At 63.1% G+C, this 111,688-nt stretch carries 110 protein-coding genes, 2 tRNA genes, 1 other RNA gene and 1 pseudogene (1 of these 114 cut by a window edge); 65 read left to right on the top strand and 49 right to left on the bottom strand.

Annotation, left to right across the window (positions count from 1 at the left end; genetic code table 11):
• Positions 1-1,229: the 3' portion of a multidrug efflux RND transporter permease subunit gene (locus tag ACS3WA_RS00570; protein ID WP_438276636.1), read on the top strand. Its footprint begins 1,933 nt before the window's first position; 1,229 of the gene's 3,162 nt are visible here — the last part of the coding sequence; its start codon lies off the left edge, out of view; the stop codon is at positions 1,227-1,229.
• A gap of 281 nt (positions 1,230-1,510) precedes the next feature.
• On the opposite strand, the gene ACS3WA_RS00565 is transcribed toward ACS3WA_RS00570, so the two are convergent.
• From ACS3WA_RS00565 to tkt, 7 genes are all read right to left on the bottom strand, one after another.
• The gene (locus ACS3WA_RS00565; protein WP_292695702.1) at positions 1,511-2,299 is read right to left on the bottom strand and encodes an inositol monophosphatase family protein; all 789 of its coding nucleotides are present in this window, start codon (positions 2,297-2,299) and stop codon (positions 1,511-1,513) included.
• A gap of 62 nt (positions 2,300-2,361) precedes the next feature.
• Positions 2,362-3,438: a tetratricopeptide repeat protein gene (locus ACS3WA_RS00560; protein ID WP_438276635.1), complete on the bottom strand. Its 1,077-nt coding sequence runs from the start codon at positions 3,436-3,438 to the stop codon at positions 2,362-2,364.
• Complete coding sequence (locus tag ACS3WA_RS00555) at positions 3,435-4,136, bottom strand: thiamine phosphate synthase (protein ID WP_438276634.1); 702 nt, start codon at positions 4,134-4,136, stop codon at positions 3,435-3,437. Before ACS3WA_RS00555 ends, ACS3WA_RS00560 begins: the two co-directional genes overlap by 4 nt.
• A gap of 280 nt (positions 4,137-4,416) precedes the next feature.
• Positions 4,417-5,445 (bottom strand): class I fructose-bisphosphate aldolase, encoded by a 1,029-nt coding sequence (locus ACS3WA_RS00550; RefSeq protein ID WP_438276633.1) that lies wholly within the window; start codon positions 5,443-5,445, stop codon positions 4,417-4,419.
• A gap of 110 nt (positions 5,446-5,555) precedes the next feature.
• Positions 5,556-6,752: a phosphoglycerate kinase gene (locus ACS3WA_RS00545; RefSeq protein WP_438276632.1), complete on the bottom strand. Its 1,197-nt coding sequence runs from the start codon at positions 6,750-6,752 to the stop codon at positions 5,556-5,558.
• 137 nt (positions 6,753-6,889) lie between these two features.
• A complete protein-coding gene (gene gap, locus ACS3WA_RS00540; protein WP_438276631.1) occupies positions 6,890-7,900 on the bottom strand; it encodes a type I glyceraldehyde-3-phosphate dehydrogenase in 1,011 nt (336 codons plus the stop codon).
• A 326-nt stretch (positions 7,901-8,226) separates the two neighbouring features.
• Positions 8,227-10,212, bottom strand: a complete 1,986-nt coding sequence (tkt, locus tag ACS3WA_RS00535) for a transketolase (protein WP_438276630.1) — start codon at positions 10,210-10,212, stop codon at positions 8,227-8,229.
• 282 nt (positions 10,213-10,494) lie between these two features.
• Between tkt and ACS3WA_RS00530 the strand changes: the two genes are divergently transcribed.
• The 22 genes from ACS3WA_RS00530 to ybgF all read left to right on the top strand — a co-directional run bounded on the left by ACS3WA_RS00530 (position 10,495) and on the right by ybgF (position 31,547).
• A complete protein-coding gene (locus ACS3WA_RS00530; RefSeq protein ID WP_438276629.1) occupies positions 10,495-10,836 on the top strand; it encodes a DUF4164 domain-containing protein in 342 nt (113 codons plus the stop codon).
• Positions 10,833-11,216 (top strand): cell division protein ZapA, encoded by a 384-nt coding sequence (locus ACS3WA_RS00525; RefSeq protein ID WP_438276628.1) that lies wholly within the window; start codon positions 10,833-10,835, stop codon positions 11,214-11,216. The genes ACS3WA_RS00530 and ACS3WA_RS00525 overlap by 4 nt, the downstream gene beginning before the upstream one ends.
• Before the next feature lie 94 nt (positions 11,217-11,310).
• A non-coding RNA gene (gene ssrS, locus ACS3WA_RS00520) (6S RNA) lies at positions 11,311-11,471 on the top strand.
• Between the two features lie 107 nt (positions 11,472-11,578).
• Positions 11,579-12,163, top strand: coding sequence for a 5-formyltetrahydrofolate cyclo-ligase (locus ACS3WA_RS00515; RefSeq protein ID WP_438276627.1), 585 nt, complete (start codon positions 11,579-11,581; stop codon positions 12,161-12,163).
• Positions 12,164-12,191: 28 nt separating this feature from the next.
• Positions 12,192-13,013 carry a TIGR00282 family metallophosphoesterase gene (locus ACS3WA_RS00510; protein WP_438276626.1) on the top strand — a complete coding sequence of 274 codons (822 nt, stop codon included), beginning with the start codon at positions 12,192-12,194 and terminating at the stop codon, positions 13,011-13,013.
• A 149-nt stretch (positions 13,014-13,162) separates the two neighbouring features.
• Complete coding sequence (locus ACS3WA_RS00505) at positions 13,163-13,909, top strand: YebC/PmpR family DNA-binding transcriptional regulator (RefSeq protein ID WP_438276625.1); 747 nt, start codon at positions 13,163-13,165, stop codon at positions 13,907-13,909.
• Positions 13,910-14,356: 447 nt separating this feature from the next.
• Positions 14,357-15,724 carry a magnesium transporter gene (mgtE, locus tag ACS3WA_RS00500; RefSeq protein ID WP_438276624.1) on the top strand — a complete coding sequence of 456 codons (1,368 nt, stop codon included), beginning with the start codon at positions 14,357-14,359 and terminating at the stop codon, positions 15,722-15,724.
• 229 nt (positions 15,725-15,953) lie between these two features.
• Positions 15,954-16,466, top strand: a complete 513-nt coding sequence (ruvC, locus tag ACS3WA_RS00495; RefSeq protein ID WP_438276623.1) for a crossover junction endodeoxyribonuclease RuvC — start codon at positions 15,954-15,956, stop codon at positions 16,464-16,466.
• 196 nt (positions 16,467-16,662) lie between these two features.
• A complete protein-coding gene (gene ruvA / locus ACS3WA_RS00490; protein WP_438276622.1) occupies positions 16,663-17,280 on the top strand; it encodes a Holliday junction branch migration protein RuvA in 618 nt (205 codons plus the stop codon).
• A 136-nt stretch (positions 17,281-17,416) separates the two neighbouring features.
• Positions 17,417-18,463 (top strand): Holliday junction branch migration DNA helicase RuvB, encoded by a 1,047-nt coding sequence (gene ruvB, locus ACS3WA_RS00485; RefSeq protein WP_438276966.1) that lies wholly within the window; start codon positions 17,417-17,419, stop codon positions 18,461-18,463.
• Positions 18,464-18,488: 25 nt separating this feature from the next.
• A complete protein-coding gene (gene ybgC, locus ACS3WA_RS00480) occupies positions 18,489-18,950 on the top strand; it encodes a tol-pal system-associated acyl-CoA thioesterase (RefSeq protein WP_438276621.1) in 462 nt (153 codons plus the stop codon).
• Positions 18,951-19,207: 257 nt separating this feature from the next.
• Complete coding sequence (locus ACS3WA_RS00475) at positions 19,208-19,693, top strand: VOC family protein (RefSeq protein WP_438276620.1); 486 nt, start codon at positions 19,208-19,210, stop codon at positions 19,691-19,693.
• A 571-nt stretch (positions 19,694-20,264) separates the two neighbouring features.
• The gene (locus ACS3WA_RS00470; RefSeq protein ID WP_438276619.1) at positions 20,265-20,993 is read left to right on the top strand and encodes a TetR/AcrR family transcriptional regulator; all 729 of its coding nucleotides are present in this window, start codon (positions 20,265-20,267) and stop codon (positions 20,991-20,993) included.
• A gap of 269 nt (positions 20,994-21,262) precedes the next feature.
• Positions 21,263-21,760 carry a DUF2852 domain-containing protein gene (locus tag ACS3WA_RS00465; RefSeq protein ID WP_438276618.1) on the top strand — a complete coding sequence of 166 codons (498 nt, stop codon included), beginning with the start codon at positions 21,263-21,265 and terminating at the stop codon, positions 21,758-21,760.
• Positions 21,761-22,259: 499 nt separating this feature from the next.
• Entirely contained in the window at positions 22,260-22,973 is a 714-nt protein-coding gene (gene tolQ, locus ACS3WA_RS00460; RefSeq protein WP_438276617.1) for a protein TolQ, read from the top strand.
• A 31-nt stretch (positions 22,974-23,004) separates the two neighbouring features.
• Positions 23,005-23,460 (top strand): protein TolR, encoded by a 456-nt coding sequence (gene tolR, locus ACS3WA_RS00455; protein WP_438276616.1) that lies wholly within the window; start codon positions 23,005-23,007, stop codon positions 23,458-23,460.
• Positions 23,461-23,490: 30 nt separating this feature from the next.
• Positions 23,491-24,435 (top strand): protein TolA, encoded by a 945-nt coding sequence (locus tag ACS3WA_RS00450; RefSeq protein WP_438276615.1) that lies wholly within the window; start codon positions 23,491-23,493, stop codon positions 24,433-24,435.
• 103 nt (positions 24,436-24,538) lie between these two features.
• On the top strand, positions 24,539-25,864 hold the full coding sequence (gene tolB / locus ACS3WA_RS00445) for a Tol-Pal system beta propeller repeat protein TolB (RefSeq protein ID WP_438276614.1): 1,326 nt from the start codon (positions 24,539-24,541) through the stop codon (positions 25,862-25,864).
• 277 nt (positions 25,865-26,141) lie between these two features.
• Positions 26,142-28,469: a putative bifunctional diguanylate cyclase/phosphodiesterase gene (locus ACS3WA_RS00440; RefSeq protein WP_438276613.1), complete on the top strand. Its 2,328-nt coding sequence runs from the start codon at positions 26,142-26,144 to the stop codon at positions 28,467-28,469.
• Between the two features lie 197 nt (positions 28,470-28,666).
• Complete coding sequence (locus ACS3WA_RS00435; protein WP_438276612.1) at positions 28,667-29,410, top strand: N-acyl amino acid synthase FeeM domain-containing protein; 744 nt, start codon at positions 28,667-28,669, stop codon at positions 29,408-29,410.
• A gap of 346 nt (positions 29,411-29,756) precedes the next feature.
• Positions 29,757-30,251, top strand: a complete 495-nt coding sequence (pal, locus tag ACS3WA_RS00430; RefSeq protein ID WP_438276611.1) for a peptidoglycan-associated lipoprotein Pal — start codon at positions 29,757-29,759, stop codon at positions 30,249-30,251.
• A 336-nt stretch (positions 30,252-30,587) separates the two neighbouring features.
• Entirely contained in the window at positions 30,588-31,547 is a 960-nt protein-coding gene (gene ybgF / locus ACS3WA_RS00425) for a tol-pal system protein YbgF (RefSeq protein WP_438276610.1), read from the top strand.
• 218 nt (positions 31,548-31,765) lie between these two features.
• On the opposite strand, the gene ACS3WA_RS00420 is transcribed toward ybgF, so the two are convergent.
• The 5 genes from ACS3WA_RS00420 to ACS3WA_RS00400 all read right to left on the bottom strand — a co-directional run bounded on the left by ACS3WA_RS00420 (position 31,766) and on the right by ACS3WA_RS00400 (position 35,430).
• Positions 31,766-32,647 (bottom strand): 3-hydroxybutyryl-CoA dehydrogenase, encoded by an 882-nt coding sequence (locus tag ACS3WA_RS00420; RefSeq protein ID WP_438276609.1) that lies wholly within the window; start codon positions 32,645-32,647, stop codon positions 31,766-31,768.
• Positions 32,648-32,750: 103 nt separating this feature from the next.
• Positions 32,751-33,695 carry an electron transfer flavoprotein subunit alpha/FixB family protein gene (locus ACS3WA_RS00415; protein WP_438276608.1) on the bottom strand — a complete coding sequence of 315 codons (945 nt, stop codon included), beginning with the start codon at positions 33,693-33,695 and terminating at the stop codon, positions 32,751-32,753.
• The gene (locus ACS3WA_RS00410) at positions 33,695-34,444 is read right to left on the bottom strand and encodes an electron transfer flavoprotein subunit beta/FixA family protein (protein ID WP_438276607.1); all 750 of its coding nucleotides are present in this window, start codon (positions 34,442-34,444) and stop codon (positions 33,695-33,697) included. Before ACS3WA_RS00410 ends, ACS3WA_RS00415 begins: the two co-directional genes overlap by 1 nt.
• A gap of 189 nt (positions 34,445-34,633) precedes the next feature.
• Positions 34,634-35,206, bottom strand: coding sequence for a cob(I)yrinic acid a,c-diamide adenosyltransferase (locus ACS3WA_RS00405; protein ID WP_438276606.1), 573 nt, complete (start codon positions 35,204-35,206; stop codon positions 34,634-34,636).
• 29 nt (positions 35,207-35,235) lie between these two features.
• Positions 35,236-35,430, bottom strand: coding sequence for a twin transmembrane helix small protein (locus ACS3WA_RS00400; protein ID WP_438276605.1), 195 nt, complete (start codon positions 35,428-35,430; stop codon positions 35,236-35,238).
• Between the two features lie 144 nt (positions 35,431-35,574).
• Here ACS3WA_RS00400 and ACS3WA_RS00395 point away from each other — a divergent pair, with 144 nt between their 5' ends.
• Positions 35,575-36,468: a YihY/virulence factor BrkB family protein gene (locus ACS3WA_RS00395; RefSeq protein ID WP_438276604.1), complete on the top strand. Its 894-nt coding sequence runs from the start codon at positions 35,575-35,577 to the stop codon at positions 36,466-36,468.
• Here the strand turns inward: ACS3WA_RS00395 and ACS3WA_RS00390 are convergent.
• The gene (locus ACS3WA_RS00390; RefSeq protein ID WP_438276603.1) at positions 36,395-37,654 is read right to left on the bottom strand and encodes an ATP-binding protein; all 1,260 of its coding nucleotides are present in this window, start codon (positions 37,652-37,654) and stop codon (positions 36,395-36,397) included. The genes ACS3WA_RS00395 and ACS3WA_RS00390 overlap by 74 nt on opposite strands.
• A gap of 101 nt (positions 37,655-37,755) precedes the next feature.
• Positions 37,756-38,628, bottom strand: coding sequence for a tRNA glutamyl-Q(34) synthetase GluQRS (gene gluQRS, locus ACS3WA_RS00385; protein ID WP_438276602.1), 873 nt, complete (start codon positions 38,626-38,628; stop codon positions 37,756-37,758).
• A gap of 116 nt (positions 38,629-38,744) precedes the next feature.
• Here gluQRS and ACS3WA_RS00380 point away from each other — a divergent pair, with 116 nt between their 5' ends.
• Together ACS3WA_RS00380 and ACS3WA_RS00375 are read left to right on the top strand one after the other, a co-directional pair.
• Positions 38,745-39,398, top strand: coding sequence for a DNA-3-methyladenine glycosylase family protein (locus ACS3WA_RS00380; protein ID WP_438276601.1), 654 nt, complete (start codon positions 38,745-38,747; stop codon positions 39,396-39,398).
• Between the two features lie 100 nt (positions 39,399-39,498).
• Positions 39,499-41,403: a PAS domain S-box protein gene (locus ACS3WA_RS00375; protein ID WP_438276600.1), complete on the top strand. Its 1,905-nt coding sequence runs from the start codon at positions 39,499-39,501 to the stop codon at positions 41,401-41,403.
• 114 nt (positions 41,404-41,517) lie between these two features.
• On the opposite strand, the gene ACS3WA_RS00370 is transcribed toward ACS3WA_RS00375, so the two are convergent.
• The 4 genes from ACS3WA_RS00370 to ACS3WA_RS00355 all read right to left on the bottom strand — a co-directional run bounded on the left by ACS3WA_RS00370 (position 41,518) and on the right by ACS3WA_RS00355 (position 45,807).
• Positions 41,518-41,724 (bottom strand): hypothetical protein, encoded by a 207-nt coding sequence (locus tag ACS3WA_RS00370; protein WP_438276599.1) that lies wholly within the window; start codon positions 41,722-41,724, stop codon positions 41,518-41,520.
• A 299-nt stretch (positions 41,725-42,023) separates the two neighbouring features.
• A complete protein-coding gene (locus ACS3WA_RS00365) occupies positions 42,024-42,209 on the bottom strand; it encodes a hypothetical protein (protein ID WP_438276598.1) in 186 nt (61 codons plus the stop codon).
• Positions 42,210-42,356: 147 nt separating this feature from the next.
• Positions 42,357-43,895 (bottom strand): adenylate/guanylate cyclase domain-containing protein, encoded by a 1,539-nt coding sequence (locus tag ACS3WA_RS00360; RefSeq protein ID WP_438276965.1) that lies wholly within the window; start codon positions 43,893-43,895, stop codon positions 42,357-42,359.
• 151 nt (positions 43,896-44,046) lie between these two features.
• Complete coding sequence (locus ACS3WA_RS00355) at positions 44,047-45,807, bottom strand: chloride channel protein (protein ID WP_438276597.1); 1,761 nt, start codon at positions 45,805-45,807, stop codon at positions 44,047-44,049.
• 356 nt (positions 45,808-46,163) lie between these two features.
• Between ACS3WA_RS00355 and ACS3WA_RS00350 the strand changes: the two genes are divergently transcribed.
• Positions 46,164-46,721 (top strand): HNH endonuclease, encoded by a 558-nt coding sequence (locus ACS3WA_RS00350; protein WP_438276596.1) that lies wholly within the window; start codon positions 46,164-46,166, stop codon positions 46,719-46,721.
• A gap of 148 nt (positions 46,722-46,869) precedes the next feature.
• The gene (locus tag ACS3WA_RS00345) at positions 46,870-47,841 is read left to right on the top strand and encodes a S1C family serine protease (RefSeq protein ID WP_438276595.1); all 972 of its coding nucleotides are present in this window, start codon (positions 46,870-46,872) and stop codon (positions 47,839-47,841) included.
• 35 nt (positions 47,842-47,876) lie between these two features.
• Here the strand turns inward: ACS3WA_RS00345 and ACS3WA_RS00340 are convergent, their stop codons facing one another.
• Positions 47,877-48,329 (bottom strand): RrF2 family transcriptional regulator, encoded by a 453-nt coding sequence (locus tag ACS3WA_RS00340; RefSeq protein ID WP_438276594.1) that lies wholly within the window; start codon positions 48,327-48,329, stop codon positions 47,877-47,879.
• Positions 48,330-48,431: 102 nt separating this feature from the next.
• Here ACS3WA_RS00340 and ACS3WA_RS00335 point away from each other — a divergent pair, with 102 nt between their 5' ends.
• Positions 48,432-48,620 (top strand): hypothetical protein, encoded by a 189-nt coding sequence (locus ACS3WA_RS00335; RefSeq protein ID WP_438276593.1) that lies wholly within the window; start codon positions 48,432-48,434, stop codon positions 48,618-48,620.
• Positions 48,617-49,039 (top strand): group III truncated hemoglobin, encoded by a 423-nt coding sequence (locus ACS3WA_RS00330; RefSeq protein WP_438276592.1) that lies wholly within the window; start codon positions 48,617-48,619, stop codon positions 49,037-49,039. Before ACS3WA_RS00335 ends, ACS3WA_RS00330 begins: the two co-directional genes overlap by 4 nt.
• Positions 49,040-49,046: 7 nt before the next feature.
• Here the strand turns inward: ACS3WA_RS00330 and ACS3WA_RS00325 are convergent, their stop codons facing one another.
• On the bottom strand, positions 49,047-49,721 hold the full coding sequence (locus ACS3WA_RS00325) for a DsbA family protein (RefSeq protein ID WP_438276591.1): 675 nt from the start codon (positions 49,719-49,721) through the stop codon (positions 49,047-49,049).
• 6 nt (positions 49,722-49,727) lie between these two features.
• Positions 49,728-50,204 (bottom strand): hypothetical protein, encoded by a 477-nt coding sequence (locus tag ACS3WA_RS00320; RefSeq protein ID WP_438276590.1) that lies wholly within the window; start codon positions 50,202-50,204, stop codon positions 49,728-49,730.
• A gap of 248 nt (positions 50,205-50,452) precedes the next feature.
• Between ACS3WA_RS00320 and ACS3WA_RS00315 the strand changes: the two genes are divergently transcribed.
• The gene (locus ACS3WA_RS00315; protein WP_438276589.1) at positions 50,453-50,707 is read left to right on the top strand and encodes a PsiF family protein; all 255 of its coding nucleotides are present in this window, start codon (positions 50,453-50,455) and stop codon (positions 50,705-50,707) included.
• 215 nt (positions 50,708-50,922) lie between these two features.
• Here the strand turns inward: ACS3WA_RS00315 and ACS3WA_RS00310 are convergent, their stop codons facing one another.
• Positions 50,923-51,465: a disulfide bond formation protein B gene (locus ACS3WA_RS00310; RefSeq protein ID WP_438276588.1), complete on the bottom strand. Its 543-nt coding sequence runs from the start codon at positions 51,463-51,465 to the stop codon at positions 50,923-50,925.
• Between the two features lie 298 nt (positions 51,466-51,763).
• Here ACS3WA_RS00310 and ACS3WA_RS00305 point away from each other — a divergent pair.
• Positions 51,764-51,848, top strand: a tRNA-Leu gene (locus ACS3WA_RS00305).
• A gap of 52 nt (positions 51,849-51,900) precedes the next feature.
• Here the strand turns inward: ACS3WA_RS00305 and ACS3WA_RS00300 are convergent.
• From ACS3WA_RS00300 to ACS3WA_RS00290, 3 genes are all read right to left on the bottom strand, one after another.
• Positions 51,901-52,551, bottom strand: coding sequence for a hypothetical protein (locus ACS3WA_RS00300; RefSeq protein WP_438276587.1), 651 nt, complete (start codon positions 52,549-52,551; stop codon positions 51,901-51,903).
• Between the two features lie 166 nt (positions 52,552-52,717).
• Positions 52,718-52,960 carry a hypothetical protein gene (locus ACS3WA_RS00295; RefSeq protein ID WP_438276586.1) on the bottom strand — a complete coding sequence of 81 codons (243 nt, stop codon included), beginning with the start codon at positions 52,958-52,960 and terminating at the stop codon, positions 52,718-52,720.
• Positions 52,961-53,163: 203 nt separating this feature from the next.
• Positions 53,164-53,349: a hypothetical protein gene (locus ACS3WA_RS00290; protein WP_438276585.1), complete on the bottom strand. Its 186-nt coding sequence runs from the start codon at positions 53,347-53,349 to the stop codon at positions 53,164-53,166.
• A 158-nt stretch (positions 53,350-53,507) separates the two neighbouring features.
• On the opposite strand from ACS3WA_RS00290, the gene tilS reads away from it, so the two are divergent.
• The 8 genes from tilS (at position 53,508) to ACS3WA_RS00250 (ending at position 65,937) form a co-directional block, all read left to right on the top strand.
• Positions 53,508-54,542, top strand: a complete 1,035-nt coding sequence (tilS, locus tag ACS3WA_RS00285; protein WP_438276584.1) for a tRNA lysidine(34) synthetase TilS — start codon at positions 53,508-53,510, stop codon at positions 54,540-54,542.
• A gap of 389 nt (positions 54,543-54,931) precedes the next feature.
• The gene (gene ftsH, locus ACS3WA_RS00280; RefSeq protein WP_438276583.1) at positions 54,932-56,854 is read left to right on the top strand and encodes an ATP-dependent zinc metalloprotease FtsH; all 1,923 of its coding nucleotides are present in this window, start codon (positions 54,932-54,934) and stop codon (positions 56,852-56,854) included.
• 248 nt (positions 56,855-57,102) lie between these two features.
• Positions 57,103-59,916: a pyruvate, phosphate dikinase gene (ppdK, locus tag ACS3WA_RS00275; RefSeq protein WP_438276582.1), complete on the top strand. Its 2,814-nt coding sequence runs from the start codon at positions 57,103-57,105 to the stop codon at positions 59,914-59,916.
• Positions 59,917-60,370: 454 nt separating this feature from the next.
• Positions 60,371-61,771: a cell wall hydrolase gene (locus ACS3WA_RS00270; RefSeq protein ID WP_438276581.1), complete on the top strand. Its 1,401-nt coding sequence runs from the start codon at positions 60,371-60,373 to the stop codon at positions 61,769-61,771.
• 169 nt (positions 61,772-61,940) lie between these two features.
• On the top strand, positions 61,941-63,194 hold the full coding sequence (locus ACS3WA_RS00265; protein WP_438276580.1) for an MFS transporter: 1,254 nt from the start codon (positions 61,941-61,943) through the stop codon (positions 63,192-63,194).
• Positions 63,195-63,243: 49 nt separating this feature from the next.
• The gene (gene acuI, locus ACS3WA_RS00260; protein ID WP_438276579.1) at positions 63,244-64,230 is read left to right on the top strand and encodes an acrylyl-CoA reductase (NADPH); all 987 of its coding nucleotides are present in this window, start codon (positions 63,244-63,246) and stop codon (positions 64,228-64,230) included.
• A gap of 119 nt (positions 64,231-64,349) precedes the next feature.
• A complete protein-coding gene (locus tag ACS3WA_RS00255) occupies positions 64,350-64,940 on the top strand; it encodes a hypothetical protein (RefSeq protein WP_438276578.1) in 591 nt (196 codons plus the stop codon).
• A gap of 226 nt (positions 64,941-65,166) precedes the next feature.
• Entirely contained in the window at positions 65,167-65,937 is a 771-nt protein-coding gene (locus tag ACS3WA_RS00250; protein ID WP_438276577.1) for a gamma-glutamyl-gamma-aminobutyrate hydrolase family protein, read from the top strand.
• Positions 65,938-65,986: 49 nt separating this feature from the next.
• Here ACS3WA_RS00250 and ACS3WA_RS00245 read toward each other — a convergent pair whose 3' ends face one another.
• The 4 genes from ACS3WA_RS00245 to ygfZ all read right to left on the bottom strand — a co-directional run bounded on the left by ACS3WA_RS00245 (position 65,987) and on the right by ygfZ (position 68,747).
• Positions 65,987-66,493 carry a tyrosine phosphatase family protein gene (locus ACS3WA_RS00245; protein ID WP_438276576.1) on the bottom strand — a complete coding sequence of 169 codons (507 nt, stop codon included), beginning with the start codon at positions 66,491-66,493 and terminating at the stop codon, positions 65,987-65,989.
• Between the two features lie 141 nt (positions 66,494-66,634).
• Positions 66,635-67,246 (bottom strand): hydrolase, encoded by a 612-nt coding sequence (locus ACS3WA_RS00240; RefSeq protein WP_438276575.1) that lies wholly within the window; start codon positions 67,244-67,246, stop codon positions 66,635-66,637.
• The gene (locus tag ACS3WA_RS00235; protein ID WP_438276574.1) at positions 67,243-67,869 is read right to left on the bottom strand and encodes a DNA-3-methyladenine glycosylase I; all 627 of its coding nucleotides are present in this window, start codon (positions 67,867-67,869) and stop codon (positions 67,243-67,245) included. The genes ACS3WA_RS00240 and ACS3WA_RS00235 overlap by 4 nt, the downstream gene beginning before the upstream one ends.
• A complete protein-coding gene (gene ygfZ / locus ACS3WA_RS00230) occupies positions 67,866-68,747 on the bottom strand; it encodes a CAF17-like 4Fe-4S cluster assembly/insertion protein YgfZ (protein ID WP_438276573.1) in 882 nt (293 codons plus the stop codon). The genes ACS3WA_RS00235 and ygfZ overlap by 4 nt, the downstream gene beginning before the upstream one ends.
• Before the next feature lie 172 nt (positions 68,748-68,919).
• Between ygfZ and ACS3WA_RS00225 the strand changes: the two genes are divergently transcribed.
• Positions 68,920-70,254: a dihydroorotase gene (locus ACS3WA_RS00225; protein ID WP_438276572.1), complete on the top strand. Its 1,335-nt coding sequence runs from the start codon at positions 68,920-68,922 to the stop codon at positions 70,252-70,254.
• A gap of 16 nt (positions 70,255-70,270) precedes the next feature.
• Here the strand turns inward: ACS3WA_RS00225 and ACS3WA_RS00220 are convergent, their stop codons facing one another.
• From ACS3WA_RS00220 to ACS3WA_RS00205, 4 genes are all read right to left on the bottom strand, one after another.
• Complete coding sequence (locus ACS3WA_RS00220) at positions 70,271-70,537, bottom strand: hypothetical protein (protein ID WP_438276195.1); 267 nt, start codon at positions 70,535-70,537, stop codon at positions 70,271-70,273.
• Positions 70,538-70,674: 137 nt separating this feature from the next.
• Entirely contained in the window at positions 70,675-71,052 is a 378-nt protein-coding gene (locus ACS3WA_RS00215; RefSeq protein ID WP_438276571.1) for a TIGR02301 family protein, read from the bottom strand.
• Between the two features lie 88 nt (positions 71,053-71,140).
• On the bottom strand, positions 71,141-71,566 hold the full coding sequence (locus ACS3WA_RS00210; RefSeq protein ID WP_438276570.1) for an NUDIX hydrolase: 426 nt from the start codon (positions 71,564-71,566) through the stop codon (positions 71,141-71,143).
• Positions 71,566-72,075: a hypothetical protein gene (locus ACS3WA_RS00205; protein ID WP_438276569.1), complete on the bottom strand. Its 510-nt coding sequence runs from the start codon at positions 72,073-72,075 to the stop codon at positions 71,566-71,568. The genes ACS3WA_RS00210 and ACS3WA_RS00205 overlap by 1 nt, the downstream gene beginning before the upstream one ends.
• Before the next feature lie 63 nt (positions 72,076-72,138).
• On the opposite strand from ACS3WA_RS00205, the gene ACS3WA_RS00200 reads away from it, so the two are divergent.
• A complete protein-coding gene (locus tag ACS3WA_RS00200; RefSeq protein WP_438276568.1) occupies positions 72,139-72,906 on the top strand; it encodes an SOS response-associated peptidase in 768 nt (255 codons plus the stop codon).
• Positions 72,907-72,949: 43 nt separating this feature from the next.
• Here ACS3WA_RS00200 and ACS3WA_RS00195 read toward each other — a convergent pair whose 3' ends face one another.
• On the bottom strand, positions 72,950-74,386 hold the full coding sequence (locus tag ACS3WA_RS00195) for an FAD-binding oxidoreductase (RefSeq protein ID WP_438276567.1): 1,437 nt from the start codon (positions 74,384-74,386) through the stop codon (positions 72,950-72,952).
• 140 nt (positions 74,387-74,526) lie between these two features.
• Positions 74,527-75,513, bottom strand: coding sequence for an L-threonylcarbamoyladenylate synthase (locus tag ACS3WA_RS00190; protein WP_438276566.1), 987 nt, complete (start codon positions 75,511-75,513; stop codon positions 74,527-74,529).
• A 67-nt stretch (positions 75,514-75,580) separates the two neighbouring features.
• On the opposite strand from ACS3WA_RS00190, the gene ACS3WA_RS00185 reads away from it, so the two are divergent.
• Positions 75,581-75,657, top strand: a tRNA-Pro gene (locus ACS3WA_RS00185).
• Positions 75,658-75,743: 86 nt separating this feature from the next.
• Here ACS3WA_RS00185 and ACS3WA_RS00180 read toward each other — a convergent pair.
• A complete protein-coding gene (locus tag ACS3WA_RS00180; protein ID WP_438276565.1) occupies positions 75,744-76,700 on the bottom strand; it encodes a LysR family transcriptional regulator in 957 nt (318 codons plus the stop codon).
• A 129-nt stretch (positions 76,701-76,829) separates the two neighbouring features.
• Between ACS3WA_RS00180 and ACS3WA_RS00175 the strand changes: the two genes are divergently transcribed.
• The 8 genes and pseudogenes from ACS3WA_RS00175 (at position 76,830) to ACS3WA_RS00140 (ending at position 83,256) form a co-directional block, all read left to right on the top strand.
• On the top strand, positions 76,830-77,867 hold the full coding sequence (locus ACS3WA_RS00175) for a class 1 fructose-bisphosphatase (RefSeq protein WP_438276564.1): 1,038 nt from the start codon (positions 76,830-76,832) through the stop codon (positions 77,865-77,867).
• A 19-nt stretch (positions 77,868-77,886) separates the two neighbouring features.
• On the top strand, positions 77,887-78,759 hold the full coding sequence (locus tag ACS3WA_RS00170; protein WP_438276563.1) for a phosphoribulokinase: 873 nt from the start codon (positions 77,887-77,889) through the stop codon (positions 78,757-78,759).
• Positions 78,756-78,902, top strand: coding sequence for a hypothetical protein (locus ACS3WA_RS00165; RefSeq protein ID WP_438276562.1), 147 nt, complete (start codon positions 78,756-78,758; stop codon positions 78,900-78,902). Before ACS3WA_RS00170 ends, ACS3WA_RS00165 begins: the two co-directional genes overlap by 4 nt.
• Before the next feature lie 7 nt (positions 78,903-78,909).
• Entirely contained in the window at positions 78,910-79,995 is a 1,086-nt protein-coding gene (gene fba, locus ACS3WA_RS00160) for a class II fructose-bisphosphate aldolase (RefSeq protein WP_438276561.1), read from the top strand.
• A gap of 14 nt (positions 79,996-80,009) precedes the next feature.
• On the top strand, positions 80,010-80,219 hold the full coding sequence (locus ACS3WA_RS00155) for a hypothetical protein (protein WP_438276560.1): 210 nt from the start codon (positions 80,010-80,012) through the stop codon (positions 80,217-80,219).
• A 217-nt stretch (positions 80,220-80,436) separates the two neighbouring features.
• Positions 80,437-80,532: pseudogene (locus ACS3WA_RS00150) on the top strand (CbbX protein); the annotation flags it as partial.
• Positions 80,533-80,870: 338 nt separating this feature from the next.
• A complete protein-coding gene (locus tag ACS3WA_RS00145) occupies positions 80,871-82,796 on the top strand; it encodes a propionyl-CoA synthetase (protein WP_438276559.1) in 1,926 nt (641 codons plus the stop codon).
• Between the two features lie 202 nt (positions 82,797-82,998).
• Positions 82,999-83,256: a hypothetical protein gene (locus ACS3WA_RS00140; RefSeq protein ID WP_438276558.1), complete on the top strand. Its 258-nt coding sequence runs from the start codon at positions 82,999-83,001 to the stop codon at positions 83,254-83,256.
• A gap of 350 nt (positions 83,257-83,606) precedes the next feature.
• Here ACS3WA_RS00140 and ACS3WA_RS00135 read toward each other — a convergent pair whose 3' ends face one another.
• Positions 83,607-84,305 (bottom strand): DUF1013 domain-containing protein, encoded by a 699-nt coding sequence (locus ACS3WA_RS00135; protein ID WP_438276557.1) that lies wholly within the window; start codon positions 84,303-84,305, stop codon positions 83,607-83,609.
• Between the two features lie 234 nt (positions 84,306-84,539).
• On the opposite strand from ACS3WA_RS00135, the gene ispH reads away from it, so the two are divergent.
• From ispH to rnhA, 3 genes are all read left to right on the top strand, one after another.
• Complete coding sequence (ispH, locus tag ACS3WA_RS00130) at positions 84,540-85,502, top strand: 4-hydroxy-3-methylbut-2-enyl diphosphate reductase (protein WP_438276556.1); 963 nt, start codon at positions 84,540-84,542, stop codon at positions 85,500-85,502.
• Positions 85,503-85,630: 128 nt separating this feature from the next.
• Positions 85,631-86,611 carry a homoserine kinase gene (locus tag ACS3WA_RS00125; RefSeq protein ID WP_438276555.1) on the top strand — a complete coding sequence of 327 codons (981 nt, stop codon included), beginning with the start codon at positions 85,631-85,633 and terminating at the stop codon, positions 86,609-86,611.
• The gene (rnhA, locus tag ACS3WA_RS00120; protein WP_438276554.1) at positions 86,608-87,063 is read left to right on the top strand and encodes a ribonuclease HI; all 456 of its coding nucleotides are present in this window, start codon (positions 86,608-86,610) and stop codon (positions 87,061-87,063) included. Before ACS3WA_RS00125 ends, rnhA begins: the two co-directional genes overlap by 4 nt.
• Positions 87,064-87,227: 164 nt before the next feature.
• Here the strand turns inward: rnhA and ACS3WA_RS00115 are convergent, their stop codons facing one another.
• The 6 genes from ACS3WA_RS00115 to ACS3WA_RS00090 all read right to left on the bottom strand — a co-directional run bounded on the left by ACS3WA_RS00115 (position 87,228) and on the right by ACS3WA_RS00090 (position 95,051).
• Positions 87,228-87,713 (bottom strand): peroxiredoxin, encoded by a 486-nt coding sequence (locus ACS3WA_RS00115; protein ID WP_438276553.1) that lies wholly within the window; start codon positions 87,711-87,713, stop codon positions 87,228-87,230.
• A 150-nt stretch (positions 87,714-87,863) separates the two neighbouring features.
• Positions 87,864-88,430 (bottom strand): DUF924 family protein, encoded by a 567-nt coding sequence (locus tag ACS3WA_RS00110; RefSeq protein WP_438276552.1) that lies wholly within the window; start codon positions 88,428-88,430, stop codon positions 87,864-87,866.
• Positions 88,431-88,593: 163 nt separating this feature from the next.
• The gene (locus ACS3WA_RS00105; RefSeq protein ID WP_438276551.1) at positions 88,594-90,276 is read right to left on the bottom strand and encodes a long-chain fatty acid--CoA ligase; all 1,683 of its coding nucleotides are present in this window, start codon (positions 90,274-90,276) and stop codon (positions 88,594-88,596) included.
• 99 nt (positions 90,277-90,375) lie between these two features.
• Entirely contained in the window at positions 90,376-91,764 is a 1,389-nt protein-coding gene (locus ACS3WA_RS00100) for a D-alanyl-D-alanine carboxypeptidase family protein (protein WP_438276964.1), read from the bottom strand.
• 302 nt (positions 91,765-92,066) lie between these two features.
• Positions 92,067-93,866: a glucan ABC transporter ATP-binding protein/ permease gene (locus ACS3WA_RS00095; RefSeq protein WP_438276550.1), complete on the bottom strand. Its 1,800-nt coding sequence runs from the start codon at positions 93,864-93,866 to the stop codon at positions 92,067-92,069.
• 123 nt (positions 93,867-93,989) lie between these two features.
• On the bottom strand, positions 93,990-95,051 hold the full coding sequence (locus ACS3WA_RS00090) for an ABC transporter substrate-binding protein (RefSeq protein ID WP_438276549.1): 1,062 nt from the start codon (positions 95,049-95,051) through the stop codon (positions 93,990-93,992).
• A 216-nt stretch (positions 95,052-95,267) separates the two neighbouring features.
• Between ACS3WA_RS00090 and ACS3WA_RS00085 the strand changes: the two genes are divergently transcribed.
• The 3 genes from ACS3WA_RS00085 (at position 95,268) to ACS3WA_RS00075 (ending at position 96,795) form a co-directional block, all read left to right on the top strand.
• Complete coding sequence (locus tag ACS3WA_RS00085; protein WP_438276548.1) at positions 95,268-95,648, top strand: hypothetical protein; 381 nt, start codon at positions 95,268-95,270, stop codon at positions 95,646-95,648.
• 115 nt (positions 95,649-95,763) lie between these two features.
• A complete protein-coding gene (hisE, locus tag ACS3WA_RS00080; protein WP_438276547.1) occupies positions 95,764-96,162 on the top strand; it encodes a phosphoribosyl-ATP diphosphatase in 399 nt (132 codons plus the stop codon).
• A gap of 51 nt (positions 96,163-96,213) precedes the next feature.
• Positions 96,214-96,795: a YqaA family protein gene (locus ACS3WA_RS00075; protein WP_438276546.1), complete on the top strand. Its 582-nt coding sequence runs from the start codon at positions 96,214-96,216 to the stop codon at positions 96,793-96,795.
• Positions 96,796-96,968: 173 nt separating this feature from the next.
• On the opposite strand, the gene tlpA is transcribed toward ACS3WA_RS00075, so the two are convergent.
• A complete protein-coding gene (gene tlpA / locus ACS3WA_RS00070; protein ID WP_438276545.1) occupies positions 96,969-97,640 on the bottom strand; it encodes a thiol:disulfide interchange protein TlpA in 672 nt (223 codons plus the stop codon).
• A 223-nt stretch (positions 97,641-97,863) separates the two neighbouring features.
• On the opposite strand from tlpA, the gene argH reads away from it, so the two are divergent.
• The 4 genes from argH (at position 97,864) to ACS3WA_RS00050 (ending at position 101,917) form a co-directional block, all read left to right on the top strand.
• A complete protein-coding gene (argH, locus tag ACS3WA_RS00065; RefSeq protein ID WP_438276544.1) occupies positions 97,864-99,261 on the top strand; it encodes an argininosuccinate lyase in 1,398 nt (465 codons plus the stop codon).
• A 62-nt stretch (positions 99,262-99,323) separates the two neighbouring features.
• Positions 99,324-99,629: an LPS translocon maturation chaperone LptM gene (lptM, locus tag ACS3WA_RS00060; RefSeq protein WP_438276543.1), complete on the top strand. Its 306-nt coding sequence runs from the start codon at positions 99,324-99,326 to the stop codon at positions 99,627-99,629.
• Between the two features lie 173 nt (positions 99,630-99,802).
• A complete protein-coding gene (gene lysA / locus ACS3WA_RS00055; protein ID WP_438276542.1) occupies positions 99,803-101,068 on the top strand; it encodes a diaminopimelate decarboxylase in 1,266 nt (421 codons plus the stop codon).
• A gap of 312 nt (positions 101,069-101,380) precedes the next feature.
• The gene (locus ACS3WA_RS00050) at positions 101,381-101,917 is read left to right on the top strand and encodes a c-type cytochrome (RefSeq protein WP_438276541.1); all 537 of its coding nucleotides are present in this window, start codon (positions 101,381-101,383) and stop codon (positions 101,915-101,917) included.
• Between the two features lie 745 nt (positions 101,918-102,662).
• Here ACS3WA_RS00050 and ACS3WA_RS00045 read toward each other — a convergent pair.
• Positions 102,663-103,070 carry a DUF59 domain-containing protein gene (locus tag ACS3WA_RS00045; RefSeq protein WP_438276540.1) on the bottom strand — a complete coding sequence of 136 codons (408 nt, stop codon included), beginning with the start codon at positions 103,068-103,070 and terminating at the stop codon, positions 102,663-102,665.
• 647 nt (positions 103,071-103,717) lie between these two features.
• On the opposite strand from ACS3WA_RS00045, the gene ACS3WA_RS00040 reads away from it, so the two are divergent.
• Both ACS3WA_RS00040 and ACS3WA_RS00035 read left to right on the top strand, forming a co-directional pair.
• Complete coding sequence (locus ACS3WA_RS00040; protein WP_438276539.1) at positions 103,718-104,473, top strand: hypothetical protein; 756 nt, start codon at positions 103,718-103,720, stop codon at positions 104,471-104,473.
• Positions 104,474-105,607: 1,134 nt separating this feature from the next.
• A complete protein-coding gene (locus tag ACS3WA_RS00035; protein ID WP_292617925.1) occupies positions 105,608-105,805 on the top strand; it encodes a hypothetical protein in 198 nt (65 codons plus the stop codon).
• Between the two features lie 719 nt (positions 105,806-106,524).
• On the opposite strand, the gene ACS3WA_RS00030 is transcribed toward ACS3WA_RS00035, so the two are convergent.
• From ACS3WA_RS00030 to ACS3WA_RS00020, 3 genes are all read right to left on the bottom strand, one after another.
• Positions 106,525-107,604 (bottom strand): CobW family GTP-binding protein, encoded by a 1,080-nt coding sequence (locus ACS3WA_RS00030; protein ID WP_438276538.1) that lies wholly within the window; start codon positions 107,602-107,604, stop codon positions 106,525-106,527.
• A gap of 126 nt (positions 107,605-107,730) precedes the next feature.
• The gene (locus ACS3WA_RS00025) at positions 107,731-108,000 is read right to left on the bottom strand and encodes a hypothetical protein (RefSeq protein ID WP_438276537.1); all 270 of its coding nucleotides are present in this window, start codon (positions 107,998-108,000) and stop codon (positions 107,731-107,733) included.
• 352 nt (positions 108,001-108,352) lie between these two features.
• The gene (locus ACS3WA_RS00020; protein ID WP_438276536.1) at positions 108,353-108,520 is read right to left on the bottom strand and encodes a hypothetical protein; all 168 of its coding nucleotides are present in this window, start codon (positions 108,518-108,520) and stop codon (positions 108,353-108,355) included.
• 433 nt (positions 108,521-108,953) lie between these two features.
• Here ACS3WA_RS00020 and ACS3WA_RS00015 point away from each other — a divergent pair, with 433 nt between their 5' ends.
• On the top strand, positions 108,954-110,222 hold the full coding sequence (locus tag ACS3WA_RS00015; protein ID WP_438276535.1) for a hypothetical protein: 1,269 nt from the start codon (positions 108,954-108,956) through the stop codon (positions 110,220-110,222).
• 75 nt (positions 110,223-110,297) lie between these two features.
• Here ACS3WA_RS00015 and tsaA read toward each other — a convergent pair whose 3' ends face one another.
• On the bottom strand, positions 110,298-110,741 hold the full coding sequence (tsaA, locus tag ACS3WA_RS00010) for a tRNA (N6-threonylcarbamoyladenosine(37)-N6)-methyltransferase TrmO (protein ID WP_438276534.1): 444 nt from the start codon (positions 110,739-110,741) through the stop codon (positions 110,298-110,300).
• A 684-nt stretch (positions 110,742-111,425) separates the two neighbouring features.
• Here tsaA and ACS3WA_RS00005 point away from each other — a divergent pair.
• Positions 111,426-111,688: hypothetical protein (locus ACS3WA_RS00005; protein WP_438276533.1), on the top strand; the 263-nt coding region annotated here is incomplete at its 3' end.

Here is a 111,688-nt window from a genome sequence, read left to right as displayed (position 1 = left end):
CCGACATCAACCGCGACCTGTCATCACTGCGCGACGCCAAGATCACCGCGTTGCAGCCGCCGCCGATCGACAACCTCGGCAATTCCTCCGGCTTCAGCTTCCGACTGCAGGATCGCGGCCAGAAGGGCTACGCGGCGCTGGTGCAGGCGACCGATCAGTTGATCGCCGAGGCCAATGCCAGTCCGGTTTTGAGGAATGTCTATGTCGAAGGCTTGCCGTCGGCGCCGCTGGTCAATCTCGTGATCGATCGCGAGAAGGCCAGCGCCCTCGGCGTCTCGTTCGAGTCCATCAACGATACGATGTCGACCAATCTCGGATCCACCTACGTCAACGATTTCCCCAATCGCGGGCGGATGCAGCGCGTGATCGTGCAGGCGGATCGCGACGGCCGCACGACCGCAGACGACATCCTCAGCTACAACGTCAAGAACAGCAGCGGGCGGCTGGTCCCGTTCTCGTCGTTCGCCTCGATCGATTGGTCGCGGGGACCGACGCAGATCGTCGGCTTCAACTACTATCCGGCCATGCGCATCACCGGAGAGGCGCGGCCGGGCTATACATCCGGCGAAGCCATCGCCGAGATCGAGCGGCTTGCGGGCCGTCTGCCGCGCGGCTTCGGCTACGAGTGGACTGGCCAGTCGCTACAGGAAAAACTGTCGGGGTCGCAGGCGCCGTTCCTGCTCGCGCTCTCGGCGCTGGTGGTATTCCTCTGCCTTGCCGCGCTCTATGAAAGCTGGACCATTCCGCTTGCCGTGCTGCTCACGGTGCCGCTCGGCATTTGCGGCGCGGTCATCGCGGCGAGCGCGCGCGGCCTCGCCAACGACGTCTATTTCACCGTCGGTCTTGTCACCATCATCGGCCTGGCTGCGAAGGACGCCATTCTCATCATCGAATTCGCCAAGGATTTGCGCGCGCAGGGCAAGCCACTCAGGGAAGCCACGATCGAAGCGTGCGCGCTGCGCTTCCGTCCCATCTTGATGACCGGCCTCGCCTTCGTCTGCGGCGTGCTGCCGATGGTGGTCGCCCAGGGAGCGGGCGGAGCGAGCCAGCAGGCGCTCGGCACCAGCGTGATGGGCGGCATGATTGCGGTGGTGGTGCTGGCGCTGTTGATGGTGCCGGTGTTCTTCGTCGTCGTGATGCGCGTGCTCGGACGCGACAAGAGCGACCCGGAGGCAGTGGTCGAGCCGGAGATATACGGGCCCCCGTCGCCGCTGCGTACGGCGGAGTAGTACGGAGCGTTCAGTCCGCGCAGTCGCGCTGCCACATCAATTGTGCTTCGTTATTGGATTGTGTTTTGGAATTCAGAGTATCATTGCGCACAGCGTGACCCTCTCCCGCGTGCGGGTCGAGACGAGCAAGGCTCGCTCTGAGAGGGTCGGGGAGGGGGTTATAGGTGTCGATCAGGAAAATGCCCGCACCCGACCGGCTTGCTGCGCTTTGCCGGTCGACCTCCCCGCAGGCGGGAGAGGTTAAGGGCGCGCCCCGGTTCAATGCAAGCGCCTCTACGCTCTCACAGCGGCCTGATGATCCTCACCAGTTCGCCATGGACGAACTCGTTGCCGCAGATCACGTCGCCGGTCACAAGCGGATCGTCGTCGCCCTGGATGCCGCTGACGATGCCGCCGGCCTCGCGCACGATGATCTGCCCGCCTGCGATATCCCAGGGCTGCAGGTTGCGTTCCCAGTAACCGTCGAGCCGTCCGGCCGCGACGTAAACCAGATCGAGCGAGGCCGCGCCGAAGCGGCGCAGGCCGGCCACCTTGGGCTGAAGTGCCGCCATTTCCCGCCGCGACAGTTCGTGGTCGCCGCGTCCGATGTGCGGCAGGCCGCAGGCGATGACGCAATCGTTCATCTGGCGTCGCCCTGCTACGCGCAGCCGCTGGTCGTTGAGGAATGCGCCCTTGCCGCGCTCGGCGGTGTAGAGCTCGTCGGTGGCCGGATTGTAGACCAGACCCGCGATCAGCACGCCGTCGCGCTGCAGGCCGATCGAGATGCCGAAATGCGGAATGCCGTGCAGGAAATTGGTGGTGCCGTCGAGCGGATCGACGATCCAGGTGTGGCTCTTGTCCGTACCCTCGCGGTTGCCGCCCTCCTCGCCGAAAAAGCCGTAGCCGGGCCGCGCCTTGCTGAGATCCTCGTAAATGATTTCCTCGGCGCGCTTGTCGGCGAGGCTGACGAAATTCGCCGGTCCCTTCAGCGATACCTGAAGATTTTCGATCTCGCCGAGATCGCGTTTCAGGCTGCGGCCTGCGCGGCGCGCGGCCTTGACCATGACGTTCATGAGGGCGGATTGCAGCATGATTTTCGGCTCGGATGAAGGGTGCGGACTGGGTGCCCTGCGCCAACGCCTCCGTCAAGGCGTCATTTGATTCCAAGCCATTTGCGGGCGGCGTCCTCGGCCTTGGCGCGTTCTTCCGGCGTTGCCTGCGCCATCGCCTCATCAAGCATCAGATCGCCCTTGCCGGCGGTTTTCGCCACGATATGCCATTTCAGGCCTTCGACCTTGTCCATCGGCGCTCCCATGCCGGTGACGAGAACGCGGGCGAGACGGTTCTGCGCGATCGCGCTGTTCTGCCGGGCGGCCTTGCGCAGCAGCGACACCGCGGCGGCCTCGTTCTTCTCGGTGCCGGTGCCGTTGAACAGCGCGATGGCGTATTCGACTTCGGCATCGACGTTGCCGGCGAGCGAGGCCGCCTGCAAAAGCCGCACCGATGTGAAGAGATTCTTTTCGACGCCGGTGCCTTCCTTGTAGAAGGTCGCCAGCGCGTATTGCGCCTCCGGGCTGCCGGCGTCGGCGGCGAAGCGCAGGAGTTCGGCGGCGCGTTTGAAGTCCTGCGGCAGTGTCTGCCCGTCCATGTAGAGCAGCGCGAGGTTATAGGCGGCCTTCGGTTCGCCGAGCTTGGCGGAGGAGGCCAGCAGTTTCACCGCAGCCGCCCGGTCGGGCGCTCCGCCGTGCCCGCTGATCTGCAGCATGGCGAGCGCGAACATCGCCTCGCGGTCACCAAGGTCGGCTGCGCGCTGGTACCACTCGATCGCCTTGCCGTAGTCGCGCTTGATGCCCAGCGCGTTGGCATAAAGCTCGCCGAGCATGGTCATGGCGGCGGGGTCCTTGTTGTCCTGCGCCCGCTTCATCGCAAGGTCGAACGCGGTCTTGTACAGGCCGCGCTGATAGGCGCCGTAGACCAGATCGGCGTTCGGATTGTCGTGAGCCGGAGCGTCCGCCTTGGCGTTGGGCGTGGATGCCGGTTTCGCAGGCGTTGCGGCTTCCTTCGGCGGCGATGGGGGCTTGACGGGTTTCGTCCTGACGCTTTTGCTCGGCCGGGACGGCGCGTCGGCCGCCTGTGGCGTCAACTGGAGCTGTGCCAGCGCGCTTCCCCCGAGCATGAGAACGCTCGCGACAATGGCAAGAGAACGGGCAACGGGACGCGGGACAGTCATCCGGCGGCACCTCCCTCCGCCTTCGTTGCGGGTGTTGTGCGGCCGTCTTGCAATCCGTGCCCCTGCCTGATCGCCGCGGCAAGCTCCGTCAGCGCCGTCTCCGCGCCGCGCGGATCGTTCCAGACGAACTCGCCGGCGAGAATGAAATCCGCGCCGGATGAGGCGAAGATGCGTGCCTCCTCACAGCTCGCGGCATAGCAGACGCAAGGCGGTTCGAACAGTTCGGCCCACCATTCAAGCCGCTCCGCGATGGCGTCGGTGGAGGGCCGGTCGCCGGCGTCATCCGGCTCGCCGAACAGCACGTAGTCGGCGCCGGCCTCGCCCGCGATCATGGAGTCGTGGCGCGTCGACAGCCCGCCGGTTCCGGCGATGCGATCGGGTTTCAGCGCCGGCAGCGCCTCCTGCAACGCCTCAATGCCGGTGAGATGCGCGCCGTCGGCGCCTGAGCGCGCGACCAGATCGGCGTGACCGTCGAGCAGGATTGCCGCACCGTCGGCCTGGATCACTGCGGCCAGCGTCTTGATGCGCGAAATCAGCGTGCGCGGATCGGAGTGAGAAAGCCGCACCAGCACGGCTGCGACATCGGCACCCGCGAGCAGCGCGGGCAGTCGCGCCGTCAATTGCGACGGATCATCAACGACTGGCGTCGCGAGATAAAGCCTTGGGAGCGGTCGGGACGGCGCGACTTTCGGCGACATCTAAAGCTTGAACCTTTTGAGCGTTTCAGATGATGAAGAATGAAGAAACGCATCGTTTCGCACTGCGAAACTCCCTCTCCCGCTTGCGGGGGAGGGACAATAAAGAAGTCCCCACCCGACCGGCCCCGCTGCGCTTCGCCGGTCGACCTCTCAGAGCGAGCTTTGCTCGTCTTGCCCCGCAAGCGGGAGAGGTGAGGAGTCACTCGTTGCAATTCAATGCGAACTGGGCGCACTCCGCTTCGCTCGCAATGACGGCAAAATCAGGTCCGTGCAGAAAGCCTTACGCGGCCTTCGTTTCCAGATCGGCTTTCCACTCGCCCCTGCTGGCGAACGAATTCATCCGGGCACGGTGATTGAAGGCGCGTTGACCGGCGGCGACGTTCGCGGCCTTGCCGGCCCACGCCTTCTGCGGCGCGGCCTGCAGCGCGCGGCCATAGGAGAAGGTCAGCTTCCACGGCAGGTTGCCGATCCGGTTCATGGCGTCGAGATGGGCTGTGGCTTCCTCGTCGGACTGTCCGCCGGACAGGAAGGCGATGCCGGGGACGGCGGCCGGCACGCAGGCTTTCAGCATGCGCACGGTTTTTTCCGCGACTTCCTGCACCGAGGCCTGCTTCGCGCATGCCTTGCCGGAGATCGCCATGTTGGGCTTCAGGATCATGCCTTCGAGCGCGACGCGCTGCTTGCGCAATTCCTGGAACGTCACGTTGAGCACCCGCGTCGTGACTTCGAGGCAGCGGTCGATGTCGTGATCGCCGTCCATCAGCACTTCCGGCTCGACGATCGGCACGACCTGGGCGGCCTGGCAGAGCGCGGCATAGCGTCCCAGCGCATGGGCGTTGACGCCCACGGCGGTCATGCTCGGGATGCCTCTCGCGTTGATGTCGATCACCGCGCGCCACTTCGCAAAGCGCGCGCCCCGCTCGTAGTATGTCTTCATTCGCTCGGCGAGCCGGTCCAGTCCGACGGTGACGCGTTCACCGGGGCATGCGGGCAGGGGCTGCGTGCCTTCGTCGACCTTGATGCCCGGAATGGCGCCGGCCTGCTCGATCAGCTTGATGAGCGGCGTGCCGTCTTTGGCGTTCTGCCAGATGGTTTCGTCATAGAGAATGACGCCGGAAATATAATTCGTCATGGCGTCGGTCGAGCGGAACAGCATCTCGCGATAGTCGCGACGGCTGTCCTCGGTGGACGTCACGCCGATTGCCTCGAAACGTTTCGTGATGGTGCCGGATGATTCGTCGGCGGCGAGAATGCCCTTGCCGGGCACGACCATGGCCTGGGCCACCTTGTTGAGGTCGGCGAGATTCATGGGCGTCTCCTCCTGCGTGCCCGAAACCGGCGTGCCCGTTCCGGGTGTCATACAGGCATGAGAATTGCGGCTTTCCGGCGCTGCAACTCATTTTGCCGCGAGAAGCGGCGTCATTTTGCCCGCAACACCTCTACGCCGGGCAGCGGCTTGCCTTCCATCCACTCCAGGAAAGCGCCGCCGGCGGTCGAGACGTAGGAGAAGTCACCGGCCACCCCGGCCTGGTTCAGCGCCGCGACCGTATCGCCGCCGCCTGCGACGGATACCAGTTTCCCGGCCTTGGTGCGGGCGGCTGCGTGTTTCGCCGCGACGACGGTGCCGCGATCGAACGGCGTCAGTTCGAACGCGCCGAGCGGGCCGTTCCAGACCAGCGTCGCGGCATCGTCGATGGCCGAATGAACGCGCTCCACCGACTGCGGTCCGACATCGAGGATCATGCCGTCGGCCGGGATCGCATCCAGCCCGTAGGCGTGGGAGGGCGCGTTGGCGGCGAAATGGAACGCCACCGTGGCGTCGACCGGCAGGATGATGGCGCAGTTGGCGGCCTGGGCCTTGTCGAGGATGCGCAGCGCGGTCGCGGCGAGGTCCTTTTCCGCCAGCGATTTGCCGACGTTGACACCCTGCGCGTGCAGGAAGGTGTTGGCCATGCCGCCGCCGATCACCAGCGCATCGACCTTGCTGACAAGGTTTTCCAGAAGATCGATCTTGGTCGAGACCTTCGCGCCGCCGATGATGGCGATGACCGGTTTCGTCGGCGCCTCGAGCGCCTTGTTCAGCGCCTCGAGTTCGGCCTGCATGGTGCGTCCCGCATAGGCCGGAAGCTTGTGGCCGAGGCCCTCGGTGGAGGCGTGGGCGCGATGCGCTGCCGAGAAGGCGTCGTTGACCCAGATGTCGCCGAGCTTGGCGAGTTCAGCGACGAAGGCCGGATCGTTCTTCTCCTCTTCCTTGTGGAAGCGGGTGTTCTCCAGGCAAAGAATGTCGTCGTTCTTCATGGCGGCGACCGCCTTCTGCGCGACGTCGCCGATGCAATCGTCGGCAAACGCGACCGGCCTGCCGAGCACTTTCGCGAGTTCCGCGGCGACCGGTTTCAGCGAATCCTTGGCGTCGGGGCCCTTGGGCCTGCCGAAATGCGCCAGCAGGATGGCCTTGCCGCCCTTGTCGGCAATTTCCGCGATCGTCGGCGCTATGCGATCCAGCCGCGTGGTGTCGGTGACGCGCCCCTGCTCCATGGGAACGTTGAGGTCGACGCGCAGCAGCACGCGCTTTCCGTTCACGTCAACATCATCGAGGGTGCGGAAGGGCTTTGTCATGGCTGGATCCCGGAGGCGGTGCGGCGTGAACGGTGCACCGCAGAGCCGGGACCGCTACGCAGGAAAAGTTGCGGTATCGAACGGTCCCGGTTCGCATCGCGGCAGTTGTGCCGCGATGCGCGAGGGACGCGTCAATCTCAGATCAGCTTCGCCATCGCGACGGCGGTGTCGTTCATGCGGTTGGAGAAGCCCCATTCGTTATCGTACCACGACAGCACGCGCACCAGCGTGCCGTTCTGCACCTTGGTCTGGTCGATGTGGAACGTCGAGGAGTGCGGATCGTGGTTGAAGTCGCTGGAGACGTTGGGCTGATCGGTGGTGCCGAGAATGCCCTTCAGTTCCTGCGAAGCGGCGCGCTTCATCGCCTCGTTGATCTCGTTGGCGGTGGTCGCCTTCTTGGCGATCACCTTGAGATCGACCACCGAGACGTTCGGCGTCGGCACGCGGATGGCGACGCCGTCGAGTTTGCCCTTGAGTTCAGGGAGCACCAGGCCGATCGCCCGGGCGGCGCCGGTCGAGGTCGGGACCATCGAAAGCGCCGCGGCGCGGCCGCGGTAGAGGTCCTTGTGCATGGTGTCGAGCGACGGCTGGTCGCCGGTGTAGGCGTGAATCGTGGTCATGAAGCCGGTTTCGATACCGACCAGATCGTTGATGACCTTCGCGACCGGCGCGAGACAGTTGGTGGTGCAGGAGCCGTTCGAAACGACCAGATGGTCCTTGGTCAGCTTGTCGTGGTTGACGCCGTAGACCACGGTCATGTCGGCACCCTCGGCCGGAGCCGAGACCAGCACGCGCTTGGCGCCGGCGGCGAGATGCGCGGCGGCCTTGTCGCGGGCGGTGAAGAGGCCGGTGCACTCCATCGCGATATCGATGCCGAGTTCCTTCCACGGCAGCTTCGAGGGGTCGCGCTCGGCGGTCACCTTGATCTTGTTCTTGCCGATGACGATGCTGTCGCCTTCAACCTTCACCTCGTACGGGAAGCGGCCATGCACGGAGTCGAAGCGCAAGAGATGCGCGTTGGTTTCCACCGGGCCCAGATCGTTGATGGCGACGATCTCGATCTCGTTGTCGCGCTTGGCCTCGTAGATGGCGCGCAAAACATTGCGGCCGATGCGGCCAAACCCGTTGATTGCGACCCGGACTGCCATGATCTTCGTTCTCCTTCAAATAAAGCATTGTCTCCGCGCAACCGCAAGTTTAGCTCCGTGCGCGAGCGTCGACGCCTGTGTCACCCGGTTCTGCCGGGCGGCGACCATTGGTGATATCTAGCGGCTCGATTTTGGCATTCGCATCCCGCCCTAAGCGAGAGAATCTGCGAGCGTCAAAATCAGAGAACCACCAGCAAAATAAGCTGTCAGCGGAAATCTGGATCTGACATTCGCAGCCCGACCTGTGGGGGGCCGGTCCGCTCATGTCAAATCCACATTCCGCGCGTTTTAGCTAGCGCCTTTTTGATTTTGAGGCAATCTCAACCTCAACGAAGGCGCTTCTCCGCAGCGCTGACCACGGCTTCGGCGGTGATGCCGAAATGCTTGTAGAGGTCCTTGGCGGGAGCGCTGTGACCGAAGCTGTGCATGCCGACGAAGAGGCCATCGGCCCCGATCACGGCGTCCCAGCCGAAGCGTACGGCCGCTTCCACGGCGATCTTGACCGGCGCTTTGCCGATAAGGGCATGCCGGCGTTCCTCGGGCTGTTCGAGCAGCAGTTCCAGCGAGGGCACTGAGACCACCCGCGACGCGATGCCGCGCCCGGCAAGCTGTTGCTGCGCCGCGACCGCGATCTCGACTTCCGATCCGGAGGCGAAGATCGACACCTTCGCCTCGCCATTGGCCGCGACCAGCTCATAGGCGCCATGCGCGCAGCGATTGTCCGCATGCGGGGTCTTGCGCACCGGCGTGAGGTTTTGCCGCGACAGCGCCAGCACTGTCGGCCCTTTCGGCCGCTCAAGGGCAAGCTGCCAGCACTCGGCGGTCTCGACCGCGTCGGCGGGGCGGAACACGCGCATGTTCGGCATCGCGCGCAGGCTCGCCAGATGTTCCACCGGCTGATGGGTGGGACCGTCCTCGCCGAGCCCGATGGAGTCGTGGGTCATGATGTAGACCACCGGGATGTTGGCCAGCGCGGACACGCGCATCGCCGGGCGGGCGTAGTCGGCGAAGCACATGAAGGTGCCGCCGGCCGGCGCGAATCCGCCGTGCAGTGCGATGCCGTTCATGGCAGCCGCCATGCCGAGTTCGCGGATGCCGTAATGGATGTAGCGGCCGTCGTCGTGACCGGGCTCGACGTCCTTCATCCCTTTGGTGCGGGTGTTGTTGGACGGCGTGAGGTCGGCGGAGCCGAGCAGCAGTTCCGGCATCGCCGGCACCAGCACCTCGAGCGCGATTTCACTGGCCTTGCGGGTGGCGACCGTCGGCGGTTCGGCGACCAGTTTGTCCTTGAGCTTGCGCACCACCTCGTCGAGGTTTTGCGGCGGCTTGCGGTCGATGGCGCGTCGCGTGAACTCGCCGCGTTCGGCCTCGGGCTTCGCCGCGAACCGCGCGCGCCATTCCTTGTTTTGCCGCTTGCCCTTGCGCCCGGCGCTGCGCCAGGCCTTGAGAACGTCGTCGGGAATCTCGAACGGGCCGTAATTCCAGCCGAGCGCCTTCTTCGCACCCGCGAGTTCTTCCGCACCGAGCGCTTCGCCATGCGCCTTGGAGGTGCCGGCTCGGGTGGGCGCGCCGAAGCCGATGATGGTCTTGCAGGCGATCAGCGACGGCTTGTCGGACTTCTGCGCCCGGCGGATCGCTGCTGTGATCGCCTTCTGATCATGGCCGTCAATCCGCCTTGCGTCCCAGCCGCAGGCCTTGAAACGCGCCACCTGATCGACGTTGTCGGTCAGCGAGATCGGGCCGTCGATGGTGATGCCGTTGTCGTCATACAGGAAAATCAGCTTGTTGAGCTTGAGATGGCCGGCCAGCGCGATCGCCTCCTGGCTGATGCCCTCCATCAGGTCGCCGTCGGAGCACAGCACATAGGTGTAGTGATCGACGACATCCCGGCCGAACTGGGCGGCCAGCAGGCGTTCGGCGAGCGCGAAGCCAACCGAGGTGGCGACGCCCTGGCCCAGCGGGCCGGTGGTGGTCTCGACGCCCTCGGTGATGAAGTTCTCCGGATGGCCGGGCGTCTTGGAGTTGAGCTGCCGGAAGTTCTTGATCTGGTCGAGCGTCATCTCCTTGTAGCCGGTCAGGTACAACAGCGCGTAGAGCAGCATCGAGCCGTGGCCGGCGGAGAGGATGAAGCGGTCGCGGTCTGGCCAGTGCGGATCGGTCGCGTCGTATTTCAGGAACTTGGTAAACAGCACCGTGGCGATGTCGGCCGTGCCCATGGGAAGGCCGGGGTGGCCCGATTTTGCTTTTTCTACGGCGTCCATCGCGAGCGCGCGGATTGCATTCGCCATACGGGAGGAGTCGACGGTCGGCATGTGGGATATCCGGTCCAGACTAGATGAGGAGGGCTAAACGGTTCGCATTGGAATTCGATGCAGCCCGGCGAGCCGGACTGGCGTTCCGGGGGGCATAGCACCTGCGTCGGCGGAGTCCAAGTGCGGGAGACCCTCCTCACAGGCAGAATGTTTTGCGGTGCATAGCTGCGCTGCGGCGTTGCGCTGGCCTCGTCCGCCACGTAAATTTCAGCCCCTAAGGGCTTGCCGAGCCGTGGCTTTGTAATCCGGCCCACAGCCGGCCGAAAGGCGCGCTGAGCGAACATGAACGACCGACCCGCCAACCGTTCCGCCGGCGCCGAACCGTCTAGTCCTGGCGCGGTCGAAATCGATGCCGCGACCCGGCGGCTGACCGCCGCGCTTGATGCCCTGGAAAGAGCGGTGGAGCGGCGGCGCGAGGCGGACCGCAACGAGGACGAACTGGCGAGCCGTATTCAGGCGCTGGGCGCCGACCGCTCGCGGCTCGCGGATGAGCTTGATGGCTCGCTCGTGCGCACGCGCAAGCTCGAACGCGCCAATCGCGAAATCGCCGACAAGCTCGACGCGGCGATCGGCACCATCCAGTCCGTGCTCGAAGCCGCGGGAGAGACGGGAGAGAAGTCGTGAGTCATCTCAATGTCACCATCAACGGCCGCCAGTACCGGATGGCCTGCGAGGATGGCCAGGAAGAGCGGCTGCAGGCCCTTGCGCGCGATCTCGAAAACCGGATCGGCGAGTTGCGGGGCAAGTTCGGCGAAATTGGCGATCAGCGCCTGGAAGTGATGGCGGCTCTCACGGCCTCCGACGAGTTGTTGGATGCGCACCAGCGCATCCGCGCGCTGGAGGACGAACTCAGCGCATTGGGAGACGTGCGCGCTGCGGCCGCGGAGCGCGCGCGCGCCACGCAAACGGCAGTGGCTGCCGCGCTGAACATGGCGGCGCAGCGCATCGAAAAGACCACGCAGGTCCTGAACCGCACCGTCGGCGGCGGCATCGCCATCGGGTGAAGACTCCGCCGCCCGCATCGCGCCCGGGATAGATACACGTTCGTCACATGAGACGCCGCTGGCATCCGCGTCCATTCCCGCCTACATTAGCATTGCGAGGCTGCGCCGCGCGTCAGGAGCCACACATCCCCGGGGCCTTATCGATCCTTAAGGGAACTGTCCCTGGCCGGGTCCGTGGATCCGGACATATGGTGCCCACCTACTTTCGTAGGGAACTCCGGGATCGAGCGCTCCAACGGCGGTCGCGGCTTCGCACTTTTCCCATTCGAGCGTCTGCGCAGGCGGCAGGCATTAGTCATGTCCTGATTGGAGTACCGGATCATCCGCTTTCGCGGATGATGACGGTGAACTAAACATCCGGCATGTCGGTTTCCTCGGACGCCCCATCCAAAAACGAACTGCGCGCTGTCGCGCTGGCTCGTCGCGATGCCTTGAACGCGGAGCAGCGCGCCAACGCGGCGCGTGGGATCGCGGCACAAATGCCGCCGCTCGAAATCACGTCGTCGACGATCGTCGCCGGCTACGCGCCGATCCGCAGCGAGATCGATCCCGTGCCGCTGATGCAGAGCCTGGCCGCGCGAGGTGCTGCGCTTGCTATGCCGGCGATTGCAGCGCGCAACGCCGGGCTCGTCTTTCGCGCGTGGAAGCCGGGCGAGACGCTGGTGCGAGGTACGTTCGGAATTTCCGAGCCGCCCGCCGCTGTGACCGAGGTCGTCCCGGATATCGTGCTGGTGCCGCTCGCCGCATTCGATCGCGCCGGTCACCGCATCGGCTATGGCGCCGGCTATTACGACCGCACGCTTGCGCAGTTGCGCGACAGGAAGCCGGTCATCGCCATAGGTCTCGCCTTCGCGGTGCAGGAAATTCCGCAGGTGCCCGCATTGTCCCACGACGTCCGGCTCGATTATGTGCTAACCGAAGCCGGGCTTTTCAGCTTTGGAAAGTGAGCCGCGTTGAAATCGGAAAAGTAGAGCCGTGCGTATTCTTTTCATCGGCGACGTCGTCGGCAAGACCGGACGCACCGCCATCAGCGAACGTCTGCCGGCGCTCATTGCCCGGTGGAAGCTCGATCTCGTCGTCGTCAACGGCGAGAATGCCGCCGGCGGCTTCGGCATCACCGAGGCGATCTACCAGGAGTTTCTCGACGCCGGGGCCGACGCCGTCACGCTCGGCAACCACGCCTGGAATCAGAAAGAGGCGCTGGTGTTCATCGAGCGCGCGCCGCGGCTCATTCGCCCGCTGAATTTTCCGCGGCATACGCCGGGCCGCGGCGCCGCGCTGATCGATATCAGGGACGGCCGCCGCGCGCTCGTCATCAACGCCATGGCGCGCATCTTCATGGAGCCGCTCAACGATCCCTTCCGCGCCATCGATAGCGAGCTTGACGCCTGTCCGTTGCGCGAGGCGGCGGACGCGATCGTCGTGGATTTCCACGGCGAGGCGACCAGCGAGAAGCAAAGCATGGGCTTCTTCTGCGACGGCCGCGCCAGCCTTGTGGTCGGGACGCACACCCATGTGCCGACGGCGGATCATCGGATCCTTCCCAGTGGCACCGCCTATATGAGCGATGCCGGCATGACCGGCGATTATGACTCCGTGATCGGGATGCAGAAAGAGGAGCCGCTGCGCCGCTTCACGACGGGCATTCCGAGCGGCCGGTTCGAGCCGGCCGGCGGCATTGCCACGCTGAGCGGCGTCGCGGTCGAGACCGATGATGCGACCGGGCTTGCGCTCAGAATCGCGCCGGTGCGGCTTGGCGGACGGCTCGAGCCGGCGGAGCCCTCGTTCTGGACGTGACGCGATCGAACCGGGATCGATGGCGGATGTTTTCGCGCCAGTCTTTGATTCCAACCAGTCCCGGCTTATAACGCCGCGCCGCTTCCACCTTTGCAGAGGGCGCCGGTGCCGCCGCCGGCACCTGCCCCGGATTCGAAAGAGACCTGCCGATGGCCGGACATTCCCAGTTCAAGAACATCATGCACCGCAAGGGCAGGCAGGATGCCCATAAGTCGAAGCTGTTCAGCAAGCTCGCGCGCGAAATCACCGTGGCGGCCAAGCTCGGAGCGCCCGATCCGGCGATGAATGCGCGGCTGCGCGCCGCCATGATCGCGGCGCGGGCGGAAAACATGCCCAAGGACAATATCGAGCGCGCGATCAAGAAGGCGAGCGGCAACGACGCGGAGACCTATGACGAATTGCGTTACGAGGGCTACGGTCCCGGCGGCGTCGCCGTGATCATGGAAGTCCTGACCGACAATCGCAACCGCGCGGCTTCCGACATCCGCTCCTACTTCACCAAATCCGGCGGCAACCTCGGTGAAACCGGCTCGGTGTCGTTCATGTTCGACCGGCTCGGGGTGATCGAATACGACGCGGACAAGGCGTCCGCCGACGACATGCTGGAAGCCGCGATCGAGGCCGGCGCCGACGACGTGGCGTCGGGCGAGAGCGGCCATGAAATCTATGCCTCGCAGGAAACCTTCCGCGACGTTGCCAGGGCGCTCGAAGGCCGGTTCGGCGAGGCGCGCAAGGTGGCGTTGATCTGGAAGCCGCAGAACACGATCGCCGTCGATGACAACACCGGCGAGAAGCTGCTCAAGCTCATCGATCTTCTCAACGAGCACGACGACGTCCAGAACGTCTACGCCAACTTCGAGGTGTCCGACGCGCTGATGGCGAAACTCGGCGGGTAGGCCCATTATCGCGAACGCCTGATATCGTCATGGCCCGGCATAGCCGTTCGAAGAACGGCGTCGCTTCGCTCGCCCATAGCCGTTCGAAGAACGGCGTCGCTTCGCTCGCCTATGGGTTCCCAGCCATCCACGTCTTTAACGTGGAAGGAATCCAAGACGTGGATGCCCGGCACAAGGCCGGGCATGACGATAGCTTGAACAGCCGTTGTCAGTCCTCTGCACGCCCTTTTTCCCTTGACGGCGTCCGGTTGAAGGATCATGTCAGCCATAGCGGGATGCTGCGGCCTCGGTCGCGCGCCCATCACTGGAACACCCGACATTATGCCAAGCGACAGTCCTGGTAACTTGCCAGGTACCTTGCCAGGTACCTCGCCGACAGCGGCGCCGGTCTGAGAGCTTGATGAGCTCACAAGGCCTGCCGTTGCCGGCAGACCCCGAAGGTGAGCTATGACGGAGACCCACACCGCCACGGACGGCGACCTCGATGTGTTCGCGCTGGCTTCACGGCTGAGCGACGGCCATGTCGCGGACAACGTCGAAATCCTCAATCAGCTCGCACCGCAGGACGCGGCCGCGGTGCTGGTTCTGCTGCCGGTCGATACCTCGGTCGAGATTCTCGACAAGCCGGAGCTGAATTTCGGCCCCGAGATCATCGAGGCGCTGCCGCGACGGACCGCGACCGTGCTGCTCGCCGGCATGTCGGCCGACATGGCCGCCGACATCGTGCAGCAACTTGAGGAGCCGGTCCGTACCGAGCTGATGCGGGGGCTGGACGCGGCGACGCGCACGACCATTGAGGGTCTGCTCGCCTATCCGGAAAACACCGCGGGCGCGATGATGACGACCGAGTTCGTCAGCGTGCCCGCGACCTGGACCGTGGAGCGCACCTTGCAGCACATCCGGCAGGTCGAGCGCACCCGCGAGACGGTCTACGCCATTTACGTGCTGGACGCCTTCACCCGCCGTCTGGTTGGCGCGGTGTCGCTGCGGCGGCTGGTCGCCGGCGCGCCTCTGGCCAGGATCTCCGATCTGGCGCGCTCGCCGATCACGACCTCTCCGCTGACGGACCGCGAGGACGTGGCGCGGCTGATCACGCGGCACGACCTGCTGGCTGTACCCGTCGTCGACAAGGCCGGGCATGTGCTCGGCATCGTCACGGTCGACGACATCATCGACGCCATCATCGAGGAAAATACCGAGGACGCGCAGAAGTTCGGCGGCATGGCGGCGACCGACGAGCCTTATCTGCAGATCGGACTTCCGAGCATGATCCGCAAGCGCGGCGGCTGGCTCTGCGTGCTGTTCCTCGGCGAGATGCTGACCGCGAGCGCCATGCAGCACTTCGAAGGCGAACTGGAAAAGGCCATCGTGCTGACGCTGTTCATCCCGCTGATCATGAGTTCCGGCGGCAATTCCGGATCGCAGGCGACCTCGCTCCTGATCCGCGCGCTGGCGCTGCGCGAGGTCAGGCTTGGCGACTGGTGGCGCGTGGCCTTGCGCGAACTGCCGACGGGACTGATCCTCGGCGCGATCCTCGGCGTGATCGGACTGATCCGCGTGGTGGCCTGGCAGAAACTCGGCATTTTCGATTACGGCGAGCATTGGGTGCTTGTCGCCATCACTGTCGCGGCCGCGCTGATCGGCGTGGTGACATTCGGCTCGGTGGCGGGCTCGATGCTGCCGTTCATCCTGCAACGGGCGGGGTTCGACCCCGCCAGCGCTTCCGCGCCGTTCGTCGCCACGCTGGTCGACGTCACCGGATTGATGATCTATTTCAGCGTCGCGCTGCTGATCCTGAGCGGGACGCTGCTGTAAATGCAGAACGCTTTCCACCCGTCCTGCCCGGGCTTGTCCCGAGCATCCACGTCTTTTCTGGATATGGCAGGGACCATAGACGAGCGAAGCGACGCCGTTCTTGGAACGGCCATAGGCGAGCGAAGCGACGCCGTTCTTGGAACGGCCATGACGACCGAGTTACGTCCTGCGCCATAATTGGCTCTCGGGCGGGGGCGGACGCAGCGGGATGCTTGCGCTAACATAGGCCATGATCACCTCACCGATTCGCATTCTGGGCATCGACCCGGGCCTTCGCCGCACCGGCTGGGGTGTGCTTGACATCGAGGGCAACCGGCTGATCTTCGTCGGTTGTGGTTCGGTGGAGACCCGCGAACAGACGGCGCTGGCGAGCCGGCTCTTGGCGATCCATGAGGGGCTCGGCCTGATCCTCGACCGGTTCCGTCCCGCCGAGGCGGCGATCGAGCAGACCTTCGTCAACAAGGACGGCGTCGCGACGCTGAAGCTCGGGCAGGCGCGCGGCGTCGCCATGCTGGCGCCGGCGATGTTCGGCATCGCGGTTTCGGAATACGCGCCCAACCAGGTGAAGAAGACCGTGGTCGGTGCCGGCCATGCCGACAAGGCCCAGATCCAGGCGATGCTGAAAATCCTGCTGCCGAAGGCCGACCCGAAGAGCGCCGACGCCGCCGACGCGCTCGCCATCGCCATCACCCACGCGCATCATCGGCGCAGCGCGGCGTTGCGGATGAAGGTGGCGGGATGATGAATGTGTTGGTTTGCATCAGGGTTAACGGTGAGCGCAGCCTGCTCCCTCTCCCGCTTGCGGGGAAGGGTTGGCGAGGGGGCAGGGTCTTGTTGTCCGGAGGCGCGGGGGCCCCCACCCGCCGCACCTCGGCGCGCGAGGGCGCTGCCGGGTGCGTCGACCTCACCCGCAAGCGGGAGAGGTAAAAGAGCTATCCATGATCGGCAAGCTCAAGGGCATCATCGACTCCTACGGCGAGGATTACGTCATCCTCGACGTCGGCGGCGTCGGCTATCAGGTGCATTGCGCGTCGCGCACGCTGCAGGCGCTGCCGTCGCCGGGCGAGGCGGCCGTGCTGTCGATCGAGACCTATGTGCGCGAAGACCAGATCAAGCTGTTCGGATTTCGCACCGATCACGAGCGCGAGTGGTTTCGCCTGTTGCAGACGGTGCAGGGCGTCGGTGCGCGGGTGGCGCTCGCGGTGCTCGGCACGCTGTCGCCGGCCGATCTCGCCAACGCCATTGCCTTGCGCGACAAGGCGTCGGTTGCGCGCACGCCCGGCGTCGGCCCGAAGGTCGCCGAACGCATCGTGACTGAGTTGAAGGACAAGGCACCGTCCTTCGCCAATGTCGATCCTGCGGTGGTGCATCTCGCCGGCGCGATCGACGACCGCCGCGCGCCGGGTCCGGTGGCAGATGCGATCTCTGCGCTGGTCAATCTCGGCTACGGTCAGCCGCAGGCGGCGGCTGCGGTCGCGGCCGCCTCGCGCAGCGCCGGCGAAACAGCGGAGACCGCGCAACTGATCCGGCTTGGACTGAAGGAGCTGGCGAAGTGAGCATTCGCACGACAGCGCGCGCTTTTCCTTCCCTCTCCCCTTGTGGGAGAGGATGCTCGAACGCGCTTCGCTTGTTCTCGCCACCCTCTCCCACAAGGGGAGAGGGAAAGACTTGCGCTTGCCGGAGCTGGTGCGCATGACCACGCCCTCCCGCATCGTCACGCCCGAGCGCCGCGCCGACGATGTCGGCGATACCGCGCTGCGGCCGCAAAAGCTGGCCGAGTTCGTCGGCCAGGCGCAGGCCCGCGCCAACCTGCAGATCTTCATCGATGCCGCCCGCAAGCGCAAAGAGGCGCTCGATCACGTGCTGTTCGTCGGTCCCCCCGGCCTCGGCAAGACCACGCTGGCGCAAATCGTCGCGCGCGAGCTCGGCGTCGGCTTCCGCGCCACCTCCGGCCCGGTGATCGCCAAGGCCGGCGATCTCGCGGCGCTGCTCACCAATCTCGAAGAGCGTGACGTGCTGTTCATCGACGAGATCCATCGCCTGTCGCCGGCGGTGGAGGAGGTGCTCTATCCGGCGATGGAGGATTTCCAGCTCGACCTCATCATCGGCGAAGGTCCGGCGGCGCGCTCGGTCAAGATCGAGCTGGCGAAGTTCACGCTGGTCGGCGCCACGACGCGGGCGGGGCTTTTGACCAATCCGCTGCGCGACCGCTTCGGGATTCCGGTGCGCCTGAATTTCTACACCATCGATGAGTTGGAGAAGATCGTCAGCCGCGGCGCGCGCGTGCTCGAAGTCGGCATGACGGCGGACGGCGCCAACGAGATCGCCCGCCGGGCCCGCGGCACTCCGCGCATCGCCGGACGGCTGTTGCGGCGGGTGCGCGATTTCGCGTCCGCCGCCGATGCGTCCGCCATCGATCGCAGAATCGCCGATCACGCGCTCGGCGCGCTGGAAGTCGATGCCGCGGGGCTCGATGCCATGGACCGCCGTTATCTCACCACCATCGCGCTGAACTACGGCGGCGGGCCTGTGGGTGTGGAAACCATGGCGGCGGCGCTGTCGGAGCCGCGCGACGCCATCGAGGACATCATCGAGCCGTTTTTGATCCAGTGCGGCTACCTTCAGCGCACGCCGCGCGGACGGCTGCTCACCTCGCACGCCTTCCGCCACCTCGGTTTGACTGAGCCCTCGCGCGATCCGGCGCAATTCGGACTGTTCGGCGGCGAGGAGGATCAATGAATGCCCGCCCCATGAATCTCGCCCCATGAATGCGCCGCCACAGACCGAACAGCTCGACGGCGCGATCCGCGACGGCAAGCATTACATGCAGATTCGCGTCTACTATGAGGACACGGATTTCACCGGCCTCGTCTATCACGCCAACTATCTGCGTTTCATGGAGCGCGGGCGCAGCAACTACCTGCGCCTGCTTGGCGCCGATCAGCGCGCGCTGTTCGACGAGGCCGAAAGCGAGGCGCCGGGTTTTGCGTTCGTGGTGCGCGCGATGCAACTCGATTTCCTCAAGCCGGCGCATATGGACGAGGTGCTCGACATCGTGACGCGGCCGCTGGAGGTGCGCGGCGCCTCGATCACCTTGCATCAGGAGGTGAGGCGCGGCGACGTGCTGCTGCTGGATGCGAAGGTGAAGGTGGCGTTTGTTTCTGGCGGCCAGGCAAGACCGATACCAAAGGCGCTGCGTTTGGCGATGAAGGCCGATCAAGTCTGATCACTGGCTTTCACGTTCGCAAGATCGCGTTGTCCGCGCCTGCGCCGGGCCCGAAGATCATGTCGTGGCGGAACCCGCCGTTTGCTGGCGAGTTGCCTAGAGCACGATGAATTTCGGATCGAATCGATCCAAATCATGAAGGCGGATACCAATATTCATTCCAGAGCGGGATGCGGGGCGGAAAACCGCTAAATACTTTTCTTCTCTTTTTCCCGCTCTCACATGCATCAACTCGCACGCAATCATTGGAGCATGCCATGCCCAAAATCACTCCCTTTCTTTGGTTCGATACGCAGGCCGAGGAAGCCGCGAAGTTCTACGTTTCGGTGTTCGACAATTCGAAGATTCTCGAAACGACGTATTACGGCGAAGGCAGCTCGAAGCCGGCCGGGACCGTGCTGACCATAGAGTTCGAACTCGACGGCACCCGCTTCCTGGCGTTGAACGGCGGCCCGCATTTCCAGTTCAGCGAAGCGACCTCGTTCAGCATCGGCTGCAAGTCGCAGGACGAGATCGACTACTACTGGAACAAGCTCACCACCGGCGGTGGCGGCCCGCTCAAGGGAGGCTGGCTCAAGGACAGGTTTGGCGTGTCATGGCAGGTGGTACCCGAGATGATGCCGCGCCTGTTGCAGGATCCGGATCGTGCCAGGGCCAGCCGCGCGATGAAGGCGATGCTGAAGATGAAAAAGATCGTTATCGCCGATATCGAGGCGGCCGCGAACGGAACGGTCAATGCGTGAGGCGGCGCTGCCCGCATCATGTCGATCGGCCGATGGAAGCAATCGGCCCGCAGGCCTATCTCACGTAGAAGATGCAGGCGGCGATCACCAGCAGCGACGTCACCGCCATGGCATGTGCGAACAGGTGCGCGAGCGTGCCGGATGCCGTCCGCCTTGTTGCATCGGTCATGATGTCCTCGCCATTTGCTTTGGTCAGCGATGCTGACCGGGGTGGTTTGGGCATGACTCATCGCGGCGCGAAATTTGCGCGAGTCAAAATCGGAATCGATGTACGCGGAACGCCCCTTGGAATTGCTGCGGCCGCATTTGTCCCCACGGCCGAAGCAATGACGCAAGCGTGATCAAGCAATGCGGCAGGAATTTGTTTGCGATGTAGCGCGCGTGATGTGCGTGCATCTCGACTGGCAACGCGCGACAGCTTCCATTGCGCGCCGTCACGTCATCACGCGCGTCGCTGGTCATGTCATGAGCGGCTGCAAGGTCTCGCGCTGGAAAACCCTCGCCGCGGCCGCCCTGCGAGCCCTGACGAAATCAGTGACGTTTCCCCCCGGCTCATGTAAGAACCATTCACATGAGCTGGCGCAAGGACCATCGCCGCCCTGAGCGGGGCTACCATCACGGCAATCTGAAGGAGGCGTTGCTGCAGGCGGCGCTCGGCCTGATCGCCGAGAAAGGACCGGCGGGTTTCACCTTCGCCGATGCCGCGCGGTCGGCCGGTGTCAGCCCGGCGGCTCCCTACCGGCATTTCCGCGATCGCGACGAATTGCTGGCGAGCATCGCGCAGCGTGGCTTCGAGCAGTTCGAGGCGGTGTTGACGAAAGCCTGGGATGACGGCCGCCCCGACACCGTCAGCGCGTTCGAGCGCGTCGGCCGCGCCTATCTTGCCTTCGCCCGCAACGAGCCTGCCTATTATTCGGCGATGTTCGAATCGGGCGTGCCGATCGACGTCAATCCCATGCTGTCGGCTGCAAGCGAACGCGCCTTTGCCATCATTCGCGCCGCGGCGGAACGGCTTGCCGCGCTGACGCCGCCGGGCGTCGCCCGGCCGCCGGCACTGATGATGGCGCTGCACATCTGGTCGATGTCGCACGGCATTGCCTCGTTGTTCGGCCGCGGCGATGCGGCGCGACGCAAGCTGCCGATGTCCGCCGAAGATCTGCTCGAAGCCGGCGTGCTGATTTATCTGCGCGGGCTCGGCTTTCCCGCCGAGCGCAAGCCGCCGGACGACGCGGCTCGACCTGAGCCGCCGTCGGAACCTGTGCCGCCGCGGGGACCGTGGGGTCACAAATCCGCGACCTGACCGCGTGAGCGCCTCTCTTTGGGACCCGCCGGTCTGATCCGTCGCCGCACACGTGACAGCGGCCAATATCTTGTGGCTGATCGTCTTTTTGATCCCGGGACGGCTCGCAGACCGGCGGCGCCAATGTGATGAACCGTCACAATCGGGAACCGCGCCGCCATGAGCACCGCTATTTGCGGACCATTCCGCGCTTGACAAAATCCCTTAATGATCTACTTATGTAAATGTTATTTACATTCACGCGGCGTGATGCCGTTCAGGAGAAGGCCATGGCCCAAACTGCTGACTACGATCGCTGGAACGGCCCCGACCGCATGCAGGGCCAAGGCTGCTACCCCTATTCCCGCTTCATGAATGTGCCGTGGCATCCGCTTCGGATCGTTCTGATCGTGCTGGGTTTCATGGTGTGGTGGCCGATCGGTCTCGCGATTCTCTTCTTCACACTCGGGAGCAGAAAAATGGGTTGCTGGAGCAACGATCGTTTCGAAAACAAGATGCAGCGGATGCAGTACAAAATGGAGCGGATGCGCGATCACATGGAGCGCCGGGGCTTCGGCTTTCCCGGCTTCGGTGCGCCCTCCAGCGGCAACCGCGCCTTCGACGAGTACCGCATGGAGACGCTGCGGCGCCTCGAGGAAGAGCAAAAGGAATTCAAGGATTTCCTCGAGCGGCTGCGCCACGCCAAGGACAAGGAAGAGTTCGATGCGTTCATGGCGCAGCATCGCACCCGTCCAACGCCGCCGAACGATCAGGCACAAGGTCAGTAACAAGACCAGCCGATCAATCCGCCATCACTCCGAAATCACCGTCCGCCTGTCCCGCAGGCGGGCGGTTTTTTCTGCGGTCATTTGAATTGAAGTCCTTCAAAGGATTTCGATACCGCGCCGGATCAGAGGACGTCGCCCCCGCGAGCCGGGCGAGACCGGCGAGCAGGTTCGACCGCCTGCCCGTGCCGATCCGTCTTGCCGCCATCGTCTCACGCGTAAGTGCAGGAGGAGAAGCCGATTCCACGGCCCTGTTGCATCCCCGGTAACCCGATTTTAACCAAGATTAGCGTCTGGTTACGGGCGTGAAGACACGCTGATAGCCCTCGTTTTGACACGTTGGCAGGGGAAGCAGGTTCTGGCTTTGGACCAGCCTCCCATGTGACCCAACCAGCTTTCCGCGTTGGCGCTTTACGCCGCGTGCGCTTCGTGGCTGTGAAACCGGCGGCGGAGGTCGCCCCCGGGGTCGATAGGGATATCTTGCGTTGAGAGGATACCGCTTATGAATCCGGCCGACGTGGCCCAGTCAGCCTTGCCCATCGCCTCAGCCGACGTGTCGCTGATAACGCTTTTTTTCCACGCTCACTGGATCGTGAAGGCGGTGATGCTCGGCCTTCTCGGCTGTTCGGTGTGGGTCTGGGCGATCGCGATCGACAAGATGTTTCTCTACGCCCGCACCAAGCGCGCGATGGATCGCTTCGAGCAGGCCTTCTGGTCGGGAGAGTCGATCGAGGATCTGTACCGGGCGCTGTCGGCCAAGCCGACGCAGTCGATGGCTGCCTGCTTTGTGGCGGCGATGCGCGAGTGGAAACGGTCTTTCGAAAGTCAGGCGCGCTCGTTCGCCGGACTTCAGATGCGTATCGAGAAAGTGATGAATGTCTCGATCGCACGCGAGATCGAGCGGCTGGAACGGCGGCTCCTGGTGTTGGCCACGGTGGGGTCGGCCGGCCCCTTCGTCGGCCTGTTCGGCACCGTGTGGGGCATCATGTCGAGCTTCCAGTCGATCGCCGCGTCGAAGAACACCTCGCTTGCGGTGGTGGCGCCGGGCATCGCCGAAGCGCTGTTCGCAACGGCAATCGGCCTTATCGCCGCCATTCCCGCGACTATTTTCTACAACAAGTTCACGGCGGAAGTGAATCGTCAGGCCCAGCGGCTCGAGGGTTTCGCCGACGAGTTTTCCGCGATCCTGTCACGTCAGATCGACGAGCGGAGTTGAGGCCTCAGGGCATGGAAATGGACGGTCCATCATGGCGATGAATCCGGCGGCAGCTTCCTCGGGCAGCGGCGGACGGCGCGGGCGGCGGCGCTCGCAGCCAATGGCCGAGATCAACGTCACGCCGATGGTCGACGTCATGCTGGTGCTGTTGATCATCTTCATGGTGTCGGCGCCGCTTCTGACCGTGGGCGTGCCGCTCGATCTGCCACAGACCCAGGCCAAAAGCCTCGAGCAGGACAAGACGCCGCTGCAACTGTCCGTCGACGTGCAGGGGCGCATCTTCATCAACGACACCGAAGTCACGATGGAGGAGCTGGTCCCGAAATTGACGGCGATCACCGCTGCGCGCGGCGGTCTCGACGAGCGTATATTCATGCGCGCCGACAAGAAGGCCGATTACGGGACGGTGGCGCGGGTGATGGGCAAGCTGTCGGGCGCGGGCTTCAAGCGCCTGGCGCTGGTTACCGAAGTGGAGCAGGGATCCTAGGATGCACGCTGGGATCGTCGGGGTACTGGATTGAAGGTCAAGATCGACAAGACACTGGCGGCGTCGATTGCCCTGCACGTCCTCGTGATCGGGTGGGGACTGGTGTCGTTTTCGTCGAAGGCTTTCGAATCGGTGCCGGAGGAATCCCTGCCGGTCGATATCATCTCGGCCGATCAGCTTGCGCATGTGACGGCGGGCATGAAAACCGGCAAGAAGGAAAACCCGAAGCCGCTGGTCGAGAAGGTCGCCGATCCCACGCCGCCGCCCGAAGATACCGTCGGCAAGATCGACGACAAGAAACCGCCGGTCGTGACCGAAACCGCGCCGCCGCCGGTGCCGAAGCCGGTGGAGAGGCCGGTCGAGAAGAAGCCCGATCCGCCCAAGCCCGTGGTCGAGAACAAGCCGAAGGAAGAGCCGAAGCCGATCGAGAAAAAACCCGATCCGCCTAAGATCGATCCGATCGCCGAAGCACTGAAGAAGGAAGAAGCGAAGAAACCCAAGCCCAAGCAGCAGGCCAAGGCCGCGCCGCCCAAGCCTGAAAAGCCGAAGGCCGAGCGCGTATTCGACGAATCGAAGATTGCGGCGCTGCTCGACAAGCGCGATCCGACGCGGCATGCGGTCACCGGCGACACGCTGAATTCGAACGCCGCGCTTGGCCTGGCGCATGGCAAGTCGGCCGACAATTCCGCGACCTGGGGCGCGATGTTCAAGTCGCAGGTCGAACGTTGCTGGAAGAAACCCTATGGCGGCCTCGAAGCGCAGATGACCGAAGCGGTGTTCAGCATCAAGTTGAAGCGCGACGGCACGCTGGAGACCACGCCGGCCGCGATCAGCAACCCGTCGACGCCATATTTCCGTGTCTATCAGGAGAGCGCGCTGCGCGCGATCATCGAGTGCCAGCCATACAATCTGCCGGCGCAATTTTTCGACGAGTGGAAATTCTTCGAACCCGTATTCACCGAACGAAAGTCGTAAAGCGCCGTAGCGACGAGCCTGGCCGAGATGGAAGAAGCCTGCCCCGATGATTGACAGACATGAAACTAAAAGATTTGGAATTGAAAGATTTGGATTGCCGAGAATGCCCGTGCGCCTGAACCGCCGACAGTTGATTTCCGCCATGGCCTCGGCTGGCATGTTGCTGGGCGGCCGGCAAGCCTTCGGGCAGGCCCGGGTGCAGATCGATCAGGGCAACGTCGCGCCGCTGCCGATCGCGATTCCGAATTTCGTTGCCGGCTCGCCGTCGGACGGCGAGGTCGGCGCCGGTGTCGCTCAGGTCATTACCAACAACCTCAAGCGCAGCGGCTTGTTCGCGCCGATCGACCAGGCCGCCTATATCGAGAAGATCACCAACATCGACGTGCCGCCGCAGTTCGCCAACTGGAAGACCATCAATGCCCAGGCGCTGGTGACCGGGCGCATGACGCGTCAGGGCGACGGGCGGCTCAAGGCCGAGTTTCGGCTGTGGGACGTTGCCACCGGCCAGCAACTCGCAGGCCAGCAATATTTTACCTCGCCCGAATACTGGCGGCGGATCGCGCACATCATCTCGGATCAGATTTACGAGCGCCTGACCGGTGAGAAGGGTTATTTCGACAGCCGGGTGGTTTTCGTCGACGAGAGCGGGCCGTCGCAGCACCGCGTCAAGCGTCTGGCCCTGATGGATCAGGACGGCGCCAACGTGCGCTATCTCACGCGTGGCGCCGATCTTGTGATTACTCCGCGCTTTTCGCCCTCGACCCAGGAAATCACCTACATGGAGTTCGGGCAGGGCGATCCGCGGGTCTATCTGTTCAACATCGAAACCGGACAGCGCGAAATCGTAGGCAACTTTCCGGGCATGTCGTTCGCGCCGCGTTTTGCGCCCGACGGCCAGCGCATCATCATGAGCTTGCAGCAGGGCGGCAACTCCAACCTGTTCGTGATGGATCTTCGCTCCAAGTCGACCACGCGCCTGACCGACACGCCGGCGATCGACACCTCGCCGTCCTATTCGCCGGACGGCGGCCGCATCTGCTTCGAGTCCGATCGCGGCGGCAAGCCGCAAATCTATGTGATGGGGGCGACCGGCGGCGCCGCGCAGCGCATCTCGTTCGGCGAGGGTTCCTACTCGACCCCGGTCTGGTCGCCGCGCGGCGATTACATCGCCTTCACCAAGCAGGGTGGCGGCCAGTTTTCCATCGGCATCATCAAGCCGGACGGCTCGGGTGAACGGATCCTGACGTCAGGATTTCACAACGAGGGACCGACCTTCGCGCCGAACGGCCGGGTGCTGATGTTTTTCCGCGATCCCGGCGGCAACAGCGGCCCGTCGCTCTACACGATCGACGTCTCGGGCCGCAACGAGCTGAAGGTTCCCACACCCGGTTTCGCGTCCGATCCGGCTTGGTCGCCCCTGCTCTCATAGTCCGGACCTCTGCGGCGGCATGAGAGGCGGTCCGCAGGCCCTGGAAATGTGCTTTGCGGAGCGTATCGCCAGCCCGCCTCCCTTGTTTCCTGACATCGCCGCAAGGTGCCCTGGGGGAGCGATACGACCGTTAAACCGGCCCGCTAGCTTCCTGATTCAGAAGCAAATCCGGTTTTTCTGCGATCGGCTCAATGTCTCGCTAACGATGTTCGCTCAGAAAGGCTTCACCAGCATTCGGTAACACTGTGCGCCCCGAACACGGATACGCGCGCCGCCGATGCAATTGGCCGATCACCATCGCGATACCGATACGATGTCGCCAGCGATATACGCGGCGCTCGTGGGTTCGCTGTTTCAGAATCCGGCACCGATGTTCGCCGGGGCGGTTTGCGCGGCGATTGCCGCCACCATGACCGCGTTGAAGACCGGCAATCATCTGCTGTGGCCGTGCGCTGCGTCTCTCGTTCTGATCGGCGCGCTCCGCAGCTTCGATATGGTGAAATATAAGCGCCGCCGTTCGGACCTGACCGTGACGGAGGCAACCAGTTGGGAAATACGGTACCAGATCGGGGCGGTGCTTTACGCGATTGCGCTCGGCGCGTGGTGCGCCGTCGCACTTTTGATGACCGACGACGCGGTCGCGCATATGATCTGCATCGCGGTCACGACGGGATACGTGGCTGCCGGCGCCGGCCGCGCCTACGGGCGCCCGTGGATCTTCCACCTGCAGATTTTGCTGACCTGCGGACCGATGGCGGGGGCGATGATGCTGCGCCTCGATCCCTATTACGTCGGGATGGCGCTTCTGACCGTGCTGTATTTCCTCGGCCTCGAGAGGATCACCACGAAACTGCAGGCGATTTTCGTCCGCGCCCTGATCGCGCGCGAACGCGAAGCGGCGCTCGCCGCCCAGTTCGACACCGCATTGAACAACATGCCGCATGGTCTGTGCATGTTCGGCGCCAATGGTCGCCTCGGAGTGATGAACTATCGCTTCAGCGAAATGATGCGCCTCGCCGACGGCTTCGTGCATCGCAATGTCGGCGCGGCGGAGGTCATCGCGGCATGCGTGGCTGCCGGAACGATGTCATCCGAAAACGGACGGGCGATCATTTCGGAACTGGAGAATTCGCAGGCCGGCGCGATCGTGACCGCCGACGCGGATACGGAACATGGCCGGGCGCTGTCGTGGACGTTCCAGCCGATGATCTGCGGAGGCACCGTCGTTCTCGTCGAGGACATCACGGAACGGCGCAAGGCGGAGGCGCGAATCAACCATCTTGCCCGCTTTGATTCACTGACGGAATTGCCCAACAGGCTCAGCTTCCGCGACGAAATCGAACGCCTGCTGGCAGCTCCACACAGCGAGTCGCGGCTCTCGGCGCTGCTGTTCATCGATCTCGATCAATTCAAGCAGATCAACGATACGCTCGGCCATCCCTGCGGCGACCGCCTGTTGTGCATTGTCGCCGACCGGCTCCGCGGAATGCTGCGTCCGGAGGATTTCGTGGCGCGGTTTGGCGGCGACGAGTTCGTCGTGTTCCAGCAAAACATTCACTCGCCGGAGGAGGCGGCCGCGCTGTCCCGCCGCATCGTCGAACGGCTTACCGAGCGGTACGAGGTCGACCGTCACCTCGTCGAGATCGGCGCGAGCATCGGCATCGCGCTGACGTCGCCCGGCGCCACTGCTGACAACCTTCTCAAGAACGCCGATATGGCGCTGTACCGGGCCAAGGCGGGCGGTCGCGGAACGTTCTGCTTCTTTCGCAGCGAGATGGCGGAAACCGTCGAAGCGCGCCGCGTCCTCGAACTCGATCTGCGCAAGGCGCTGGCCAACGAAGAGTTCGAACTGTTCTATCAGCCGCTGGTCAATCTGAAGTCAGGACGGATCACGGTCTGCGAGGCGCTGCTGCGCTGGAATCATCCGACGCGCGGAACCGTGTCACCGATGGACATCATTCCGGTGGCGGAGGAGATGGGCCTCATCATCGATCTCGGCCGCTGGATCTTGCGTAAGGCCTGCATGGAATGCATGACATGGCCGGAGGCTGTCAGCGTCGCCGTCAATTTTTCGTCGCAGCAGTTCCACCAGCGCGAGATCCTGAGCGAGGTCCGCTATGCGCTGGAGGTCTCTGGTCTTCCGGCGCACCGCCTGGAAATCGAGATCACGGAATCATCCTTGCTGCGCAACACCCAGTGGACGCTCGATGCGTTGACACAGTTGCGCTCGGCCGGGGTGAGGATTTCCCTGGACGACTTCGGCACCGGCTATTCGAGCCTCAGCTATCTGCACAATTTCCCGCTTCAGAAGGTCAAGATCGACCGCTCGTTCCTCGAAGGGATCGATACGGATCGGCCGTTGACGCTGTTGCGCGGCGTGGCGCGGCTGAGCGCCGATCTCGGCATGTCCGTCGTGGTAGAGGGCATCGAGACCAACGAGCAGCTCGAACTGATCAGCGCCGACGGCACGGTGACCGAAGCGCAGGGCTACCTCTTCAGCCGGCCGGTCTCCGCGTCCCGCATTCGTCAACTGTTGGATGCCTCTCACGGACGCCGGCAGCGTGACGATAATGTGAAGGTCCTCCCGTCGCGGTCGATCGCTTAAAATTTTTTCCCACAATTGCCCCGTCTCGAATTGAAATCTTCTAAATCGGTTCGTGAGCGCAACCGATGTAAATTAACGATATTATTATTATAGGAGGGCAGGAATTAACGCTAATGCTTCGTTACCTTTGCAATAAGTTAGCAAAGCGTTAACCTTCGATCGTCGGCTGGGATTCAAGGTGGATCGGGGGTGTTCCAATGAGTTCGGCTCAACAGACAATTGCCAAGCCAGTGGATCGCGGCATCGAGCTGCTCGATCGGATCGACTATCGCCTGATGGAAACGCGGGCGGAGAGGGACGTCATCTATCGTCTGCGATATCGCGCCTACCTGAAGGAAGGGGCGATCGAGCCCAATCCCGATCATAAAATCACTGATCGGTTCGACGATATGCCGAACTCCTGGATTTTCGGGGTTTATCTGGATGGCGCCCTCGCCAGTTCCATCCGCCTCAGCATTTCATCGCCGGAATATCCGCTTTGTCCGTCGGTGGACGTGTTTCAGGATTATCTTCAGCAGGAGGTCGATCAGGGCAAGGTCATGGTTGACCCGACCCGCTTCGTCGCGGATCCGGAAATCGCGGGGCGATTTCCCGAATTGCCATACCTCACGCTTCGGCTGTGCTTCGTCGCCTGCAGTTTCTTTCACGCCGATCTTGGACTGGCCACCGTCCGCCCCGAGCACCGCACGTTCTACACGCGCCTGTTCAATCACCAGCCGCTGAGCCCGCCGCGTCTCTATCCGGGTCTGATCAAGCCGATTTGCCTGATGGCGGTCGATTTTCCGGCCTCCCGCGAAAAGGTCTTCACCCGCTATCCTTATCTGCGTTCGAGCTATTTCGAACGCCGGATGTTGTTCGAGCGAAGGAGCGGAACCTCGGCGTCCGTGCTGACGGGTTCCGCGCTTCCGTTCGCGAGCGCCTCGATTGCCCCAAAGCTTTGATTCGCCGGCTCCTTCCGCGTCGGGATGGACAGCTCGCCTCCGGGCCATGACCGAATATCGCCATCGTCATGCGCTTCGTAGCGGTGCGAAAGCGCCGGAACGCGATTGGGGAGAAGCGTCGAGCGCACATCCCGCCAGTGGACCGAGGACAGGCTGCGCCGAAGACAGGCCGTCGCTTCACCGTCGCGCCACATTTGCAACTCATTAACCATCGCGGCGCTCTTTCCTGAAAACTTGGCATTTGATGCAGTCGGGCAACGTCTCATCAAGGTTGACGGAACGTTCGCTTAACCATCGCCCTGTAGAGCGGATAACAGTGGAAAAACGTGAGCGTGGAGGCTCCGGAATGTTACATCAGAAGCCAATCCTCCGGGGATTGAAGCTGGCCGCCGTGCTCGCGGTGGCGCTGTCGATGGGGGCCTGCGCCAACAAGAACGGCATGGGTGCGGACGGCGCCATGGCCGGGGCCGCTACGCCGGGCAGTCAGCAGGATTTCGTGGTCAACGTCGGCGATCGCGTCTTCTTCGAAAGTGATCAGACCAACCTGTCGCCGCAGGCCGTCACGACGCTGGAAAAGCAGGCGCGCTGGCTGCAGACCTATCCTCGCTATTCCTTCACGATCGAAGGCCATGCCGACGAACGCGGCACCCGCGAATACAACATCGCGCTCGGCGCCCGCCGTGCGCAGACGGTTCGTGCCTTCCTCGCGTCGCGCGGCATCGATTCCGGCCGGATGCGGACGATCTCCTACGGCAAGGAGCGCCCGGTCGCGGTCTGTAACGATATCTCCTGTTGGTCCCAGAACCGCCGTGCCGTCACGGTGTTGAACGCCAGCTCCTGATAAGGTCGCGCATCCGTGATTTCAGCCGGCGCCTTCGGGCGCCGGCTTGTTTTTGGGCCAGCGTCGCATCGCGCTCTGGAGCGAGGCATCTCCTCGGGCTTGACCCGAGAATGGATACCGGTTCGCGTCAAGAAAACGCGTCAAAACAAAATCATGGAGCCTCGCTCCTGATTCCGTCAGAAGCCGAAAGGCTCAAGGGACGATCTAAACAGAAGACTGATCCGAGAGATCGTCGTAAAGTGATTGCCGGTGTTGGACCAAGTCACATTTTCGGCGCAGTCGGGTTTTCAATGGGTGCGCTTTCGATGCGACGTTCATTTCAATCGTCAGGCCAAAATGTCATCCATAGCCCCGATGCTTGCGCGCGCAGCGGCCGTTGCCGCCGCGCTTGCGTTGTCGTCACCCGCATTCGCGCAATACGACGTCGATCCTGAAATCCGCATACAGCAACTGGAAGATCAGCTCAGAACGCTGACCGGACAGAATGAGGAATTGCAACATCGGAATCGGATGCTCGAGCAACAATTGCAGCAGTCGCAGCCGGCAGGCGGCGTCCCGCCTGCCGTCGCCGCCGCTCCGCCGGCACAATCGGCTCCGACATACCGTCAGCCGGCCTACGATCCGCGGGGAGGGCAGGCGCCCGTCGTTCAGGAACAGGCGGTAAGCGTGCCCGCGCAAGGCCATCGCGGCGATGCCTTCGATCCCAGCCGGAATCCGAACGCGCCCGGCGCACCGCGTGCGCTCGGTGGCGGACAAATGCCGATACCGGGAGAGGCCGTGGGCTCGCCTGGCGGCCGGGAAGCCGGTGCGCCGCTCGACCTCGCCAATACCAGCCCGCGCCGGCCGGGCGGGTATCCGGCGTCCGAGTCGGCTCCGTCTTCGACCGGCGGTCTGACGACGCTGCCGCCGTCGGCGACGCCGCGCGACGAGTTCGATCTGGGCATCGGCTACATGCAGCGGAAGGACTACGCGCTCGCCGAGGAAACCATGCGCAATTTCACCCAGAAATACCCGACCGATGCGCTGACGGGCGATGCGCAGTACTGGCTTGGTGAAAGCCTGTTTCAGCGCCAGAAATATCGCGAGGCGGCCGAGGCCTTCCTCGGCGTGACCACCAAATACGACACCTCGGCGAAGGCGGCGGATGCCTTGCTGCGGCTCGGACAATCGCTGGCCGCGCTGAAGGAAAAGGAAGCCGCTTGCGCCGCGCTTGGCGAAGTCACGCGCAAATATCCGCGCTCCTCGGCGGGCGTGAAGCAGGCCGTGGACCGCGAGCAGAAGCGGGTGAAGTGCTGAGGATCTGACGCCGGAAACGCGACCATTTGCGCCTGTGGGTCGAGGTTCATGTCCAGCGTGCGGTCGCGTGACCGCGTGTTCACCGCCCCCATGCCGGCGGGGGCCGCGCCGGTATCCATCCGCGGCTCAAGCCCGAGGAGATGCCCCGCTCGAAACACCATAGAACTCCATGGCCCGTTCTGGCGAAGCAGAGTTCAAAGAATTGTTACGGATGAAAATCAGCGCGTCGGAACCGGTTTTTCGCCACGGTAATCGTAAAAGCCGCGCTGACTCTTGCGGCCGAGCCATCCGGCCTCGACGTATTTTACCAGCAGCGGACATGGCCGGTACTTGGAGTCGGCCAGTCCCTCATGCAGCACCTGCATGATCGACAGGCAGGTATCGAGGCCGATGAAATCGGCGAGTTCGAGCGGCCCCATCGGATGGTGCGCGCCGAGCCTCATGGCGGCGTCGATCGCCTCGACGTTGCCGACGCCTTCGTACAGCGTGTAGATCGCCTCGTTGATCATCGGCAGCAGAATCCGGTTGACGATGAAGGCCGGAAAATCCTCCGATACGGCGATCTGTTTGCCGAGCTTGCCGACAAATGCCTTGGCCGCATCGAAAGTCGCATCGTCGGTGGCGATGCCGCGGATCAGCTCCACCAGCTCCATCAGCGGCACCGGATTCATGAAGTGAATGCCGATGAACCTCTCCGGACGGTCGGTGGACGAGGCAAGCCGCGTAATCGAGATCGAGGACGTGTTCGAGGCAATAATGGCCTCGGGCTTCAGCACCGCGCACAGAGCATGAAAAATCTTGCGCTTGACCTCCTCCTTCTCGACGGCGGTCTCGATCACCAGATCGCAATCGGCTAGCCCCTCGAGAGATTCAGTCTGCCCGATCCGCGCGAGCGCCTTGTCGCGAGCGTCCTCGGTGATGATCTTCTTCGACACCTGACGCGACAGGTTGCCGTTGATGATGGCCATGGCCGACTTCAACTGATCGGAGGAAAGATCGTTGAGGACCACGTCGAACCCGGCAAGGGCCGCCACATGCGCTATGCCGTTGCCCATCTGCCCCGAACCGATCACGCCGACTTTTTTGATCATTGCCGTCATCTTGTCATCTCACCGGGTCCTGAACCGTGCAGACTTCGGTTCGCCCCATTCTTGCACAAACACCCGCCGATGTCCGTTGCCTCGCGGGCATTCTTTAGGATCGTCAGCGGCCGAGCTTACCCAGTTGTTCGGTGAGTTCGGGGACCGCCTCATACAAGTCGGCCACCAGGCCGTAATCCGCAACCTGGAAAATCGGAGCATCCGCGTCCTTGTTGATCGCGACGATCACCTTGGAGTCCTTCATGCCGGCGAGATGCTGGATCGCTCCGGAAATACCGATGGCGATGTAAAGCTCCGGCGCCACGACCTTGCCGGTCTGGCCGACCTGCCAATCGTTCGGCGCGAAGCCTGAATCCACCGCCGCACGCGACGCACCGACGCCGGCGCCGAGCCTGTCCGCCAGCGGCTCGATATACTTGGCGAAGTTGGCGCTGCTCCGCATTCCGCGGCCACCGGAGACGATGATCCGGGCCGAAGCCAGCTCCGGGCGATTGTTTCTGGCGACGCGCTCGCCGACGAAAGTCGAAAGACCCGGATCTGCGACCGCGGCAATGGCCTCCACCGGAGCACTGCCGCCTTCGGCGGTCGCCGCGAAAGTCGAGCTCCGAACCGTGATGACCTTCTTGGCGTCCCTGGACCTGACCGTCTGGATCGCGTTGCCGGCATAGATCGGCCGCTCGAACGTATCGGGCGCGACCACCTTGATGATTTCGGAAATCTGCATCACGTCGAGCAGCGCCGCAACGCGCGGCATCACGTTCTTGAAGCGCGACGTCGCCGGCGCGACGAACGCATCGTAGCCCGGCGCCAGCGTGCGGATCAGCGCGGCGAGCGGCTCGGCGAGATCGTGGGCGTAGGCCGGGTCGTCCGCGAGCAGCACTTTCGCGACCCCGCTCAGTTTCGCGGCCGCCTCGGCGGCGCCCCTGGCGTTTTCACCGGCGACGAGCACGTCGACCGGCGCGCCAAGCTCGGCGGCCGCGGTCAGCGCCTTGTTGGTCACATCCTTCAGCGAAGCGTGGTCGTGTTCGGCAAGCAGCAACGTGGTCATCAGATCACCCCGGCTTCGTTCCTGAGCCTGGACACCAGTTCGGCGACGTCCTTGACCTTGACGCCCGCCTTGCGGCCCGGAGGTTCGGTTGTCCTGAGGACTTCGAGGCGCGGCGCGAGATCGACGCCGTACAGTTCGGCGGCCCTCTCCACGATCGGCTTCTTCTTCGCCTTCATGATGTTCGGAAGGCTGGCATAGCGCGGCTCGTTGAGCCGCAGGTCCGTGGTCACGATCGCCGGCGCTTTGAGGCGGACCGTCTGCAGACCGCCGTCGACTTCGCGCGTCACCTTGAAATAGGCCCCTTCGACTTCAAGCTTCGACGCGAAGGTCGCCTGCGCCCATCCGAGCAGCCCCGCCAGCATCTGGCCGGTCTGGTTTGAATCGTCATCGATGGCCTGCTTGCCGAGAATGATCAGACCGGGGCCTTCCTCTTCAACAACGGCCCTGAGAATCTTTGCAACCGCCAGCGGTTCGACCGGCGCCTCGGATCTGACCAGGATGCCGCGGTCGGCGCCCATGGAGAGACCGGTACGGATCGTTTCCGCGGCTTGAGCGGGCCCGATCGACACCAGCACGACCTCGCTCGCCTTGCCGGCTTCTTGAAGGCGCAGAGCTTCCTCGATCGCGATTTCGTCGAACGGATTCATCGACATCTTGGCTTTGGCTATGTCGACGCCAGACCCGTCGCTTTTGACCCGGATCTGCACGTTGAAATCGACAACCCGCTTGACCGGCACCAGAATCTTCATCGACCCTCTCTCGAACCGAGCTTTGGCTGGATCAACTGGGAGTGTGAGCTTCGGCGCGGAACCTAAAGGTCCCGTTTCCGGCGGTCAACGCAGGAAGGCCAAAAATCGCAGTCCCTGTAACGTTTTCGCGCGAAGCACGTTCTCGGACTTGACGAGGGGATCGATCCGCCTCGCGTCACCACAATAAAGTTATCTGTTTTGACCGGGCACCCAGAGCACGTCGCGCGCGCCCTTGTCATTCATAAACCGGCTGGCCACGAACAGAAAATCCGACAACCGGTTCATGTATTGGACCGCGGCATCGTTGACCGGCTCGCCGGGCTGCGATGCGAGTTCCACCATGATGCGTTCGGCGCGACGGCAAATGGTTCGCGCCAGATGCAGATAGGCCGCGGCCGAGGTCCCTCCCGGCAGCACGAACGACGTCAGTTCGGCAAGGCCGGCATTGAGGTTGTCGATATCATTCTCCAGACGCACCACCTGGCTGGACACCACGCGAAGCCGTTCCGCCTTGCCCTCGCGCTGGGGCACTGCAAGGTCGGCACCCAGGTCGAAGAGATCGTTCTGGATGCGTCCCAGCATCCCGTCCAGATCGGGTGCGCCGGCAAGATGAAGTCGGACCACGCCGATGGCGGCGTTGGTTTCATCGACGGTTCCGTAGGCGCCGACGCGGAGATCGTATTTCGGGCGGCGCTCACCGGTGCCGAGTGCGGTGGTGCCGTCGTCGCCGGTACGGGTGTAGATGCGATTGAGAACGACCATCGATCCTGCCCTTGCGGGCTATCAATCCGTCACTGTCCCATCACCCAGATCGTCACCATGGTGATGACGATCGCAACGAACTGCAGGAAAACCCGCATCCGCATCAGTTTCTGCGAGCGGTTGGGACTGCCGCCGCGCATCATGTTGACCAGGCCCATCAGCAATACGGCGGCGACCGAGGCCACCGCTACCGGCACCAAAACCATGCTCAGGAATATCGTCATGACGTATACATAACACCGCGACCGCGGCTGCGCCATTGCCTCGCGAAGAATTCGGCGCCGGCGCAACGTTCTGGCTTTTTATGTATTGATATCAGATAGTAACCGGTGTCGACGAAGCGCCGTCCGACCTTGACCAGGTGAAACGTGAGACAAATCCGCTACGCCTACAGGATCGGAATGGACGCCTTCTACACGTTTCTTGCCGACGACGGCTGGGCGATCGCAAGCCATATCGCGCTATCCGCGCTGATGGCGCTGTTTCCGTTTCTGATCGTCCTGACGTCGCTGGCGGGCTTCTTCGGATCCAAGGAGCTTGCCGACCAGGCGGCGGAATTGATGCTCCAGATCTGGCCGGATCAGGTCGCCAATGCATTGTCCGGCGAAATCCATGACGTGCTGACGACGACGCGCGGCGACGCGTTGACGGTGGGCGCCGTATTGGCGGTCTATTTCGCGTCGAACGGCGTCGAAAGCCTGAGAGTGGCGCTCAACCGCGCCTATGCGGTGATCGAGCAGCGCCGCTGGTACTGGCTGCGGCTGGAATCGATCGGCTACACGCTGGTCGCCGCGGTGGCGGCGCTGGCGACCGCGTTCCTGATCGTGCTTGGTCCACTGATCATCGCCGCCGCCAAGCGTCATGTCCCGCTGATCGTCGAATCGAATGAAAGCCTGCTCAACATCGCCCGCTACGGCATCACCGTGCTTGCGATGTTCATCGCGCTCGTGATCCTGCACGCGTGGTTGCCGGCGGGCCGACGGTCCTTCCTTCAGATCATCCCCGGCATCGTCTTCACCATGCTGGCGTCGCTGGTGTCGGGCGTCGGCTTCGGCCTTTACCTTGCGCGCTTCGCCAACAACTACGTGACGATGTATGCGGGCCTGGCCTCGGTCGTCATCGCGCTGGTGTTTCTCTACTTCATCGCCGCGATCTTCGTGTTCGGCGGCGAATTGAACGCGGCGATCATCAAGTCGCGGCTACCGCGCGGCGTTTCGCTTCAAGCAGCGCAGTCGCTAGGGCCCGCGGAGAAACAGGTTTGACAAGAAACGCGTCACCACCGGCCGCGCGCGACGCCGCCTCGTCGTCGCTTCTGCCCGAGACGCCGATGATGGCGACGCGCCCCGGCGGCGCATCAAGGGCCCGGATGCGCCTGATCGATTCGATCCCGCTGATGCCGGGCAGCACCATGTCCATCAGCACCGCATCGAAGCCCCCTTGCGCGATGCGCCCGACCGCGTCCTCCCCTCGTCCCACGAATTCGGCCTGATGGCCGAGTTCGGTGAGGATTGCGTTGAGCACCACGCGGCCGAACGGATTGTCCTCGACGCCGAGAATTCGCAGTCCGTCCGAAGGAACCAATGCCGTATCGGGATCGTCGCCGGAGTGGATCGTCGCCGGCTCCTTCGCCGGCGTCAGCAGTACCGTGAACGTGAACGTGGTGCCGCCGCCGCGCCGTTGCGTCACTGTTACGTCTCCGCCCATCGCGCGGGCCAGTTGCTTCACCGAGGAGAGCCCGAGGCCGGCGCCGCCGAAACGCGACGCAATGGAGACGTTGGCCTGCGAGAACGGCCGAAACAACCGTTTGATCTCGGCGAGCGACAGGCCGATGCCGCTATCGGACACGACAAAGGTCACCCCGATTTTTCCCTTGGGATGCTGCGACGCCGTGGCCTTGAGCACGACATCGCCCTGCTCGGTGAACTTGACGGCATTGTCGATCAGATTCTCCAGCGCCGCGCGCAGGCGAACCGGATCGCCGGTCACGAACGCCGGCAGGTCGTCGGAAATCTCGACCGCCGAACGCAAGCCCTTGGCGGTGGCGCGGCCGGCGAGCGAATCGCCGGCATTGCGCGCCAGCGCGCGCAGGTCGAAGAAGTCCTGCCGCCCTCCCGGCGCGGACTGACGGCTTCGCGCAGCATCGACGAACAGCGTCGCCAGACTGGCGAGATGATCAGCGCTGGCCTTGATGGTCTCGACCCAGCGCCGTTCGCGCTCGCCGAGATCGGAGGTGGCGAGCAGATCGCTGACGGCGAGGATTCCGGTGAGCGGCGTGCGCACCTCATGTGCGAACGCCGCCAGCGCGGTCTCGACGATATGGGACGATTGCGCAGACGGTTGCTTCGCCTTCGCGGGGCTCAAAGCCTTCTTCGGATCGCGTGTTTTTGCCGGCCGTTTTTCAGGCTTGCGCGACTTGAGCTTGCGCGACGCGCGCGATGTCGGCGCCATGATGTCCTCCCCCGCCCACGCCAGCATGCCACGGCCCGGGCGCTGGAGTCACGCGGGCGGGCGTTTTGAATCCAAGCAAGTATTGCGGCGTTGCGGCAATTTCAGAGCAGGCCGATGAGTCTCCTGACGCCATCGGCCGTCATGCCCCCGGCGCGCAATTCCCGCAGGCCGATCGCCCGGGACGATTTGGACAGTTTCTTCCCCGCGCTGTCGCGGATCAGATCATGATGGCGATAGACCGGCTGCGGCAGGTCGAGGATCCTTTGCAGCAGCCGGTGCACGGCGGTGGACTGGAACAGGTCCTGCCCGCGCACGACGTTGGTGACGCCCTGCAGGGCGTCGTCGATCACCACCGACAAATGATAGCTGGTCGGCGTGTCCTTGCGCGCGAGGATGACGTCGCCCCAGACCTTTGGCGACGCAACGATCTCGCCGGTCTCGCCAGCGGGACCGGAGCCGTGCTCGGTCCATGTGAGATCGCCGGCAAGCCGGCAGGCCGCGTCCATGTCCAGCCGCAGCGCGAACGGCGCGCCGGCTCGCAGCCGCCGTTCCCGCTCGCCGGCGGGAAGCGACTTTGCCGCGCCCGGATAGAGCGGCGCGCCGTCGGGATCGCGCGGCCAAATCCCCTCCGCCTCGCGCACCTTCACCAGGGCTGCAATCTCGCCGCGGCTCTCAAAACTCGGATAGAGCAACCCGAGCGCGGCCAGCCGGTCGAGCGCCGTCCGATAGTCGGCAAGATGGTCCGACTGCCGCCGAACCGGCGTCTCCCAGGTTATCCCGAGCCAGCCGAGGTCCTCATGGATCGCCGCTTCGAATTCGGCCCGGCAGCGGGTCGGGTCGATGTCCTCGATCCGCAGCAGAAACCGTCCCCCGACCCGTTGCGCGGCATCGAAATTCAGCAGCGCCGAACAGGCGTGCCCGAGATGCAGAAAGCCGTTCGGTGACGGCGCAAAACGGAAAACGGGTGGCGACATGTTCTGGCTTTGCTCAACACGTTATTCGTCACGGCCGCATCGCTCGACGAACGGATATGTTGCAAAACGTGGACGGCCGGGACAAGCCCGGCCATGACGCACCATCAAGACGAACCATGACCGTTCACCTGCAAACCCAGTCCGATCTCAATGAGGCAATCATCGCGCTGGTGAAGCAGGATCCGCGGCTGACGCCCATTCTGGACCGCACCGGGCTTCCCGTACTGCGGCGGCGCGAGCCGGGTTTCGAAGGTCTCGCCGCGATCGTCTGCGGCCAGCAACTGTCCACCGCGAGCGCCGGCGCGATCTGGGGTCGGCTCAGTGCGGCCTACGCGCCGTTCCATCACGACGCCATCCGCAAAGCCCGCACCGACCGTCTCGGCCGGCTGGGGCTGTCGGCGGCGAAGATCGCCACGCTGAAACTGCTTGCCAGCGAGATCGCGGTGGGGCGCCTCAACCTCGACGTGCTGGCCGAGGAGGATGCCGACGCCGCCCATGCCACGCTGGTCCGGCATCGCGGCATCGGGCCCTGGACCGCGGACGTCTATCTGCTGTTCTGCCTCGGCCACGGCGATGCCTGGCCCGCCGGCGACGTCGCGCTTCAGGAGGCGATCAGGATCGGCCTCGGCCTGACGGCGCGACCCACGCCGAAACAGATGGTTCCGCTCGGAGAACCGTGGCGACCCCTGCGCGGCGCGGCGGCGCACCTATGGTGGGCGTACTACAAGGTCATCAAGAGCCGCGAGGGCGTCATCACCGGAACAAGGTGAACGAATTCGCCTCAGGCATATTAACATTTGATACGTCCGGGCCGGCCGGAACCTAACGTCGGGATGACGGTTATGTTTTCCTGAGGACCCCGGGGTTTCAATGCTGGACACGACAAAAGGCGCCAACAACACAGGACCGTTGTTGGAAAGCGAGCGCGGGTTCCGACTTCTGGTAGAAGGCGTAATCGACTACGCGATCTACATGCTCGATCCCGGCGGGACCATTTCCAACTGGAACGCGGGTGCGGAACGCATCACCGGCTATAAGGCTGAAGAGGCCGTCGGCCGGCATTTCAGCAACCTCTATACTCACGAGGAGCGGGACGCCGGCGTTCCCGCGAAAGCGCTCGAAACGGCGAGACAAACAGGCAAGTTCGACACCGAAGGCTGGCTGGTTCGCAAAGACGGCACAAAGTTTATGGCATCGGTCGTCATCGACGCCATTTACCAACATGGCGACCTCATCGGTTTTGCGAAAATCACCCGCGACATCACGCAGCGCAACCAGGCCGAAAGCGCGCTGGCCGAGAGCGAAAATCAGTTTCGCCTTCTCGTCGGCGGCGTAAGCGACTACGCGCTGTTCATGCTCAATCCGGAAGGCATCGTCACCAACTGGAACATCGGCGGCGAACGCATCAAGGGTTACCGCCCCGATGAAATCATCGGTCAGCATTTCTCGCAATTTTACACCGAACCGGACCGTGCGGCCGGACGGCCTGCCCGCGCGCTACGCATTGCCAGCACCACGGGCCACTACGACGAGGAAGGCTGGCGGGTCCGCAAGGACGGATCTTTCTTCTGGGCGAGCGTCGTCATCGATGCAATCCGCGACGATACCGGACGCCTTATCGGCTTCGCCAAGATCACACGCGACATCACCGAGCGGCGCGAGGCCCAGCAGACGCTGGAGCGCGTGCAGCGGCAGCTCGCGGAATCGCAGAAGATGGACGCACTCGGCCAACTCACCGGCGGCATCGCACACGACTTCAACAACCTCCTGATGATCGTGAGCGGAAACATCCAGACGCTGAAATCGCGCGTGGAAGGCGACCCGAAGGCGCAGCGCGCGGTTCAGGCCATCGAGACGGCAATGCAGCGGGGGGCCGCTCTGACGCGGCAGCTTCTGACATTTTCCCGCCGCCAAAGCCTCAACCCTTTGCCGACCGATATTCCTGCCCGCATCCGTTCGATCGCCGACGTTCTCAGGAGCGGCCTCGGCGGCGCGATCGTCCTGGACATAGACATGCCCGGCGAGGTGTGGCCGGTTACGGTCGATACGACCGAATTCGAAACAGCTCTGCTCAACCTTGTCATCAACGCGCGCGACGCCATGGCGGAGGGCGGGCGGGTCACCGTCAGCGCGCAAAACGTATGCGACCCGGAAACAGGCCACGCCGTTGCGATTTCGGTCGAGGATACCGGCCAGGGCATTCCCAACGACATTCTGGCGAAGGTGTTCGATCCGTTTTTCACAACCAAGCCGGTCGGCAAGGGCACCGGCCTCGGGCTGTCGCAAGTCCACGGCTTCGCTCATCAGGCCGGTGGCCGCATCGACATCGAAAGCGAACTCGGTCGCGGCGCCGTGGTGACGATCTATCTTCCGCGCGCCCGGACGTTGAACGTCGAGAACCGCTCCCAAAGCCGGCTCGATGACGCCAGCGACACCATCCTCCTCGTCGAAGACAATCCGGACGTTGCAACTGCAAGCGCTGGCTTGCTCGAAGAGCTCGGCTATCGCGTTCGCATCACCAGCAATGCCGAGACCGCGCTGAAGGAGATCGAGAGCGAGGGCATCGACCTGGTTTTCAGCGATATCGTCATGCCCGGAAAGATGGATGGCCTCGGTCTCGCCAAAGCTCTTCGCGCCAGGCGTCCCGATCTGCCCATATTGTTGACAACGGGCTACAGCGAGGCGCTCGCCTGCGGTCAAAACGAATTCCCGATCCTCCGGAAACCTTACGCCATTCACGAACTCAGCCAGGCGCTCGCCAAGCTGTGCCAGTGAGGTTGAGATCATTCTCGGCAGCGCAGGTCGAGCGCAAGAAAAACCCGCCGGACAAGCCGACGGGTTCTCGGAAACAGCACGGCTTCGCACTCGAAGCCGGCAGCTTATGTTCGATCAGGTATGACCGCCCGAGCTTCCGGCCCACCAGGAAACCCCGGCCGGACCGACCCAGATGCCGGCGTTGCCGACCTGGACGCTGAAACCCTTCTCGAAGGTGTAGATGCTCACCGGCCCGATGTGGGCTTCGGCGCCACCCGATACGAGATCGAGTTCGTTTGCCGACAGGGCGCGGATCGCGCTGCCGGTTTCGTGTTCGCTCATGATACTTCTCCTCGCGGTTGATGCAGCGTCTGGCTCATCCATCGCCGCCGCGGCCAGCTTTGCCGGAAAAGGGGTGAAGCGCCGTGATACGGCTCACACAGTGCGGAGGCGGACATGATCGACGCTTCTTTGCACGCGCGTACCATAATGCCGGCCTAAAACAAAAAGAGCCGGCGCGGAGCGCCAGCCCTTCGGATTGGAGTCGCCTTAAACCGCTTGGAACCGGAAGCGAGGCTGATTTGGATTTAACGCGTTCCTTCCCGCGAACCGATATCCGCTTCGCTCGAAAACGCTATAGCTCAGCCGATCGTGTGCTTCGCGAACACGTCCTTGAAAGTCCACGGCGGAGCCGGCGGCTGGAACGGGCCCATGGTCGGAAGGCGGATGCAGCCGCCGTCATTATAGATGCCGCCGGAAACCTGCTCCAGTTCCACGTCGTTCAGCGCGCGCAGATCACTGCCTTCGAAATCGGAAATCCGGGTCATGTCTGTCTCCTCATCTGTCGGCCCGCGAACCGGATTGGCTCGCATGCGCCATGAGGGGACTTTCCCAGAAGTCACTTCCCGCATCTGTGATTCGGATCACGAAGGAAGTCCGCTTGCCCAAGGTTACATTTCGAAACAAGTGCCAGCTTACGTCGCCGCGCGCGGCAGGCGCTGATCGAGCGCGGCGAGGGCGCCGCTGAGCACCGACCGCACGCGATCCGTATCCCGCGAATCGACCATGGCCGGATCGAGAAAGATGTCCAGCCCCGCCATGCGTTCGATCACGACGCCATCCTTGGCGGCGGACGCATCGAGCACCCGCGCGACCGAATAAGGCACCACATCCCGGCTGATGCCCTTCATCGTGATCGGCGGCAGCGGATTGGCCTCGACGACGTCGCGCACCAGCGCAAAGGTCTCGAAGCTCAGTACGATGCCGCCGGGTTCGGCGACCGATTGCAGCCGCGCGGCGAGATTGGCCTCGGCCCCGATGATCGTATAGTCCATGCGGTCGGTGCTGCCGAAATTGCCTACATTGCAGTAGCCGGAATTGATGCCAATACGGGCGCGGAACGGCTGCTCGATGCCGGCGGCGCGCCATTTCGCATTCAGTTCAACCAGACGGCGCTGCATGTCCCAGGCCATGTGGACGCAGGCCTGCGCGTCGGCCTTTTCGCCTTTCGTTTCGGGATCGCCGAAGAAGATCAGCATGGCGTCGCCGATAAACTTGTCGATGGTGCCGCCATATTGCTGTGCGATCGCCGACATTTCGGTGAAATATTCGTTCAGAAGCTGGGTGATCTGTTCGGGCTGCAGCCGTTCCGTGGTCGCGGTGAAATTCTGGATGTCCGAAAAGAATATCGTCAGCTTCTTGCGCTCGGTGTGGATCGAGACGTCGCGCTGCCCGCTGAAGATGCTCTTGTAGATCTGCGGCGAGATGTAGCGCGAAATCTTCATGGAGAGACTGGCGAGGAACTCGTTGGCCGATTCCAGTTCGCGATTCATGCCCGAGATCTGACGGGCCTGATGGCGTTGCACCGCCAGAAACGATAAGCCGCTGATCGCAGCCAGCGCGAAATAGGCGAGCAGGAACTTGAACGAGAACAGGTTGGCGGCAATCGGCTGGACGATCTCGACCTCCTGAATGCCGCGAACGTCACCGACCTTCCAGTTCCGTTTCTGGCTCTCGGGATGGGAGTTGTGACAGCTCACGCAGGCCGCTCCCATCATGATCGGTACGACCAGGCGGACGTCGTCGCTGAACAGCGATCGCCTGGTCTGAACAATTTTCTGATTGGGATTGGCGCGAAGGGATTGCAGCGCCTGCTTCTCGAAGGCGTCGAGCGGATGCGGCGCGCGGTTCTTGAACGGATAGTCCGAGACGAAGCGATAGGTGATGTTATGCTGCTGCTCGCTGATCACCTTGCCGAGTTCGAGCGACAGCGTCGCGGGGATCGGGATCGCCCCGGGAATATCCTCATAATTGTGGACAACCTCGGTCGCCGTCCCGCGCGCCGCCAGCACGCGTCCGACGACATTGCTGCCGTAATAGGCTCGCACGCTTGAGATGACCGAATTGAGGTCCGCGGCCTGCCGGCGCAGTCCGGCCTCGCCGAGATTGCTGAGATCCAGCCACACCGCGAGTGGCAGCGCCGCCAGCAACAACAGGATGAGAGATCCCATCATCAGCCAGCGAAAGCGGAGATTTTCGGGTTTGCGGCTCGCGATCTCGTCGTCGGTCATCGGGCGGCTCTCGAGCAGGGACCCGCGGCCCACAACGTGGCGGCCGGTCAGAATGACGCCTTATACCGGAACCGCTCATACGTCGGTACTGGCCTCAGACGTCACCCACAACCTCGCGGCGGCGGCGTTCGGATTCTTCGGCATAGCGGCGCATGGCGTGCGCTTCGGTGAGGACCCCGATCGGCCGCTTGTCGTCGTCGGCCTCGACCACCGCGAGCGTTTCAGCTTCCGCCGCGTCGAACACGGCGATCGCCTGCTGGATGTTCATCGCAGGGTGCAGGACCACATCCTTGTAATGCAGGATGCTCTCGATATGAGTGATCTCGCCGGCTTCCGGCGTATGCGCCTCGGCGACCGGCGCCAGCCCGGCATAGTGGCCTTCCGCGTCCACCGCGATCACCTGGGTTTTGGAGCCGAGGGGAAATTTCTCGCGGAATTCCTTGATCGGCATGGTCGAAGCCACGGTCACGGTCTCGTGCCGCATCATGCTCTTGACAGTGAGATCACGGATCCATCCGACGTCAGCGGCGCTCCGTATCGTTTCGCCGCGCAGATGCATGCGCCAGGTCGCAAACGAATAGCCGAACAATTCCCGGGTGATCAGCGTCGAGATGATGACCGCGATCAGAACAGCCGAGGTCAGCCAGAGATTGCCGGTTGATTCCAGGGCGATGAACGACATCGTCAATGGGCCGCCGATCACCGACGCCGAGAGCGCGCTCATTCCGATCACCGCGTAGATGTCCGGATCGAGATCGAGACCCGGCCACGCCGCGTCGAATCCGGCGGCGAACAGTCGGCCGCCGATCGCGCCAAGAAACAGCGTCGCAAAGAACAGGCCCCCGCGAAAGCCGCTGCCGAGCGAAATAATCGACGACAGCGATTTCAGGACGAACACGATCGCGGTCATCTTCAGCGGCATGATCACGATGCCGGAATAGAACAGCGCTCCGTGTCCCGACGACATCACCTGCGGCGTCACAAGCGCCAGCAATCCGACGCAGAGCCCGCCGATCGCCAAGCGCGCCGGCGGCCCGATCCCGATGCCGGTCAGCGCCGCCTCGCACAACGCGACGCCGCGCATGATGCTGATGCCGGTCAGCGCAGCGAACATGCCGATCAGCGCGGCGATGGCGAGATCGTGGCTGAAGATCACGCCGAAAGGCCCGACACTGACCCCGAGCGACAGCGGCAGGAAGTTGTGGGCGACGAGATAGCCGATGACGGCCGCGACTCCGACCGGCGTCAGACTGGCTGGCGTGTAGCCGCCGATCACCAGTTCGAACGCATAGAACGCGCCGGCCAGCGGCGCGCCGAACGCCCCCGCGATCGCAGCAGCCGCGCCGCAGCCAACCATGATGCGTTGATCGGCGCGGCGCAGATGGAAGCCGCGCCCGATCGAGGCGCCGATGCCGCTTGCAAGCTGGGTATAGCCCGCCTCGAGGCCGACCGATGCGCCGACGCCGCTCGACCAGATCGTCTGCAACGCAACGATGACGCTGCCGCGAAACGACATTCGTCCGCCATGCAGCGCGTTGGCCTCGATCGGGTCGACCTCGCGCGCCGGCCGCCAGCGCAGCAGCAGCAGAAAGGCGCCGCCAAGCAGCAATCCCCCGATGCCCGGCACCAGCACGGCGCGCAGCGGATCGATCCTCTCCTGACTGGACAGATGCTCTCCGGCCGGAATGGCGAACAGCACCTCATGCATCTTGAGGACGGCAGCACCCATTGCCGCAACCACCAGTCCGCCAATAGTTCCAATCACCGCCGCGAGCAGGATGAGGCTGGTTTCATGCGCGCGCACGAAGGCGCGGAGCCGCTGCGGCGCTTCAATGAAACGGAAATCAGCAACCATTCGTCAGGTCCGGACGAGGTCAGGCGGGAGACGGTCAGCCTGAGGCGGTTTAGAGCCTTTTCGCTTCTGATGGAATCAGAAGCGAGGCTCCATGATTTTGTTTTGAGGGGATTTCTTGACGCGAACCGGTATCCACCTCCGGTCAAAAAGCGCGATTGTGCCCTTCACAATTCCATCACGCTACTTGTAGTATGCCGGCGCAAGCCGCCTCAAAGCGCGGCGTGCTAGGGGAGTTCGGGCGCAGGTCGCAGAAGACGCCGGTTTTGCGATCAGAGTTGCGTGCAAGTCATAATTGGATGCATTTTCGGCGGCAAACCGGCGTTCACCTTTGCCGGAAAATGCTCTGGAGGCGCTGCTTGAACGCGCATGTCTCGCAAGGCGGCTGGCCGGTGCTGGTCCTGAACGCGGACTTCCGGCCGCTGAGTTACTATCCGCTGTCTCTCTGGTCGTGGCAGGACGCGATCAAGGCGGTGTTCCTCGACCGCGTCAATATCGTCGAACATTACGACCGCGCGGTGCGCAGCCCTTCGTTCGAAATTCAGCTTCCGAGCGTGGTATCGCTAAAATCCTTCGTCAAGCCGTCGACCCATCCCGCCTTCACCCGCTTCAACGTGTTCCTGCGCGACAGGTTCATGTGCCAGTACTGCACGGCCAGCGAGGATCTCACCTTCGACCACATCATCCCGCGCAGCAAAGGCGGCCAGACCACGTGGGAGAACGTCGTCGCCGCCTGCTCGCCATGCAATCTGCGCAAGGGAAATCTGACGCCGCAGCAGGCGGGAATGTTCCCCCGTCAGGCGCCGTTCGCGCCCACCGTGCATCAATTGCATCGCAACGGCAGGCTGTTTCCGCCGAACTATCTGCACGATAGCTGGTTGGACTATCTCTATTGGGATACCGAGCTCGATCCATAGGACCTGTGCTGCGGATGAGAGAGCGGCGCACCATGCGGTGCCGGATTCCCGCCCCTTTCATGGCGAACGTTTGAGGTCTAGGATCGTCGCGCCGTGACGTCTGTCCAGCACAGACCGCCGACGTATTCGTGTCGAACGGAGAATGCGCATGGCCTCGTTGACCGAATGGAAGGTGCCGGCCTCCGCGCAGCCGCGCCAGGACGACTACGAATTCGATCTGGACCGCGCATTGTCCGCCGTGGTGGGATTGCATTCGATCATTCCGGCCGATGCCTTCACCGCGCACACCCTCGGCGAGGAGCGTGCGGGCAACGGCGTCGTCATCGACGACGGCCTCGTTCTGACTATCGGATACCTCATCACCGAAGCGGACAGCGTGTGGCTTCACCTCGCCGACGGCCGCGTCGTGCAGGCCGACATGGTCGGCATCGACCGCGAGAGCGGCTTCGGTCTGTTGCAGGCGCTTGGCACGCTCGATCTCGAACCGCTGCCGCTGGGTTCGTCCGCCGCGGCCGGGGTGAACGACAGGGTCGTGGTGGGCGGCGTTGGCGGCCGGAGCCGCTCGCTCGCTGGCCGCATCGCCGCGAAGCAGGAATTCGCCGGCTACTGGGAATATCTGATCGACGACGCCATCTTCACTCACCCGGCCCATCCCAACTGGGGCGGGGCCGGGGTGATTTCCGCCGCCGGCGACCTGATCGGGATGGGCTCGCTGCAACTCGAACGCGAGAACGGCGGCCAGACCGAACATCTCAACATGAACGTGCCGATCGATCTGCTGAAGCCCGCGCTCGATGACTTGCGGAAATTCGGGCGGGTCAACAAGCCGGCCCGCCCCTGGCTCGGCATCTATGCCACCGAGATCGAAGACAAGGTCGTCGCGGTCGGGATTGCGCCGAAGGGACCGGCGGCCCGCGCCGAACTCCGCACCGGCGATGTGATCCTCGCTGTGAACGGAGAGAAGGTGGCCGAGCCGGCGCAGTTCTACCGGAAGCTATGGGCGCTCGGTCCCGCGGGCGTCGACGTGCCGCTGACGCTCTATCGCGAGGGAGACATCTTCGACGTGGTGGTGGCGTCGATCGACCGCGACCGGATGCTGAAGAAGCCGCGTTTCCAATAAAACGTCGCGACGAACCCAATCGTCGCGAGAGTCCTTTATTGCGGCGACGCGCCCGGCGAAATGCCAAGCAGACCCGCAAGACGCGCGCGGGGCGCCACGAGGTCGGCGAGCGTATATCCTTCGAGCACCTCCATGAACGCATCCTGCGCCCGTTGCAGCGCGCGCTTGAGCACGCAACTCGGGTTGATCGTGCAGGACGCGTTAATCGGCTTCAGGCACGACACGATCGCCATGTCGGGTTCGGTGGTGCGAATGACCTCGGCAAGGCTGATCGCCTCGACCGGCCTGGCGAGGCGCACCCCGCCGCCCCGGCCGCGCACCGTCTCGACGTATCCGGCCACGCCCAGCTGATGGACCACCTTCATCAGGTGAGCCTCGGAAATATCGTAGCTTTCGGCGATCGCGGCGATGGTCGACAGCCCGTCGGATTTCAGGGCGAGGTACATCAGCACCCGCAATGCATAGTCCGAATAGGTGGTGAGGCGCATGCATGTCTCCTGCAGGCAGTCACGTAAAAGCTATATTTTAAATATTGCTTTTAGGCAACCGCGGATGTATAGCGATGCCATCCTTTTTGAACGGAGGGCTCCATGAGTTCGAGTCACGCCACGATCAGTGATAGCATCGCGAAACCCTTTCTGCTGCCGGGAACCATTGTCTGCAACGTCCTCGGAATCCACGGCGATAACCCTGGGGATTACTCCAACCTGGTCCGGATGTTGGTCAATTCGTTGATCTGGACTGTGGCCGGGGTCATCGTTATGGCTTTTCTCGCATGAACAGCGCGCCGCAAAGAATGGATCATGTGTCCGAGGAAGGCATCGTCCGGCTAGTCGACGCCTTCTATACGAAGGTGCGTGTCGATCCGGAGCTTGGGCCGATCTTCGAAAACAAGATCAGGGACAACTGGCCCCACCATCTGGAGAAGATGTACGCGTTCTGGTCGTCGGTGATGCTGACCACTGGCCGCTACAAGGGCAATCCCATGATGAAGCACATGGTGATCCCCGGCCTGAGGCCGGAGCTGTTCACCCAGTGGCTCTCGCTGTTCGACGAGACCTGCCGCGAGCTATGCGAGGAGCCGATCCGCGCGGCTTTCTTGGAAAAGGCCGAGCGCATCGCCGAAAGCCTGAAAATCGCGGTGTTCTATCGGCCCGACCGGCCGTGGCCGCCGCAGCCATCCGCCGGATTGAGCTGACGCCGCGTCACTTCTTGTCGTGACGGATCGCCGCCTTGCGCGCGTCCGCGATGGCCTGATCGAACTGGGCCATGGTCAATGCGCCGGGAACGCGGAATTTTCCGATAATGAACGACGGCGTCCCGTTGAATCCGAAAGCGGTCGCCTGAGCGTTGTTGCGCTTCAGGATGTCATCGATCGTGCCGGCGTTGGCGGCCATATCCTTGAGCGCGCGGTCGACGTCGATCCTCGCACCGCCGAGCAACTCGCGAATGCGAGGCTCCGTCAACCGCGAACTGGTGCTCATCAGCGCTTCGTGCGCGGCGGCGAACTTGCCCTGGTACTTCGAGGCCAGCGCCAGACGCGACGCATAGACCGAGACCGGCCCGAGGATCGGCCAGTCCTTGAAAATCATCCGGACCTTGCCATCGTCATAAACCACCTGCGCAAGCTCCGGCGCGAGCTTGCGGCAGTACGGACAATTGTAATCGAAAAACTCGACGATGGTGACGTCGCCCTGCGCATTGCCCGCCGGCGGAATCTCCGGATCGCGCAATACCGCGGTCTCGGTCAGAACCTCGTCGGAGGTGATGGCGCGCGCGGGAGCGAGTCCCAGGCCCGCCATCGCCGCGCCAAAGCCGAAAGCGCCGAGCATCCGGCGCCTGCTGGTCCGGATGCCGGCGCCACCTCGCATGTCAAGCATCTCGGATCAGACGCCCTTCAATCGCTTGGTGCATTCGCTGTAGTAGCCGCCGCCCTTCATGATCCACTTCAATCCGCCATTGGTATTGTTGGTCTTGTTGATTCTGTATTGATCGAGGCAGGTGTGCTCGCGCGCCTTGCCCGCGGACTCGTTTGCATACTTCGGCGATACCGCCGACGGGAAGACCGCATTGCCGACCGGCGCGGCAGGTGCCGCCGCGGTCTTCGGGGCAGGCGCAGGCCTGGCCGCAGGTGCCGCCGCCGGAGCCGCAGCAGGTGTTGTGGCAGTGGCGGCGGTGGCTCCCGCTCCGCACTCGGCTTTGCGGAAGGCGTTCCACTTCTGGCCGTTGAGCGTGCCGGCGGATTTCGCGGCCTGATATTTCGCGCTGCATTCCTGCGCGGTCAGCGCGCTGGCGGGCATCGCCGAAAGCGCAAGCAGGCCGGACGCTGTCAACGCACCGAGCAACTTCAAATGACGTGTCATGTCTGTCCTCCCGGGACATCGAGGTGGGACCAATATCCTAGCGCATGATCCACCGAAGTGTGAGCGGTTTGGCGAAAAAGATCATGCGCATTCCCAATATTCGGACGGGGCGACCAGTCGTTTCAATGGCGCGCCTCAATCCGCGATCAAAAAAATGTGGCTGTATGTTTCAGGTAACGCCGGTGCCATTCATTCACCGTTCAGCCGGGCTCGGCGACGGTGGCGTCCTCACCAACCCGAGGACTCACATGACCCTGTCTTCCCGTTTCATCGCGATCGTCGCCGCGTCGCTGTTGCTAGGCGGAACGGCCTTCGCGCAAACGACTGCGCCCGCCACGTCCGCGCCGGGCTCGGCAATGGCGCCCGCCGCCAAGAAAGCCCAAAAGCCGCACACCGCGGCCTCGCTCGAATGCTCGAAGGAAGCCGACGCCAAAGGCCTGCATGGCAAGGAGCGCAAGAAATTCCGCTCTGAATGCAAGGCCAAGGCGGCCAAGCCGAACTGATGGCGCGAATCAGGCGGTGTCGGCCGGTCGTCCGACCGCTGACACCGCCGGGCCTGCCGTTCCTGCGAGCGCCGCTGGAGCCTTTTCTTCTGACGGGATCAGAAGCGAGGCTCCATGATTTTGTTTGACGCGTTTCTTGACGCGAACCGGTATCCATCCGGTCAAGCCCAAGAACATGCTTCGCTCGAAAAATGCTGTAAGGCCCAATCAAAAGATTATCTGACCTTACCTGCCAGTGCTGCGACGCCCCATCCGGCGAGCGCCGCCATCAACAGCGATATCAGCGCGTTGTATCCGGCAAGCGACAGGCCGAGAAAGCGCCACTGCACCTCGTCGCAACGCACGATCCTGACCTTGTCGAGGTTATCGAGCAGGCCGCCGCTGCCAAGATCGAGCACCGGCCCGGTGCAATCGGTCGGTCCCGGCCAATAGCCCCATTCGACGCCAGCGTGATAGGCGCCGAGTCCGGCATTGCCGAGCGCGGCCAGCGCGAGAATGACGAGACCCGGCATGATCAGGCAACGCGGTGCGCCCTTCGCTGCGAGAAACGCCACGAACAGACTGAGCGGAATCGCAAGATAGTAGGCATAACGCTGCTCGAGGCAGAGCGGGCACGGCAGGATGTCCAGCACGAGTTGGAAGAACCATGCTCCCGCGATCGTCGCCCCTGCGATAATGGCCACCGCCAGCGACGCGACGAAGGCGGTTTTCTTCCCGCGGGCCGCAGGGGTGGATGTCGCGGCGGCGTCGGGGTTCATAGCGGGGCTCCGGCTGGCTGCTTCGCTTGCGCTCATCACGATGATCGATCCAAAATCATGAGGTGATCGATTCCAAATTCTCGAGCGGGGTGCAGGAGGAAAACCGCACTACACTTTTGCTCATCACGCTCAGGACGTCGTAACCTCGCACCTCGACTCTGTCGAGCGGGACGGTCGTCATACCGCGTGGTCTCGGCTGTCCGCGGTGTGAGCGACGCGCACGCCGGGTTGACCGGAAGGGAACGCCCGCTATAGTCCGCCCGCTTCGCGGCTTGCCCTTTCGGCACGGCTCGCGAATGCCCCTGTGGCGGAACTGGTAGACGCGCTCGACTCAAAATCGAGTTCCGCAAGGAGTGCTGGTTCGATTCCGGCCAGGGGCACCACTCCCGAAGTCGATCTCGTTCAAACCAACCAGCCTTCTCTGGCGCGAAGCCTCTAGATCAGCGAAGCCACTGCCTCCAGTCCGATGATGCGCGCGAGCGCGCGCGCCTCGCGCTTCTGCTCCTCGCGCAGCCTCGACAACAGCGGTTGGGCCGCAGCCTTGATCTGCTCGATATCGGCCGGAGTGAAAGCAGCCTGTCGTCCCGGCACCCGCCGCTCATGGATTTTCCGGGCGACGTCGCGCAACGCGCTTTCGACGGCCGGCCAGTAGGGCTGTTGCGCTGCCGTCAATTGCAGCCGCTCTTTCAGCGCGGCGATCTGCATGTCGCTGAGCAGCGAATAATTTTTCTGAACGAGCTGGTTGGCAAGCCTGGGCCGCGGACGCGGCAGCGGCGGCCCGTCGACCGGCGCGGCCGGCGGCAAAATCTCGGCATCGACAGGAACGTCCGTCGTAACCTCCTGCGCGGGCGGTTCGAGCAACGCCGAATCCTCGCCGGCGTCGCGGGCGGCGGTCTGCACCTGCGTCGCGACCTGAAGCCGGTCGGTCTTTCGCGCGCGGTTGGCGGCCGGTTCGACGTCGGCCGGTTCGGCTTCGGCGGGTGGCGGCGCTGCGGAAAACCGGACCATCAGAACGTTGCCGCGTCCGAAGACCCCCGCCAACGTCACCCCGGTGACGACGCAGCACGCAAGCGCCAGGACCGTCATCGTCCGCGTCAAAAAAGATCTCCGGGTCAGCCGACGAACGGCCGCCGATTGTCATCACAAATCGATACGAATTAAGGCTTGCCCGCACAAGACGGCGGCTCACGCCTAAACATTGAGCAGGCTCATGATTTTTCGCCAAAACCGCTCAGGTTTGGCGGATCGGGCGTCAGGCCGCCAGAATGTAGGCGTTCTGAATGTCGGCGACGAGTTCTGACGCCTCCCAGATCGCGTCGGGCGGAATCGCGCTCATGCTGACGGTCCAGTTGGCGCCGCTGCGGGTCTTCGGCGTGCTGACGACGTCGAACCGCACCTCCCGGCACAGCGGATGCCTGCCGAAGGCGGCGGCCACGCGAGCCTGCAGTTCGTTGATGGTCGCCGGTATTTTTTCCGGCGCGATGTCGCAATCCATCGCTTTATGCCCGTTCCGGCCGGAATCTGACGCCGCTCGCAGCAAATACATACCGGCCCGAGATGAAGGTGCCTCAATTATGGTTAATGGACGGTTAATTCGGGAACCCTCCGGTCCACCGGTGCGGGTGGGGCGGGGCCGATGTCGGCATTCGGATCCGCTTTTCAGCGGAGTTTGCGGCTGGATCACGCCAGAACAACCCGTCACTTGATCCGTTTGAGCTCCGCCAGCACCTCATCGATGGTCGCGTACTCCGTTTCCACGGCCTGGCGAACCAGCGTGTAACGTTTGGGACCCTCCGGATCATCGGCATGGCGAACAACCAGCCCGAGTCTGAACGCCAGCGCCCTGGCTTGCCTGAATTTCTCCAGCTCGTCGTTTGTCGTCATCATGTTGGTCCTCTTTGCTCCCGAGCTGAAAGGTCGTCTTGTTCGTAGGAAGTGTGGTCTCCCGCCTCTCTATTCCAACTCCGGCTTATCCATCAACGCCTCTGGGCCCTTTTCGCTTCCGATTCCATCGCAGGCGGAAAGGCTCTAAACATTGCGGCATGATCGAGAACGACGTCTCGCCGATCTCGGCAACGGAAGCCAAACCGTTCTTCGCGAACTGGAAAGCCGCGCGCGCGCTGGTCCTCGCCGTGTCCGGCGGCCCCGATTCCATGGCGCTGATGTGGCTCGCGGCGCGCTGGCGGCGTGCCATGACGCATGGTCCCGATCTGATCGCGGTCACCGTCGATCATGGACTGCGGCGCGAAGCGGCAAGCGAGGCGCGCAATGTGAAGCAACTCGCCAGGTCTCTCGGCCTGACCCATCGCACCTTGCGCTGGACCGGCAAGAAGCCGGCAACCGGCCTGCCCGCAGCCGCGCGCGAGGCGCGATACGCGCTGCTGTTCAAGGCCGCGCGGTCCCATGGCGCGAGCCACGTCCTGACCGCGCATACTTTGGACGATCAGGCCGAGACGGTCTTGATGCGGATATCGCGCGGCAGCGGCATCGCCGGCCTGTCCGCGATAGCGCGCGAAACGATGCGCGGCGGCTTCATCCTGGTCCGGCCACTCCTGCATGTACCGAAGTCGCGGCTGATCGCGACGCTGGACAAGGCCGGAATCGGCTATGCCGAGGATCCGACCAATCGCGACGTCGGCTTCACGCGCCCGCGCCTGCGCGCTCTGATGCCGGCGCTGGCGAAGGAAGGATGCGATGCCCGGAATCTGGCGCGGCTGGCCTCGCGTCTGGCGCGGGCCAACGCCGCGCTGGAACTCTTCGCCGACGGTGCCGAGCGCTCTCTGGCGCTGCAGAATCGCGGCGCGCAGCACCCCGGCTTTCCGGCCAGGGCTTTTGCGTCCTTGTCGGAGGAGATCAAGGTCCGATTGCTGCTGCGGGCGATCGATCGCGTCGGCTGCGAGGGACCGGCCGAACTGGGCAAGGTCGAGACCCTGCTGCTGGCGCTCGACCGCGCGGCCGCGAACGGCGGCGTTCACGGCCGCCGTATTCTGCTGAGAAGGACGCTGGCCGGGGCGCTGGTGACGCTCACCGCCGAGCGGATCAGCGTCGAGCGGGCGCCGTCACGGCGAACCCGCTGATGCATTATGGCAGGCGTTAACCGTTGAGCGGAAAAACACCGCGCCATGTGAGCCGGAATGGGCTCCGTCCACGCCTCTGGTTCCATCATGAGCTGATATGTCAGTGTGAGGCCGGTGGCGCTGCCCGGCTCTCGCCCCGGCCTCGCTCTTGAAAGGCAAAGCGGATCAACGGGGTGATGGAGTAGAAAAGCCGGGGTCCTCACGCATCGAGACGCGGCCTTGTGTCAACTTGTTCCGGTCCGATAGGTTTAATTTATTAAGACTCCCGCGCGGTTCCCTTGGCAGCGGCAACCTCCGCGCCTAGATTGTATCTGTGTCGGCAACCCTTATCTGTTGAGTCGATGCAAGGGACGTCCGGCTGCGATCCGCGCAGCCCCTAAGGAAAATCGATGAACGCCAATATGCGCAACTTCGCCCTCTGGGTCATCATCGTCTTGCTCCTGTTGGCGCTGTTCACGCTGTTCCAGAATCCCGGCCATCACGCGACGGCGCAGGACATCTCCTTCTCGCAGTTGCTGACGGAGGTCGATCAGAACAATGTTCGCGATGTCGTGATCCAGGGGCAGGAGATTCACGGCACCTTCACCAACGGCTCCAACTTCCAGACCTATGCGCCGACCGATCCGGGGCTGGTGAAAAAGCTCTATGACGCCAAGGTGCAGATCACGGCGAAGCCGCCAGGCGACAGCGTGCCGTGGTTCGTGTCGCTGCTGGTCTCGTGGTTGCCATTCATCGCGCTGATCGGCGTGTGGATTTTCCTGTCCCGCCAGATGCAGGGCGGCGCCGGCAAGGCGATGGGATTCGGCAAGTCGCGCGCCAAGATGCTGACGGAGGCCCACGGCCGCGTCACCTTCGAGGATGTGGCGGGCGTCGATGAGGCCAAGCAGGACCTGCAGGAGATCGTCGAGTTCCTGCGCGACCCCGGCAAGTTCCAGCGGCTCGGCGGACGCATTCCGCGCGGCGTGCTGCTGGTCGGCCCGCCCGGCACCGGCAAGACGCTGATCGCGCGTGCCGTCGCGGGCGAAGCCAATGTGCCGTTCTTCACCATTTCGGGTTCCGACTTCGTCGAGATGTTCGTCGGCGTCGGCGCGAGCCGTGTCCGCGACATGTTCGAGCAGGCCAAGAAGAACGCGCCGTGCATCATCTTCATCGACGAAATCGACGCGGTCGGCCGTCACCGTGGCGCCGGTCTCGGCGGCGGCAATGACGAGCGCGAGCAGACGCTGAACCAGTTGCTGGTCGAGATGGACGGCTTCGAGGCCAATGAGGGCGTGATCCTGATTGCCGCGACCAACCGCCCCGACGTGCTCGATCCCGCGCTGCTGCGTCCGGGCCGCTTCGACCGTCAGGTCGTGGTGCCTAACCCCGACGTCGTCGGTCGCGAGCAGATTCTGAAGGTGCATATCCGCAAGGTGCCGCTGGCGCCCGATGTCAACATCAAGACCATTGCCCGCGGCACGCCCGGTTTCTCCGGCGCCGACCTGATGAACCTCGTCAACGAGGCGGCGCTGACGGCCGCCCGCCGCAACAAGCGTATGGTGACGCAGGCCGAGTTCGAGGAAGCCAAGGACAAGGTGATGATGGGCGCCGAGCGCAAGTCGCTTGTCATGACCGAGGAAGAGAAGATGCTGACGGCCTATCACGAGGGTGGTCACGCCATTGTCGGCCTTAACGTCGTCGCCACCGATCCGATCCACAAGGCGACCATCATTCCGCGCGGTCGGGCGCTGGGCATGGTGATGCAGCTTCCCGAGCGCGATAAGCTGTCAATGTCGCTGGAGCAGATGACCTCGCGGCTCGCCATCATGATGGGCGGGCGCGTAGCGGAGGAAATGATCTTCGGCCACGAGAAGGTGACCTCGGGCGCCGCGTCCGACATCGATCAGGCGACGCGTCTTGCGCGCATGATGGTGACGCGCTGGGGCCTGTCGAAAGAACTCGGCACAGTGTCCTACGGCGAGAACAATGACGAGGTGTTCCTCGGCATGCAGGTCAACCGCCAGCAGAACGTGTCGGAGGCGACCGCACAGAAGATCGATACCGAAGTCAGGCGCCTGGTCGAAGCCGGCTACAAGGACGCGACCCGCATTCTCGCCGAGAAACGGGCCGATCTTGAGACGCTCGCCAAGGGTCTGCTTGAATTCGAAACGCTGACCGGTGACGAGATCACCGATCTGCTGAACGGCAAGAAACCGAATCGGGAATCGGTGCTGGAGCCCACGACCCCGCGCACCTCGGCGGTTCCGCCGTCCGGAAAGGCCCATCCGCGCCCGGACCCCGATCCGGGTCTCGAGCCGCAGCCGCAGGCCTGAGGTCACTCGGCGGACGCTGATCGACGAGCTGCAGACGAGAGAAAACAGCCTGGCGTAAGCCGGGCTGTTTTCGTAATTGGACTATTTTTCACGGTTGTCATGACGCCGCGAGGGCGAAATCGCGCGGCGCGCGGAAATGCGCGCAAAGCATTTGGCCGAGGAAACGATGGTTCGCGCAGCTTGCGTGGAGTCGTCAAAACGTGGTGTAAGGCGAACACGCTTTCCTTCACGTGGAATGGTTTCATCGCATGGCCAAAGCCGCCTCGAAGTCCAAAAAGCCCGCTGCGAAATCAAAGTCATCCGCGACACCTCGGGCGAAGGCCGCAAGTTCCGGCGGCGCGCGCAAGGCGGCGAGCAAGCCGACAAAGGCGGCGGCGCCTGCGAGGAGCAAGTGGGTCTATACCTTCGGCGGCGGCAAGGCGGAAGGCAAGGCGGAGCTGAAGGACCTGCTCGGCGGCAAGGGCGCCAATCTCGCCGAGATGGCCAATCTCGGTTTGCCTGTGCCTCCCGGCTTCACGATTCCGACCTCGGTCTGCGCGTTTTTCTACGCGCATGACAAATCCTTTCCGAAGGAACTGAAGCCGCAAGTCGAAAAGGCGCTGCAGCAGGTCGCAAAGATCACCGGAAAGATGTTCGGCGACGCGACGAATCCGCTGCTGGTCTCGGTGCGTTCGGGCGCGCGTGCTTCGATGCCCGGCATGATGGACACCGTGCTCAATCTCGGCCTCAACGACAAGACCGTCGAGGCGCTGGCCGCGATGTCCGGCGACCGGCGATTTGCCTATGACAGCTATCGACGCTTCATCACCATGTACTCGGATGTCGTGCTCGGCTTCGCGCATCATCATTTCGAAGACATTCTGGATACGTTCAAGGACACCAAGGGCTACTCGCTCGACACCGATCTGACCGGCGAAGACTGGATCGAGATGGTGGGCAAGTACAAGACAGCCGTCGCACGCGAGACCGGCAACGAATTCCCGCAGGATCCCTATGAGCAATTGTGGGGCGCGATCGGCGCGGTGTTCTCGTCCTGGATGAACGCGCGGGCGGTCACCTATCGCCGCCTGCACAATATTCCGGAATCATGGGGCACTGCCGTCAACGTGCAGGCCATGGTGTTCGGCAATCTCGGCGAGACGTCGGCGACCGGCGTGGCGTTCACGCGCAATCCGTCCACCGGCGAGAGCAGGCTTTACGGCGAGTTTCTCATCAACGCCCAGGGTGAGGACGTTGTGGCCGGCATCCGCACGCCGCAGGACATCACCGAGGCGGCGCGCCAGGAATCCGGTTCCGACAAGCCGTCGATGGAAGTGGCGATGCCCGAAGCCTTCAAGGAACTGACGCGCATCTACATCCTGCTCGAAAGGCACTATCGTGACATGCAGGACATGGAGTTCACCGTCGAGGACGGCAAGCTCTGGATGCTGCAGACCCGCAGCGGCAAGCGCACCGCGCGCGCCGCGTTGCGCATCGCAGTCGAACTCGCCAATGAGGGCGTGATCTCGAAGAAGGATGCGGTTGCCCGCATCGATCCGGCCTCGCTCGATCAGTTGCTCCATCCGACCATCGATCCCAACGCGACGCGTGAGGTGATCGCCACCGGCCTGCCGGCGTCGCCGGGCGCCGCGGCCGGCGAGATCGTGTTTTCCCCCGATGACGCGGCCAAGCTGCAGGCCGACGGCCGCAGGGTCATCCTGGTGCGGATGGAGACCAGTCCGGAAGACATCCACGGCATGCACGCCGCCGAGGGCATCCTGACCACGCGCGGCGGCATGACCTCTCACGCGGCCGTGGTCGCGCGCGGCATGGGCAAACCCTGCGTGTCGGGCTGCGGCAGCATCCGCGTCGATTATGGAAGCGGCACCATGAGCGTCGGCGACCGCGTCTTCAAGGTTGGCGACGTCATCACCATCGATGGATCGCTCGGCCAGGTGCTGGCGGGACAGATGCCGATGATCGAGCCGGAGTTGTCGGGCGAGTTCGGCACGCTGATGGGCTGGGCCGACGAGGTTCGCAAGCTCCGCATCCGCGTCAACGGCGACACGCCGGCCGACGCCCGCACGGCGGTGAAATTCGGCGCCGAGGGCATCGGCCTGTGCCGCACCGAGCACATGTTCTTCGAAGAGACCCGCATCCGCACCGTGCGCGAGATGATCCTGGCCGAAGACGAGCAGGCGCGCCGCGCCGCGCTTTCGAAACTGCTGCCGATGCAGCGCGCGGACTTCGTCGAGCTGTTCGAGATCATGAAGGGCTTGCCGGTCACGATCCGGCTGCTCGATCCGCCGCTGCACGAGTTCCTGCCGCATACGCAAGCCGAGATCGAGGAAGTCGCGCGCGCGATGAATACCGATCCGCGGCGGCTGGCTGACCGCGCCCGCAGTCTGGCCGAGTTCAATCCAATGCTCGGCTTTCGCGGCTGCCGTCTCGCGATCGTCTATCCGGAGATCGCCGAGATGCAGGCGCGCGCGATTTTCGAGGCCGCGGTCGAAGCCGGCAAGCGCACTGGCGAGGTCGTCGCGGCTGAGGTCATGGTGCCGTTGATCGCAACCAAAGCGGAATTCGATCTGATCAAGGCGCGGATCGATGTGACCGCGCAGTCGGTGATGCGCGAGACCGGCGCCAAACTGAGCTATCAGGTCGGCACCATGATCGAATTGCCGCGCGCCTGTCTTGTGGCGGGCGAGATCGCGGAAAGCGCGGAGTTCTTCTCGTTCGGCACCAACGATTTGACGCAGACGACCTTCGGCATCAGCCGCGACGACGCCGCGAGCTTCCTCGGTACCTATATCGCGAAGGGCATTCTGGAAATCGATCCGTTCATCTCGATGGATCGCAGCGGCGTCGGGGAACTGGTGAAGATCGGCGTCGCCCGCGGCCGCAAGACCCGGCCGAATCTCAAGGTCGGCATCTGCGGCGAACACGGCGGCGATCCGGTGTCGGTGGCGTTCTGTCACGAGATCGGATTGAATTACGTGTCGTGCTCACCCTACCGGGTGCCGATCGCGCGCCTTGCCGCCGCGCAAGCCGCGCTCCGCAAGACGGCTGCGAGCCAGGCGTAATCGCCCGTCCTGTTTTGGGACATTGCAGCCGCGCTTTTTTCGGGTGCGCTGTTTGCTTGAGACGAAATCAGCAGATCATCATGCCGGGCTACCGGGTCTGAGGCGCGCGCTTTTCGCCCAGAGCATTTTCGCTTCTGATCGAATCAGAAGCGCAGCTCCAGATTATTGTTTTGACGCGCTTCTTCACGCGAACCGGTCTCCATCCTCGGGTCAAGCCCGAGGACATGCTTGCCTCGAAAACGCTACGGCGTTGACCTGATCTTTACCGTTCGGCCGGAGCGGTTGTTTACCAACCTTTGCAACATCCGCGCGCGACCGCGACTGCGCTCTTGCCTGTGGTGCGCGCGCATCGCCGATTAACGCCCTCGCAACTTTAATTGGATATTACCGCAATCGATCGAATTGCACCGAACGTGCGGATCGATCGCATGTGTGGCGTTGCGTGAGCGTATCGATGTTTGTGTTGCGTAACCAACCGAAGAGTGCGCGTTTTGCACTCTTCGGTTTCGGTCTCTGCTTCTTCGCATTGATCCCGAATGAAACCGGCTATCAGGATATCGCCGCGCTGCTTGCGCATCAGCCCGGCGTTGCCGAACGATGGCAGAAGCGCGTGTTCGCCTCCGCCGTCAGTTCCATTCAGGTCGCGACCTTCAGCTTCGGCCGCCCCGTCGGCACCGCCGCGCCGCGTGCGGCCACGCTGTTGCTTGCCAGTCTCGACGGTCACGATGTCGGCGTCGCTGCGCGTAACCCGCTGCTGCGGCCGCCGCCTCGCTATCAGGCCTCCGATTTTCCCAAGGTCGATCGGACGCTGAAAGGCGATCGTCTGACCATCGTGACGCCGGAGACGCAACCGGCTGCGCCGGCGAGCGCGCCGCCGCAGGAGTCTCCGACATCAAATACATCGGTGATGGGAGCCAAGACCGCAGCGGCCACGCATACCGCCGAGCCGGCGGCGCTCGATCCCGAATTGGCGGAAGCGCTGAAAGCGCCGCCGCTGCCGCAATATGATGTTTCGCGTTCGCTCGAAGCTCAGCCGCTCGACAATCTCAAGCGGAATCGTGAAGCCGACGATGCGGCCATCGAGCCGCAATCGTCCGCCGACGGATTTTCCTTCAAGACGGCAAGCCTGTATTTCGGCGGTTCGCTGGGCGTCGCGAGCGAGAGCCTGGAGCGCTGGCAGCCCGGCGAGGAACCGATGATCGTGACTCCGGGCCTGCCGGCGGATCCCGATATGAAGGCGGCCATGCCGCCGCAACAGGACACCGGGAAGGCTGGCGAAACCGTGGTCGGCAAAGGCGAGGTCGAAACGCCGGCCGAGCGGCTCGGTCTGCTCGACCAGAAGAAACGCGCCAGGCAGGAAAAATGTCTTGCCGAGGCGGTCTACTTCGAAGCGCGGGGCGAGGCGATCCGCGGCCAGATCGCGGTCGCGCAGGTGGTGATGAACCGTGTGTTCTCCGGCTACTACCCGACCACGGTGTGCGGCGTGGTCTATCAGAATGCGAACCGTCATCTGGCGTGCCAGTTCACCTTCGCCTGCGACGGCATTCGCGACGTGGTCACCGAGCCGGACATGTGGGATCGCGCCCGCAGGATCGCGAGGGCCACGCTCGACGGGCGGCTGTGGCTGCCGGAAGTCGGCAAGTCGACGCACTATCACGCCTATTGGGTGCATCCCTCCTGGGTGCGCGAAATGAAGAAGATGTACCGCACCGGCGTCCACACTTTCTATCGACCGCGCGCCTGGGGCGACGGCAGCGATGCGCCGAGCTGGGGCACGACGGCCCAGACCGCCGAGATCACGGCCAGGCTGGCGGAGGCTGCGCACAGTTCGGCCGAACTGCGCGCCCGGCGGTAAGTCGCAGGTAATCGCTTCGTCTCTCACGTATCGCGTGAGTTACAGGTCGATTTTATTATCCCGGCGAGTTGGCATTTTCATGCAGGCGCATTAACTTGCAGGCCTCGGCCCTGCCGGCCGGAAGGTGCCGATGTTCCGTCCACATTTGCACCGGCAATGGACAGTCCCGATGGCGACAACCCAAGAGAGCGGTCCGCAGACCGGGCGCGAAACCGGCTGGCGCACGCCGCTGGTGATCATCGTTTGCGGCTGCCTGATCGGAATGCTGACGTTCGGACCTCGTTCGGCCATCGGCTTTTTCATGCAGCCCATGAGCAGCGAGTTCTCGTGGGGCCGCGATGTCTTCGCGCTCGCCTTCGCGGTTCAGAACCTTTTGTGGGGCATCGGCCAGCCCTTCGCCGGTGCGATTGCCGACAGGTTCGGCAGCGTGCGCGTGATTTCCGCAGGCGCGCTGATGTATGCCGCCGGCCTTCTGGTGATGCGCTATGCCGATACGCCGGTGTCGCTCAATATCGGGGCCGGATTTTTGATCGGTTTCGGCCTGTCCGGATGTTCGTTCAACCTGGTGCTGTCGGCCTTCGGCAAGCTGTTGCCGTTGCAGTGGCGCGGTCTCGCGCTGGGCGCCGGCACCGCGGCAGGCTCGTTCGGGCAATTCGTGTTCGCGCCGTTCAGCGTTGCGCTGATCGACAATTTCGGCTGGCAGCCGGCGCTGACGGTGTTCGCGGTGCTGATGCTGTTCGTGGTGCCGTTCGCGCTGGTGTTGTCGACACCGCCCAGCGATGCCGGCGGCGCTGCCGCCGCGGCGTCGGAACAGTCTTTCAAGAGTGCGCTGGCGGAAGCCTTCGGTCACCGCTCTTACGTGCTGCTGGTGCTCGGCTTCTTCACCTGTGGCTTCCAGCTCGCCTTCATCACCGCGCATCTGCCGGCCTATCTGGTGGATCGCGGGCTGTCGGTCCAGGCCGGCGGCTGGGTGCTTGCGGCGATCGGCCTGTTCAACATCATCGGATCGCTCGGCGTCGGTTGGCTCTCGACCAGGATGCCGAAGCGCTACATCCTGTCGGCGATCTATTTCATCCGCGCGCTGTCGATCGTCGCATTCATTTCAGTCCCGATGACGACGTTCTCCGCGATCGCGTTCGGCGTCATCACCGGCCTGACCTGGCTGTCCACGGTGCCGCCCACCACGAGCCTCGTGGCGCTGATGTTCGGCACCCGCTGGCTGGCGACGCTCTACGGCTTCGCGTTCTTCAGCCATCAGGTCGGCGGATTCCTCGGCGCGCTGCTGGGCGGCTTGGCGTTCGACCATTTCGGTTCCTACACCGCGGTCTGGTGGCTGTCGGTGCTGTTCGGCGTGCTGTCCGCATTGATCAACCTGCCGATCGTCGAAGCGCCGGTCCGGCGGCCGGTTGCGCAGCCTGCGTAATGGGTTCAATCTCCCGAAAGGCTCGTCCAGACATCCGGGAGCGACAGCGATGGCGACATTCACGGCGATCCGGATCGACAAGGCCGAGAAGGGCACGACGGCGGCGCTGACTCAATTCGACGAAGCTGAATTGATGGACGGCGACGTCACCGTGCGCGTCGAATGGTCGACGCTGAACTACAAGGATGGCCTGGCTGTCACCGGCAAGGCGCCTGTGGTGCGGCGCTTTCCCATGATCGCGGGAATCGATTTCGCAGGCACGGTCGAGCAGTCGTCGCATCCCTCCTGGAAGGTCGGCGACGAGGTCATCTGCAACGGCTGGGGCATGGGCGAAACCCACCTCGGGGCCTATGCGGAAAAGGCCCGCGTCAAGGGCGACTGGCTGGTGGCGCTGCCCGAAGGCCTGACGGCGCGCGACGCCATGGCGATCGGCACCGCGGGCTACACCGCGATGCTGTCGGTGCTGGCGCTCGAAAGACACGGTCTGACGCCGAAGGATGGGCCGGTGATCGTGACCGGGGCCGCCGGCGGCGTCGGATCGGTGGCGATAGCCGTGCTCTCCAGGCTCGGTTACCACGTCATCGCCTCCACGGGCCGTCTATCGGAAACCGGTTACCTCAAGGATCTCGGCGCGGCTGAGGTGATCGACCGCAACGAGTTGTCGGGACCGGCCAAACCGCTGGCGAAGGAACGCTGGGCGGGGGGCATCGACAGCGTCGGATCCACCACGCTCGCCAATCTGTTGTCGATGACGAAATACCGGGGCGCCATCGCCGCCTGCGGGCTGGCCGGCGGCATGGACCTGCCGTCGTCGGTGGCGCCATTCATTTTGCGCGGGGTGTGTCTGCTCGGCATCGATTCCGTGATGTGCCCGATCGAGCTTCGCAAAACCGCATGGAGCCGGCTCGCGACTGATCTGGATCGATCCAAGCTGACTGAAATCACTCATGAAATCGGCCTGGACGAGGTCATCGAGGCCGGCGCCCGGATTCTTGCCGGCGGGGTGCGCGGGCGCATCGTGGTAAAAATTCTCTAGGGATGTTCAGACTTTACCAACCAAGCTGCTCCAATGTTGCCACGGTTGGTATGGTAAGCAGTGGGTAAAGGCGTCGGCCCTTCGCGGTCGACCCGTTCAAGTTCGTTGGAGTTGCAGTCATGCTCGCGCGTTTCGTGTCAGGAGCCCTGGTTGCAGGTGCGATCGCGGCACCGGCAATGGCCGGCCACATCATGAATGCCGACGAGGCCAGGCGGTTCGTGGCCGGCAAGGTTTTCGCCTTCACCTGCTTCGACGGCACGCGCGGCGCCGGCCGGGTGTTCGAGGACGGCGGCGCGGCCGGCGCGGTGCAGTTCAGCGGCTCGGGTCCGGTCCGCCACATGAGGCTGCCGGGCAATACGCTTCAGGTGCGTGGGCAGGCGGTCTGCGCCTCGCTCAAGGGGCTGCCGTTCGAGCCGTGCTTCAACCTCGACAAGCAGAGCGATCGCAGCTTCCGTGGTTCGGTTTCCGGCATGGGCTTTGCCTATTGCGATTTCAACCACCAGGGTGGAAGGCAGATGCTGCTGGCGCGCGCCGCAGCACGCCCGCGCAGCCGTGGGCATGGTCCGCGCACGGCCGATGCATCGAAGACCGAGGTGACCGCGCGTGTCGAGACCCCGCGGGTCGAAAGCGCCAGGCTCGACCCCGTCAAGCCGGAAGCGAAGCCGGCCAAGGTCGAAGGCGCCCTTGAGCTTCGCCGTTCCACCGATTGATCTGGTCCGCCGCGACCGTACCGTTGGTCACCCGGCGCGCCGGCCACGGGCAGCGCGAGGCTCTCATGCGCTGCATGAGCATGGTTGGCTCGCGGTGTTGAACTGTTGATCCGGCTTCGGTCGAGAGGCATGATCGTTGAACCATTTGCCGCGAGTCGTCCCTCCGCGAAGACCTTAAGATGTATATCCGGACCAATGACCCGCTGATTGAGATGGGTGTCTGGCGATGAAAAAGCCGGTGGTCGGCGTGATCGGCAGTTCGCACCGCCTCGAGAACCGATTTGAAATGCAGATGGTCAGCGAGCAGAACCTGCGGGCGGTTGCCGAGGTCGCAGGCGCGCTGCCCCTGATGTTCGCAGGCTGCCCGGAGGTTACCGAGATCGGAGCGCTGCTCGATGCGGTCGACGGCGTTGTGCTGGTGGGCGCGCGTGCCAACGTGCATCCGAGCCGTTTTCGCGCCGAGCCGGATCCCCGGCATGAGCCTTACGACGTCAACCGCGACGATCTTGCATTGTCACTGGCTCAGGCCTGCGTCGCCCGCCGCGTCCCGATCTTTGGCATCTGTCGCGGACTGCAGGAGATCAACGTCGCATTCGGCGGCTCGCTGCATCCGGAAATTTGCGAATTGCCGGGCCGCCTGAATCACCGGATGCCGCGGCTTGAGAACGGCGAGATTCATCCGGACCTGAACGTGGTGTTCGGCGATCGCCACGATGTCCGCCTGGTTCAGGGCGGGGTGTTCGCGCGATTGCTCGGGCGCGAGACCATCCGTGTCAATTCGCTGCACGGTCAGGGTATCCTCGAACCCGGCGAGCGTGTCGTTGTCGAGGGCGTGGCCGAGGATGGCACCATCGAGGCGATCCGCATCGCCGATGCGCCGGCCTTTGCTCTCGCCGTGCAATGGCACGCCGAATACGATCCGCAATGCAATCCGGTCAACCGGACGCTGTTCGAAGCATTCGGCGAGGCGCTGCAAGTGCGGCGGCGCGCGGCCTGATTGCGATCCGCGGCCGCGATGGCGGATGAAGTGTGCGAGGGTGGCTCGCCTATTCCAGATCGACGCGGAACGGCCGGCCTTCGATCGCCATGTTGCCGGGCCCTATCTCGTCGAGCGCGCGCAGCATCCGCCCCTCGCGGCCGAGCGCCTTGTCCGCCAATGCCACGATCAGACGGTTCGGCTGCGCGATCGGCGACGCCGCGCGAATCTGCCGTGCGATGGAAATCTCGTCGCGATGCGGATTGAGCGCGCAGGCGGCGGTGAAGGCGCTCGCGCTCGAGCGGCTGATCCCGGCGTAGCAATGCACCACCAGCGGCGCCCTGCGATCCCAGCCGCGCACGAAGGTGAGAAGCTGGATGATATGGCTGTCGTTCGGTGCGACGAAGCCGTCCGCGGGCTCGCTGATGTCGTCCATCGACACCTTCAGGTGATTGGCTTCGAGAACGGACTGCGGCCGCTGCACCTGGGCGACGTTCGCCATCACGGTGAGGATATGGCTGGCGCCCGTGGTTCTGACGGTATCGGCCAGCAAGGCAAGCGAGCAGACGTGGATCATGGTATTCCCGGTTTTTCCGAAATATAGGCTCGCGCGCGCGGGGGCGAAAGACGGTCTGCCGCCTGGAACCGCCTAGCTAGACGCGTTTTCTTCACGCGGACCGGATACCATTTCTTCGTCGCTCGAAAAGGCTCCAGGCCATCAAGCCTGCAGGCTCTGGAACCGCGCCAGGAACCGCTTCTCGGCCTTGCCCGCAGGCCATGGCGTCAGGTAGTCGTCGATCAGCGTCGCCGGCAGGCCGGGATCGCTGCCGAACAGGCGCTTCGCCTCGGGCCCGGAGAAGCCCGCAAGATGCGTCGCCTCGAGATAGGCCGCGCCCATATCGGCATCCTTGATCTGCCGCTCGATATCGGCGGGCAGGGCCGGTTGCAGGCCGAAGCGGACGTGGATCGCCGACAACAGCCGCTTCTCCACCGTCTTGTAGGAACCGCCGATCACCGCCTTGAACGGCGAGATCATGTCGCCGATGACATATTCCGGCGCGTCATGCAGCAGCGCCGCCAGCCGCACGCCGATATCGACGCGCGGGGTATGCTCGCGCATCACGGCTTCGACCAGCAGCGTGTGCTGCGCGACCGAGAAAATATGCGCGCCGCGGGTCTGGCCGTTCCATCGCGCCACCCGGGCGAGGCCATGCGCGATATCCGCGATCTCGATATCGAGCGGGGAGGGATCGAGCAGGTCGAGCCGCCGGCCGGACAGCATCCGCTGCCATGCGCGCGACGAGATTTTCGGAGCCGCTTTTGCCGTCATGTCGTCGCAAGGCGCGGCTTGCGCGTCTGCCGGCTGCAGGTCTCGTGGCAATGGCACGTCACCAGATGGTCGTTGACCATGCCGGTCGCCTGCATGAAGGCATAGACGATCGTGGGGCCGACGAACTTGAACCCGCGCGAGGCCAGTTCCTTCGAGATTTTGATCGAGAGGGGCGTCGAGGCCGGTACGGTCGCGGTGGTCTTGAAGCGATTGACCTTCGGCCTGCCGTCCATGAAGTCCCACAGCAGTGCGGAAAAGCCAGGACCCTGCTCCATGATTGCCAGATAGGATTTCGCGCTTGCGACGGCGCCCTCGATCTTCGCCCGGTTGCGCACGATGCCGGCATCGTTCATCAGCGCGTGGATTTTTTTGTCGCCATAGCGCGCGATCTTTTCCGGGTTGAAGTCGTCGAAGGCGGCGCGGAAGTTGTCGCGTTTGCGCAGGATCGTGATCCACGACAGGCCCGCCTGAAAGCCGTCGAGGATCAGCTTTTCGAACAGCGCGCGGTCGTCGTATTCGGGCATGCCCCATTCGGTGTCGTGATAGGCGAGATAGAGCGGATCGTCGCCGGGCCACGGACAGCGGGTCAGGCCGTCGGCATGCAGGCGCGCGGATTGCGTCATGCGACCGTCTTCTTCGCCGCGAGCTTGAGGTCATCAGGATCGGCGATACGGATCGTCACGGCACCCGCCGTCAACGCAATCCCGGCCTCGATCGCGTCGGCGGCGCGATCGAGCCGCAGCAGCGCAAGACCCTGGCCTGCGGCCGACGACCCCATGGTGCCGACCGGCTTGTCCGCGGCGACGATGGCCGCGCCGGCCTCCGGTACGCCGTCGTCCAGCAGCACGCGCACGATCCGGCTGCGCGCGGTGCCGCGATGCTCGATGCGCGAAACCACTTCCTGACCGACATAGCAGCCCTTGTCAAAATCGACGCCGTGCAGCCGGTCCATGTTGGCTTCATGCGGGAAGGCGTCGCCGAATGCGAAATCGGCACCGCCGTTCGGCACACCGGTTGCGATCCGGTGGGCCTCGTAATCGGCGCTTTCGACCAGTTCGGCGCCGATCACGGTAGCCGCCCGGGCGGCGAGGTCCTGCGGCGCGAGAATGCGCCAGCCGAGCTTGTCGCTGCGCGGATCGGCGAAGGTCAGGTCGGGGTGCATGGCGGGCTCGCCGTCCCAGGCCGCCAGCACGCCGAGCGTGCCCGAAAGGTTTTCGACCGTGACCTTGGCGCGCAGCTTGTAGAAGCCGAGCTTGGTCGCAAGCGGCTGCGCCAGCGGCAACGGGCAGTCGATCAGGAAGCCGCCGCCGTGGCCGGGCTGCGCTTCGGTGATGAGAAAATCGAACGTGATCTTGCCCTGCGGCGTCAGCAGCGCGCCGAACCGGCCGGACCCCGGCTGGACCTTGGTCACATCAGTGGTCACGAGACCATTGAGAAAATTGCGTGCGTCGTCGCCGCTGACCTTGACCACCCCCCGGTCGGGAAGAAACGCTGCTTTCATGACACTATCTCTTGGCCGGGCATTGTTGTCTTGGCGGGTCCTGCGCAGTACCCCGGGGAAACCTGCGTGCCGGATTTCGCTTCCGAACGTAAGCCGCTAAGGTGTTCGCAACAAGGGTCCGCGTGGCGGAGCCGCATGCGGAAAAAGCTGTCGGAGACGATGATCAGGACAAATGACCAAGACATTTGACGTGATTCTCAGAGCAGGCACCATCGTCAATCAGGACGGCGAGGGGGTCGGCGACATCGCGGTATCGGACGGTCGCATCGCCGCCATCGGCGGACTTGGCCACGCCGACGCGGGCGAGGTGATCGACTGCAGGGGATTGCATATCCTGCCCGGCGTCATCGATACCCAGGTGCATTTCCGCGAGCCGGGGCTCACCCACAAGGAAGACCTCGAAACCGGCTCGCGCAGCGCCGTGATGGGCGGCGTCACCGCGGTGTTCGAGATGCCGAATACCAATCCGCTAACGGTGACGGCGGAAACGTTCGCCGCGAAGATGAAGGCCGCGCACCATCGCATGCATTGCGATTTCGCCTTCTTCATCGGCGGCACCCGTGACAACGTGCAGGACCTGCCCGAACTGGAACGCGCGCCGGGCTGCGCCGGGGTCAAGGTGTTCGTCGGATCGTCCACCGGCGCGCTGCTGGTCGAGGATGACGACAGTCTGCGAAAAATCTTCAACGTGATTCGCCGCCGCGCGGCGTTCCACGCCGAAGACGAGTATCGTCTCAACGAGCGCAAGAATCTGCGCATCGAAGGCGATCCGCGCTCGCATCCGGTGTGGCGCGACGAGACCGCGGCGCTAAAGGCGACGCAGCGGCTCGTCAATCTCGCCCGCGAGACGGGGAAGCGCATTCACGTGCTGCATATCTCGACCAAAGAGGAGATCGAGTACCTGCGCGACCACAAGGACGTCGCGTCCTGCGAGGCGACGCCGCACCATCTCACGATGGTCGCGCCCGCCTGCTACGAGCGGCTCGGCACGCTGGCGCAGATGAATCCGCCGGTGCGCAATGCCGCGCATCGCGCAGGCATCTGGAACGGCATCAAGCAGGGCATCGTCGACGTGCTCGGCTCCGATCACGCGCCACACACGCTGGAGGAGAAGCAGAAGGCCTATCCCGCCTCGCCCTCGGGCATGACCGGCGTGCAGACGCTGGTGCCCGTGATGCTGGATCACGTCAACGCGGACCGGCTGTCGCTGGCGCGCTTCGTCGATCTCACCAGCGCCGGGCCGGCGCGGCTGTTCAACATCGCCTGCAAGGGCCGGATCGCGGCCGGCTTTGATGCCGACTTCACGGTGGTCGATCTCAAGCGGAGCGAGACCATCACCAACAAGTGGGTGGCCTCGCGCGCGGGCTGGACGCCCTATGACGGCGTCGAGGTGACGGGCTGGCCGGTCGGCACCTTCGTGCGCGGCCGCCGTGTGATGTGGCAGGGCGAATTGACGACGCCAGCCGCGGGCGAGCCGGTGCGCTTTCTGGAGACGCTGAAAGCATAGCGAGGGCTGGAACCAACTACTGCTTCGCGAGGCCGATCGAGAATTCGCCGTTGCGGATGCGGCCTGCGAGACCTTCGACGAAGTTCGCCACCGCGTCCTCTCCATAAGTGCTGACGAGTTCCGCGAAGGCCGCGAACAGGCTGGCCTGCGCCAGACAATCGCCGTCGACGCCGTCGTGCCGTGCCTCGGCCCACGCTTCGTTGAGGTAACTCAGAGCGGCCTGTTTCTGCTCCTGATCGGGCAGCGAATCGCAGGCCGGGCTGAAGGTAAATGGCGGGCGCATGAAAAATCCGGTCGTCTGACGAAAGGAACCCCTTAACAACGGCCTTGGTTTAGCATGCGAATCCGTTCCGGACAGCCGGTTCTTTAAGAAAGGTTAACGCGCTGGGTCTATTTTGACGCCGAAACGATCCCGGGAAATCAGTTTGCGTATCTGGCGGTCAGATCGCGGGCAATCTTCGCGCCTTCCTCGATATAGCGGCGGATCGCGACATTGGCTGCCGGAGTGCATACCCTGTAGGTTTGCTGGAACCCGTTATAGCCGCGGTTGAAGCCCGCGATCATCCTGGCGCGGCGCTCGCCGGATGGCGTTTCGGCGTCGATCAGAGCCTGCATTTCATTGCGCCATTTGGCGCCCTCATGGGCGCCGCAAATGCCTCGCAGATAGTGCAGCGTGCCGAGGATCTCGGCCAGCCGCTGCAGGTCGGCATCGAACGGCGCAGCCCCTTCCTGCCCGCGCGCGGGCAACGCGCTACAGATCGCGGTCAGAACAACAACGGCAAAAACCGATTTGCGCATCAAGGGGGTCCGGCTCCGTCGTGATATGCCTTTTCGATGCGATGGAAGCAAGGCCGGGCGGTTCACCGCGGGCATTCACCTCCGCGATCTAGACTCCGACGAGCCGCCGCGCCGACTCGATGATGTCTTGCAGCCCCTCGGTGACCTGCAGATCGTCCGGCAGGTCCGGGGCCAGCCAACTGAAGCCGTCGAGTTCGTCGCTTAAGACGGGCTCACCGTCGAGCCAGCGCGCCGCGAACGCCATCACCACGAAATGCCCGTGGCCGGGTTCGGCCGAGATCACCTCGCGCCAGCCCGCGGGACCGACGATCTCGATCCTCAGTCCGACTTCTTCCGCCACCTCGCGATGCAGCGCGTGGGCCATGGTTTCACCGAATTCGACGCGGCCGCCGGGCAGCGAATGCAAACCCTTGCCGGGCGGCCGGGCACGCCGCACCAGCAAAACCCTGCCGTCGCGAAAGATCGCGGCGCTGACGGCGAGCCGGGGAGTCTGGAAAGGCTCGGGCGACGGCATCAGTGGTTCATGATGTAATCGACGTCGGTTTCGCCCCGCTCTCCATTGATGATGCCGCCGGCCAGCGTGACCAGCGGCTTGACCCAGCCCGTGGCCTGAATGGCGAGGACCGCGCGGGTCTTGTCCTGGCGGACGCCTTTCATCGCCGACGCCACGGCGGTCAGGATGGTCGTCATATCGCCGGTCACGTTGTCGAATCTGGCGCGAATGTCAGGGTCGGCCTGTTCATAAGCCTCGATCGCGAGATCGCGAGCCTTGAAGTTCGAGGCCATGAAATGCTCCGGATAGCTCAGGGGCTGCCATTCCATGAAGTCCGCGGCGCAGTCCGGCATGTCGGGGATCATTTCGAGCAGCATGATGGCTTCGTTGAAATGATTGAGATAGTCGGTCGCAAGACCGGTTCGCGGGTTGATGTTGGCGGCCGACAACTCGGCTTCCCGACCGGATCCGTTCGGATCGGTCTGCTTCGCAACTGGAAGGAGGGATGGTTTGCTGGACGCCATTGTCATTGGTTGCAGTGTTAGACACCGGGATTAAAACGGACTGAATGTCGCACCTGTTTGGATGAGGAAATGTGTGGACGCTACGTCATCCTGTCGCCGCCGGAGGCGATGCGTCAGGCTTTTGGCTACGCCGAACAGCCGAATTTTCCGCCCCGGTATAATATTGCGCCGACTCAACCGATCCCTGTTGTTATCCTCGCGAACGGCGGCCGGCATTTTCGCCTGATGCGATGGGGCCTGATTCCGGTCTGGGTCAAGGACCCTCGGCAGTTCGCGCTTCTCATCAACGCCCGCGCCGAGACCGTGCGGGACAAGCCGGCTTTCAAAAACGCAATGAAACGGCGGCGCTGCCTGCTTCCGGCCGACGGATATTACGAATGGCATCAATCGGAGGGACGCAAGCGGCCGCTCTTCATCCGGCCGCGCAACGGCGGATTGATCGCCTTCGCAGGGCTTTCCGAGACCTGGGCCGGGCCGAACGGCGAGGAACTCGATACGGTGGCCATCGTCACAACGGCATCGCATGGCGAACTCGCTGCCCTGCATCCGCGGGTGCCGGTGACGATCGCGCCTGCGGATTATGCACGCTGGCTCGACGGCGACGTTGCTGATGCCCAAGAGGCCGCGCCGCTGCTGCGCACAGCGGACGACGGCGAATTCGTCTGGCATGAAGTCTCGACCCGCGTGAACCGCGTCGCCAACGACGACGATCAACTGATGCTGCCGATCTCGGCGGAGCAGGCGGAGGCCGAGGCGACGAAGGCGATGAAGCCAGCCGCGGTTCGCAAAGCTGCGCCCGCCGTCTCCGGCGATGACGGCCAGGGTTCGCTGTTTTGATGTGCGACCATGGGGCCTCGCGCGCGCCGGCTCGCGCAGGCGCTCACAGCACCTTGCCCGGATTCATGATGCCGAGCGGATCGAGCAGCGCCTTGATGCCGCGCATCAATTCGATTGCCGTCTTGTCCTTCACGCGGGGCAGGTCGTCGCGCTTCAGCACGCCGATGCCGTGCTCGGCGGAGATCGAGCCGCCCATCCGCAGCGCGATGGCGAAGACCACGGCATTGACCTCGTGCCAGCGACCGAGAAATTCCTGCGCCGTCGTTCCGGTCACCGGCTGGCTGACGTTGTAGTGGATGTTGCCGTCGCCGAGATGGCCGAAGGCGACCGGGCGCGCGCCGGGGATTAGTTTCACCACGGCGGCATCCGCCTCGGCGATGAAGGCGGGCACGGCCGCGACAGGCACCGAGATGTCATGCTTGATCGAGCCGCCCTCCGGCTTCTGCGCCATCGGGATCACCTCGCGCAGTTTCCACAGCGCCGCGCGCTGCTGGAGACTGGCCGCGATCGCCGCATCCTTGATGGTTCCATCCGCCATGCCCCGCCCTAGAATGGCTTCAAGGGTCGCGGCCGCGTCGTCGCGCGACGACGAGATTTCCATCAACACGTACCAGGGATGGCGCTTGCCGAGCGGATCGCGGATGTCAGGGCCATGCCTGACGCAGATGTCGACGCAGATCTCGGCAAGCAGTTCGAAGCTGGTCAGACCGCCGGCGGCTTCGGCTTGCGAAATGGCCAGCAGTCCCAAGGCATCGGCCGGCGAAGTCAGGCCGACGAAAGCGGTCGCCACCGCGCGCGGTCGCGGAAACAGCTTCAGGACCGCGGCGGTGACGATGCCGAGCGTGCCTTCGGCGCCGATGAACAGGTTGCGCAGGTCGTAGCCGGTATTGTCCTTTTTCAGCTTTGACAGACCGTTGAGGATGCGCCCGTCGGCGAGCACCACCTCGAGGCCGAGCGCCATGTCGCGCGCCACGCCGAAGGCCAGCGCGCCGGTGCCGCCCGCATTGGTCGAGAGATTGCCGCCGATGGTGCAGCTTCCTTCCGCGCCGAGCGACAGCGGAAACAGGCGGTCGACCTCGCTGGCGCGCTGCTGGACGGTCTGCAGCACCGCGCCGGCCTCGACCGTCATGGTGTTGGAGGCGGTGTCGATCTCGCGGATTTTATCCATCCGCCGGGTCGAGACCACCACCTCGCCATGGTGCGGCGTCTGTCCGCCGACAAGGCCGGTATTGCCGCCCTGCGGCACCATTGCGATCCTGTGCTCGGTCGCCAGCCTGCAGATCGCGGACACCTCCGCCGTCGATGCCGGACGCAGCACCAGCGGAGAGCGGCCGTGAAACAGGTTGCGCTGCTCGGTGAGGTAGGACGCCAGTTCGTCGGTGTCGGTCACCGCATATTTGTCGCCGACGATCGATGCAAAGCGCGCGATCAGATCGGGTGACAGCGGCGGCAATGCGGATCTTGGCGGAGTGATGGTCATGGCGCGTCAGGTGTCCGATGTATTGGACGATGTGCCCATTAGAGCGTTTTCGAGCGAAGTGGCTACCGGTTCGCGTAAAGAAAACGCGTCAAAACAAAACATAGAGCCCCGCTTCTGATTCCATCAGAAGCGGAAAGGCTTTAGCCTTGCGGTGCGGCGGCGCGGCGCAGCCGGTCGTTGATGGCTTCCCCGAGTCCATGGTCGGGGACGGGCATTACCGCGATGGTCCGCGCGCCGCTGGCGTCGAGGGCGCGAAGATAGCCGAAAAGATTGGCGGCGGCCTCCGTGAGATCGCCGCGCTCGGACAGGTTCCTCACCGCAGTCGCGGTCTCGCTGCCCGCGAGAGCGGCCGGACCGAAGGCCAGCAGCGCCTCGCCGCGTGAAAGGCTGGTGGCATCGAGGCGGACCCTGGCGCGCGGTGCGTAGTGCGAGGCCAGCATCCCGGACGCCGGCGGTCGTCCCTCGATCGCGCCGGAATCGAGCTGCGCCAGAGGGCTGCCGAGCACGCGCTCGATCTCGTCGCGCGGAATCCCGCCGGGACGCAGCAATGTCGGGGACGCGAAACAGCCGACGATGGCGGATTCGACGCCGACCTCGACCGGCCCCCCGTCGACGATCAGGTCGATCCGGCCCGAAAGGTCGCTTTGTACATGGGCCGCTGTCGTAGGCGAGACATGGCCGGACAGGTTGGCGGAGGGCGCCACCACCGCGCCACCGAACTCGCGCAGGATGTCGCGCGCCACCGGGTGGGCGGGAATGCGGATTGCGATGGTGTCGAGGCTCGCGGTGGCAAGTCTAGCCACCGGGCAGCGCGAAGCCTTCGGCAGCACCAGCGTCAGCGGGCCCGGCCAGAACGCGGCGGCGAGCGCAACGGCCGTGGCATCGAAACAGCCGATCCGTTGTGCGGCTTTGAGATCGCCGACATGGACGATCAGCGGATTGAAGGCGGGCCTGCCCTTGGCGCGGTAGAGCCGCGCGACCGCTTCCGCGTTGGCGGCATCGGCGCCGAGCCCGTAGACCGTCTCGGTCGGGAACGCGACCAGGCCGCCGTCGCGGAGCGTCCGGGCGGCTTCTGACGTCGCGGTTGCGCCGGCCGGTCTGATCTGCGTTGTCAGCTCCACGGGCATGGGAATTTCAGTTCTCGATCCAGCTTCTTGCGGTGCGCGAAACCCGAGGCTATAAGCCGCGTCTTGTCGGAGTGTGGCTCAGCCCGGTAGAGCACTGCGTTCGGGACGCAGGGGTCGCAGGTTCAAATCCTGCCACTCCGACCATTATTTCAATGACTTATAGTTTCGATGCCTCGGCCGCGCAACGCAGCGCGCGGCGAATTCGCCGGTCACGTCGCCAGATGTCCGCTTCACCTGCGCTTCGGGTCGGGCCGATCGGTGGCACTGGGCGCTTGCGGCAGGAACTGCTTGCCGTTGACGACCAGAAAGTCGAGCATTTCCTGAGCCGGAGGAAGCAGGACCTTGTCTTTCCTCCTGACGACGAACCATTGCCGCACAATCGGAAGACCGGCGACATCAAGCGTGATCATCCGGCCTTCCCTGAGTTCGACCGCCACCGTATGCGCCGAGATGAAAGCAATCCCGAGACCGGCAATGACCGCCTGCTTGATGGTCTCGTTGCTGCTCATCTCCATGCCGATCTGAGGTTCAAGATTATTGTTCTCGAAAAACTGCTCCATCAGGAATCTCGTGCCGGAGCCCGGCTCGCGGGAGACGAAGGTTTCCTGCGCCAGATCGACCGCCGCAAGTCCGGACGCGTTGGCAAGCCGGTGTTCTTTCGGCGCGATAACAACATGCGGATGGTCGCCGATCAGATGGGTATCCAGTTCGATGTCTGGAGGCGGGTGGCCCATGATTGCAAAATCGAGCGTGTAGCCGCGCAAGGCCTGACGTATCTCCTGGCGATTGACAATCGTCAGGCTGATGTCCATCCCTGGATGGAGCTTCGAGAAGGCGGAAATCGCAAAGGGGACAAAGTATTTTGCCGTGCTGACCGCGCCGATCGATATGCGTCCCCCGGTCCGACCGGCTATCATGTCGAGCGAGGTCGCGCAGCTTTCGATCGCAGCTTCGACACGCTCGAAAAGCGTGTACAGTTCTTGTCCTGCCGCCGTGAGCACCATGCCGTCGCTGGTGCGCTGAAGCAGAGGCAGTCCGCAGAGCTGTTGCAGGTTCCGCAATTGCAGCGTGACTGCAGGTTGAGTCAAATGAAGCTTGTTTGCGGCTGCAGTGACGCTTCCTCCAGCCGCAACCGATGCCAAAGCACGAAGCTGCCGAATGGTGACGTCGCGAAGCTTCGAGATCATATAAGAAGAATTTTGGTTCAATGAAGGATATTGAAATTGTACTTATTACATGCCACGAGTCAATGTCTCGCAATGCTCTGGAAAGCGGCAGATCGGCTGTTTGGACATTGCGGCCGAAGGGGAAACTGAATGAGCCAAGAGCTAACACTGCAGCAAAGGATGGACGGTGAAGGAGGATCGGATCCGCTTCGCCGGGCAGTGAAGGAAGCGGTCGCTGCGCTTGCGCAAGCTGCAATCGATATTTCCGATCTGACGTGCCGCGGTGCGTTGGCGGGGATCACCGGGAAGGCGCAAGGACGCAACACCGACGGGGATGTTCAGAAGGATCTCGATGTTCGCGCCGATCAAATCATCCGCGAAGCCCTCGGCGCTCTGCCGGTCGCAGTGCTGGCTTCGGAAGAAATGGCGGAACTGGAGATTTTGAATCCGGGCGCGCCGATCAGTGTCGCGTTCGATCCGCTGGACGGATCGTCGAACATCAACACGAACATGTCGGTAGGCACGATCTTTTCGATCATGCCGACCCCGTCCGATGCGAGCGCCGCCTTCGCGCAGCCGGGAAGCGCGCAGCTTGCGGCCGGCTTCGTTGTCTACGGTCCGCAAACCTCTCTCGTCCTCACCCTCGGCCAGGGTGTCGACATCTTTACGCTCGATCGCGTGGAGCGGGTGTTCAAGCTCACGGGATCGACGGTGCAGATTCCGCCGAACGCAACGGAATTCGCGATCAACGCTTCGAACAGGCGGCACTGGGATCTGCCGGTTCGCGCCTATATCGACGAGTGCCTGATGGGCGCCGACGGGATGGGCGGCAAGGATTTCAACATGCGCTGGATCGGTTCGCTGGTCGCCGAAGCCTTCCGCATCCTCATTCGCGGCGGCATTTTCCTTTATCCCGGAGACGCTCGGGACGGTTATGAAGAAGGCCGCCTGCGCCTGGTTTACGAGGCGCACCCGATGGCATTCATCATCGAGCAGGCGGGCGGCGGCGCCACCACCGGCCGTCAACGCGTTCTGGACCTCGTCCCCCGCACCCTCCATCAGCGCGTTCCGCTGATCATGGGTTCGATCAAGAACGTCCAGCGGCTTGAGCACATGCACACGGCACCCGACGTCGCCTTGGAAACGAATGCTCCGTTATTCGGGCATCGCGGCTTGTTTCGCGTTTGATTGAGGGGCTGTCGCAATCGTGTCCAGAAAGCATCCTATCATTTCGATCACGGGTTCGTCGGGCGCCGGCACGACATCCGTCAAGCGCACCTTCGAGCAGATCTTCCGCCGCGAAAACGTGGTGGCCGCCTACATCGAGGGAGACGCGTTCCACCGTTACAATCGCGCCGAAATGCGTACCCGCATGGCCGAGGAGTCGGACAAGGGCAACAAGCATTTCAGTCACTTCAGCCCGGAGACCAATCTGTTCGCCGAGCTGGAGTCCGTGTTCCGCAGCTATAGCGAAACCGGAACCGGCAACACGCGCTACTATGTCCATGACGACGCGGAAGCCGCGTTGCATAAGGTCCCTCCCGGGACGTTCACCGACTGGCAGAAACTGCCCGAGAACTCGGACCTGTTGTTTTACGAAGGTCTGCACGGCGCGGTCGTGACCGACAAGGTCAATGTCGCCCAATATGCGGATCTCAAGATCGGCGTCGTTCCCGTGATCAATCTCGAATGGATCCAGAAGCTGCATCGCGATCGCAGCGCGCGGGGTTATTCCACCGAGGCGGTCACCGACACCATCCTTCGGCGCATGCCGGATTACGTCAACTACATCTGTCCCCAATTCGCCGAGACGGACATCAATTTCCAGCGCGTGCCGACGGTGGATACGTCGAATCCATTCATTTCTCGGTGGATTCCGACCCCCGACGAGTCGATGGTCGTGATCCGGATGAAGAATCCGCGCGGTATCGATTTCCCGTACCTGCTGTCGATGATTCCGAACAGCTTCATGTCGCGCGCGAACTCGATTGTCATCCACGGATCCAAGCTGGATCTCGCGATGCAGTTGATCCTGACGCCGCTGATCCTTCAGCTCATCGAGCGAAAGAGGCGCGCATGACCGGCGAATTGATGACGGTGAGTAAAGTCGAGCGGAGCCGCCGCAATGACGGCTGGAACCGCGACATCGAAGTAGTTGATCGGTGCACGGGCAAGGGGCGTATAATCCCCGGCGTGACTGCTATCATCACATCCCAAGGGTGAGGAAAAAATGGCTCGTATTACACTGAGGCAACTGCTGGACCATGCGGCCGAGCACGGCTACGGCGTACCGGCATTCAATATCAATAACATGGAGCAGGGGCTCGCCATCATGGAGGCGGCGGCTGCCGTCGACGCGCCGGTCATCATGCAGGCTTCGCGCGGCGCCCGCTCCTACGCCAACGACATCATGCTGGCGAACATGATCGACGCGCTGGATCAGATGTATCCGCATATTCCGCTGTGCATGCATCAGGATCACGGCAACGAAGAAGCGACCTGCGCCACCGCGATCAAGTACGGCTTCACCTCGGTCATGATGGACGGCTCGCTCAAGGCCGACGCCAAGACCGCGGCCGACTACGAGTACAACGTCGACATCACCCGCCGCGTCGTCGACATGGCGCACTGGGTCGGCGCTTCGGTGGAGGGCGAACTGGGCGTGCTCGGCTCGCTCGAGCACGGCGGCGGCGAACAGGAAGATGGCCACGGCATCGAAGGCCCCGTCAGCCACGATCAACTGCTGACCGATCCCGATCAGGCGGTCGATTTCGTTCGCGCCACCAAGGTCGACGCGCTGGCGATTGCGATGGGCACCTCGCACGGCGCCTACAAGTTCTCGCGCAAGCCGGACGGTGACATTCTCGCCATGAAGGTGGTCGAGGAGATTCACCGCCGCCTGCCGAATACGCATCTGGTGATGCACGGCTCCTCCTCGGTGCCGCAACATCTGCAGGATGAGTTCAACAAGTTCGGCGGCGAGATGCCGCAGACCTGGGGCGTGCCGGTCGAGGAGATCGTCCGCGGCATCAAGCACGGCGTCCGCAAGGTCAACATCGACACCGACTGCCGTCTGGCCATGACCTCGGTATTCCGGAAAGTCGCGACCAACAGCCGAAGCGAATTCGATCCGCGCAAGTTCCTCAAGCCCGCGATGGATGCGATGCGCGACCTCTGCCGCGAGCGCTTCGAACAGTTCGGTACCGCCGGAAACGCCTCGAAGATCAAGGTGCTTCCGTTATCCGAGATGGCCAAGCTCTATCGGGCGGGCAAGCTCGATCCGCGCATCGGCGATAGGGCCGTCGCGGCGGAGTAAAATTCGATCCGGGCATGTCGCCGCAGGATGGCGTCGATCCGATCGAAGGCCTCGGCGGCGACTGGTATGTTCGGGTGTCGGCGTTCGGTTCCAGTCACGGCTGGGAGTCGGTTGCTGTCGTTCATCCTCAACGGGTTGAAGGACGAGCCAGGCTTCCCGCTCTAGCCAACCGCAACATCCGGTCCACCGCGATCTCCTACGCGGGAGCCACGTCCCGAGGGTGAGCGTTACTCGTCCTGAACTGATTCCATCCGGCTCAACTGGAACGATTCATCCTCCCGATCGTCCAGCGCCGGATGCACTGCTCCGTCGTCTTGCATGGCGACGGAGCCCTTTCTGCCGGGCGGCAGTTTTTCTCCGGGCAGTGTTTCAAAAAGCTCCGGACCGAGGTTGTCAGGCCCCTTGGGTGCAAGACATTCGAGAGGATCTGGTGATGAATCCGCCAGCCGTGCCGACAGCATGGAAAAATCCTTTTCCAGTAATCCGGGTTTCCGCTCGCGCATCGCCCATTACATCGACGAACTGCTCGTGATCGCGCGCGCTCGATCCGCATGCGCTTGATCGTATGCGTTTGCGTGGGGCCCACCGTCTTGTCGCGACCGCCAAGACGTCAGTCGATGGGTGGCGTCCGGCGTTCTTGCCAGCCGCATGTTTGCGGAGCAGGCGGCGGATTTGACATCGAGCATCTGAAAGAGAAGCGGAAGTAGATCGTGATACCGCCTCGGCTGTCGGTCGAGGCGGCACGAGGCGAGACCGTTCGCCGTTGCGGAACCGGAGCGCGGCTCCCTCGAAGGAGGAATGCTCCGTAAGAACAAGGCCGCCGCCCTTGAAATGAGCACCGCATCCCGTGACAATGAATGAACGGGAGTTGTGCCATGAATATTCAGGAAAAAAGCCGCTACCGCGAGATTTACGGCCGCTCGCTCGACGATCCCGAGGGGTTCTGGGCTGACGCTGCGCGCGACATCGACTGGATCGAGCCGGCGAAAAAGATCTTCGATCCGTCGATGGGGCTTTATGGCCGATGGTTTGCCGGCGCCGTCGTCAACACCTGCTACAACGCGCTGGATCGCCATGTCGCCGGCGGCCGGGCCGACCAGGTCGCGCTGATCCATGATTCGCCGCTGGCTGATCCGGGCGGCCCGAGCGTCATCACCACTTTCACCTACGCCGAGTTGCTCAAGGAAGTAGCGACGCTCGCCGCCGTGTTGCAGGACTTCGGTGTCGCCAAAGGCGATCGCGTTGTTCTTTACATGCCGATGGTGCCGGAGGCCGTGGTTGCGATGCTGGCCTGCGCGCGGATCGGCGCGGTGCATTCGGTGGTGTTCGGCGGCTTCGCCGCCAAGGAGCTTGCGACCCGGATCGATGACGCCAAGCCGAAGCTGGTGTTTTCAGCGAGTTGCGGCCTGGAGCCGGGCCGCATCGTGCAATACAAGCCGCTGCTCGACGAGGCGATCAAACTCGCCGCGCACAAGGTTCCCGCCTGCATCGTCCTGCAGCGGCCGCAGCAGCGCTGCGATCTGATCGCGGGCCGCGATCACGACTGGGCGGCGCTGCGCGTAGCCGCGATGGCGGCCGGGAAGTCCGCGTCCTGTATCCCGGTGCTCGCCACCGATCCGCTCTACATTCTTTACACATCCGGCACGACCGGGGTGCCGAAAGGCGTCGTGCGAGACAATGGCGGTCATCTGGTCGCGCTGAAATGGTCGATGTTCAACCTCTACGGGGTCAAGCCGGGAGAGGTCTGGTGGTGCGGCTCCGACATCGGCTGGGTGGTCGGTCACAGCTACATCGTCTACGGCCCGCTGATCCACGGCGCCACCACGATCATGTACGAGGGCAAGCCGATCGGCACGCCCGATGCCGGGGCGTTCTGGCGCGTGATCTCCCAGCACAAGGCGGTGGCATTCTTCACTGCGCCGACCGCGTTCCGCGCCATCAAGAAAGAAGACCCCGATGGCGCCTTCATCCGCAAATACGATCTGTCCGCTTTCCGCACGCTGTTCCTGGCTGGCGAGCGCGCCGATCCGCCGACGGTGGAATGGGCGGAAAAGCATTTGAATCGCCCTGTCATCGATCACTGGTGGCAGACCGAAACCGGCTGGTGCGTCGCCGGCAATCCGGTCGGGCTGGGCATGCTGCCGGTGAAGCACGGCTCGCCGACGGTGGCCATGCCGGGCTACCAGGTCGATATCGTGGATGACGCGGCGAAACCGCTGCCGGCCAATGCGATGGGCTCCATCGTCATCAAGCTGCCGCTGCCGCCGGGCTGCCTGCCGACGCTGTGGGAGCAGGACGAGCGTTGCCGGGAAGCCTATCTCAGTGAATTTCCGGGCTACTACAAGACCTCGGACGCCGGCTACAAGGACGAGGACGGTTACATCTTCGTCATGGGCCGCACCGACGACATCATCAACGTCGCCGGTCACCGGCTGTCCACCGGCGGCATGGAGGAGATTCTCGCATCGCATCCCGACGTCGCGGAATGCGCGGTGCTCGGCGTCAAGGATACGATCAAGGGCGAGGTGCCCTGCGGCCTTCTGGTGCTGAAAGCGGGCGTGAGCCGCGATCCCGCCGAGATCGAGAAGGACGTGGTGGCGCTGGTGCGTGAGAAGCTCGGTCCGGTCGCGGCATTCAAGCGCGCGATCACGGTGAACCGGTTGCCGAAGACGCGCTCAGGCAAGATCCTGCGCGGCACCATCAAGAAAATCGCGGATGGTGATCAATGGACGATGCCCGCCACCATCGAGGATCCCAAGGTGCTCGACGAGATCGAGACCGCGCTGAAAAAGCGGCCGTGAATTGCTGCTTCGGATATTCGATGGACTTACAATTCCCGCAATTTTGTCCGAACAGGGCTTTTTCGCCCTGATGGAATCAGAAGCTGGACGCCATTTTTTGATGACGCGTTTTCTTCACGCGAACCGGTATCCGTCCTCGGTCAAGCCCGAGGACATCCTTCGCTCGAAAACGCTATAAAGCCGTGGTAACCCGGGAACCATCATGCGACTGAAGTCATCGAAGCGAATCGCCGCTTTTGTACTGATTGCGTCGCTCGGCGGCTGCGCCAATCTTGAGCGGCACAATGCGAGCGCAGTCTCGCAGGCCGATGACGATGCCTATTGCCAGGCGCACGGCGGGCCGCAAGGCTCCGCGGCCTATGTCGCTTGCCGCAAGGATCGCGACGTCGCCGTCACCCGGTCGGACCGGATGGAGCGCACCCACCGCGATCTCGCCGAGCGGATGCTGAACGGGCAGTAGGCGGCGCGGGGGCCGTCTGACAATTGCATGAGATTGGACTCGAAGAGCTGCAATAGTATCGCGGTCATCACCAGGCGTCCCGGTGATCCACGTCTTACTTATTTTGCGGTGGGCAAGACGTGGATGACCGGGGGCAGGCCCGGCCACGACGAGCAGCGAGGGGTTATGCTTCCGATACGTCGTCGGGCATTCGCGGCGCAATTGGCTGTCAGACGGGGAAAGCTGGTTATCCAGGACGTCGCGATGGTCACTGACGCTTCGAAATACCGGTCCCCGCTTTCGCGGGGACGACGGCGGCAGCGCCAGCAACTCGCGCCGGAGGCGACGGCACGGTGGGAGGGAATGCGACCTTACTCGTCCTCGTCGTCCTGCTTCTTGCCGCCGATTGTCTTCAATTTGGCGAACACGGCGTCGACGTTGAGATCCTCGCGCTGCTTTTCGGTCGGCTCCAATTCGGCGTCCTTTCGCGTGGTCTCTGACGCCGGCAGCAGGGTGGCGCCGCCATACTGCTGATCGGTAGGCTTCTCCTTGGCCGCGCGCTGCACCTCGAAGTCGAGTTCGATCTGGGAGCAGAGGCCGAGCGTCACCGGGTCCATCGGCGTCAGCGTCGAGGCGTTCCAATGGGTGCGGTCGCGAACCGCGGCGATCGTCGTCTTGGTGGTGCCGACCAGCCGCATGATCTGCGCATCCTTCAACTCTGGGTGGTTGCGCACCAGCCAGAGGATCGCGCTCGGCCGCTCGTGACGACGCGATACCGGGGTATAGCGGGGCCCCTTCTTCTTGGCGGCGGGGGGCAGCACGACCTTGCTCTCGCTGAGCTTGAGGCGGTAGTCCGGATCCTTCTCGCCCTTTTCGATCTCGTCGCGGGTCAACTGGCCGGTGGAGATCGGGTCCATGCCCTTGATGCCCTGGGCGGCGTCGCCGTCGGCGATGGCGCGAACCTCCAGAGGGTGCATTTTGGTGAAATCGGCGACCTGGTCAAACGACAAGGCGGTATTGTCGACGAGCCACACGGCAGTCGCCTTCGGCATCAGCGGTGCATTGCTCATGGCAAATCTCCTTTGCGCTCCGCCCACCCCTCAGGGGCAGAGCCTTTTGGTCATCGACGATGACGGGAATTGGCCTATATAAGCCCCCAAGGGTCGGGTGCGCAATGGTTTGCTGTTGCCGCCCCGTGGCTTAACGGAACAGCCTTGACAGCGCCCGAAAGCCGTCCAAAGTCGTTCCTCATATTGGCCGTTCCCGCCCCGCCGGTGTGGGGTGATTCGGTCCCGGATCGCCCCATGAATGCCAAACCGAAACTTAAAATCGTGCTTTGTTCGCCCCGTGGCTTCTGCGCAGGCGTCGTCAGGGCGATCGATACCGTGGAGCGTGCGCTGACGCTGTATGGCGCGCCGGTCTATGTGCGTCACGAGATCGTGCATAATCGCTACGTGGTCGACAGCCTTCGCGCCAAGGGCGCGATCTTCGTCGAGGAGCTGGAGGAAATCCCGGACGACACCAGGGCGCCGGTGGTATTTTCCGCCCATGGCGTGCCGAAATCGGTCCCCGCTGACGCGCAGCGGCGCAACTTCTTCTCACTGGACGCCACCTGTCCGCTGGTGACCAAGGTTCACCGCGAGGCGGCGATCCATTTCAAGCGCGGGCGCGAGATCCTGCTGATCGGGCATTCCCATCATCCGGAAGTCGTCGGCACTGTGGGCCAGCTTCCGGCGGGAGCGGTAACCTTGATCGAGACCGCCGAGGATGCCGAAGCCTTCACACCGAAGGATACCGGCAACCTCGCCTTCGTCACCCAGACGACGCTCTCGATCGACGACACCGCCGAAATCGTCGCGGTGCTGAAGCGGCGCTTCCCGAGTATCAACGGCCCGCACAAGGAAGACATCTGTTACGCCACCACCAACCGCCAGCTCGCGGTCAAGAAGGTCGCGCCGGTGGTCGACGCGCTGATCGTGGTCGGCGCGCCGAATTCCTCAAACTCGCAGCGGCTGCGCGAGGTCGCCGAGCGCGAGGGCTGCAAGGTGTCGGTGCTGGCGCAGCGCGCCAGCGACCTCGACTGGAGCATGTTTGGGGGGATCAGGAGCCTCGGCATCACCGCAGGCGCCTCCGCGCCGGAAGTGATCGTCGAGGAGATCATGGGGGCATTCGCGGCCCGCTACGATCTCGATGTGGAGACGGTTTCGGCTGCGGAAGAGAACGAGTTTTTCCCGCTGCCGCGCTCGTTGCGGCCCGATGCGGCCTAGAGCACTTTCGCTTCTGAGAATCGGAAGCGGGCTCTAGAATTTGGATCTGACGCGTTTTCTTGACGCGAACCGGTATCCACTTCGCTCGAAAACGCTTTAGACTGCGAAGTCCGAAATGGGGACACCAGATGGCGGTCTATACCGACGTCGCCGCCGACGAGCTTGCGGATTTCCTGAAGGCCTACGATATCGGGGAAGTGCTGTCCTACAAGGGCATCGCCGAGGGCGTCGAGAATTCCAACTATCTGCTGCACACCACCGCCGGATCGTTCTTCCTGACGCTGTATGAAAAGCGCGTCGCGGTCGGCGACCTGCCGTTTTTTCTCGGCCTGATGGGTCATCTCGCCACGCACGGCATCGTATGCCCGCAGCCGGTCAAGACGCGCGGCGGCGAAACGCTCGGCCGTCTCGCCGGACGACCTGCCGCCATCATCGATTTCCTCGAGGGGGTGTGGCCGCGCAAGCCGACCGTCACCCATTGCGCCGCTACCGGCGAGGCGCTGGCGAAGTTGCACCTTGCCGGCCGCGATTTTACCATGACGCGCGCCAACGCGCTGTCGGTGCGGGACTGGCGGCCGCTGTTCGACCAGGCCGCGCCGTGCGTCGATACCGTGCAGCACGGTCTGCACGATTTTCTCGAGGCCGAGCTCGATCATCTCGAACGGCATTGGCCGGACAATCTGCCGGCCGGCGTCATCCATGCCGACCTGTTTCCGGACAACGTTTTGTTTCTTGGCGACAGGCTGTCGGGGCTGATCGACTTCTATTTCGCGTGCAATGACTTTTTCGCCTACGACATTGCGATCTGCCTCAACGCCTGGTGTTTCGAGCCGGATCATTCCTTCAACGTCACCAAGGCGCGGGCGCTGCTCGGCGCCTACAATCGCGAACGCGTGCTGTCCGATGCCGAACAGGCGGCGTTGCCACTGCTGGCGCGCGGCGCCGCGCTGCGGTTTCTGCTGACGCGGCTGGTCGATTATCTCAACGTGCCCGCCGGCGCGCTGGTGAAGCCGAAGAATCCGCTCGAATACGTCCGCAAGCTGCGCTTTCAGCAAAGTATCGGCAGCATTCGCGACTACGGTGTCGTGGCACCGGGGACGGTGGCGTGAATTCGTCCACGCTTCCCCATGTCACGATTTTCACGGACGGCGCCTGCTCGGGTAACCCCGGTCCCGGCGGCTGGGGCGCGATCCTGCGGTTCGGCGACGTCGAGAAGGAATTGAAGGGCGGCGAGCCGCACACCACCAACAACCGGATGGAGCTGTTGGCGGCTATCTCGGCGCTGGAGGCGTTGAAGCGCCCGGCGCTGGTCGATCTCACCACCGACAGCCAGTATGTGCGGCAAGGCATCACGAGCTGGATTCACAACTGGAAGCGCAATGGCTGGCGAACCGCCGACAAAAAGCCGGTGAAGAACGCTGACCTGTGGCAGCGGCTCGACGACGCGCTGAAGCCTCATGACGTGCGCTGGCACTGGATCAAGGGTCACGCCGGCCATGACGAGAACGAGCGCGCTGATCAACTCGCGCGCGAAGGCGTGGCGATGGCGCGGCTGAAGTGACTTTCCCTCTCCCCTTGCGGGAGAGGGTGGCGAGCATTGTGAGATGTGAGCCGGGTGAGGGGAGGGTGAGGACGAATGCGCCTCTTACCTACCTCCGCTTCGCTCAGGCACCCTCTCCCGCACGGGGAGAGGGAAAGAGCGCTCGGCCATCAGCGTCAATCGGCTCAAAGCTGCCCCAACAGCGTGTCACCGCCGGAGACCTCGACCTTGCCGGGCGAGTCCTCAACGTTCAGCTTTTTCACCACGCCATCCTCGACCAGCATGGAATAGCGTTTCGAGCGGATGCCGAGACCCTTCTCGGAGCCGTCGAACGTCATGTCGAGCGCCCTGGCGAACTCGGCGTTGCCGTCGGCGAGAAATACCGCCTCGTTGCGCTGGTCGGTGTCGCGCTTCCAGGCGTTCAGGACGAACACGTCGTTGACGGAGACGATGGCGATATTGTCCACGCCCTTGTCCTTGATGGCGCGGGCGCTGGCGAAAATGCTCGGAAGATGCTGCTTGTGGCAGGTGCCGGTATAGGCGCCGGGCACCGCGAACAACGCCACCTTTTTACCCTTGAAGATATCGGCGGTGGTTTTGGTCTGAACCCCGTCCTCGGTCATGATGCGGAACGTCGCCTCGGGCAGGCGGTCGCCAACTTTGATGGTCATCGTCGTATCTCCTTGGAATGTAGCATGTATGTAGACCGGGAGGGCATCGGCACAATATGACGCGGATGCGAAACGGCAATGGGGGGCCGTTCAACGTAGCGTCATTAACGCGTTTTCGGGCGAAGCAGAACGCGCGACAAAACAAAGCAGCTATCCGGCGAACCCGCCCGCGTCGAGAAAGGACTGTTCCTCAGCGCTCGTCATGCGCCCAAGCAACGCGTTGCGATGGGGGAAGCGGCCGAACCGGCGGATGATGTCGGCATGCACTTCCGCGAATTTGAGATTTTCCGGCCGGCCGCGGCTGCGAAACAGCGCGACGCAGCGGTCCTGGTCGGCAAGTCGTTCGGAATGCATGAACGGCATATACAGGAATTCGATGAGGTCCGGCGCGATGCGCGCGTCGGCTCCGCGACCGATGGCGCGCGCGGCGACGGCCAGCGCCTGATCGTCCGTCGAAAAGGTTCTGGCGTCGCCGCGGAACATGTTGCGCGGAAACTGATCGAGCACGATGACGAGCGCCAGCGCGCCGTCGTCGGTCGCCTCCCACGCGGCGAGTTCGCCGGCGCGTGCCGCCTCCCAAAGCTTCAGAAAGCGGCGACGCACCTCGGCGTCGAACGCCTCGTCCTTGGTGTACCATTTGGCCATGCCGGCCGTACGCCAGAAGGCGAGGACGTCGGCGGGAGAGGGGATGGAAGCGGGCCGATTACCGGAATTCATCACACAATACTTTCTATCGCCGTCCCCGCGTATGGGGATCCATAACCCTTGTCGTCGATGGAGATGAAAGGGGTCGACGTCATCAACCGAAATCAGAATCCCGTCGCATGGGGCCCGCCTCGCGTGCGAACCGAACCTGGCCTGGACCAATTCAGGAGAGGCATCACGCTGCCGTTTTGCTCTCCTCGCGCAGTTCGCGGCGGAGAATCTTGCCGACATTGGTCTTCGGCAGCGAGTCGCGAAATTCGATTTGCCTCGGCACCTTGTAGCTCGTCAGTTCCGTGCGCACGAACTTGATGATGTCATCGGATGTGAGATTCGGGTCCTTCCGGACCACGAAAGCCTTCACCGCCTCGCCCGACTTCCTGTCCTTGACGCCGACCACGGCGCATTCCAGCACGCCCGGATGGCTCGCGATCACCTCCTCGACCTCGTTCGGATAGACGTTGAAGCCGGAGACCAGGATCATGTCCTTCTTGCGGTCGACGATTTTTGTGTAGCCATCCGGTGACATCACGCCGATGTCGCCGGTGCGGAAGAAGCCGTCCGCCGTCATCACATTCGCGGTCTCGTCCGGCCTGTTCCAGTACCCTGGCATCACCTGCGGACCCCTGGCGCAGATTTCGCCGGCCTCGCCGAGCGGCACCTCGCGGCCCTCGTCGTCGCGGATGGAGATGCATGTCGAGGGCATGGGTAGACCGATCGAGCCAGTGAACTTGTCGCGGTCGGCGGGGTTGCATGTCAACGTCGGCGAGGTTTCCGAAAGGCCGTAGCCTTCCAGCAACGGGCATCCAGTCATTGTCAGCCACCTCTCCGCGACTGTCTTCTGGACCGCCATGCCGCCGCCGATCGAGGCTTTGAGCTTTGAGAAATCGACCTTGTCGAAACCGGGCGCGTTGAGAAGGGCGTTGTAAAGCGTGTTCACCGCCGGGAAGCAGTTGATCTGATACTTCATCAGTTCCTTGACCGTGCCGGGCACGTCGCGGGGATTTGGAATCAGCAGATTGACGCCCCCTGCGCGCATCGCGAGCATGAAGCACGCCGTCAGCGCGAAAATGTGATAGAGCGGCAGCGCGCAGACGATGAAGAGCTGATCGACCACCGGCGGCTTCTTCAGCGCCGGTTGCAGCCAGGCGTCGTTCTGCAGCATGTTGGCGAGAATGTTGCGATGAAGCAGCGTCGCGCCTTTCGAAACGCCGGTGGTGCCGCCGGTATATTGCAGGAAGGCGACGTCGTCGGGCACGAGGTTCGGTTTGGCCAGCGTCATGCCGCGTCCTGCGGCGAGGGCGTCGTTGAACCTGACCGCACCCGGGATCGATGACGGCGGCACCATCTTCTTGACGTGGCGCACCACGAAATTGACGATCACGCCCTTGAGGCCCAGCATGTCGCCCAGGCTGCCGACGATGACGTGCCTGACGGCGGTTTTGCCGATCGCCTGCTGCACCGTCTGTGCGAAATTCTCCAGCACGATGATCGCTTCCGCGCCGGAATCCTTGAGCTGATGCTCGAGCTCGTGCGGCGTGTAAAGCGGGTTGACGTTGACCACGGCATAACCGGCGCGCAGCACGGCCACCGTCGAGACCGGATATTGCAGCACGTTCGGCATCATCAGCGCGACGCGCGCGCCCTTTTTCAGTCCCCTGCCTTGCAGCCAGGCGCCGAGCGCCAGTGACGCCTCATCGAGTTCGCGATAGCTGATCGCCTTGTCCATGCAGATGAACGCCTTGCGATCGCGAAATTTGGCGAAGCTCTCCTCAAGCAGTTCGATCAGCGAGGCGTATTGCGACGCGTCGATGTCGGCAGGCACGCCTGCGGGATATTGGCTGAGCCAGATGCGATCCATGCGACTCCCCGGGTCATCCCGCTTTCAAGCGAGGAAGGTCTTGTTCAGGGAGTATTGAGCAAGGCGGTTGTCCAAGGCAAGCGACTGTGCCGCCGCGCGCTATTGCCTGGATTCGCCCTTGGCGTTTTCCGCCGGCTTCGACTTGGCGGCTGCACCGGCCGCAGCCTGCTTGGCGCGGGCACTTTTGGCGTTCGGTTTTTTGGCGTTCGCGGCTTTGGCGCCGTCCCCCTCGGCTGCGGATGGCTTCGCGGCGGCGCCGGGTTTGATCGTCACCGAGACACGGTGTTTGGATTTTGGATCAGTACCGGCTTCGGATTTGGCCGCAGGTGAGCCGTTGGGCTTGCCGTGGGCGATCTTGCTGCGCTTGGCGGCTTTCGGCGGAGCGTCGCGCGCGGCATCGGCTTCCGCGGCTGCGGCGATCGCCGCGCCGGTCCGTGTCGGTCCGGTATAGACGATGATCGGGTCTGACGGGGCAGGCGCAGCAGCTATCATGTCCGCCGGACGCAACGCCGGCGGCTGCACGCCGGTCGCCAAAAACGACATCACGGAGGCGCCCGTTGTCGTCGTGTTGGCCGCAACATCGTCGTCCTCGTCGCTGGCGGGATGCTTGCGCTTGGGGCCGCACATCTCGTCGCGCAGATTCGGAGGCGTCGCCGCGATCGGCGCCAGATTGTCGACCGTGCCGAGCGCCGGACGCAGCCAAGACAGCGTATTGTTGGCGAAGCCGCGCTCCAGCATCTGCGCGGCGCGCACCGCACGCATCGTGCCGGACGACGCGCCGAGCACCACCGCGATCAGGCGTTTGCCATTCTGCGTGGCCGAGCCGACCAGATTGTAGCCGGACGCGCAGATAAAGCCGGTCTTGAAGCCGTCGGCGCCAGGAAAGCGTCCGATCAGCTTGTTGAAATTTTGCGTCACCCTGTGGCCGTAGCGGATCGAGGGAATGTGAACGAAATATTCGTACTCCGGAAGATCGTGAATGATCGCGCGCGCGAGAATGGCGAGATCGCGGGCCGAGGTGATCTGGCCGTCTGCCGGCAGCCCGTTCGGGTTCACATAACTCGTCTGAGTCATGCCGAGCCGCTGCGCCGCGGCGTTCATTTCGGCCGAGAAACCGTCGATCGAACCGCCGACGCCTTCCGCCAGCACCACGGCCATGTCGTTCGCCGATTTCACCAGCATCATCTTCAGCGCGTTGTCGACGGTCACCTGCGTGCCAGGCCGGAAGCCCATCTTCGAAGGGGACTGGGCGGCCGCGGTCGGCGATACCGTGAACAGCGTATCGAGGGTGATGCGTCCCTGCTTGACCGCCATCAGCGTGACATAGGCAGTCATAAGCTTGGTGAGGGAGGCCGGATACCAGGGGTAGGTCGCGTTCTCCGCCTCCAGCACTTTTCCGGTATCGGCTTCGATCAACAGATGCGCTTCGGTGGCGTGCGCCGCGCGCACCGGCGCGACCGTGATGATCAATCCGCTCACAAGCATCATCCAGACCGGCAACGATGTGCGAGCTCGGGCGATGGATTTGCGAAGCAGGAGGATGAGAAAATGCACGGTCGTTCCGGTCCTTTGAGACCCGCCTTTGGCAAGGAGGCCTGCTTCGAGCATTTTCCGGCTAAGTGGCGTGGTTAGCCGTAAGAAAATGCTCTCATTAGTAACTGCGCGTATTCTGATCGCAAAACCGGTATCCACTTTTGCGGAATACGCGCTGGGTTTCAAGCATGTCCGGCGCCGTCGATTGCGGCTCTCCAACCTATACCGGCTCAGCGAGCCAGAACAGTGGCCCCTGCCTAATTCCCCGACGAAAGGGGCCGAATTTCGACGCTCGGGGAACCGTCCGGAATCATGAATTGTGCTTTCGCGAGCTGGGCGAAATGGCCGCCGCTCGCCACGAGTTCTTCAAAGGTTCCGTTTTCGATCACGCGTCCGTTCTCGAAAACCAGAATGCGCGTGGCGTTGCGGATGGTGGACAGCCGGTGCGCGATGACGAAGGTGGTGCGGCCCTTCATCACCTCGTCGAGCGCGGCATTGACCTTGGCCTCGGTCACGGCGTCCAGCGCGGAGGTCGCCTCGTCGAGGATCAGGATCGGCGGATCCTTGAGCAGCGCGCGGGCGATCGACAGCCGCTGCCGCTCGCCGCCGGACAGCATGCGTCCGCGCTCTCCCGCATGGGTGTCGAATTTTTTCTCGCCGCGTTCGATGAACTCCAGCGCCTGCGCGCGTTCGGCAGCTAACCGCATGTCCTGTTCGGACGCATCCGGCTTGCCGACGCGCAGGTTCTCCGCGATCGAGCGGTCGAACAATAGCGGCTCCTGAAACACCACGCCGATATTTCGGCGCAACGCGGCCAGCGTGAGGCGGCGAATGTCCATGCCGTCGATCTTGATGACGCCGGATTGCGGATCGAAAGCGCGATGCAGCAGAGCGACGGCGGTCGACTTGCCTGCGCCTGTCGGGCCGACCAGCGCAATGGTCTGGCCCGGCAATGCAACAAAGGACAGGTGCTCCACCGCGGGCCGCTTGCCATCATAGGAAAACGACACGTCGTCGAATTCGACGAGCCCCTGCAATCGTCCGGCGTCGACGGCGTCGGGATGGTCGCGCACCGCCGGAACGGCGTCGAGCACGTCGAAGAACTCCTTCAGCCGCGGTGCTTCCATGAAAACGCTGTTGATGAAGGAAACGACCTGTTCGAGCCGCTGGATCAGCATGGTGGCGAAGCTGACGAACATCACGATCTCGCCGACCGACGTCATTCCTCGCTGGTTCAGCACGATGCCGACGGCGAAGATCGCCAGGATGGTGATCGTGGTCGAGGCGCGCGTCATCACGGTGACGATGGCCCACCACGACAGCACCGGCATCTGCGCCGCCAGCAATTTGTCGGCGACGAAGCGCAGGCCCTGGACCTCGGCATCGACGCGCACGAAGCTCTGCACCAGCGCGACATTGCCGAGCGCGTCTGAAGCGCGCGCGGAGAGATCGCTGAAATGCGTCTCTACCTCGTTCTGCATGTCGAAGGTTCTGCGAACCACCAGCGTCGTCAGCATCGTGAACACGATGCAGAGCGCAAACAAGACGATCGCCATCCGCCAGTTGATGGTGAGGGACAGCGGCAGCAGCACCACCAGCGACATGATCGCGGCGAAATGCTCGCGGAAAAATCCGAGCCACAGCCGCCACAGCGCGTCGGTGCCCTGCAGCATCACCTTCATCAGCCGGCCGGAATGAGTGCCGGCATGATAGGTCAGCGGCAACTGCAGGATGTGCTCGAAATAGTCCGTCAGCACGGCCTGCCGCTGACGATGCGAAAGACGGTCGGCCTGCAAGGCCACGATCACCCCGCACAGGATGGTGAACAGGCCGAACGCCACCCAAACCGCCAGCAGCGGCCACGGCGACGTCGAAGTCGTTCCGAAAGGGCCGGCGGCGGGATTGCCGGAAAGGACGTCGACGATGCGGCCGAACAGCACCGGTTCGGCGAACTGCGCGCCGGCCAAAAGAAGATTGGCCGCGGCAAGGATCCAGCCAAGCCGCGCTTCCTTGCCGAGCGATTCAAGAACGCGCGTATAAAGGCGGACCATCGACATCGGACAATGCTCTGGCGGATTGCAACGCGGCACCCGGCAACGCGAAGGGGGATGCGCCGGAGGGAAGAGACCGCGGCATTCTAATCAGGGATCGGGGGTGGGATATAGCGGCTTCTGCCGGTGTTATTCGGCCTGCGTGATCTTGCGGTCGCCGGCTGGCGGCAGAAAACTGTCGTCGAAGATATCCGCGGCCGTCGGACGATGGCGGAATTTGAAATCTTCGGCGATCTGGCCGAGCGAGGTCTCGAACCGGACCGGGTCGATCGCCCCGATGCCGCTGTGCTTGACCTCGCTGGTCAGAACGTTGTCGCTCAGCACCGCGTTCAGCCGCTCCAGTTCGACCGCGCGTGATCCGTTGTCCATCTGGGTCAGCACATCGTCGACCGCCTGCTCGGGCGCCTTGATGGTGAGACGCAAACCGGCAATCACCGCGCGCACGAACGCCCTGACCGCTTTCGGCTTCTCGGCGGCGAATTCCGGATTGACGATCAGAACCTTGCCGTAGGCGGCGCAGCCATAGTCGGCAAATCGCAGCACGGACAGATCGTCGGCCGGAATACCGCGATTGCGCAGGTCGACCGCCGAGAGGTACGACAGTCCGGATATGGCGTCGAGCTGGCCTGCCGAGAGCATGGGCTCGCGAACGGCGGGACCGACCTGAGCCAGTTTCACCGTTTTGAGCGGCAATTTGTTTCGCCGGGCGAGCGCGGGCCACAGCCTTATCGACAGGTCGCCGTCGGCGACGCCGATCGTCTTGCCCTCGACATCGGCAAGCTTGTCGATGCCCCGGCTTTTGCGCGCGATGAAGGCATAGCCCGCCTTGTCGAACAGGACGAACACCGCCTTCACCGGCGGCGCGCCGGGCTCGTCGCGAAAACGGATCAGTGCATTGATGTCGGCAAGCGCCAGTTGACTCGTGCCGACCGCGACGCGCGCAATGGCGTCGGCCGTGTCGGTGGCGGCGGTCGTCGTGACATTCAGGCCTTCGGCGCGGAACAGGCCTCGGGTCGTTGCCAGCACGATCGGGGCGACGGCGGCGTCGATCGGGCGATCGAGCGACAACTCGATCTGGGTGGGCGCGACGGCTTGGGCGCGGTCTTCCGCGATGCCGGAGCGCGCGACACCGACCGTGCTCAGGAGCAACAGCAGGACAAACCAGAGAGGGCGCAGCGAACGGGCTTGCATGGGCGTTGGAGCAATCGGCCGGATTGCGGAGGTTTGCGCAAACGCCCGCAGGTTTCGAAGCAAAGAGTCTAGCAGAGATAATCTGAATACGCGATGACCGCGCAATTTGCCGCAGCCCGTCAGACTTGCATTTGGACTCTGGAACTCGATGTGAATCGGGAAGTTAACTCCAGAATGGCCTTAACAGGCCAGGAATATCAGCAGAGGGATAGCCAGATGTTGACGCGCAGAAACTTCAAATCGAGCGGCCGAGGCGTCGTTTTGGCGACGGTTGCGGCGATGGCTCTGACGGCGGCCGGCCCATCTTTCGCCGGGTCCACCGCTCCGGTTTCCAGCGGAATCTCGGCGACCGGATCCTCCAGCGAAGTGACGGATTTCAGCGCGGCGCGCCGCCACCATCGGCATTATCGGCGCGGCGGAGATGCTGCGGCGGCGGCTGCGTTCGCCGGCATCATCGGCACCGTCGGCGCCATCGCCGCCAGCCAGGCGCGTCGTGACGCCTATTATGACTACGGCCCGGGGTATTATGGCCCCCGATACTATGGCCCGCCGCGCGGCTATTACTACGGCGGACCCCGATACTACGTCCCCTATTGAGGATTTAGGCGAGATATCAAGAGAACACGACGGACGCCGGCTGCGATCGCGGCCGGCGTCGTTTTGATTCCCGGCGTTAATATAGCGGCCATGTGTGTCCGCTAGCGTGGCCGGCATGAGTGATTCGCTGGAGCGGCTTTATCAGGCGGTGATCGCGGCGCGGGATTTCGATCCCGCCACCTCGCGAACCGCACGGCTGTTTCAGCGCGGTCCCGCCAAGATGGCCAAGAAAGTCGCGGAGGAGGCCGTCGAAGTTGCGATCGATGCGGTCGGTGGCAAACCCGATGCGGTGATCCGCGAAAGCGCTGATCTGTTCTATAATCTCGCCGTGCTGTGGGCCGCGACCGGAATCCGTCCTGAAGACGTGTGGGCCGAGATGGACCGCCGCGAGCGGTTATTCGGTATCGCCGAGAAGCTGCCGAAAACCGCGGCTAAACCGCTCAAGCCTTCCGCCAGATCGGCGAGGGAGCGGGTTGTCGCGCTCGAGGCCCATCGGTTGCGCAAACGCCGCTGAAATCCTCGGCCCGACCATGGACAAATCCACTGCGCAGTGGTTGATCGCGCCATGCTGAGACAGACCTATGACTGGTGCATTGCCGCCGCCGACAAGCCTTACGCGTTATGGATACTGGGAGCCGTGGCTTTCGCCGAAAGCTCGTTCTTTCCCGTGCCGCCCGACATCATGCTGCTGCCGATGTCGCTGGCGCGGCCGCAACGCGCCTGGCTGTTCGCGACGCTCTGCACCGTCGCCTCGGTTGCCGGCGGCGTGCTCGGCTATGCGATCGGCGCGCTGCTTTACGACTCGCTGGGGCAGTGGCTCATTCAACTCTATGGCCTGGGCGACAAGGTGGAGGCATTCCGCGAGTCGTATGCGCAATGGGGAGCCTGGATCATCATCGGCAAGGGCCTGACGCCGATCCCCTACAAGCTCGTTACCATCACCTCAGGCTTCGCTGGATACAATCTGTGGCTGTTTATCCTGTGTTCGATCGTCGCCCGCGGCGGCCGCTTTTTTATCGTCGCGGTTCTGCTCAATCGCTACGGCGACGTCATCCGGCGTGAGATCGAGAAGCGGCTCGGCCTGTGGGTGGCGCTCGGCGCGGCCGTGATCGTCCTCGGGTTTGTGATCGCGTTTCGCCTGCTCTAGGTGTTTAGCCCCCGGCATTGAGGGGAAACAACTGGCTTTTCGGCGCTGATCTTGATGGCTTCGTTTTTTGCGCGTGTTCTTCACGCGAGCCGATCTCCATCCTCGGGCCAAGCCCGAGGACATGCTTCGCTCGAAAACGCTATAGCGATGCGTTCGACGGTATCGCCTTGCGCTTAGTGCGCCAACGACGCCTGAATCAGTTCGATCGCGTCAGGGCTGTCCCATTCCGCCGGCCCGGACATGTTGCCGATTTCGCATCCCTGGCCGTCGATCAGCACCGAAGTGGGCATGCCCACCGCTAGGCCGATTCCTTTAAGTTGTTGAAATGCTTCTGCCTTATCGTCGTGGAAATTGCCGAGACGGGTCAGGTTGGCGTCTCTCAGAAACGCCTTCGGCTTGTCGGCGTCGCGGGTGTCGATGTTGATGGCGACGACGGCGAATTTATCGCTGCCGAGCTTGCCTTCGAGCTTGTCCAGTGCGGGCATCTCCTTGCGGCAGGGCACGCACCAGGTCGCCCACAGGTTCAGGAGAACGGTTTTTCCCTTCCAGTCCGAAAGCTTCTTGGGCTGACCGTTGCCGTCCGTGAAGGCCAGGTCTGGTATCTGGCGCGGCTTCGACGCCATCGTCAGGGCGGCCACTTCGCCGATGGCGCGGTGGGAGAGCTTCCTGGACAGTTCCAGGGAGGCGCCACACGGCATGCCAGCGCTTGCCACAGATCTCGCGTATTTCAGGTGCCCGGCTCCCAGAAGCGTGGCCGTGACTCCGGCAACGAGGGCGACCGCGACCAGCGGGCCCACGGGGAGCCTGCTCTGGGTGCGGCGGGACGGCGGGGTGGTTCCAGTCATATCGTTTGTCATCCTGTACAAGATGCGGGTATGCAGGCTTCGGCTTTATAGCGTTTTCCAGCGAAGCGGACTCCAGTTCGCGTGAAGAGAACGCGTCAAATCAAGAACCTGGATTCTTTCACCGTTTCGGTGAAAGGGTGAAAGAACCCAGATCGCTGGAACGAACCGGGTGGATCGGTCGTCCGGCAGGCATGAAATGAGCGGCGCGGCATTGAGAAACAACATGAGCAACAAGATGTGGGGCGGCCGGTTCGGCGAAGGTCCCGACGCGATCATGGAAGAAATCAACGTCTCGATTGACGTCGATCGCCATCTTTACGCCCAGGACATCGCCGCGTCCAAGGTCCATGCTGCCATGCTTGCCGCTCAAGGCATCATCACGGCGGATGATGCAAAAAACATAGGCAGGGGTCTAGACACGATTTTGTCAGAGATTCGCAAGGGCTCGTTTGACTTCAAACGGGCTCTTGAGGACATTCACATGAATGTCGAGGGGCGGCTTGCAGAATTGATCGGCGCCGCCGCCGGGCGGTTGCACACGGCGCGTTCGCGCAACGATCAGGTTGCGACCGATTTCCGTCTCTACGTCCGCGATGTCATCGACGAGACCGACGCGGCGCTCGCGGCCTTTCAGTACGTTCTGGCGACGCGCGCGCTGGAGCATGCCGCAACGGTGATGCCGGGCTTCACGCACTTGCAGACCGCGCAGCCGGTGACCTTCGGCCATCATCTGATGGCCTATGTGGAGATGGCGGCGCGTGACCGCGGCCGCCTTGCAGATGCCCGCAAACGCCTGAACGAGAGCCCGCTCGGGGCGGCGGCGCTGGCGGGCACATCCTTTCCGATCGATCGCGGCGCCACCGCGAAGGGACTCGGTTTCGATCGCCCGATGGCAAATTCGCTCGATGCGGTGTCCGATCGCGACTTCGTGCTGGAGACGCTCTCGGCCGCGGCGATCGCGTCGACCCATCTGTCGCGCTTCGCCGAGGAGATCGTGATCTGGACTTCGCCGCTGGTCGGCCTTGTGCGACTGTCGGACAAGTTCACCACGGGCTCCTCGATCATGCCGCAGAAGCGCAATCCGGACGCCGCCGAACTGGTGCGCGCCAAGACCGGCCGTGTCGTCGGGGCGCTCACGGCGCTGCTGATCGTGATGAAGGGACTGCCGCTGGCCTATCAAAAGGACATGCAGGAGGACAAGCAGGGCGCGATGGAAGCGTTCGGCGCGCTTTCGCTCGCGATCCGCGCCATGACCGGCATGGTCGCCGACCTCGTGCCGGATGAAGCGCGGATGAAAACCGCCGCCGGTGATGGTTATGCCACAGCGACCGATCTCGCGGACTGGCTGGTGCGGACGCTGAAGATGCCATTCCGCGATGCGCATCATGTCACCGGCCGCATCGTCGCGGCTGCCTCGAAGCAGGGCCTGGCGCTGCATGAGCTGCCGCTGTCCGCGATGCAGGCGATCGAGCCGCGCATCACGCGCGATGCGCTTGCGATGCTGTCCGTCGAAGCGTCGGTGAAAAGCCGCACGAGCTATGGCGGGACCGCGCCGAAAAACGTCAGCGCGCAGGCAAAGGCCTGGCTCAAGCGGCTGGAAAAAGAGCGGAAATCGGGCTGATCTGAAACATTCGCTTGAATTTTCCGGACATCCGGGTCTCGCCAGAGCCGGGCATTCTTTGTATGGTGCCGCCGATTGGGGATATCGCCGTGAACAGCACTTCAAGCTCGGTGTCCACGAGATGGGCGCTGATTTTCCTGACGGCAGCGACGCTGGCGCTGGCCGGTTGCGGGCGCAAGGGCGGTCTCGATCTGCCGCCGACGGCGTCGGAACAGTCGCGTGCCACGGCGGCAGCCGATGACAGCGCGCGCGAGGCGGCGGCCAAGGGCAGCCTGTTCGATCCTTCCTACGGCATGAACAATGGTCCGGCGGCTTCCAAGGGCACCAGGAAATCCTTCATTCTCGATCCGCTGCTCGACAGCCACTGAGACGGCTGGTGGCCCGATTCTGACATTTGCGTCCCGTTGCAGAGAACGTCTTTGCAAAAATGTCAGAATCGAAGGACCACTAGAAATAATTTGCGAGTGTCCTTTCGAATCCGAAGTTCGCTACGAAGGGTGCTGCATAATGAGGCGAACTTCGGATTCGGGACGCTCGTTCCATGCGCCACTTTGATTACCGCGACGGCGTGCTGCACGCCGAGGGCGTCAACCTATCGACGCTGGCTGACGCCGTCGGCACGCCGTTCTATTGTTATTCGACCGCAACGCTGGAGCGGCACTACCGCGTGTTTGCCGATGCCTTCGCAGGCGTCGACCACCTGATCTGCTATGCCATGAAGGCAAACTCCAATCAGTCGGTGCTGCGGACGCTGGCGAAGCTCGGGGCAGGGGCGGATGTAGTGTCCGGCGGCGAACTCAAGCGCGCGCTGGCGGCAGGAATTCCGCCAGGCAAGATCCTGTTCTCGGGCGTCGGCAAGACCGAAGCCGAATTGCGCGCGGCGCTTGATGCAGACCTTCTCTGCATCAACGTGGAATCCGAGCCCGAACTCGAACTGCTGTCCAGGCTTGCATCCGAAACCGGGCGTACGGCGCGCATCTCGCTGCGTGTCAATCCCGACGTCGACTCCGGCACGCATGCCAAGATTTCGACCGGCAAGTCGGAGAACAAGTTCGGCATTCCGATCGTACAGGCGCGCGCGGTCTATGCCCGAGCGGCAAAGCTGCCGGGCATCGCGATCACCGGCGTCGACATGCATATCGGCAGCCAGATCACCGACCTTGGCCCGATGGAGGCGGCCTTCCGTCTGCTCGCGGATTTCGTCGTTGCGTTGCGCGCCGACGGCCACACGATCAGCCACGTCGATTTCGGCGGTGGTCTCGGCATCCCCTATTACGAGGACCGTGCCGCTCCGCCCGAGCCGCGCGCCTATGCCGACATGGTCAGGCGCGTGACGCGCAATCTCGGCTGCACGCTGGTGTTCGAGCCGGGCCGCATGATCGTCGGCAACGCGGGCATTCTGGTGACGCGCGTGATCTACGTGAAGCGCGGTGGCGCGCGGAATTTCGTCATCATCGACGCCGCCATGAATGACCTGATCCGTCCGACATTGTATGAGGCCTATCACCAGATCATGCCGGTGCGCGCGGCGTCGAAAGACGCCGCGGTGATGGTTGCCGACGTCGTGGGTCCGGTCTGCGAGACAGGCGACTTCCTGGCGCTCGAGCGCAACCTGCCGGAGCCGCAAGCCGGCGATCTTTTCGCGATCATGACCGCCGGCGCGTACGGTGCGGTGCAATCGGGGACCTACAATACCCGCGCGCTGATCCCCGAGGTGCTGGTCAAGGACGACCAGTATGCGGTGGTCCGCCCGCGCATCGAGGTCGAGCAACTGATTGCGATGGATGCGGTCGCGCCTTGGCTGTGATCGCCCCCTTCAGGTGCCGTGTTCACCATCTGCGGCTCAGTGCGCTGCACTATGAAAAGTCGCATTCGCAATGCAAAATCCGGCGCGTCTGTTGCCGGGTTGAACCGTTGCACGACAAACATCTATTTGATATGGGTGTGCCCGCCGCTCCCCTTAGGCACGCAAAACGGGCTATAGTGGGGCTGTTCCAGGATCGATGATCTGGGGGGTGCCGCCGCCATCGATCCTTACAGTTCGTCCGGGGTATTCCCGGGTTTCTTTGGCTCCTCTACCGCTGGGAGTACTTCAGTAATGACCTCTGGGAGTGATACAGTGCATTCAAACCGGACCAACGCCATTCTCGGCGCGCTGCTGGGAACGTTGTTGTTTGTTCAAACGGTCCGCATCATCGACGAGTCGTTCAGCGGGCCGGAGAAACCGCACGCTGAGGCTGCCCAAAAAGCGAACGTGAAGGAAGCGGCCGCCGCGCCGGCAGCCGCCGCTGCCGATCCGGCGGCGTTCAATAAGTTGCTCGCCAGCGCTTCCGCCGAGCGTGGTGCCGGCCTCGTCAAGCAGTGCCAGATCTGCCACAACACCGAGGAAGGCAAGGGGCCCAAGATCGGTCCTGATCTCTATGGTGTGGTGAATCGGCCGGTCGCTTCGATGCCGGGCTTCAACTACTCCGCCGCCTTGAAGGCCAAGGGTGGTAATTGGACCTTCGCCGAACTCGACAAATGGATAGAAGATCCGCGTGCCTACGTTAAGGGCACGTCGATGAGCTTCGCCGGCTTGAAGAGCGAGAGCAAGCGCGCTGATCTGGTTGCCTATCTCAATACGCTCTCAAAGAGCCCGGCGCCGCTGCCGAAGTAAGAAGGCATAGGCCTCCGAAAGGAAGCTGATGCCTACAGCAGGAACGTCTTGCTGCATTCGATTGTGTCACGAACCCATGGCGCTCGCGAGCATCCGCTCGCGTTCGCCCCATGGGGCACTCCGGTTCAGGATCGGCCAAAGAGCCAGAGCGGCGGCCAGGCCGTTCACCCGGCGAGCCGTTTATCGCGCGAACTGTTCACCGCGAATGGTTGCCTCGCGATCCGCGACGATTGGTCGACCGCTCTGTGAATGGCCGCGTCTGTTCGGTCCCCTGCGCCGACCTGCATTTCAGCGGTGCTATCGTCGGACCACTGCGAACGTCTCATCGCCCTGTTTCCGAGCGGCATTCGCCCGGCGGGCGTAACGGCGTCCAGCAACTGTCCACATGACCTGTCGTATGGCCTTGCCATTCGGATGCCATCGGACGCCTCTGTGGTTACGTTAGCGCGGGCGATGTGGTCGGCCTGCTTTTGCTGCACTGCAAGCAAGAGAAGTTCCCATCCCTAACGAACCGACCGCTTCAATCGGCTCTGCCGCGCGGCCTCATTCCGCCAGGCCAGATGTGTCGGTTGGATCCAGAGGCCTTCGCTGGCTGACGCTGGGCCGGATGGGCGGCAATCGTTGAATGCGCGGGGGAGGTCACCAGCCGTGGACCGGCAAGCCGGCGTTTCCGCTCGAATCTCTGTAGCGGCCGACGGAGGCGGCCCGCGTCATCCCGAATTGATGTGAAAGGATGGTCTGACCATCACCACATGTTGAGCACGGTGCGCGCCTCGTCGGACATGCGGCTGGGGTCCCACGCTGGCTCCCATACGATCGCGACCTTGGCGCCCTGCACGCCAGATACGCTTTTGACCGCGTTCTCTATCTGGCCAGGCAGTTCCGCCGCCGACGGGCAATTTGGTGACGTCAGCGTCATCTCGATATTGACCGTACGGTCGTCGTCGATCACGATTTTGTAAATCAGACCGAGTTCGTAGAGGTCGGCCGGAATTTCCGGATCGTAGACGGTCTTGAGCGCGCCAACGATATCCTCTCCCATGCGCGCCATTTCGTCCGCCGGGACGCTCGACGACGAATCTGTCGCGTCGGCGGCGTCCGCGCTATCCGAGGGAATGCTTACGGCTCCAGCTAGGTTCGCCTCGTCGGTCATACCAATACTCCTGCGCTTTGGCGAACGGGCCGCACTCAGGTTGGCCCGTGTGGTCTGTATGAGTGCGGATTCTGATTTGTCTTCCGCTCGAACGTCGTCAAGCGTTCGCCAATGCAGCCTTCGGTTTTAGGCAGCGTCTTGCTTTACATAGCGCAATTGCAGGCCTTCTCCAAGCGTCAACAGGGTCAACCGAAGGACGCCTGGATTGGCCCTGAGACAGATTGGCCCTGAGACGCGCACGCGACCGAGGTGCACCGCGTGCTTCTGGATCTGACCCGCGATTATCTATGTGGGTTGATGCGGTAAGTTCCCGGAGACGATCGGAAAGTTTCGATCAGCCAGGACTTACCGGTTTGAGTAATTCTAGCGGGACATGGTTTTCCGAAGCGCGTTCCGCTCTCATGTGGCGAATTTTGGCCCGTTTTCAGGGCGAATTGCCGCTCCCGTCCCCAACTGCCTGCTCGGAATGGAGTTGACGCGATCGTTGTTACCGTGGTAGATTCTGACTACACCAATTTAGCATGGTTGGATCGTTGGACTAAGATACGCAACCGCCTTTCATGAGTGAGAAATCGGCGGAACGAGTTCGCATCGCGGGTATTGTTATTGATGTGGGGAGTGCGTAGTCCCAACCAGAGGAGCCCTTCATGTGCGACTACAGTCTGCATCACGTAGCGTCGCGGCCTGCCAAGGTCGCCGATAAGCTGGTTACGATGGAGCTTGCAAAATCAAACGTGCGCGGCTTTGCGGCCGTTGGCGAGCTCGGCCCCAAGCTTGTGATTCATGACAGCCCGCCCGAGTTGGCGGTCTGCCTGCTTCCCGGAACGGAACTCGCCTTTGACGAGAACGTTCAGTACGAATGCCCCCGGAGCTTCCTTGGCATAAAGTTCTCGGGCAAGGCTCGTGTCGATCACAAGGTCGCGAGCTTCCGGAAGGTGGATGTGGACAATCCGCACGTTCAGCACGATGCGCTGGAGTTTCCGAACGGGCAGGTTCTGAAGATTACGCAGCTCGTAAGTGGTCAGACCGCCACCGTGTTGCAGTTGCCCGCCAATGCTCCGCAGGATGACGAGCACGATCACGCGCATGCCGGACATCGGCGCGCTCGCGATTCGCGTCTCGCTCTGAACCGCAGTTCGAGCAAGCAGGGAATGTTCGTGCCGAACCAAGGCGCGGTGATGTTGTGGGATTCGTTCCGCGGCACGGCTATTGACCTGTCAATGGCCCTTGCGGAATCGTTCCAGCGGTTCACTGCTCCCAAGCAGCCCTCTATTCTTGAAGCTGAATTGGCTGCCGGTATGGGCACCGAGGTAAGCTTCCAGGACGGTGTGCCGACTGTAAAGACGCCTCCCGCGCAGAAGCCGGAAGGCAAAGTCAAGGCCAAGTCTGCCTCTGCTGCCTAGCTTAAGCTAAGCTGCTTATTCGTCGACGACCGCGGCCAAACGCGCCAATCTCGGAAACGAGGGCAGCGCGTTCCGCGGTCGACGCGTTTTTGGCTCCAGTAATTATAAAATCCAGGAATTATAAATCTGTCACGTTTGGATGCGGTGCGCCTTCGGACTCAAGGGCGTAGTCGTGTTTTGCGTGAACACGTGAACACTCGCGTAAATCAAATCAGGACCTTTGCCGCTCGCGGGCGAGGGTTCCTTCTGCGGCAGACGAAGCTCCTTCTGCGAACATGACGATGAACCCAGAACATTTTCGGTTCGGATCAGAAGCGAAGTTCTAGGTCGTTGTTTTGGTGCGTTTCTTGGCGCGAGCCGGTAATCCATGCTCGGGTCAAGCCCGAGAACCTGCTTCGCTCGAAAACGCTATGGGTGCAAACCTGAGTCCCCCGGAATCGGCCCGGTACGACCCGAGCGGCAACTCACAAAACAAATCAGTGAAAGTCGTACGTGGGCGAACGCCAAAGGGGCGTTCGCCCGACCGCCTGCCGTGCCGGGGTGCACGCCTCCAGCGTCTCAGACCGGGATCGTCCAGCCGAACAGAAGCGAGGTCTTGCTGCCCATGCCAGCGTCTCATCAAGGTCCGGGAGTTGAGGGGATGCGCGCGCGGGCGCCTTGATCTCCGGGTCAATCCAATTTTCGGCTATTGCGCTGTCGAACACAGCATGTCCTCGAGGTTTGACTCGAGGCGGGATGCCGGCTCACGGGGACGCGCCCAAACCAAAATCCATCGTTTTCCGCTTTGTTTCGATCAGAAGTGGAAAGTGTCCTCGGCGCGTCCTGGCTGGCATCGTCCGCCAATCGCCCGACTCACCAATTATCGACCAATTATCGATTGTCTGCCGCGCCGCGAAAAGCAAGCTGCAGCGCGGAAAGATCTGCGGGTCAGTCGCGCCATTGATGCGAGCAGGTCGCGCCGATTGAAAAACGGACGAAGTTGCTTTCGTTCTCAGTGCAGACTTGCCGTATAGTCGATGATGAATATCGCGAGACGCGCAAATGGAGTTGAAGCGAAACCCGAGGACGCATAGTATAGCGAACTCACTGCTTGGCCTCATTCAATAACATCAACATCCGGGAAAACGCCTTAGAATGCATGCTCTATTGAGAATCGTCGGGGTTATTACCCTGGTCGCCGGACTGGGCTTCATGGGACAGGGCTTCCGGTTTTACAACCTTCCCGCCGATAGCATCCTCGTCAGGCATACCGAATGGGTCTATTACGGCGCGGGGATGGCCGTGGTCGGCTTTTTGCTCATCATCTTCTCGCGGCCCTCTGAGGAGCCGTAGAACTTGGAACGTCGCGCAGGCAGGTCGATGGCATCCGCCATCGTCCTTCCGGCGATGGCCCACTGTCGTCGTTACTCGTGCGGTGTCCGTGCCTGAAGACCGTTACAGGTAGGTGCACACCCGCCAATCCCGGAAAGGCCCGGGATAGCTACCCATAAGCACGCCAGCCACATCTGCGGCTGAACGCGAATGCCGAACTTTCTTGAGAATGCTTACGGTCGCGGTGCGCGATCAAGCGCTGTTCGAGATGCTGAAATCCGATAGTGGCTGACGGTCAAACAGAGTCTTCGCCGAGCAACGCGAAGGCGAGCGCATCATCTTCCTTGAATGGAGCTGCGCTTGTTCGAGCAATCTGATTGCGTCGGTGGTCAGCAGTCTCGTCGTGGGTCGGAAAAGCTTGTCGAGGCTCCGCCGCCAGCTCTTTGAGCTGAGCCTTTAGCCGCCTTATTGCCGTTCAGATGGCTCGCGGCGTATGTGGTTGTGGCGCTGCCTGGAGCATCTTCCCGGAATGCGAGATCGGATTGGCTGTATCGCCGATGCCCGGACCTGTCGTCGAGTGAAATCCATTACAGCGTTTTCGAGCCAGGCAAATGCTCGGCTTGAGGATGAATGGATAACCGCCGCGCGCGAAGAATGCGTCAAATCAAAACCGAAAGCTTCACGGTTTCCGTAAAACCGTGAAGCTCTCGTCTGTTCACAATATCAGCACGCTATGGGTATCAGGCGATGCAGCTCTGGAACCCTTCGGCGATCTTCTCTTCCGGCAGGTTGCGGCCTATGAACACCATGCGGCTTTCGCGCTTTTCGTCCTCTTTCCAAGGGCGCTGATGGTCGCCGTCCAGAATCATATGCACGCCCTGAAATACGAAGCGCCGCTCCTCGTCCTTGAAAGCAAGGATGCCCTTGCTTCGCAAAATGTTCGGACCTTCGACCTGCACCAGATCCTCGATCCAGGCAAAAAATTTATCCGCGTCCAGCGGCTTGTCGGTCCGGAACGAAAGCGATTGCATCTCCTCGTCGTGGTAGTGCTTGAGGCCGCCGTTGTGTTCTTCGTGCTTGTGATCGTGATGGTCATGATCGTGATCATGGTCATGATGGTGGCCATCGCCGTGATCGTGGTGATGATCATGGCCATGGTCGTGGCTGTGATCTTCGGCTTGGAGGAAAGCCGGTTCGAAATCGAGAATGCGCTCGAGGTCGAAGGCGTTGCGCTCCAGAATCTCGTTGAGCGGGATCTGCGCCCGTTGGGTCCGGTGCAGTTTCGCGTAAGGATTGATACCGCGGATGCGCGCTTCGATCTCGCTGAGTTCGGCTGCAGATACCAGATCGGTCTTGTTGATCAAAATCACATCGGCGAAGGCGATCTGGTTCTTGGCTTCGGGAGCATCCTTGAGCCTGTCGTTGAGCCACTTGGCGTCGGTGACGGTGACGACCGCGTCGAGCTTGGTTTTACTTCCAACGTTCTCATCGACGAAAAAGGTCTGTGCCACCGGCGCCGGATCAGCGAGCCCCGTCGTCTCCACGATGATGGCGTCGAACTTGCCGTTCTTTTTCATCAGATCGGCGAGGATGCGCATCAGGTCGCCGCGCACGGTGCAGCAGATGCAACCGTTGTTCATCTCGAACACTTCCTCGTCGGCGCCGACGACAAGATCGTTATCGATGCCGATCTCGCCGAATTCGTTGACGATGACGGCGTATTTCCTGCCGTGCTCCTCCGAGAGGATGCGATTAAGCAGTGTGGTCTTGCCGGCGCCGAGATAGCCGGTCAGTACGGTGACCGGGATTTTATCAGTCATTTGGTTCCTCCGCTGGTCCAGCTATATAGGCATCCAGCTGTTTTGCATCAATTGCCGCGAGGACTAGTCCCCGGCGTCGGACTTGCCGGCTGTCGCTTGCTTCGCAGCCGCCTGACCTTGTTATCGCTATCGTCCGGTTTCCTGTTTCGCCGCATCCGGCTGGGCGTCGTCCGCCTCCCGCGTCAGCAGGCCGGCGCCCAATAATCCGGCGATGAAAATGTCCGGGCTCATGGTCGAGACGTGAATGCCTTCCTGGAACATGCGATCGGCAACCGCTTCCATATAGGCATGATCGCTGAGGTTCTGTTCATTCCAGCTCGACTCGCGCAGACGGGTGATTGCTTCGGCCGATGAGGCGGCCTCGATCAACAGCCCCTGGTTGGTACGGTATCGCATTGGTTATTCTCTCCTTAAGGCCGCAGTCTCTGCGTCTCCAGCATTCGGGCTACCGCTTGTTCATGGGCGATCAGGGTATGCACGGTGACCTGATTAGCGCCGGATTTTGTTGCTGCCAATCCGGCCGGTTCCCGATGCCTCGCCCGCCGCAACCGACGATAACTGCAGCCGTTGCTATGAAGAAATTCCGACCCTGTCGACTGAAAATATGACGTCGCAACGGCTGCTTCGCGAGGACCCTGCGGGTCGGGCATCGTCCGCAACCATGGTGAAGATCGTGTCGGGGCGCGCGCATCGCCATAGGCGCAACGGACCAGTTTGACGGAAGCGCGCCCTTCCGCGCGAATGCGGGTCAATCGGCGAGAACGACCATTTCGCCGTCGATGACCTGATATTCGGCCAAAAGCTCCGGAGTAGCTTCGGAATCGACCGTGATTTCTGCGTCAGGAAGGCACTCCTTGACGGCTCGTAGAGCCTCGGCCTGGTCGGCGATGGCGACAAGGATGAATTCGTGGCGCAAGGCGCCACTGGCCCCTCTGCCGGGTCTTACGGAACTGATTTTCCAACCTTTTAGCATGGCTTTTCCTATGGCATGGATTTTTACCCGCGTACATATGCGATTTGATGATCGTTGCTCGTTCCGCGCCGCCTTGCCCCCGCGGCTTTGGTCTCAAGAACGACGAAATTCTCATGGGCAGGCGTTGCTCAAGTCCATTGCGGTGCAACATCGGACATCCGTTCCGTGCGCAAACCCGCTGGCTGCCGATCTTCCCTCCGAGGCAACGCAGCGAGTCGCATTGGCCGCAAGCGGATAGGCAGCCCCTTTGGAAACACGCGTCGAATCTGCTCGTGCGTCCCGTTCACCACCGTTGACGCGTGTCGCCCGCACGCCGTTATCCATTGAACCGGAGGTTTCGCGATTGTAAACGTGCGGCGTTCGAAGAGGTCATCTGATGCCGGAAACTGCGCTAAGCGTACTCGTTCGCGTGTTGAATCGCCCCGTCCATTTCCCGAAGTCCGATCAGGCCGGATGTCTCGTCGTCGGGGAGGCGCCAACGCCATTCGTGGCGCCAAGGCTGGAAATCGAGGAGAGCGACGCATCGGCCTTGGAGAAGGAGATCGTTTTCATCGAGGCGTCGGCAGCGATCGGCAAGAGCACCTTGGCAAGGCAGTTGTCCGCGACGCTCAAGGTGCCGATTCTCGATCTGGCCGAAGTCGCCGTTTCGGCCGGCTCTCTCCGGGCGATGCTGGCTGGTCTGGAAGCCGCCGACAAAAGCGATCCGCTCGACGCATTTCACGAGGGGAAGATTCCGCTCATTGTGGACGCTATCGATGAAGGAAGGCTGCTGTCGGGCGAAACGGGGATCGAGCAGTTTCTCGCATCCATCGCCGAATTCCTGCAAAGCGACCGACGCGTTACCTCGCGACCCAAGCTGGTCTTGCTGGGGCGGTTCGAGTCGATCGAATTGGCGCGGCAGCAACTCAAGCTCGCCGTGCACGGCATTACGCACGTCACGGCGAACGTCGAGTTTTTCGACAAGGAGGGAGCGCGCCAACTGATCCACGCCTATGCCGCATCAGCCGCGAGGCCCGGCTCGCACTATCTGCAGCACCCGGAACAAGCGCAGGATTTCATCACCGTTTATTTTGACGCGATCGAAGCAGCGCTGGGTCTGCCGGCGGGAGAGCTTTGGCAGAACGAACGAGGCAAGGTGTTCGCCGGATACGCTCCGGTTCTTGCGGCGGTGGGATCCATCCTGGCCGTGATCGATAATTTCGCAAACGTCGCCAGAAACCTCAGCGCAAACGGCGGCCGCGAAGCCTGGGGAATGGTCGAGGCGGTTCTGTACGAGATACTGGGCCGCGAACAGGACAAGTTGCGGGATCGGCTGAGCGACCAATGCGAGTCCGCGCTGCCAAATGCGGTTTATGATGTCGAGGAGCAGTTGTCGCTGCTTGCGCAGTATATCGAGTCGAAGCCGCTCGAGGGCGCCGGCCGTGTCAGGCTGCCTCCTGCGGAAATGGAAAAATACAGGGAAATGGTCCGAACCTATCTGCCGCATCATCCGTTCCTGCGGCGGCACGAATTCGGAGATGCGGTGCTGGGTGCGGGAGCGGTGTCGCGCGCCGTCTATCACGGCGGGACGATTTCGCGCGATCGGCTGATAAGCCTATCGCGGCAATGGCGGCAGTCCGCGCCGACGCGCCGGCCCTTGCGTTGATCGTTCAAACATCAAACGTGCGAAGCGACGTGTCGTCGGCGTTGGCTGACGGTATGCGCCGAACCGAAGCGGCTGTTACGGTTTCAGACGGCCGGTCGCCATCAGCCACCATTCGGGCGCCTGGAGTCCGGTGACGGCGTCATAGGCATCGTAGGGTTTGATATCGAGGACGGGCGTGCCGTCATAGGCGTCCAGCGCTTTCACGGTCAGAACGTTCTTGTCGCGTTTCAGCAGTTCGACGACGGCAAGTCCGATCGGATTGGGCCGCTCCCGACCGCGGGCGCTGAACACACCGACTTCCGGCAGATCTTCGCGATGCCGCGGATGGACGGTGAGCTGATCGGGCGTCCAGGTGGACTGATCCATCCAGAACAAGATGAATAAATGGGACCATTCCTCGATGCCGGTGAGGGTGCGCTCGAGATCCTCGCGCACAACGATTTCGGCGACGATGTCGCGGCGGGAGATTCCCGTGGCCTTGTTTCTGTACGGGCTGCGCACCGTACCTACTGATTGCATGCAAATCGTCATGTGGGACTGCCGGGTGCGGGATGATTTGAGTCTGCGATGGTGTGCCGGCATGCTTTCTCATTGCCGCTCGGAGCGCGGACCGTAGCTCGAGTGTCGGTCATTCTGCCGAATGCCTCCCGTGAGCGTCAATGACGCCGTTCAGCGTCGAGCGCTTCGCCAAGGAAAAATTTGGGTCTCGTCGCGAGCCTCAATTCCTCTTCATGCCCGCTTGCGCAGATGAGGGAGGGAACCCTGCTGCCTGAATTCACGTTGTGCCGTCGACCGCGCATTGCAATGTCGAATGTGCAGTGGAGGCATGCGATCTGCGCAGTATGAAAATGTGAGTGCGCGAGCTTGTGCGGATAATCCTGTCTTAAGGTCTTCAAGTCACGCCACGATAGGCGCCGTGTTTGCGCTTCAGCAAACGGCTCTTTATACAATGGGACGTCGTAAACTGCTTTTTTCCGCCGCGCGGATCTGCGCGATCTTCATCGCCGCGACTGTGTTGCTGATGATTGGCCATCGCCGGCGAGCGGAATTCGGTACATGGTCAAGAAAGAGTAAGAAGATTTCGGTCGCCGATTGCGCTCGAAACTAATCCTAGACTGCTTATCAACGCACGCTTTCACGTATTGACTTAAAAATCTTGGCAAGACGCTTGATGCTTCCGCGGAGATGCAATCAATCTTCGTCATGACATTGCTTTCGTCATTGCCGCATAGCAGCATGAACGGCGCTTGCATCTTAAAATATACTCCTTTAAGAAAACGGCCGGTACGTAACGCGCTTGTTGGGCCCGTATCGATGGCCGCCAGGTGCTGGTGCGGGGTTTATGACAAGGAGCGCGAGCGGCATGAAGATGTCGAATGGCCTGATTGGCCGCCGGTTTGGCCGCCGGTTTCTGGGATTGGCGTTTGGAGTAGCGGCGGCAGCCGCGAGTGGATCGGCATTTGCGG

The sequence above is a fragment of the Nitrobacter sp. genome, assembly GCF_051535235.1.
Taxonomy (GTDB): domain Bacteria; phylum Pseudomonadota; class Alphaproteobacteria; order Rhizobiales; family Xanthobacteraceae; genus Nitrobacter.
Note: the sequence above shows the minus strand (reverse complement) of the source record. Positions and strands in the feature narration are given on the sequence as shown.

Coding starts and splice junctions, on each gene's coding strand:
- ACS3WA_RS00565 (WP_292695702.1), bottom strand. CDS start 2,299: ATGCTGCAATCCGCCCTCATGAACGTCATGGTCAAGGCCGCGCGCCGC.
- ACS3WA_RS00560 (WP_438276635.1), bottom strand. CDS start 3,438: ATGACTGTCCCGCGTCCCGTTGCCCGTTCTCTTGCCATTGTCGCGAGC.
- ACS3WA_RS00555 (WP_438276634.1), bottom strand. CDS start 4,136: ATGTCGCCGAAAGTCGCGCCGTCCCGACCGCTCCCAAGGCTTTATCTC.
- ACS3WA_RS00550 (WP_438276633.1), bottom strand. CDS start 5,445: ATGAATCTCGCCGACCTCAACAAGGTGGCCCAGGCCATGGTCGTGCCC.
- ACS3WA_RS00545 (WP_438276632.1), bottom strand. CDS start 6,752: ATGACAAAGCCCTTCCGCACCCTCGATGATGTTGACGTGAACGGAAAG.
- gap (WP_438276631.1), bottom strand. CDS start 7,900: ATGGCAGTCCGGGTCGCAATCAACGGGTTTGGCCGCATCGGCCGCAAT.
- tkt (WP_438276630.1), bottom strand. CDS start 10,212: ATGCCGACCGTCGACTCCTCCCGTATGGCGAATGCAATCCGCGCGCTC.
- ACS3WA_RS00530 (WP_438276629.1), top strand. CDS start 10,495: ATGAACGACCGACCCGCCAACCGTTCCGCCGGCGCCGAACCGTCTAGT.
- ACS3WA_RS00515 (WP_438276627.1), top strand. CDS start 11,579: ATGTCGGTTTCCTCGGACGCCCCATCCAAAAACGAACTGCGCGCTGTC.
- ACS3WA_RS00505 (WP_438276625.1), top strand. CDS start 13,163: ATGGCCGGACATTCCCAGTTCAAGAACATCATGCACCGCAAGGGCAGG.
- mgtE (WP_438276624.1), top strand. CDS start 14,357: ATGACGGAGACCCACACCGCCACGGACGGCGACCTCGATGTGTTCGCG.
- ruvC (WP_438276623.1), top strand. CDS start 15,954: ATGATCACCTCACCGATTCGCATTCTGGGCATCGACCCGGGCCTTCGC.
- ruvA (WP_438276622.1), top strand. CDS start 16,663: ATGATCGGCAAGCTCAAGGGCATCATCGACTCCTACGGCGAGGATTAC.
- ruvB (WP_438276966.1), top strand. CDS start 17,417: ATGACCACGCCCTCCCGCATCGTCACGCCCGAGCGCCGCGCCGACGAT.
- ybgC (WP_438276621.1), top strand. CDS start 18,489: ATGAATGCGCCGCCACAGACCGAACAGCTCGACGGCGCGATCCGCGAC.
- ACS3WA_RS00475 (WP_438276620.1), top strand. CDS start 19,208: ATGCCCAAAATCACTCCCTTTCTTTGGTTCGATACGCAGGCCGAGGAA.
- ACS3WA_RS00470 (WP_438276619.1), top strand. CDS start 20,265: ATGAGCTGGCGCAAGGACCATCGCCGCCCTGAGCGGGGCTACCATCAC.
- ACS3WA_RS00465 (WP_438276618.1), top strand. CDS start 21,263: ATGGCCCAAACTGCTGACTACGATCGCTGGAACGGCCCCGACCGCATG.
- tolQ (WP_438276617.1), top strand. CDS start 22,260: ATGAATCCGGCCGACGTGGCCCAGTCAGCCTTGCCCATCGCCTCAGCC.
- tolR (WP_438276616.1), top strand. CDS start 23,005: ATGGCGATGAATCCGGCGGCAGCTTCCTCGGGCAGCGGCGGACGGCGC.
- tolB (WP_438276614.1), top strand. CDS start 24,539: ATGCCCGTGCGCCTGAACCGCCGACAGTTGATTTCCGCCATGGCCTCG.
- ACS3WA_RS00440 (WP_438276613.1), top strand. CDS start 26,142: ATGCAATTGGCCGATCACCATCGCGATACCGATACGATGTCGCCAGCG.
- ACS3WA_RS00435 (WP_438276612.1), top strand. CDS start 28,667: ATGAGTTCGGCTCAACAGACAATTGCCAAGCCAGTGGATCGCGGCATC.
- pal (WP_438276611.1), top strand. CDS start 29,757: ATGTTACATCAGAAGCCAATCCTCCGGGGATTGAAGCTGGCCGCCGTG.
- ybgF (WP_438276610.1), top strand. CDS start 30,588: ATGTCATCCATAGCCCCGATGCTTGCGCGCGCAGCGGCCGTTGCCGCC.
- ACS3WA_RS00420 (WP_438276609.1), bottom strand. CDS start 32,647: ATGACGGCAATGATCAAAAAAGTCGGCGTGATCGGTTCGGGGCAGATG.
- ACS3WA_RS00415 (WP_438276608.1), bottom strand. CDS start 33,695: ATGACCACGTTGCTGCTTGCCGAACACGACCACGCTTCGCTGAAGGAT.
- ACS3WA_RS00410 (WP_438276607.1), bottom strand. CDS start 34,444: ATGAAGATTCTGGTGCCGGTCAAGCGGGTTGTCGATTTCAACGTGCAG.
- ACS3WA_RS00405 (WP_438276606.1), bottom strand. CDS start 35,206: ATGGTCGTTCTCAATCGCATCTACACCCGTACCGGCGACGACGGCACC.
- ACS3WA_RS00400 (WP_438276605.1), bottom strand. CDS start 35,430: ATGACGATATTCCTGAGCATGGTTTTGGTGCCGGTAGCGGTGGCCTCG.
- ACS3WA_RS00390 (WP_438276603.1), bottom strand. CDS start 37,654: ATGGCGCCGACATCGCGCGCGTCGCGCAAGCTCAAGTCGCGCAAGCCT.
- gluQRS (WP_438276602.1), bottom strand. CDS start 38,628: ATGTCGCCACCCGTTTTCCGTTTTGCGCCGTCACCGAACGGCTTTCTG.
- ACS3WA_RS00380 (WP_438276601.1), top strand. CDS start 38,745: ATGACCGTTCACCTGCAAACCCAGTCCGATCTCAATGAGGCAATCATC.
- ACS3WA_RS00375 (WP_438276600.1), top strand. CDS start 39,499: ATGCTGGACACGACAAAAGGCGCCAACAACACAGGACCGTTGTTGGAA.
- ACS3WA_RS00370 (WP_438276599.1), bottom strand. CDS start 41,724: ATGAGCGAACACGAAACCGGCAGCGCGATCCGCGCCCTGTCGGCAAAC.
- ACS3WA_RS00365 (WP_438276598.1), bottom strand. CDS start 42,209: ATGACCCGGATTTCCGATTTCGAAGGCAGTGATCTGCGCGCGCTGAAC.
- ACS3WA_RS00360 (WP_438276965.1), bottom strand. CDS start 43,895: ATGATGGGATCTCTCATCCTGTTGTTGCTGGCGGCGCTGCCACTCGCG.
- ACS3WA_RS00355 (WP_438276597.1), bottom strand. CDS start 45,807: ATGGTTGCTGATTTCCGTTTCATTGAAGCGCCGCAGCGGCTCCGCGCC.
- ACS3WA_RS00345 (WP_438276595.1), top strand. CDS start 46,870: ATGGCCTCGTTGACCGAATGGAAGGTGCCGGCCTCCGCGCAGCCGCGC.
- ACS3WA_RS00340 (WP_438276594.1), bottom strand. CDS start 48,329: ATGCGCCTCACCACCTATTCGGACTATGCATTGCGGGTGCTGATGTAC.
- ACS3WA_RS00335 (WP_438276593.1), top strand. CDS start 48,432: ATGAGTTCGAGTCACGCCACGATCAGTGATAGCATCGCGAAACCCTTT.
- ACS3WA_RS00330 (WP_438276592.1), top strand. CDS start 48,617: ATGAACAGCGCGCCGCAAAGAATGGATCATGTGTCCGAGGAAGGCATC.
- ACS3WA_RS00325 (WP_438276591.1), bottom strand. CDS start 49,721: ATGCTTGACATGCGAGGTGGCGCCGGCATCCGGACCAGCAGGCGCCGG.
- ACS3WA_RS00320 (WP_438276590.1), bottom strand. CDS start 50,204: ATGACACGTCATTTGAAGTTGCTCGGTGCGTTGACAGCGTCCGGCCTG.
- ACS3WA_RS00315 (WP_438276589.1), top strand. CDS start 50,453: ATGACCCTGTCTTCCCGTTTCATCGCGATCGTCGCCGCGTCGCTGTTG.
- ACS3WA_RS00310 (WP_438276588.1), bottom strand. CDS start 51,465: ATGAACCCCGACGCCGCCGCGACATCCACCCCTGCGGCCCGCGGGAAG.
- ACS3WA_RS00300 (WP_438276587.1), bottom strand. CDS start 52,551: ATGACGGTCCTGGCGCTTGCGTGCTGCGTCGTCACCGGGGTGACGTTG.
- ACS3WA_RS00295 (WP_438276586.1), bottom strand. CDS start 52,960: ATGGATTGCGACATCGCGCCGGAAAAAATACCGGCGACCATCAACGAA.
- ACS3WA_RS00290 (WP_438276585.1), bottom strand. CDS start 53,349: ATGACGACAAACGACGAGCTGGAGAAATTCAGGCAAGCCAGGGCGCTG.
- tilS (WP_438276584.1), top strand. CDS start 53,508: ATGATCGAGAACGACGTCTCGCCGATCTCGGCAACGGAAGCCAAACCG.
- ftsH (WP_438276583.1), top strand. CDS start 54,932: ATGAACGCCAATATGCGCAACTTCGCCCTCTGGGTCATCATCGTCTTG.
- ppdK (WP_438276582.1), top strand. CDS start 57,103: ATGGCCAAAGCCGCCTCGAAGTCCAAAAAGCCCGCTGCGAAATCAAAG.
- ACS3WA_RS00270 (WP_438276581.1), top strand. CDS start 60,371: ATGTTTGTGTTGCGTAACCAACCGAAGAGTGCGCGTTTTGCACTCTTC.
- ACS3WA_RS00265 (WP_438276580.1), top strand. CDS start 61,941: ATGGCGACAACCCAAGAGAGCGGTCCGCAGACCGGGCGCGAAACCGGC.
- acuI (WP_438276579.1), top strand. CDS start 63,244: ATGGCGACATTCACGGCGATCCGGATCGACAAGGCCGAGAAGGGCACG.
- ACS3WA_RS00255 (WP_438276578.1), top strand. CDS start 64,350: ATGCTCGCGCGTTTCGTGTCAGGAGCCCTGGTTGCAGGTGCGATCGCG.
- ACS3WA_RS00250 (WP_438276577.1), top strand. CDS start 65,167: ATGAAAAAGCCGGTGGTCGGCGTGATCGGCAGTTCGCACCGCCTCGAG.
- ACS3WA_RS00245 (WP_438276576.1), bottom strand. CDS start 66,493: ATGATCCACGTCTGCTCGCTTGCCTTGCTGGCCGATACCGTCAGAACC.
- ACS3WA_RS00240 (WP_438276575.1), bottom strand. CDS start 67,246: ATGACGGCAAAAGCGGCTCCGAAAATCTCGTCGCGCGCATGGCAGCGG.
- ACS3WA_RS00235 (WP_438276574.1), bottom strand. CDS start 67,869: ATGACGCAATCCGCGCGCCTGCATGCCGACGGCCTGACCCGCTGTCCG.
- ygfZ (WP_438276573.1), bottom strand. CDS start 68,747: ATGAAAGCAGCGTTTCTTCCCGACCGGGGGGTGGTCAAGGTCAGCGGC.
- ACS3WA_RS00225 (WP_438276572.1), top strand. CDS start 68,920: ATGACCAAGACATTTGACGTGATTCTCAGAGCAGGCACCATCGTCAAT.
- ACS3WA_RS00220 (WP_438276195.1), bottom strand. CDS start 70,537: ATGCGCCCGCCATTTACCTTCAGCCCGGCCTGCGATTCGCTGCCCGAT.
- ACS3WA_RS00215 (WP_438276571.1), bottom strand. CDS start 71,052: ATGCGCAAATCGGTTTTTGCCGTTGTTGTTCTGACCGCGATCTGTAGC.
- ACS3WA_RS00210 (WP_438276570.1), bottom strand. CDS start 71,566: ATGCCGTCGCCCGAGCCTTTCCAGACTCCCCGGCTCGCCGTCAGCGCC.
- ACS3WA_RS00205 (WP_438276569.1), bottom strand. CDS start 72,075: ATGACAATGGCGTCCAGCAAACCATCCCTCCTTCCAGTTGCGAAGCAG.
- ACS3WA_RS00200 (WP_438276568.1), top strand. CDS start 72,139: ATGTGTGGACGCTACGTCATCCTGTCGCCGCCGGAGGCGATGCGTCAG.
- ACS3WA_RS00195 (WP_438276567.1), bottom strand. CDS start 74,386: ATGACCATCACTCCGCCAAGATCCGCATTGCCGCCGCTGTCACCCGAT.
- ACS3WA_RS00190 (WP_438276566.1), bottom strand. CDS start 75,513: ATGCCCGTGGAGCTGACAACGCAGATCAGACCGGCCGGCGCAACCGCG.
- ACS3WA_RS00180 (WP_438276565.1), bottom strand. CDS start 76,700: ATGATCTCGAAGCTTCGCGACGTCACCATTCGGCAGCTTCGTGCTTTG.
- ACS3WA_RS00175 (WP_438276564.1), top strand. CDS start 76,830: ATGAGCCAAGAGCTAACACTGCAGCAAAGGATGGACGGTGAAGGAGGA.
- ACS3WA_RS00165 (WP_438276562.1), top strand. CDS start 78,756: ATGACCGGCGAATTGATGACGGTGAGTAAAGTCGAGCGGAGCCGCCGC.
- fba (WP_438276561.1), top strand. CDS start 78,910: ATGGCTCGTATTACACTGAGGCAACTGCTGGACCATGCGGCCGAGCAC.
- ACS3WA_RS00155 (WP_438276560.1), top strand. CDS start 80,010: ATGTCGCCGCAGGATGGCGTCGATCCGATCGAAGGCCTCGGCGGCGAC.
- ACS3WA_RS00145 (WP_438276559.1), top strand. CDS start 80,871: ATGAATATTCAGGAAAAAAGCCGCTACCGCGAGATTTACGGCCGCTCG.
- ACS3WA_RS00140 (WP_438276558.1), top strand. CDS start 82,999: ATGCGACTGAAGTCATCGAAGCGAATCGCCGCTTTTGTACTGATTGCG.
- ACS3WA_RS00135 (WP_438276557.1), bottom strand. CDS start 84,305: ATGAGCAATGCACCGCTGATGCCGAAGGCGACTGCCGTGTGGCTCGTC.
- ispH (WP_438276556.1), top strand. CDS start 84,540: ATGAATGCCAAACCGAAACTTAAAATCGTGCTTTGTTCGCCCCGTGGC.
- ACS3WA_RS00125 (WP_438276555.1), top strand. CDS start 85,631: ATGGCGGTCTATACCGACGTCGCCGCCGACGAGCTTGCGGATTTCCTG.
- ACS3WA_RS00115 (WP_438276553.1), bottom strand. CDS start 87,713: ATGACCATCAAAGTTGGCGACCGCCTGCCCGAGGCGACGTTCCGCATC.
- ACS3WA_RS00110 (WP_438276552.1), bottom strand. CDS start 88,430: ATGAATTCCGGTAATCGGCCCGCTTCCATCCCCTCTCCCGCCGACGTC.
- ACS3WA_RS00105 (WP_438276551.1), bottom strand. CDS start 90,276: ATGGATCGCATCTGGCTCAGCCAATATCCCGCAGGCGTGCCTGCCGAC.
- ACS3WA_RS00100 (WP_438276964.1), bottom strand. CDS start 91,764: ATGATGCTTGTGAGCGGATTGATCATCACGGTCGCGCCGGTGCGCGCG.
- ACS3WA_RS00095 (WP_438276550.1), bottom strand. CDS start 93,866: ATGTCGATGGTCCGCCTTTATACGCGCGTTCTTGAATCGCTCGGCAAG.
- ACS3WA_RS00090 (WP_438276549.1), bottom strand. CDS start 95,051: ATGCAAGCCCGTTCGCTGCGCCCTCTCTGGTTTGTCCTGCTGTTGCTC.
- ACS3WA_RS00085 (WP_438276548.1), top strand. CDS start 95,268: ATGTTGACGCGCAGAAACTTCAAATCGAGCGGCCGAGGCGTCGTTTTG.
- hisE (WP_438276547.1), top strand. CDS start 95,764: ATGAGTGATTCGCTGGAGCGGCTTTATCAGGCGGTGATCGCGGCGCGG.
- ACS3WA_RS00075 (WP_438276546.1), top strand. CDS start 96,214: ATGCTGAGACAGACCTATGACTGGTGCATTGCCGCCGCCGACAAGCCT.
- tlpA (WP_438276545.1), bottom strand. CDS start 97,640: ATGACTGGAACCACCCCGCCGTCCCGCCGCACCCAGAGCAGGCTCCCC.
- argH (WP_438276544.1), top strand. CDS start 97,864: ATGAGCAACAAGATGTGGGGCGGCCGGTTCGGCGAAGGTCCCGACGCG.
- lptM (WP_438276543.1), top strand. CDS start 99,324: ATGGTGCCGCCGATTGGGGATATCGCCGTGAACAGCACTTCAAGCTCG.
- lysA (WP_438276542.1), top strand. CDS start 99,803: ATGCGCCACTTTGATTACCGCGACGGCGTGCTGCACGCCGAGGGCGTC.
- ACS3WA_RS00045 (WP_438276540.1), bottom strand. CDS start 103,070: ATGACCGACGAGGCGAACCTAGCTGGAGCCGTAAGCATTCCCTCGGAT.
- ACS3WA_RS00040 (WP_438276539.1), top strand. CDS start 103,718: ATGTGCGACTACAGTCTGCATCACGTAGCGTCGCGGCCTGCCAAGGTC.
- ACS3WA_RS00035 (WP_292617925.1), top strand. CDS start 105,608: ATGCATGCTCTATTGAGAATCGTCGGGGTTATTACCCTGGTCGCCGGA.
- ACS3WA_RS00030 (WP_438276538.1), bottom strand. CDS start 107,604: ATGACTGATAAAATCCCGGTCACCGTACTGACCGGCTATCTCGGCGCC.
- ACS3WA_RS00025 (WP_438276537.1), bottom strand. CDS start 108,000: ATGCGATACCGTACCAACCAGGGGCTGTTGATCGAGGCCGCCTCATCG.
- ACS3WA_RS00015 (WP_438276535.1), top strand. CDS start 108,954: ATGCCGGAAACTGCGCTAAGCGTACTCGTTCGCGTGTTGAATCGCCCC.
- tsaA (WP_438276534.1), bottom strand. CDS start 110,741: ATGCAATCAGTAGGTACGGTGCGCAGCCCGTACAGAAACAAGGCCACG.